The sequence below is a fragment of the Acinetobacter sp. V102_4 genome, from assembly GCF_031799005.1.
Classification (GTDB): domain Bacteria; phylum Pseudomonadota; class Gammaproteobacteria; order Pseudomonadales; family Moraxellaceae; genus Acinetobacter; species Acinetobacter calcoaceticus.
This window is the reverse complement of the sequence record NZ_JAVQNR010000029.1, coordinates 1-86,676: the sequence shown is the minus strand read 5'-3', so window position 1 is coordinate 86,676 and position 86,676 is coordinate 1. Positions and strand designations below refer to the sequence as shown.

At 39.8% G+C, this 86,676-nt stretch carries 81 protein-coding genes, 4 tRNA genes, 3 pseudogenes and 1 riboswitch; of the genes and pseudogenes, 34 read left to right on the top strand and 54 right to left on the bottom strand.

Going from position 1 to position 86,676, the window contains the following annotated elements; translation table 11 throughout:
- The 19 genes from RMB13_RS01900 to RMB13_RS01810 all read right to left on the bottom strand — a co-directional run.
- Positions 1 to 131: GTP-binding protein (locus RMB13_RS01900; RefSeq protein WP_227591698.1), on the bottom strand; the 131-nt coding region annotated here is incomplete at its 3' end.
- 146 nt (positions 132 to 277) lie between these two features.
- Positions 278 to 352, bottom strand: a tRNA-Thr gene (locus RMB13_RS01895).
- Between the two features lie 13 nt (positions 353 to 365).
- Positions 366 to 441 (bottom strand) — tRNA-Gly (locus RMB13_RS01890).
- A 37-nt stretch (positions 442 to 478) separates the two neighbouring features.
- Positions 479 to 562, bottom strand: a tRNA-Tyr gene (locus RMB13_RS01885).
- A gap of 53 nt (positions 563 to 615) precedes the next feature.
- Positions 616 to 691 (bottom strand) — tRNA-Thr (locus tag RMB13_RS01880).
- 98 nt (positions 692 to 789) lie between these two features.
- The gene (trpE, locus tag RMB13_RS01875) at positions 790 to 2,283 is read right to left on the bottom strand and encodes an anthranilate synthase component I (protein ID WP_005037269.1); all 1,494 of its coding nucleotides are present in this window, start codon (positions 2,281 to 2,283) and stop codon (positions 790 to 792) included.
- Between the two features lie 109 nt (positions 2,284 to 2,392).
- On the bottom strand, positions 2,393 to 3,061 hold the full coding sequence (locus tag RMB13_RS01870; protein ID WP_017391173.1) for a phosphoglycolate phosphatase: 669 nt from the start codon (positions 3,059 to 3,061) through the stop codon (positions 2,393 to 2,395).
- 65 nt (positions 3,062 to 3,126) lie between these two features.
- Positions 3,127 to 3,756 carry an FHA domain-containing protein gene (locus RMB13_RS01865; protein ID WP_311084253.1) on the bottom strand — a complete coding sequence of 210 codons (630 nt, stop codon included), beginning with the start codon at positions 3,754 to 3,756 and terminating at the stop codon, positions 3,127 to 3,129.
- Positions 3,757 to 3,797: 41 nt separating this feature from the next.
- Positions 3,798 to 6,059 carry a type II secretion system secretin GspD gene (gspD, locus tag RMB13_RS01860; protein ID WP_311084252.1) on the bottom strand — a complete coding sequence of 754 codons (2,262 nt, stop codon included), beginning with the start codon at positions 6,057 to 6,059 and terminating at the stop codon, positions 3,798 to 3,800.
- A 41-nt stretch (positions 6,060 to 6,100) separates the two neighbouring features.
- The gene (locus tag RMB13_RS01855) at positions 6,101 to 6,937 is read right to left on the bottom strand and encodes a type II secretion system protein N (RefSeq protein WP_311084251.1); all 837 of its coding nucleotides are present in this window, start codon (positions 6,935 to 6,937) and stop codon (positions 6,101 to 6,103) included.
- Positions 6,938 to 6,939: 2 nt separating this feature from the next.
- Positions 6,940 to 7,683 carry a type II secretion system protein N gene (gene gspN / locus RMB13_RS01850; RefSeq protein WP_005037277.1) on the bottom strand — a complete coding sequence of 248 codons (744 nt, stop codon included), beginning with the start codon at positions 7,681 to 7,683 and terminating at the stop codon, positions 6,940 to 6,942.
- A gap of 332 nt (positions 7,684 to 8,015) precedes the next feature.
- On the bottom strand, positions 8,016 to 8,342 hold the full coding sequence (locus RMB13_RS01845) for an H-NS family nucleoid-associated regulatory protein (RefSeq protein ID WP_003654486.1): 327 nt from the start codon (positions 8,340 to 8,342) through the stop codon (positions 8,016 to 8,018).
- A 194-nt stretch (positions 8,343 to 8,536) separates the two neighbouring features.
- A complete protein-coding gene (locus RMB13_RS01840) occupies positions 8,537 to 8,977 on the bottom strand; it encodes a thioesterase family protein (protein WP_004640721.1) in 441 nt (146 codons plus the stop codon).
- A gap of 7 nt (positions 8,978 to 8,984) precedes the next feature.
- Positions 8,985 to 10,178, bottom strand: coding sequence for a heme biosynthesis protein HemY (locus RMB13_RS01835; protein ID WP_311084250.1), 1,194 nt, complete (start codon positions 10,176 to 10,178; stop codon positions 8,985 to 8,987).
- 9 nt (positions 10,179 to 10,187) lie between these two features.
- On the bottom strand, positions 10,188 to 11,030 hold the full coding sequence (locus RMB13_RS01830) for a hypothetical protein (RefSeq protein WP_005037281.1): 843 nt from the start codon (positions 11,028 to 11,030) through the stop codon (positions 10,188 to 10,190).
- 8 nt (positions 11,031 to 11,038) lie between these two features.
- On the bottom strand, positions 11,039 to 11,806 hold the full coding sequence (locus RMB13_RS01825; RefSeq protein WP_311084249.1) for a uroporphyrinogen-III synthase: 768 nt from the start codon (positions 11,804 to 11,806) through the stop codon (positions 11,039 to 11,041).
- Between the two features lie 3 nt (positions 11,807 to 11,809).
- Positions 11,810 to 12,727 (bottom strand): hydroxymethylbilane synthase, encoded by a 918-nt coding sequence (gene hemC, locus RMB13_RS01820; RefSeq protein WP_231764208.1) that lies wholly within the window; start codon positions 12,725 to 12,727, stop codon positions 11,810 to 11,812.
- A 101-nt stretch (positions 12,728 to 12,828) separates the two neighbouring features.
- Entirely contained in the window at positions 12,829 to 13,569 is a 741-nt protein-coding gene (locus tag RMB13_RS01815) for a LytTR family DNA-binding domain-containing protein (protein WP_311084248.1), read from the bottom strand.
- 60 nt (positions 13,570 to 13,629) lie between these two features.
- Positions 13,630 to 14,769 carry a histidine kinase gene (locus RMB13_RS01810; RefSeq protein WP_311084247.1) on the bottom strand — a complete coding sequence of 380 codons (1,140 nt, stop codon included), beginning with the start codon at positions 14,767 to 14,769 and terminating at the stop codon, positions 13,630 to 13,632.
- Between RMB13_RS01810 and argH the strand changes: the two genes are divergently transcribed.
- Together argH and RMB13_RS01800 are read left to right on the top strand one after the other, a co-directional pair.
- Positions 14,760 to 16,193: an argininosuccinate lyase gene (argH, locus tag RMB13_RS01805; RefSeq protein ID WP_017387747.1), complete on the top strand. Its 1,434-nt coding sequence runs from the start codon at positions 14,760 to 14,762 to the stop codon at positions 16,191 to 16,193. The genes RMB13_RS01810 and argH overlap by 10 nt on opposite strands.
- A 9-nt stretch (positions 16,194 to 16,202) precedes the next feature.
- The gene (locus RMB13_RS01800) at positions 16,203 to 16,472 is read left to right on the top strand and encodes an oxidative damage protection protein (RefSeq protein ID WP_000089995.1); all 270 of its coding nucleotides are present in this window, start codon (positions 16,203 to 16,205) and stop codon (positions 16,470 to 16,472) included.
- A 306-nt stretch (positions 16,473 to 16,778) separates the two neighbouring features.
- Here RMB13_RS01800 and phoU read toward each other — a convergent pair whose 3' ends face one another.
- The 4 genes from phoU to RMB13_RS01775 form a co-directional block, all read right to left on the bottom strand.
- Entirely contained in the window at positions 16,779 to 17,501 is a 723-nt protein-coding gene (phoU, locus tag RMB13_RS01795) for a phosphate signaling complex protein PhoU (protein WP_003654470.1), read from the bottom strand.
- A 109-nt stretch (positions 17,502 to 17,610) separates the two neighbouring features.
- Positions 17,611 to 18,942, bottom strand: a complete 1,332-nt coding sequence (locus tag RMB13_RS01790) for a TolC family outer membrane protein (RefSeq protein ID WP_311084246.1) — start codon at positions 18,940 to 18,942, stop codon at positions 17,611 to 17,613.
- Between the two features lie 95 nt (positions 18,943 to 19,037).
- On the bottom strand, positions 19,038 to 19,943 hold the full coding sequence (locus RMB13_RS01780; RefSeq protein ID WP_198497100.1) for a DMT family transporter: 906 nt from the start codon (positions 19,941 to 19,943) through the stop codon (positions 19,038 to 19,040).
- A complete protein-coding gene (locus tag RMB13_RS01775; RefSeq protein ID WP_311084245.1) occupies positions 19,936 to 20,517 on the bottom strand; it encodes a TetR/AcrR family transcriptional regulator in 582 nt (193 codons plus the stop codon). The genes RMB13_RS01780 and RMB13_RS01775 overlap by 8 nt, the downstream gene beginning before the upstream one ends.
- 107 nt (positions 20,518 to 20,624) lie before the next feature.
- Between RMB13_RS01775 and RMB13_RS01770 the strand changes: the two genes are divergently transcribed.
- The 6 genes from RMB13_RS01770 (at position 20,625) to gluQRS (ending at position 27,010) form a co-directional block, all read left to right on the top strand.
- Positions 20,625 to 21,710, top strand: a complete 1,086-nt coding sequence (locus tag RMB13_RS01770; RefSeq protein ID WP_311084244.1) for a hypothetical protein — start codon at positions 20,625 to 20,627, stop codon at positions 21,708 to 21,710.
- Positions 21,711 to 21,744: 34 nt separating this feature from the next.
- Positions 21,745 to 21,879: riboswitch (TPP riboswitch) on the top strand.
- A gap of 88 nt (positions 21,880 to 21,967) precedes the next feature.
- A complete protein-coding gene (gene thiC, locus RMB13_RS01765; protein ID WP_003654459.1) occupies positions 21,968 to 23,845 on the top strand; it encodes a phosphomethylpyrimidine synthase ThiC in 1,878 nt (625 codons plus the stop codon).
- 75 nt (positions 23,846 to 23,920) lie between these two features.
- Positions 23,921 to 24,556: an NUDIX domain-containing protein gene (locus RMB13_RS01760; protein ID WP_311084243.1), complete on the top strand. Its 636-nt coding sequence runs from the start codon at positions 23,921 to 23,923 to the stop codon at positions 24,554 to 24,556.
- Positions 24,553 to 25,365 (top strand): 3',5'-cyclic-AMP phosphodiesterase, encoded by an 813-nt coding sequence (gene cpdA / locus RMB13_RS01755; RefSeq protein WP_132068570.1) that lies wholly within the window; start codon positions 24,553 to 24,555, stop codon positions 25,363 to 25,365. Before RMB13_RS01760 ends, cpdA begins: the two co-directional genes overlap by 4 nt.
- 210 nt (positions 25,366 to 25,575) lie before the next feature.
- On the top strand, positions 25,576 to 26,112 hold the full coding sequence (gene dksA / locus RMB13_RS01750) for an RNA polymerase-binding protein DksA (RefSeq protein WP_004640678.1): 537 nt from the start codon (positions 25,576 to 25,578) through the stop codon (positions 26,110 to 26,112).
- A gap of 1 nt (position 26,113) precedes the next feature.
- The gene (gene gluQRS / locus RMB13_RS01745; protein ID WP_311084242.1) at positions 26,114 to 27,010 is read left to right on the top strand and encodes a tRNA glutamyl-Q(34) synthetase GluQRS; all 897 of its coding nucleotides are present in this window, start codon (positions 26,114 to 26,116) and stop codon (positions 27,008 to 27,010) included.
- Between the two features lie 49 nt (positions 27,011 to 27,059).
- Here the strand turns inward: gluQRS and ftsW are convergent, their stop codons facing one another.
- From ftsW to RMB13_RS01720, 5 genes are all read right to left on the bottom strand, one after another.
- Positions 27,060 to 28,256 (bottom strand): putative lipid II flippase FtsW, encoded by a 1,197-nt coding sequence (ftsW, locus tag RMB13_RS01740; protein WP_311084241.1) that lies wholly within the window; start codon positions 28,254 to 28,256, stop codon positions 27,060 to 27,062.
- Positions 28,257 to 28,280: 24 nt separating this feature from the next.
- A complete protein-coding gene (gene murD, locus RMB13_RS01735; RefSeq protein WP_311084240.1) occupies positions 28,281 to 29,627 on the bottom strand; it encodes a UDP-N-acetylmuramoyl-L-alanine--D-glutamate ligase in 1,347 nt (448 codons plus the stop codon).
- A gap of 160 nt (positions 29,628 to 29,787) precedes the next feature.
- Positions 29,788 to 30,039 (bottom strand): DUF6587 family protein, encoded by a 252-nt coding sequence (locus RMB13_RS01730; protein WP_231762076.1) that lies wholly within the window; start codon positions 30,037 to 30,039, stop codon positions 29,788 to 29,790.
- A 20-nt stretch (positions 30,040 to 30,059) separates the two neighbouring features.
- Positions 30,060 to 31,913: a ferrous iron transporter B gene (locus tag RMB13_RS01725; RefSeq protein ID WP_311084239.1), complete on the bottom strand. Its 1,854-nt coding sequence runs from the start codon at positions 31,911 to 31,913 to the stop codon at positions 30,060 to 30,062.
- The gene (locus tag RMB13_RS01720) at positions 31,910 to 32,173 is read right to left on the bottom strand and encodes a FeoA family protein (RefSeq protein ID WP_311084238.1); all 264 of its coding nucleotides are present in this window, start codon (positions 32,171 to 32,173) and stop codon (positions 31,910 to 31,912) included. Before RMB13_RS01720 ends, RMB13_RS01725 begins: the two co-directional genes overlap by 4 nt.
- Positions 32,174 to 32,316: 143 nt before the next feature.
- Between RMB13_RS01720 and xerD the strand changes: the two genes are divergently transcribed.
- From xerD to thrC, 4 genes are all read left to right on the top strand, one after another.
- A complete protein-coding gene (gene xerD / locus RMB13_RS01715; protein WP_004640667.1) occupies positions 32,317 to 33,237 on the top strand; it encodes a site-specific tyrosine recombinase XerD in 921 nt (306 codons plus the stop codon).
- A 146-nt stretch (positions 33,238 to 33,383) separates the two neighbouring features.
- A complete protein-coding gene (locus RMB13_RS01710) occupies positions 33,384 to 34,196 on the top strand; it encodes a DsbC family protein (RefSeq protein WP_056484281.1) in 813 nt (270 codons plus the stop codon).
- Between the two features lie 243 nt (positions 34,197 to 34,439).
- Complete coding sequence (locus tag RMB13_RS01705) at positions 34,440 to 35,741, top strand: homoserine dehydrogenase (RefSeq protein WP_004640662.1); 1,302 nt, start codon at positions 34,440 to 34,442, stop codon at positions 35,739 to 35,741.
- 54 nt (positions 35,742 to 35,795) lie between these two features.
- Positions 35,796 to 36,935 (top strand): threonine synthase, encoded by a 1,140-nt coding sequence (gene thrC, locus RMB13_RS01700; RefSeq protein WP_003654438.1) that lies wholly within the window; start codon positions 35,796 to 35,798, stop codon positions 36,933 to 36,935.
- A 108-nt stretch (positions 36,936 to 37,043) separates the two neighbouring features.
- On the opposite strand, the gene pbpG is transcribed toward thrC, so the two are convergent.
- A complete protein-coding gene (pbpG, locus tag RMB13_RS01695) occupies positions 37,044 to 38,090 on the bottom strand; it encodes a D-alanyl-D-alanine endopeptidase PBP7/8 (RefSeq protein ID WP_311084237.1) in 1,047 nt (348 codons plus the stop codon).
- 212 nt (positions 38,091 to 38,302) lie between these two features.
- On the opposite strand from pbpG, the gene RMB13_RS01690 reads away from it, so the two are divergent.
- From RMB13_RS01690 to RMB13_RS01680, 3 genes are read left to right on the top strand one after another with little or no spacing between them, the layout of a single operon-like run.
- Positions 38,303 to 38,938, top strand: coding sequence for a response regulator (locus RMB13_RS01690; protein ID WP_003654436.1), 636 nt, complete (start codon positions 38,303 to 38,305; stop codon positions 38,936 to 38,938).
- 10 nt (positions 38,939 to 38,948) lie between these two features.
- Positions 38,949 to 40,517, top strand: a complete 1,569-nt coding sequence (locus tag RMB13_RS01685) for a PAS domain-containing sensor histidine kinase (protein ID WP_311084236.1) — start codon at positions 38,949 to 38,951, stop codon at positions 40,515 to 40,517.
- 24 nt (positions 40,518 to 40,541) lie between these two features.
- Positions 40,542 to 41,960, top strand: a complete 1,419-nt coding sequence (locus RMB13_RS01680) for a sigma-54 dependent transcriptional regulator (RefSeq protein WP_311084235.1) — start codon at positions 40,542 to 40,544, stop codon at positions 41,958 to 41,960.
- 4 nt (positions 41,961 to 41,964) lie between these two features.
- Here the strand turns inward: RMB13_RS01680 and RMB13_RS01675 are convergent, their stop codons facing one another.
- From RMB13_RS01675 to lptF, 4 genes are all read right to left on the bottom strand, one after another.
- Positions 41,965 to 43,149 carry a S41 family peptidase gene (locus tag RMB13_RS01675; protein ID WP_311084233.1) on the bottom strand — a complete coding sequence of 395 codons (1,185 nt, stop codon included), beginning with the start codon at positions 43,147 to 43,149 and terminating at the stop codon, positions 41,965 to 41,967.
- A gap of 15 nt (positions 43,150 to 43,164) precedes the next feature.
- Positions 43,165 to 44,712, bottom strand: coding sequence for a 2,3-bisphosphoglycerate-independent phosphoglycerate mutase (gpmI, locus tag RMB13_RS01670; protein WP_132068565.1), 1,548 nt, complete (start codon positions 44,710 to 44,712; stop codon positions 43,165 to 43,167).
- Positions 44,713 to 44,838: 126 nt separating this feature from the next.
- The gene (lptG, locus tag RMB13_RS01665; protein WP_003654431.1) at positions 44,839 to 45,909 is read right to left on the bottom strand and encodes an LPS export ABC transporter permease LptG; all 1,071 of its coding nucleotides are present in this window, start codon (positions 45,907 to 45,909) and stop codon (positions 44,839 to 44,841) included.
- The gene (lptF, locus tag RMB13_RS01660; protein ID WP_035363991.1) at positions 45,909 to 47,009 is read right to left on the bottom strand and encodes an LPS export ABC transporter permease LptF; all 1,101 of its coding nucleotides are present in this window, start codon (positions 47,007 to 47,009) and stop codon (positions 45,909 to 45,911) included. The genes lptG and lptF overlap by 1 nt, the downstream gene beginning before the upstream one ends.
- Before the next feature lie 143 nt (positions 47,010 to 47,152).
- Here lptF and RMB13_RS01655 point away from each other — a divergent pair, with 143 nt between their 5' ends.
- From RMB13_RS01655 to RMB13_RS01640, 4 genes are all read left to right on the top strand, one after another.
- Positions 47,153 to 48,601: a leucyl aminopeptidase gene (locus tag RMB13_RS01655; RefSeq protein WP_311084232.1), complete on the top strand. Its 1,449-nt coding sequence runs from the start codon at positions 47,153 to 47,155 to the stop codon at positions 48,599 to 48,601.
- Positions 48,594 to 49,001 (top strand): DNA polymerase III subunit chi, encoded by a 408-nt coding sequence (locus RMB13_RS01650; RefSeq protein ID WP_311084231.1) that lies wholly within the window; start codon positions 48,594 to 48,596, stop codon positions 48,999 to 49,001. The genes RMB13_RS01655 and RMB13_RS01650 overlap by 8 nt, the downstream gene beginning before the upstream one ends.
- A gap of 37 nt (positions 49,002 to 49,038) precedes the next feature.
- Complete coding sequence (locus RMB13_RS01645) at positions 49,039 to 49,677, top strand: hypothetical protein (RefSeq protein WP_017391145.1); 639 nt, start codon at positions 49,039 to 49,041, stop codon at positions 49,675 to 49,677.
- Between the two features lie 131 nt (positions 49,678 to 49,808).
- Complete coding sequence (locus RMB13_RS01640) at positions 49,809 to 50,027, top strand: hypothetical protein (protein WP_311084230.1); 219 nt, start codon at positions 49,809 to 49,811, stop codon at positions 50,025 to 50,027.
- A gap of 61 nt (positions 50,028 to 50,088) precedes the next feature.
- Here RMB13_RS01640 and RMB13_RS01635 read toward each other — a convergent pair whose 3' ends face one another.
- From RMB13_RS01635 to glnK, 6 genes are all read right to left on the bottom strand, one after another.
- Positions 50,089 to 50,748, bottom strand: a complete 660-nt coding sequence (locus tag RMB13_RS01635; RefSeq protein ID WP_005037345.1) for a riboflavin synthase — start codon at positions 50,746 to 50,748, stop codon at positions 50,089 to 50,091.
- Positions 50,749 to 50,791: 43 nt separating this feature from the next.
- Entirely contained in the window at positions 50,792 to 52,084 is a 1,293-nt protein-coding gene (locus RMB13_RS01630) for a DNA adenine methylase (RefSeq protein WP_003654420.1), read from the bottom strand.
- Positions 52,081 to 53,166, bottom strand: coding sequence for a bifunctional diaminohydroxyphosphoribosylaminopyrimidine deaminase/5-amino-6-(5-phosphoribosylamino)uracil reductase RibD (ribD, locus tag RMB13_RS01625; RefSeq protein WP_017387767.1), 1,086 nt, complete (start codon positions 53,164 to 53,166; stop codon positions 52,081 to 52,083). The genes RMB13_RS01630 and ribD overlap by 4 nt, the downstream gene beginning before the upstream one ends.
- 15 nt (positions 53,167 to 53,181) lie before the next feature.
- Entirely contained in the window at positions 53,182 to 53,640 is a 459-nt protein-coding gene (nrdR, locus tag RMB13_RS01620; RefSeq protein WP_003654416.1) for a transcriptional regulator NrdR, read from the bottom strand.
- Positions 53,641 to 53,801: 161 nt separating this feature from the next.
- Positions 53,802 to 55,196 carry an ammonium transporter gene (locus tag RMB13_RS01615; protein ID WP_205470008.1) on the bottom strand — a complete coding sequence of 465 codons (1,395 nt, stop codon included), beginning with the start codon at positions 55,194 to 55,196 and terminating at the stop codon, positions 53,802 to 53,804.
- 56 nt (positions 55,197 to 55,252) lie between these two features.
- A complete protein-coding gene (gene glnK, locus RMB13_RS01610) occupies positions 55,253 to 55,591 on the bottom strand; it encodes a P-II family nitrogen regulator (protein ID WP_000780326.1) in 339 nt (112 codons plus the stop codon).
- Between the two features lie 278 nt (positions 55,592 to 55,869).
- Between glnK and RMB13_RS01605 the strand changes: the two genes are divergently transcribed.
- The 4 genes and pseudogenes from RMB13_RS01605 to RMB13_RS21780 form a co-directional block, all read left to right on the top strand.
- On the top strand, positions 55,870 to 56,097 hold the full coding sequence (locus tag RMB13_RS01605; protein ID WP_311084229.1) for an accessory factor UbiK family protein: 228 nt from the start codon (positions 55,870 to 55,872) through the stop codon (positions 56,095 to 56,097).
- A gap of 65 nt (positions 56,098 to 56,162) precedes the next feature.
- A pseudogene (locus RMB13_RS01600) lies at positions 56,163 to 57,646 on the top strand (YifB family Mg chelatase-like AAA ATPase).
- A 105-nt stretch (positions 57,647 to 57,751) separates the two neighbouring features.
- Positions 57,752 to 58,293: pseudogene (locus RMB13_RS01595) on the top strand (NADPH-dependent FMN reductase).
- 20 nt (positions 58,294 to 58,313) lie between these two features.
- Positions 58,314 to 58,397, top strand: a pseudogene (locus RMB13_RS21780) (ATP-binding protein); the annotation flags it as partial.
- A gap of 92 nt (positions 58,398 to 58,489) precedes the next feature.
- Here the strand turns inward: RMB13_RS21780 and RMB13_RS01590 are convergent.
- Positions 58,490 to 59,302 carry a TorF family putative porin gene (locus RMB13_RS01590; RefSeq protein ID WP_003654402.1) on the bottom strand — a complete coding sequence of 271 codons (813 nt, stop codon included), beginning with the start codon at positions 59,300 to 59,302 and terminating at the stop codon, positions 58,490 to 58,492.
- Positions 59,303 to 60,264: 962 nt separating this feature from the next.
- Between RMB13_RS01590 and RMB13_RS01580 the strand changes: the two genes are divergently transcribed.
- A complete protein-coding gene (locus RMB13_RS01580; RefSeq protein ID WP_311084228.1) occupies positions 60,265 to 61,554 on the top strand; it encodes an OprD family outer membrane porin in 1,290 nt (429 codons plus the stop codon).
- 107 nt (positions 61,555 to 61,661) lie between these two features.
- Here the strand turns inward: RMB13_RS01580 and ppa are convergent, their stop codons facing one another.
- Both ppa and RMB13_RS01570 read right to left on the bottom strand, forming a co-directional pair.
- Positions 61,662 to 62,186 (bottom strand): inorganic diphosphatase, encoded by a 525-nt coding sequence (ppa, locus tag RMB13_RS01575; protein WP_003654399.1) that lies wholly within the window; start codon positions 62,184 to 62,186, stop codon positions 61,662 to 61,664.
- 127 nt (positions 62,187 to 62,313) lie between these two features.
- Positions 62,314 to 62,712, bottom strand: a complete 399-nt coding sequence (locus RMB13_RS01570; RefSeq protein ID WP_005037363.1) for an MAPEG family protein — start codon at positions 62,710 to 62,712, stop codon at positions 62,314 to 62,316.
- A gap of 106 nt (positions 62,713 to 62,818) precedes the next feature.
- On the opposite strand from RMB13_RS01570, the gene RMB13_RS01565 reads away from it, so the two are divergent.
- The gene (locus RMB13_RS01565) at positions 62,819 to 63,208 is read left to right on the top strand and encodes a hypothetical protein (RefSeq protein ID WP_005037366.1); all 390 of its coding nucleotides are present in this window, start codon (positions 62,819 to 62,821) and stop codon (positions 63,206 to 63,208) included.
- 41 nt (positions 63,209 to 63,249) lie between these two features.
- Here RMB13_RS01565 and RMB13_RS01560 read toward each other — a convergent pair whose 3' ends face one another.
- The 6 genes from RMB13_RS01560 to RMB13_RS01535 form a co-directional block, all read right to left on the bottom strand.
- A complete protein-coding gene (locus tag RMB13_RS01560; protein ID WP_311084227.1) occupies positions 63,250 to 64,929 on the bottom strand; it encodes a long-chain-fatty-acid--CoA ligase in 1,680 nt (559 codons plus the stop codon).
- Positions 64,930 to 65,225: 296 nt separating this feature from the next.
- Entirely contained in the window at positions 65,226 to 67,445 is a 2,220-nt protein-coding gene (gene parC / locus RMB13_RS01555) for a DNA topoisomerase IV subunit A (RefSeq protein WP_311084226.1), read from the bottom strand.
- 152 nt (positions 67,446 to 67,597) lie between these two features.
- Positions 67,598 to 68,917 (bottom strand): MFS transporter, encoded by a 1,320-nt coding sequence (locus RMB13_RS01550; RefSeq protein ID WP_005037373.1) that lies wholly within the window; start codon positions 68,915 to 68,917, stop codon positions 67,598 to 67,600.
- Between the two features lie 81 nt (positions 68,918 to 68,998).
- Positions 68,999 to 69,643, bottom strand: a complete 645-nt coding sequence (locus RMB13_RS01545) for a trimeric intracellular cation channel family protein (protein WP_002121256.1) — start codon at positions 69,641 to 69,643, stop codon at positions 68,999 to 69,001.
- Between the two features lie 45 nt (positions 69,644 to 69,688).
- Positions 69,689 to 70,156 (bottom strand): YchJ family protein, encoded by a 468-nt coding sequence (locus RMB13_RS01540; protein WP_311084225.1) that lies wholly within the window; start codon positions 70,154 to 70,156, stop codon positions 69,689 to 69,691.
- Positions 70,157 to 70,228: 72 nt separating this feature from the next.
- Complete coding sequence (locus tag RMB13_RS01535; protein WP_311084224.1) at positions 70,229 to 71,821, bottom strand: TerC family protein; 1,593 nt, start codon at positions 71,819 to 71,821, stop codon at positions 70,229 to 70,231.
- 326 nt (positions 71,822 to 72,147) lie between these two features.
- On the opposite strand from RMB13_RS01535, the gene RMB13_RS01530 reads away from it, so the two are divergent.
- The 5 genes from RMB13_RS01530 (at position 72,148) to RMB13_RS01510 (ending at position 76,902) form a co-directional block, all read left to right on the top strand.
- Positions 72,148 to 72,771: a TIGR00730 family Rossman fold protein gene (locus tag RMB13_RS01530; protein ID WP_311084223.1), complete on the top strand. Its 624-nt coding sequence runs from the start codon at positions 72,148 to 72,150 to the stop codon at positions 72,769 to 72,771.
- A gap of 171 nt (positions 72,772 to 72,942) precedes the next feature.
- Positions 72,943 to 74,334, top strand: coding sequence for a multidrug transporter subunit MdtD (mdtD, locus tag RMB13_RS01525; protein ID WP_005037383.1), 1,392 nt, complete (start codon positions 72,943 to 72,945; stop codon positions 74,332 to 74,334).
- A gap of 77 nt (positions 74,335 to 74,411) precedes the next feature.
- Positions 74,412 to 75,173 carry a GH25 family lysozyme gene (locus RMB13_RS01520; protein WP_311084222.1) on the top strand — a complete coding sequence of 254 codons (762 nt, stop codon included), beginning with the start codon at positions 74,412 to 74,414 and terminating at the stop codon, positions 75,171 to 75,173.
- Between the two features lies 1 nt (position 75,174).
- Positions 75,175 to 76,230 (top strand): DNA polymerase IV, encoded by a 1,056-nt coding sequence (dinB, locus tag RMB13_RS01515; protein ID WP_017391135.1) that lies wholly within the window; start codon positions 75,175 to 75,177, stop codon positions 76,228 to 76,230.
- A gap of 318 nt (positions 76,231 to 76,548) precedes the next feature.
- Positions 76,549 to 76,902 carry a RidA family protein gene (locus RMB13_RS01510; RefSeq protein ID WP_209831395.1) on the top strand — a complete coding sequence of 118 codons (354 nt, stop codon included), beginning with the start codon at positions 76,549 to 76,551 and terminating at the stop codon, positions 76,900 to 76,902.
- Positions 76,903 to 77,108: 206 nt separating this feature from the next.
- Here the strand turns inward: RMB13_RS01510 and RMB13_RS01505 are convergent, their stop codons facing one another.
- The 4 genes from RMB13_RS01505 to RMB13_RS01490 form a co-directional block, all read right to left on the bottom strand.
- Positions 77,109 to 77,609 carry a DUF2726 domain-containing protein gene (locus tag RMB13_RS01505; protein ID WP_003654375.1) on the bottom strand — a complete coding sequence of 167 codons (501 nt, stop codon included), beginning with the start codon at positions 77,607 to 77,609 and terminating at the stop codon, positions 77,109 to 77,111.
- Between the two features lie 314 nt (positions 77,610 to 77,923).
- The gene (locus tag RMB13_RS01500; protein ID WP_311084221.1) at positions 77,924 to 80,305 is read right to left on the bottom strand and encodes a YgiQ family radical SAM protein; all 2,382 of its coding nucleotides are present in this window, start codon (positions 80,303 to 80,305) and stop codon (positions 77,924 to 77,926) included.
- A gap of 214 nt (positions 80,306 to 80,519) precedes the next feature.
- The gene (locus RMB13_RS01495) at positions 80,520 to 81,779 is read right to left on the bottom strand and encodes an esterase-like activity of phytase family protein (protein WP_311084220.1); all 1,260 of its coding nucleotides are present in this window, start codon (positions 81,777 to 81,779) and stop codon (positions 80,520 to 80,522) included.
- 145 nt (positions 81,780 to 81,924) lie between these two features.
- Positions 81,925 to 82,329 (bottom strand): helix-turn-helix domain-containing protein, encoded by a 405-nt coding sequence (locus RMB13_RS01490; RefSeq protein ID WP_045437140.1) that lies wholly within the window; start codon positions 82,327 to 82,329, stop codon positions 81,925 to 81,927.
- Between the two features lie 80 nt (positions 82,330 to 82,409).
- Here RMB13_RS01490 and RMB13_RS01485 point away from each other — a divergent pair, with 80 nt between their 5' ends.
- From RMB13_RS01485 to RMB13_RS01470, 4 genes are all read left to right on the top strand, one after another.
- Positions 82,410 to 82,895 (top strand): DUF2938 domain-containing protein, encoded by a 486-nt coding sequence (locus RMB13_RS01485; protein WP_311084219.1) that lies wholly within the window; start codon positions 82,410 to 82,412, stop codon positions 82,893 to 82,895.
- Positions 82,896 to 82,911: 16 nt separating this feature from the next.
- The gene (locus RMB13_RS01480; RefSeq protein ID WP_311084218.1) at positions 82,912 to 83,478 is read left to right on the top strand and encodes a flavodoxin family protein; all 567 of its coding nucleotides are present in this window, start codon (positions 82,912 to 82,914) and stop codon (positions 83,476 to 83,478) included.
- Positions 83,479 to 83,482: 4 nt separating this feature from the next.
- Positions 83,483 to 83,716 carry a DUF2798 domain-containing protein gene (locus tag RMB13_RS01475; protein WP_311084217.1) on the top strand — a complete coding sequence of 78 codons (234 nt, stop codon included), beginning with the start codon at positions 83,483 to 83,485 and terminating at the stop codon, positions 83,714 to 83,716.
- Between the two features lie 279 nt (positions 83,717 to 83,995).
- Complete coding sequence (locus tag RMB13_RS01470; RefSeq protein ID WP_080592970.1) at positions 83,996 to 84,604, top strand: lytic transglycosylase domain-containing protein; 609 nt, start codon at positions 83,996 to 83,998, stop codon at positions 84,602 to 84,604.
- 55 nt (positions 84,605 to 84,659) lie between these two features.
- On the opposite strand, the gene cysK is transcribed toward RMB13_RS01470, so the two are convergent.
- Both cysK and RMB13_RS01460 read right to left on the bottom strand, forming a co-directional pair.
- On the bottom strand, positions 84,660 to 85,658 hold the full coding sequence (gene cysK, locus RMB13_RS01465) for a cysteine synthase A (RefSeq protein ID WP_311084216.1): 999 nt from the start codon (positions 85,656 to 85,658) through the stop codon (positions 84,660 to 84,662).
- Between the two features lie 314 nt (positions 85,659 to 85,972).
- Entirely contained in the window at positions 85,973 to 86,515 is a 543-nt protein-coding gene (locus tag RMB13_RS01460) for a GNAT family N-acetyltransferase (RefSeq protein WP_311084215.1), read from the bottom strand.
- Positions 86,516 to 86,676 lie beyond the last annotated feature (161 nt).

Genomic DNA, 86,676 nt, shown 5'->3' with positions numbered 1-86,676 from the left:
GCTTCACCGCCGTAAGTTTTTGCACAAATAGTTGCAATCGCAGCAGTTAAAGTTGTTTTACCATGGTCAACGTGACCAATTGTGCCCACGTTTACGTGTGGCTTATTACGTTCAAACTTAGCCTTAGCCATGTTTATAGTCCTCGTTTACGTCGAACACAATTCTGAGTAAGACCCAGCATCGACATATCGCCTAAAAAATCAAACACCCAATACTTGAAAAGCAGACTAATAAGCCTGCTTTTTAAATCTTTGTAGAAAATCTACTAAACTGTATCTGGAGCTCTTATCGAGATTTGAACTCGAGACCTCTCCCTTACCAAGGGAGTGCTCTACCACTGAGCTATAAGAGCGATTATCCTTCGATGGAGCGGGAGACGAGGGTCGAACTCGCGACATGCAGCTTGGAAGGCTGCCGCTCTACCAACTGAGCTACTCCCGCACGATGCTGGTATACTTAGCACTTCAATCGAAGTTAATGGTGGTGAGAGAAGGATTCGAACCTTCGAAACTTTCGTAGCGGAGTTACAGTCCGCCCCCTTTGACCGCTCGGGAATCTCACCACTTCACACTTATTTCAGTGTTATTCTTCACTTAACAACTTCACACTTTTAGATGGTGCCGGCACACGGATTCGAACTGTGGACCTACTGATTACAAGTCAGTTGCTCTACCAACTGAGCTATGCCGGCGCTTCTTAGTGTTTCGTACGTTTCGTATCGGAACGGTGTGCAGTTTAGCAAAACTTCCAAACGATGCAAGTGGTTTTTTTAAAAAAATCGCTAAAAACTCATAAAATCAATCCGTTTGACGATAATTCAACCGCTTTGATCACTGCGCGAGCTTTTATTTGTGTTTCATTCCATTCTGATTCAGGATTTGAGTCAGCAACTAGGCCCGCTCCAGCCTGCACATACACCTTTTTATCACGGATAACACACGTACGGATTGCAATCGACATATCCATTTCACCATGCCATCCTAAATATCCCACTGCCCCACCGAAAACGCCTCGCTTAACAGGCTCAACTTCATCAATAATTTCCATTGCACGAATTTTCGGTGCACCAGATAAAGTACCTGCTGGGAAAGTTGCTTTAAACACATCTAGCGCATCAATATCATCACGAACTTCACCCTGCACATTTGAAACAATGTGCATGACATGCGAATAGCGCTCAATCACCATTTGATCAGTAACTTTGACCTTACCAATTTTAGAAACTCGACCAACATCATTTCGACCAAGGTCAATCAACATTAAATGCTCTGCTATTTCTTTTTCATCAGAAAGTAAATCTTTTTCTAAAGCGATGTCTTCTTCTTTAGTTTTTCCACGCGGTCTTGTACCTGCAAGTGGGCGGACTGTCGCAATACCATTTTCTAGTCGAGAAAGAATTTCTGGTGATGATCCTACAATATGGAATGGTTTGTTATCTGTAATTGTTTGACCCTGCACCAAAAACAAATATGGCGAAGGATTTAAATGACGTAAAGCACGGTAAACCTGCAAAGCCTCACCATCAAAGTCCGAAACCATACGCTGGCCCGGAACAACCTGCATAACATCGCCCGCTCTAATGTATTCTTTTACCTTCTCGATTGTTTCAAGGAACTTAGCCTTACCCGTAATCGATTCAAAATGAGGCGGTGTATGCGGCTTAGCTTGCAAACTCACTGGTGTAGCTAATAACTGCTCTAATTGATCTAACTTTTGCTGAGCATCTTCATAAGCATCTGGCTGTGTTGTATCAGCATGGACAATTAAAAATAAAGTATCTTTAAGATTATCGAAAACAATAACTGTCTTTGAAAGCATCAACCACAAGTCTGGTAACGCAATTGGATCAGCCGCAGGTACATTCTTTAAGCGCGGCTCAATATAACGAACCGCATCATAGCCCAAATAACCAACTAGCCCGCCAGTAAAACTTGGTAATGCCGGCAAAAGCTCAGCTGGTGGCACTGTAAATTGCTTCTGAAATTCACGAATATATTGAAATGGATCTAGGCAATCTTCTTGTGTAATCGAACCATCAGCATGCTGTATAGACAAGACCCCTGCATTACATGAAAAAACTGTCGATTCGCCTAAACCGATCATGGAATAGCGCGCCCAGTTTTCACCACCTTCGACCGACTCAAATAAATAAGCTTGTTTTTGGTCCTTAAAACGAGCAAAAACAGATAAAGGTGTTTCCGTGTCTGCTAAACGCTGGCGATAAACAGGAATCGTGTTGTAACCTGATGCCTTAAGTTGTTCAAATTGCGCTAATGTAGTCATGAATTTTTCTCTAATATGGTTTCGATTTAAAACGGTGTTTTTCTAGTTTCGATTTAGACACGCCATCGAAAAACCATACGCTTATTCATGCTGATCTCCATTTCACTCATTAGATAATTAACTCAGCCAAACTATCAACCACTTGCTGAGGTTGGCAATCATAGATATTTTCTCCATGATTATAGCCATAGCTAACCACAATACAATCAATTCCCGCGCGCCGTGCAGCCTCAATATCATTACTTGAATCGCCAATCATTAGCGCGTGCGAAGCAGATATCTTTAAACTTTGCATACAATGCAACAAAGGCAATGGATGTGGTTTTCTCTCTGGCAAGCTATCACCACCCAGTACAACTTGAAAATAAGAAGAAAGTTCCAATGCATCCAGTAATCCTTGAGCAAGTTGCACAGGCTTATTGGTAACACATGCCATATGTATATTCAAAGTTTTACAATGCTTTAAAAACTCAGTTACTCCAGGATAAATTTGAGTATTTACACAAAGCTCTGCACCGTATACATCTACAAATTTTTGTAATAAAACTTTATGTTGTTCGGTGTCTAATTTTCCAAATATATGAAGCAAAACACTTTCACAAAGTTTTGAAGCTCCTTTACCCACCCATTCTCGTATTTGTGCTTCAGTTACCGATGGCCAACTTAGCGCTTCTAAACTTAAATTCATGGATCGATATAAATCAGCTGCAGAGTCAACTAACGTTCCATCTAGGTCAAATAAAATTAAATCGCGCTTATTTAGTTGTGCAACAGACATCTTCTTATACTCAAAATTAAAAAGGCATGCGTTTAGCATGCCTTGATTGTAAAAGCACCAACAAATTATTTAAAGAACAACCATGCCAATAAAGCTAAGATTACTAAAATAATAATAGTAATCAAACCAACTGAGGCATTCTTCTGTTGCTCTTTTTCTTCAGCAACACGAGAAACAGGCTCATCAAAGGCAACAGGTGTCTGTTGTGGCTGCACATTAACATCTATCCCTTCTGGGATCGGGGCAGGTTTTGGAATAGTGATATTCTGCGGCATCCCATCGCGACTAACTTCTATTTCAGCAGCACGCTCTGTAAGACTTGGCATCCCTTGATCGCTTAAATCTTGAGATGGAGCCGTATTTACAGGTTCTGCTTCAATTTCAGGCAAATGCTCTATTTCCTGCACAGGCGCTAATACAGAAAATTTAAAGCTCGCAAATTGAACAATATCACCATCATGCAGCTGTTTTTCTTGCTCAATACGAATATCGTTTATGAATGTGCCATTCGATGAATTAAGGTCTTGCACCCATAGCAATTGATCTTTTAAAAGCAATGCAGCGTGGCGACGTGAAATTTCAGCAGCTTGTAACAACACATCAGCATCTTGATGGCGTCCCACCAACATATCACGATCAATACTAATTTCTTGGCCAGTAATTTCGCCAGTAACTGCTTGTAATTTCCAAGTCATGCGTATGTCCTATTTCACTTTTTATCAATCATAACATGCTACTACGGCGCTGTGCTTGGACGCAGTGTCGTTGTTGTTACTGTATTTTTAGTACGATTAATTTCAGGCTCAGGCAACTGTAAGGTTTGCTTTCGAACCGCAAGTTCTACCGCTACGGGTGTTGTTACTGTCGAGCTTTTTCCACCCGAAGGAACCTGTTGATAATTTTTTGGCTGAGCTGCAACACTTGGTGGCGTCATCTTTTGATTATAGACATCATCAACTTGTTCAGGGAGTTTGGCAAAATTGCCATTTTTATCCATCGCCAATTGTAAGCTGTAAAGCTGGTTATAGCGCTGCTGAGACAAACGACGCACATCATTTGCATCACCCACAATTGTTGGATGAATAAAAACCAGAAGATTACGCTTCACATTACTTCGGGTATCCGAACGGAATAACCGGCCCAAATAAGGAATACTACTTAATCCAGGAATACCTTGGTTATTAAACTCAACATCATCAGATACCAAGCCCCCTAAAACCACTGTCTGCCCATGCTCAGCTAAAACAGCAGTTTTAATGGCACGCTTATTAGTAATTAGGTCAGCAGCCTGCCCTTTACTTGATTGAACATTAGAAACTTCTTGTTCAACTTCAAGCCTAACTGTCCCACCTTCACCAATGTGAGGGATAACTTTCAAAGTTACCCCTACATCTTTACGCTCGACTGTCGTATAAGGATTTACTGTTCCCGAAGATCCCGTAGAAACAGAACCAGTCACAAAAGGAACATTTTGCCCCACAACAATATAAGCCTCTTCATTATCCATAGTTACAATGGATGGTGTCGAAAGCAAATTTGATTTAGTATTAGTTTTAAGCGCTTGAATTAATGCACCATAAGCCTTACGAGAATTCTCAAAATTTCCTAAAGCGAAAGTTGCGCCATCACCCTTATTTTTACCAGCTGCTATAGCATTTGCAGCACCTGCCGTACCACTTGATAAATAACCAGCAGCGATAGACGACAAACTAGCACCTATATTACTAAAGCTAAGTAGACCAATTCCACTTGATAAATCACCTAATGCCCATTGAATTCCAAGCTGATCCGCATCATCACCTGAAACCTCAATAATGGCAGCTTCGATTAAAACTTGCTGGCGACGAATATCAAGTTGTTGGATAGCAGACTCTATTTCACGCATTAATTGTGGATCGGCTTTTACAACAAGTGAATTTTGAGCATTATCCGCAATAATGCTCACACCGCCCTGACTAAAACTTGTAATATTATTTTGGTTACTATTAGAACTACTATTAAGATTAATTGAAGGAGTACTAATTGAAGAGCTAGGCGCGCCAGAATTTTGACTATTTCCCATCGAACCATTAGTCGATCCAGAAGAAGCAGCCAAACCACCACTCCCATTTGATGAAGAAACAGCCTGTCCTGTTACAAGACCTTGTAAAATCTCTGATAAATTTTTTGCACTTGCATATTTCAGTCGGAAAACTTTTAAGCCCCCTAAACGATCTGCTGAAGGCACATCAAGCATCTCAATCATGTGGCGAATACGTTTACGCGTTTCAGGGTCACCCTTTACCATAATACGATTCGTTCGATTGTCTGCAATAATACGAATACGTGCGCCACTAAAATCTTTAGATGCTCCTGTTGCACTCATTGCCTCAAGTTGAGTAATGATTTCTTCTGCCTGACTCGATTGCAAGTTAATGGCTTCGATATCATTTTGCCCAGTACCATCGAGGTTACGAATGATATTTTCAAGTTGGTAGATATTCGCAGCTCGGTCCGAAACAATCAGCGCATTAGTGCCTGCTATCGCAGCCATATGTGCAAATTGAGGCATTAAAGGGCGAAGTGCCGGAATTAAGTCATTTGGATTGGTATTTTCAAGCCAAATCACTCGAGTGACGATTTGATCACCACGCAGTCTATTTCTAGAATCGTAAGGAATTCCCGAGTTTTTAACATTGCTATCCGGCACCAGTTTAATGGTGTTCCCAGAAGGAATTGCCACGACCCCATTTACATTTAAGACCCCAAGGAACAGATCATAAACTTCATCTTTATTGAGGGGTTTATTCGATATTACTGTGACATTGCCACGCACTCGCGGATCTACTGCAAAGTTTTTCCCCGTGATGTCCGCAACTTCATTAATAAATGCAGTTAAGTCAGCATCACGTAGATTGATCTTCCATGTCTGGGCATAGACGCTGCTGCTCACTGTCGCAATCAATGGGGCTGCTGCAAGTAATGCCCAAAGTGGACGTTGATGATTCAATAAAGCCATAACTTGCGATAATTCCTAACTCTTATGGTGACGTGTTATCACTAAAAATTTTGTTGTATGGTCATCACTTGATCACCACGTTTTATTTCTATTTTCACTTGCCCAGCTCGACGAGCTTGTTCAAGTAACTGCACATCCGTTTGTCCTTGCCCAACCGTTTGACCATTTAAAGAAACAATCCGGTCACCCGGCCTTAAACCTAACTTATTTCGAAGCGCAGTGGGTGTACGTTCTGTAACTTCAAAACCTTCACTTGAGTTACCGCTTACGCCCATATCACGTAGATATTGTTCACGGTTCCCTTGCATTTGCTGAATAGCCTGTCCAAGCGCTTCTTGAGTCGTATTAACAGGTGCCGATGGTTGAGACGCAGTAGCAGTTGGTTGTGAGGTATCTGGTGTCATGGGTTGATATAAACCGTTTGGCAAACCTTTGAACTGAAGTTCACGAGTACTACCATTACCTTGACGCAATATAACGTGATCCCAATAAACTTCTGCCAACTGATAAGATGTAGAGCCTATTGTTTCCCCCACCCGATACCGGTCAGCAGTATTATCAAGCTTAATCACCGCTGAGGAAAAACGGTTCGGATAGCCCACCATCACACCCTGCAATTCTAGGTTGACATTTTCCTGAGCTGCATTGGCTGAAGGTTCATTAAAAATCGAAAAAGTACTAATGTTAGGAATTTGCGGCTGCTGTGATCCCAACTCTACCCGATCGAATTGCATCATTTGGGGAGGGGCAATGACCCACCAAAATAATGAGGCTAATTTCCAACACAGCCATAAAATTAAAAAGGCAAATACGACAACACTTAACCGATCTAATTTTTGCCATTGTAGTTGCTGTAATTTTTCAATCCATACTTTCATTATTAGTTACCCCCTTGTATTAAGGGTTGACGAGAACTAATGACAAAAGTATCTAAACCGGCTTTCCCATCATAAGACGGAATATTCAGTAATAGTCTTTGTGTAAGCTGCACATCAAGCATCATATTGGCATCTAATAGAAGATTTGCCATTTTTTGACTGCGTTGATCACGTATATCAACCTGTAATTGGCCATTTTGATCCGTTAATTGCCCATTTAAAGAAGGCATATTCATCCGGTCTTGACGGTCACCAATATTATAAATTAAAGCACCACCACCCCAATGCAATTGACCATCAACTGCAGCGAAACCTTGCTCTTTTTTATAATTAAAATCAATATCTTTTAACTGGATACTGTTCACAGGCCATTGCCAGTTCACAATTTGTTTTAATGTTTCAGGCGCAATTTGACCATTCATTGCTCTAACAAGTACTTTTTTACCAACACCATAGGCCATTACCCCAGATAATTGGGTATTTCCACTATGGATATCCACATCAGCCGCGAACCTTAATAGAAACAGGTCAAGAGGTCTAGTTTTCCAATGAATCGAGCCTCTCAAAGTACCGCGCCGCCAATCTGCTTGGCCCTGCCAGATATTTCCACTTACATTGTGTAGAGTTTGATTATTCTTTGAAAATTTAGAAATAAGCCACGTCGCTGGGATCTGTAAAATAATAAAAATTAAAAATGCAATGAGGGCAAATAACCACCACTTCCACTGCTTAGACTTTTTCTTCATTCAGCCTTACCAACATGCAAATTATCGTCCTTATTTTGAGAGTAACTCCCTAGTCTGACATTATGCATACTTTTTCAACATCGCCAATTCACTTCATATAAAAAAACCAAGCAATCAGGCTTGGCTTCTGTATTAAGACTATAAATTGAACGTATGACAAAATCATGAAAACTGGCTAATCAACTTACTAAACGTACATTTGATCTCAACAATCTATTTAAAGATGAATTTAAACACTCAAATTCTTAAATAATATTTATAGCAAAATTTTAAATATTTCACGCATAAAAAAGCCAGGCAAATTTGCCTGGCTTTTTAGATCAGCAATACGATTAGATTAAGAAATCTTCAAGTTTTGCGCCTTTTTCAATTTCAGCAACTAACCAGCGTGGTTGTTTACCACGGCCAGTCCAAGTCTCTTCAGAATTGTTTTTGTTACGGTAACGCGGTTCAACAGATTTACGTGTTGTTTTCTTACGTTTTTGAGCACCAAACTCAAGAAGTTGTTCAACACTAAAACCTACATTTTCAGCGATCTCGATAATTTGATTATAAGCATCTTCGATTGCTTGATCTTTTTTACTTACAATTAAAGCTTCAGCTTCTTCTTGTAAACGCTTTAACTCTTCAACAGATAATTCACTGATATCCGGCTTCATTAATAAATACTCCAGTCTTACAGACAATTCAAAATAATACAGACAAAATTTAAAAACATAAAATCAAGACCAATATTATTTATAATCTATTCAATAAGCAATAGTTTGAAAGCCGTGTTCATCAGAATAATCAAAAAAATTACCTTTTAATTACATTACCAATTATAAATGACATATATTTTATTAATATTTATTTAAGATAAATGTATTAAGTCATGTCCAACAGATTTTTCTAGCTCAATAATTTTTTGTTTTATCTCTTGAGGTATTTCGCATTTTCGTTCTGTTAATTTATCTACGCATACCATAACAGCATCACCCGTAGCTACGATTTGTTGTTGTGTTTCACTCCACAATATATAAGCCATACGGAATGCGCTATTACGGAGCTCTTCCACGCGAACACCAACTTTCAATACATCGGGATAAAAAACGGGCTTTAAGTATTTGCATTGGCTTGAAGCGACAACGGTATATAATTGTGGGGTTAATATATTTATCGCTTCCATATATAAAATACGTGAGCTTTCAATATATCGATAATATTGTACATTATTGACATGACCAAAAGCGTCCATATCTCCCCACGCTACTTTCTGTTCATATATTATCGGGTAGACAGACAGTTCTTTCATTTTTACCTCATATTTTAAATTTTAAAAAATTCGCATCATTTTCAAAGATTAGGTTTAACTGATTGATTAACACTTCATCTTCTTTAAGGGTAGACTTAATACGCAAATAGCTCATTAAAATATTATCTGGATATAATGTTAATAATGTTTCAGCCTCTGCTTGACGTCCGGTTGCCATATAGACATGCCATTTTGCAAAAGTTAAAACTGGCAAATTCATATATTGATTTTCAAGCTCAATAATTTTTTCTTCGACATCAGCATAGTCTGGAACCTGTTTAAGCAATTGTTGCTGAAACCACAGGTAAAACACTTCTGGATCAAACTGCTCTTTTAATAAATGTAGTGTTAAGGCTGCATGCTGCATGCTCATATCAGGCATACGTGCTAATAGTTTGAGCCATAACAACTTACTGCTATAAGGTCGAGTTTGAATCTCAGACTCCAAATCCAGATAACGTTGTTGCAAGGCATGCAGGTCATCAATAGAAGCTTGATCAAATTGCTGAAGAAGCTGCTGCAACCATAAATCACGGTGTTCAGCATCTAATAATCCATACTTCATTGACCGTAAATATACCCATGGATGTTGCAGCGCTAATTGCCCCCATAACGCAGTTAATCTTTGCTGGTAGGCAGTTTCTATTTCCTCAAGCCAAGGCGATAACTGATGCTGGTATAAAAATTCAAGATGAGTTAATGCACGGTCAGCTTCATTTTGGGCTAAAAAGATTTCGATTCGCTCTAACTCGACCAATTCAAATGCCATGGGTGGTGATTGATCTAAAGCAGCCAATGCTTTTGGATAGTCTCCACTTAAAACCAGAAACTTGGCATCAATAATATTTTTTAAAAGTCCTGATTGAGTAAAAACACGTTCAATAAATACACGTTGGTCTTCGGCAGCCTCTAATAACCAGACGATACCTAATTGTTCATAGGGATGAAGGTTTTTAAACTGGAAGATGTTTTCACTTTTTCTTTGCTCACGAGAGGAATAACGTTTAATCCAAAGCCATATGAGTTGTGCAATAAAACTCACTACCACAAAAGCAAGGGTTAATCCCCAGACATTTGTTTGCAACTGCAATTGTCGCCAGTAGATATAGACATACCCCATTCCATAGCCATAACTAAATAAAGCTAAAGCTGCAAAGAGTATTAAGCTAATTACGAAATAAACCGACAGGAGGTGTTTCATATCTCCTCCTTATGAGCCAATTAGACCAAGTGTAGATAATTTAGGAACAGGCACGACAGATAAATGTGCCACTTTAGCAATACGTTTTTTTAACTGCTGACTCGTTGCATCAGGCATTTCATCTAGCTTTTGCATTACAGATTGCAACTCGTTTTGGTACTCTGTCATTTTCCCTTCATTGAGTGCCTGTTCAGCAATTAATAATCTTAATTGCACTTCTTTGAGCACTACACTTCGATTCATTAAATTAATAGACGGCGTTTCTACTTTTTCTATACGGAACCATTTTTTCCACCAAGACACAGACTCGGACTGATCCATCTCAAGTTTAGGCTGAGCTAAGGCTTGCTGAATATTTTTATCAATCGTCTGTAATAAATCGTCAATCAATTGATGGCGTTGATTTTGGGCCAATGTGAATTGCTGAACCGCCTGTTTATCCTGCTCAAGCGATTGGTTCAAGCTATGTTGTAATGCAGGGGCAATTTCATAGTGTAGAAGAGATTGCTGTAACTGGTTTAATTGATCAACTGCGTAAATCAATTGTTGCTGATCAATTGCAAATTGAATTAAATCCAACTTTTGTTTTATTAAAACTGTAGGGGCAATACCCATCGGCGGGACTTCTAAATGGCCGGCCGGACTCAGTTTATTCCCTGTATTTACAGGTTGATTCTGTAATTGTCGTTGTAAAGCAACCAATTGATCATTTAGATTGGCATAGTGCTGTTCTGATTGAAGCAAACTTTGCTTAAGCTCGGGAACAGTACGAGAAATTTGCCACATATCGTAACTGAGCTTAGCCAACCAAGCCATGCCCAGTAAAATGATGATAGAAACAAGTTTTCTCATACGAATCCTTATAATGCCTGAATGTGATGAATCATCCCCGAAGGCGATAAATTTTCAAGTTGAATAATGTGAAAATGAGCCTGTTGCTGATCGCGATATTCTTTAACAATTTGAAAAAGACGTGGCCCTAAAACCAAATATACACAATCAGGTTGTACATTATTTTTTGAACAAAGCTCTAACCAATACTTCCAGCTCGCCTCACTTGTAATTAAGACCAGCCATTTGTTTAAATTATAATTTGAATTGTGTGTCAGATATTTGAAGGTGGAATATGAGGCTTCTGGGCACTGCCGATGATATAACACGAAATTTAAAATCTGAATTCCTTGTTGTTGCAAGGTCTCCATCATAAATTGACGGCCACCTTCTCCTCGCCAAAAAGCGACGCTACCAGCTTGTTTCATATTATGGAGAATAGGGAGATTTAACATCCCCTCAGAGGTTTCAACATCTGGAATATGTGCTTCTATTCCATACTCATTTAGACAATTGGCCGTTGACTGCCCAACGGCAATCCACTGAATATGTTTTAAATCACTGAGCTTTAAACCGCTTTGCAGTAAATACTTCATCCCCACATCAACGGCGGTTGGACTCACTACGATTATAACTTGTGCTTTAACTAATTGTTGGTAAAGCTGAAGTAAATGTTCGGAAAAGGGTTTAGCAACGAGTTCTAAAAGAGGTAAAGACTCAACCTGATAACCTTCATTTTGCAAAACTTCTGTTAATTCTGCAGCCCGAGAATCAGGTCGAGTATTAATAAACAACATAGCTTAGTAGAGAGCCTTTAATAGCTCACCAGCACCTTGATCAAGTAAGTTTCGAGCAAGGTTTTCACCCAATTGCTGAGCATTGCTGGCTTCATCTGTCAGTTCAGCACGTAATAATATTTGACCATCGGCACTTCCGACACGACCTTCAATATGGATTTGTCCATTTTGTAGTGTGGCATAACCTGCAATTGGGACCTGACAACCGCCTTCAAGATAAGCATTAAAGGCACGCTCAGCACGCACACAAACATCTGTTTCTTGGTGTAATAACGGTTGAATTAAAGCTAATACTTCGCTGTCAGCTGCACGGCATTCTAAACCCAATGCACCTTGACCCACAGCAGGCAAACTAATGTCTGGGGCTAAACAATGACGAATACGTTCTGACAGCCCTAAACGTTTCAAACCAGCACTGGCCAAAATAATCGCGTCGTATTGACCATCATCTAGCTTCGCTAAACGTGTTCCAACATTTCCACGCAAATCAATAATTTGCAAATCAGGGCGTTGTTTTAAAATCTGAGATTTACGACGTAAACTTGATGTACCAACTTTTGCACCTTGAGGTAAGTCAGCAAATTTTTCAAATTGATTTGAAACGAAAGCATCTAATGGATCTTCACGTTCACAAATTACCGCCAAGGTTAAACCTTCTGGCAAAGCCATCGGGACATCTTTCATTGAATGTACCGCTAAATCTGCACGCCCATCTAAAAGAGCTGCTTCTAACTCTTTAACAAACAGCCCTTTCCCACCAATTTTTGCTAAAGGCGTATCTAAGATTTTATCGCCCTGCGTGACAAATTTAACCAACTCCACCGTTAAATCTGGGTGAAGCTCCTGTAATCGGGCACGAATATATTCTGCCTGCCAAAGAGCAAGTGGGCTTTGTCGTGTAGCAATTTTCAAGGTTTTCATAAATTCAAGCATGGGCTGGTCAAACAATACACCCTAAACTTAACTTGATCCCTTAAAATTGCAAGTAAAATCTCGCACGTCCAAGATAACTCTTTTTAAGTTTAGAGCTGATGAATTCGGTCTCTAAGCATGGATAAATGTCGGCGGCTCACCGAAAGTCGTTCATCTAAACCACGTAATCGAACCTGATATTGCCCCGAACTGACCAACTCCAATCCATCTAAATAGGTAACTGCAACCAACGCATTGCGATGAATGCGAATGAATTGATCTGCAAATTCGGTTTCAAGCTCTTTTAAAGTTTCATCAATTAATACACTGCCATTTTGATGACGCACCGTGACATATTTCTGATCTGCTAAAAAATAATAAATATTCTCCACAGGAATCAGCTCAACCCCACGATAGGTTTTAGCAGCAATTTGATGTCGCTGTGTTTTTAGATCATGTAAAAAATCATGTTGTGGCAAAGCATTGAGCTGTGCTCGAGTAAGCTGAGTCAGTTGACTAAAAACTTGTTCAAGTTCTTGAGGGTCGATCGGTTTAAGAAGATAAGCTTGAGCCTGAGATTTAAATGCTTCCAACGCATGTTGATCATAGGCTGTACAAAATACAATCGCAGGTCTAGGGCTCAGCTGACTTAACTGTTCTGCACAAACAAGACCATTCATACCTGGCATTTGAATATCAAGTAAAATTACATCCGGTTGATGAAGCCGCGCCTGTTCCAAGGCTTCCTGTCCATGATGAGCCGTTGATACAACTTCATGTCCCATCTTTGAAACTAAACGTGATAATCGCTCCACTGCAAGTGGTTCGTCATCACAAATCAGCACCTTCATTCATCCTCCTTGTCACCGTTAACTTGATCCATTTTTTTATGGTTAACTCTGACTAACTTATTATTTTGTTTGATATTGATAGCTCATAATGGTGGTATATAAGGTTTCACCTTTATAAACCTGAAATCTAACGGAGTTCCCATAATATGCTTTCAGGCGTTGTTTTACATTTTCAAGCGCGATTCCATGCCCTTTCCGTGAATTTATTGTATCGTCTGTATATGGGTTGGTAATGACTATACTGACCTGATTTTGCAATATTTCAACCAATACCCCTATGGTTGCTTTACCTATCATTGGTTCTACCCCATGAAAAATACTATTCTCTAACAAAGGTTGTAATGTCAATAAAGGAATGGTGATCTGTTTCAGTTGCACAGGTGAAAGCTCAATTTTCCACTCTACTTTTAAACGCTCTCCCAAACGTACCTGCTCAATCATTAAATATTGTTTACTCAGCTCAATTTCTTCATGCAGACTCACCAATTTCAATTCTTGGAAGCTTGCGCGAAATAAACGTGACAGGCTAATCAACATACCTTCTGCTTTATCTGGGTCTATCGCAATTAAGCTCACCACATTATTTAAACTATTAAATAAAAAATGGGGATGAATACGCGCCTGCATAGCCTGAATACGCGCATTTAACTCTGCATATTGTTGATGTAGCCATTGCTCTCTCACATACAGATAGCGCAAGCAGAAAGCCCCCAGTAATATCCCATAGCTTAGATATAAAGGCACATTGCTAAAATAAATGCGCCAGTCCTGTGTTAAAGAAGCATGTTTATTTAAAAGACCAAACTGAAAAAAATTACTTATTAAGGTCGTCAAAACAACAATAGCTTGCAGCATGACAAAACCGATAGCCAAGGCAAATTCTTGACGTAATCCACTAAAAAAATGCTGAAAGCGTTCAACCAAGGCAAAAAACGACAATATGACCCAGTTAATAAAAACGATGTATTGTAAAAGGCGTCCACCGCTTAATGCTTGCCATGACTGAGCTTCAGCCAGTGCCAAAACCAGTGCCAAAATATTACTTGCGATAATTAATTCGAATAAGTGTTGCCAACGACCGTTTTTCGTAAAAAAATAGGAGGAATTTTGATTTCGGTATGCTGTAGGAAACAACTTTGTTTGTTGAGCTTCGGCAAGTGATATACTCTTTTTTATTTTACTGAGCCACCATGACCACATCTTCAAATCCCCCTAATTCAGTAACCCCAGACCAAACCTCAGGTATGTGGGGTGGTCGTTTTTCTGAAGCGACGGATGCTTTTGTAGCCGAATTTACCGCCTCTGTTCAGTTTGACCAGCGTTTTTATAAACAAGACATCGCTGGTTCGATTGCGCATGCTACCATGCTTGCGAAAGTTGGCGTACTCACAGAAGCAGAACGCGATGACATTATTGAAGGTTTAAGCACCATTCGCTCAGAAATTGAGGCTGGAACCTTTGAATGGCGCATCGATCTTGAAGATGTTCACATGAACATTGAATCACGTTTGACTCAACGTATTGGTATTACAGGTAAAAAATTACACACTGGTCGTAGCCGTAACGATCAGGTTGCAACCGATATTCGTCTTTACCTACGTGACGAAATTGATGATATTTTAAAATTATTAGAGCGCTTACAAAAAGGCTTGTTAGGCTTGGCTGCCAAAAATGTAAACACCATTATGCCTGGCTTCACCCACCTACAAACTGCACAGCCAGTGACTTTTGGTCATCACCTGTTAGCATGGTTTGAAATGTTAGTGCGTGACTCTGAGCGTCTTCAAGATTGCCGTAAGCGTGTCAACCGTCTGCCACTTGGTTCTGCCGCTCTTGCTGGCACAACTTATCCGATTGACCGCGCTTACACAGCAGAGTTATTAGGCTTTGAAGCTGTATGTGAAAATTCTCTTGATGCTGTATCTGACCGTGACTTTGCCATTGAGTTTAATGCAGCTGCATCTTTAATTATGATGCACTTATCACGTATGTCAGAGGAACTGATTCTTTGGACTTCTGCACAGTTTAAATTTGTGAATATTCCTGATCGTTTCTGTACTGGTTCTTCAATCATGCCACAGAAGAAAAACCCGGATGTTCCTGAACTGATCCGTGGTAAATCAGGTCGTGTATTTGGTGACTTAATTAGCTTACTTACGCTCATGAAAGGCCAACCATTGGCGTACAACAAAGACAACCAAGAAGATAAAGAACCTTTATTTGATGCAATCGATACGGTTCGTGGTTCACTCATGGCTTTCGCAGACATGATTCCTGCATTGGTTCCAAATATTGAAATTATGCGTGAAGCTGCACTTCGTGGATTCTCTACCGCAACCGATCTTGCTGACTATTTAGTGAAAAAAGGCGTTGCTTTCCGTGATGCACATGAAATTGTAGGTAAAGCAGTTGCATTAGGCGTAGCTGAAGAAAAAGATTTATCTGAATTAACACTTGAGCAATTACAACAATTCTCTGACTTAATCACAGCAGATGTGTTTGATAAAGCTCTAACACTAGAAGCTTCAGTAAATGCACGTGATCATATTGGTGGAACTTCACCAAAACAGGTAGAAGCTGCAATTGCTCGTGCCCATACACGTTTAGAACAGTTATACGCTTAAGGATAAAACATGAGTCGACAAGTATTTTGCCGCAAATATCAAAAGGAAATGGAAGGTCTAGACTTCGCTCCATTTCCTGGTGCTAAAGGCCAAGATTTTTTTGAAAATGTTTCTAAACAAGCATGGCAAGAATGGTTACAACACCAAACAACGCTGATTAATGAAAAACGCTTAAATGTGTTTGAACCAGAAGCGAAGAAGTTTCTTGAAGAACAACGTGAGAAGTTTTTCAATAATGATGAAAGCGTAGAAAAAGCTGAAGGCTGGAAACCAGAATAAGCGGTTTGTTTTAACCTAATCCTCATTTAAAAGGCGGGTCTATATACATAGACCCGCCTTTTTTTACGTGAAACTTACACAAGCATAAAAAGCCTTACATAGAGCGAACAGGACTCTACATGACATAAAAAAGCGAAGAACTTAATATCAATTCATAGCAAGAAGAACACGATCCCTGTCGTGTTTATGCACTTGATTTTCTGTCCTGAACTTCCCCCCAAAGTTCGGGACATTTTTTTATCTATTATTTAAAAAAATAAAAAAGGCCTTATTTCAAACAAGGCCTTTAAGTATTTCAGCTCAAGATTACTTTTCGTGGACTTTAGCTTCAATTTCTTCAATTTTGGTATGGCGGGCATCAAAGCCTTTTGCCATGTAAATCACTTGCTCAGCAATGTTACGGGCATGATCACCAATACGCTCTAAAGAACGTAACACCCACATCACATTAATTACACGAGCAATATGACGTGGATCTTCAATCATATAAGTCATTAAAGTACGTGTTGCTGACTGGTATTCACGGTCAATATCTGCATCGGCTAAAAGCACACGCAAAGCTTGATCTGCATCTAAACGAGCAAAAGCATCAAGTGCGTCATGAATCATGACACGAACTTGGTTACCAATATGACGGGTTTCCATGTAGCCACGCGGAGAACCACCTTCTTCACAGAGGTTTTGTGCAATGCGGGCAATTTTTGCCGCTTCATCACCAATACGCTCAAGATCGGTATTGGCTTTACTCATTGCAATAACCATACGCAAGTCGATCGCTGCCGGATGACGACGTGCCAAAATTAGCGTAAGACCTTCATCAATATCACGTTCATATTGATTGACGGCGTTATCTTTAAATTGAACATCAATCGCTAAATTTGCATCTGTATCAAGCAAGGCATGAATTGCGTTCGCCACCTGTTGTTCGACCAAGCCACCCATGGTCATGAACTTTGTGTTTACATCTTGCAAATCTTCATTAAATTGAGAAGAAATATGATGGCTTAACACCGGATTACTTGGACTCAAGGGAAGCCTCCAACATGATGGCGCAGGAATAAAATGATTGAGCATTAGAACACAGCAATCATTAAGTTTTTATGACAAAATTAAAATTCAGATAAAAGCTTTTTTTTGCTCACTGATAGGTTAGCCAGCTGTTTAATTCGACCAGATCTTTTTCGCCTAACTGGCCTACCGCAGCTTTTAACCGAAGTACATTCAATAAGTAGTCATACTGACTATTAAGATAATCCTGTTTTGCCGAAAAAGCATTACGCTGCGCTAATAAAACATCAACCATACTTTTTAAGCCTTCGTTATAACTCGCTTTTGAAGCTTGAGAAACAAGCGAAGACGAATCCATTGCAGCTTTTCGTGCTTCGAGTTTTGCTTGGTCTGTATCTACCTGCATAAAGGCACTTTTCACATCAACATTGGCACGACGAATAGCTGCATCAAGTTGTGCCTGAGCTTTACTGGCCTCTACAGTTGCTTTTTTAATTGATGTTTTAGTACGCCCACCATTAAATAAATTCCAGTTCATTTCCACGCCAACCTGATCAAATTTTCCATCAGTCGAGATGAGTGTCTCTGGTGTCTGCTTTGTATATCCATAACTTGCAACAGCATCAATTTGAGGATAAAGCGCAGCTTTTTCTACACGACGCTGATCTTCGCTATATTGTTGCTGTAAACGGGCTTGCTGGATCTTTAGATTTTTTTGCTGGGCCAAAGAAATCCAATCATTAAGCTGGGCTGGATAAGGCTTTTGAAAACTAAAGTCACTTCGTAATACAGCAAGTTTATCTTGATAAGAACCAATATATTCGGAAAGCTGTTCTTGGGCCAAAAGTAATTGAACATTGGTTGAAATGCGATTGGCTCTAGCATTTTGATATTGAGCATTTGCTTCACTCACATCACTACGCGCCACCAAACCTTCTTTGAGCTTGGCATTCATCATATTGAGTTGCTCAAGCAAAGCTTTTTCTTCTTGTAAGTATGCAACACTTAATGCCTGCTGACGCAGCACATTAAAATAGGCTTCTGCTACATTTAAAACATGGTCTTGCTTTTGCAGTCTTAAAGTGATTTCACTTAAGGCAACCGAAGTTTTAACTTGCTTATAACCTTCCCAAGCATCCATTCGAAACAGTGGCTGACGTGCAGTTAAAGTCGCTTGACGAGTAGTAGAGGTATTACTTACCAAGGCATCTGAAAGCCCTTCCTGATCAACCCCCGGAAAATTAGAACGCTTCACCGTTTGCCGATTACGAGTAATATTTCCTGACAATGTGACCGTTGGTAATAAGGCACCTGTTGCCAAGCCTAAATTAAGTTGATCTGCTTCAAATTGTTGTTGATTGGCTTGCCATGTTGGGTCATTTTGTTTTGCGCGCTCATAGGCTTCAACTAAATCTAGAGCAAAACTGGAAGATGCAAAACTCCAAAGGCCAACAGCGACCATTAATTTTATTTTCATTGTTCAAATCAACGATAAAACTTGCCTTTAAGACTAAGAAAAATTCCAAGCAAACTCAAGCCATTAAAAGTTTTAGTTTTTTAAGCGTTCTCATTTTTTGACAATATTAAAATACAAATAAAAATCAAAAACATGCCTATCCAACCCAACCATGAAATATGCTCACCAACCAACACGATGGCAAAAAGTGCGGCAACTAAAGGTTCAAACAAAGTTAAGGTCGTCGCTTTACTGGCATTTACTGTTTTTAGACCAAAACCGAAAAGTAAATAACCTAAAAACATAGGAATCAGCATCATATAACCAGCAACAAGTAAATTGGTTGAACTTTGCAACAACCCTCCACCCGTAACCAGTAAAGTAGGAAGCAAAATAACGGCCCCACCACCCATAATCATGCCCATTGCAGCTTTAGCAGCAACACCCCGATCTATTAATCTTTTAGCAGCCCATGAATAAAGTGAATAAGTTGTAGCCGCGACAAGCCCAAGAAAAATACCGAAGATTTTATTCCATTCATTTGTACCCTCTTGGACCGCATGGTTTTCACCCATGGATAACAAACTTACGCCCATAACACCAAAAATAAAACTTAAGAACCAGATCGCTGACAAAGACTTGCGATCAAAAAATCGTTCTAAAATTGCTGCGATCAGTGGCGCTGCACCAATAGAAACCACGGTGCCAATCGTAATTCCTGCATAATGCATTGAGGAATAAAAGGCCAAAGGATAAATACCAACTGCCGCAACCCCTAAAAGCAGTATTAGAAGGTTTTGCTTTATAAATTGACGGTTTTCCCGAATAGCCCGCGATGCAACCAAAGCTTGCAAAAGACCTCCTCCACCCATAGCCACAGCACCAATGGCGAGTGGTCCAAGTGTGGGTGCAAATGCGGCAGCAGTACCTGTTGTTCCCCATAAAACAGAGGCAACTAAAATCGCAATTGTGCCGCCATAACTACTATTTTTAATGAGGCTAATCATATTGGCCTTCTCTCTTTAGAAGATCTTCTGCCATTTGTTTTGCTAAGAGGAGTTGACGACTACTTCCTTCCAACCCTGCTCTTGCCATAGAACCTTCTAAAAGAAAGGAAAGCTGTGTAGCCACGTAGCTAACGCGCTGCGAGTCTGGTATTAATTTTTTTAAATGTTCAGCAACAATAGCCTCGACTTCTTCTTTATGCTGTCTTACCGCATTTCGTCCCACACTATTCGCTGGAAATTCCGCTGCGGCATTAAGCAAACCACAACCTCGAAAGCCTTTTTCATAGGCAAATTCTGCATGATCTTGATAGGCATCAAACACTGCCAAAATAGCTTCTGTAGCTGATTTTGTTGTCTCTAAACGTTTTTGATAAAGATCAAGCCATTCTTGATGCCGCGCAGCAATATAGGCATCGACAAGCTCGCCTTTTGAAGAAAAATTATTATAAAGCGACATCTTGGCGACATCTGCTTTTGCCGTAACCGAGTTAATTCCAGTTACAGTAATGCCATCGTTATAAAACAAAGTTGCTGCTGCATCGAGAATTTTCTGTCTTGCTGTTTTATCATTCATAGCTTTAATATAAGTAGACCGATCTACCTAATAATAAAGATTTCTAACAATGATGCAATCTTTTTCCGAGTTATAATTTGAGCAATGTTCACTTCGATAAAAATACAATGATGAAAAAATTTCTAATGATGAGTGTATGCAGCGCACTACTTTTATCTGGATGTAATAAAACATCGCAGCAAGATCAAGCTGTTTCTAAAGAGCAAAAATCAACTGAACAAAAGCCAGAAAGCAAACCAGATAACAGCTGCATACAGATCAATGCCGCAATACAGAAGATTAATCAGAACAGTAAAATAGAAGACTTAAATCAAATTAACGAGAAGCTCAAAGCATGTGTGCCATCTTTAAAGAATGATGAACAGCTTAAGCTGATTGATGCATCAACAGCCATGTATCAACGTTTTCTAAAGCAAGACTACACTGACAAAACAGCCAGAGCTTTTGAAGCTTTTGGCTATGCCGTTTTAGAACAAAAACAACGAGACCCTAAAAAAGTCATTCAAAGCCAGAAAAAATTATTCGACCAACTTAGTCCACGTGACCAATACTTACTTCAACATAATGGTGAAGCCTATATTAACCTCCTTTATCAAGGCGAAGGCATGTTTACCTATCGACGTCAGCCAAACTATCTAGTCGATGTTTTTTCTAAAGCCTTAACCACGGACCAAAAAGAGTTCTTAACTCGTATGGCGAAAGACAATCAGGATATTTTCTATAACGATGGTGCTTTGGCTGTTTCGTGGAAAGAGCTCACTGAACGAGCACTTTTTTGGGAAAAATTTATTCAAAAATATCCAAAAAGCCACTTTATTGGTGATGCAAAACTACTCTTTAACGAATATCGCTATTTTATTTTCTTTGGTCTAGATAATACGCCGGTGTCAGATGAATATGCACCAAACACATGGTTTGATAAAGATGCTCTTGAACAAATCCGTTTTCTATCTACACAAAACCAATCGAGTTTAGCAAAACCTGCCCAGCAATTTCTTAAGTTTATTGCCACGCCTGTAGAAGAGCGCAATAAGCAATTTAAAATAGATTTAACTGAAAAGAATGGCGATAAAAAATCAAATTATCAGATTACCCATGAACAACTTGAGCAGCTATTAAAATTTGATTCGCCATGGAACACTGAAGTCTATCGTGACTGCCATATAGATGCCGTTTGTATAGATACAAATTGACAATGCCAGCCAACCTAAATCATGTTAGTCTGTAATTCGCTTGACGGAGCGCGAGTAATAGCTCGCTGAGATTGTGTAAATTTCGTGTTATCGCAACACAAGTTTGATCACAAGTACCGTTGAACCTGATCAGGTTAAGACCTGCGTAGGAATCAAGCCATCTAAAAACTAAAGCCTCAAATTTATCTAGCAAAGATAAATCCGCCATCGTTTTTGGTCGTGCTTGATTCGTTGATGTTATTCATAAGGATCATGTAATGAACCAGTTAACGAATCTCTCTTCTGTTGAAATTTCAGCACAACATGAACAAGATGCAAAAGATTTAACTCGCATCTTACCCGCTTCAAAAAAAGTTTATATTGAAGGCTCTCGCCCTGACATTCAGGTTCCAATGCGGGAAATTTCTCTCACCGATACCCCAACCGGACTTGGTGGCGAACATAATCCCCCTGTAATGGTCTATGATACTTCAGGTGTTTATACCGACCCAAATGTTCAAATTGATTTAGACAAAGGTTTACCTTCAGTTCGCCAAAACTGGATTGAAGAACGTAACGATACTGACGTACTTTCTGGTTTAACTTCAACGTTTGGTCAGGAACGTTTAAAAGATATCCGTACCGCAGATATTCGCTTTGCCCACATTCAAAATCCACGTCGTGCCAAAGCTGGCAAAAATGTCTCTCAAATGCACTATGCCAAGCAAGGTATTATCACACCTGAAATGGAATATATTGCAATTCGTGAAAATCAGCGCCAGCGTGAAGGTGTTGATACGCGCCAGCATCCGGGCCAAAACTTTGGTGCAAAAAACTTAAAAGAAATTACACCTGAATTTGTTCGCCAAGAAGTTGCTGAAGGTCGCGCAATTATTCCTGCAAACATTAACCACCCAGAACTTGAGCCAATGATTATTGGTCGTAACTTCTTGGTTAAAATTAATGCCAACATTGGTAACTCAGCGCTTGGTTCTTCAATTGATGAAGAAGTTGCCAAAATGACATGGGCAACCCGTTGGGGTGCTGACACAATTATGGACTTGTCGACAGGTAAGAATATTCATGAAACACGTGAATGGATTATTCGTAACTCACCTGTTCCAATCGGCACCGTACCAATTTATCAAGCACTTGAAAAAGTGGATGGTGTTGCAGAGGACCTGACTTGGGAAATCTTTAAAGACACGCTCATCGAACAAGCTGAACAAGGCGTTGACTACTTCACGATTCACGCAGGCGTATTACTTCGCTACGTACCACTCACTGCAAACCGTTTGACCGGTATTGTGTCTCGTGGTGGTTCAATCATGGCGCAGTGGTGTTTAGCGCATCATGAAGAAAACTTCTTATACACTCATTTCGATGAAATCTGTGAAATCATGAAAGCCTATGACGTTTCATTTAGCTTAGGTGATGGCTTACGTCCGGGTTGTATTCAAGATGCAAATGACGAAGCACAGTTCAGCGAACTAAAAACCCTAGGTGAGCTTACTCATCGTGCATGGGAACATGATGTTCAAGTCATGATTGAAGGCCCTGGTCACGTACCAATGCACATGATTAAAGAAAACATGGACTTGCAGCTAGAAGTTTGTAAAGAAGCACCATTCTATACGCTTGGGCCTTTAACGACTGATATCGCTCCGGGTTACGACCACATTACCTCTGCAATTGGTGCAGCCATGATTGGTTGGTACGGCACGGCGATGCTTTGCTATGTCACACCAAAAGAGCATTTGGGTCTACCAAATAAGAAAGATGTTAAAGACGGGATTATTACCTACAAGCTTGCGGCTCACGCGGCCGATCTTGCTAAAGGACATCCGGGTGCACAGGTTCGCGATAATGCCTTGTCAAAAGCACGTTTTGAATTCCGTTGGGATGATCAGTTCAACTTAAGTCTGGACCCTGACACAGCTCGTAGTATGCATGATGAAACCTTACCAAAAGAGGCTCACAAATCTGCACACTTTTGCTCAATGTGTGGACCAAAGTTCTGCTCGATGAAAATCACCCAGAATGTTCGTGACTATGCCAACAACCTCACCAATATTAATACAGAGGTTGAAGAAGGACTCAAAACCATGAAAGAGGTTTATCAAGAACAAGGACAAAAACTGTATCACAAAGTGTAAATATTCAAAAAAAACACTTGCCTAGCCATGATTCTCAGTTAGGATGAAATAAATAGATTTTATCCTGACTGGCTCATGAGCATTGTTGAACATCCAAGCTATATATCTGAAGATGTCGAAATAACATCCCGTGAATATGTATTCCGCGGTTTTATTCAGGTTGAAAAAGTCAGCCTTCGACATCGTCTATTTAACCAGTCTGAATATACCTCTGTAATACAGCGTGAGCTTATTCATCGCCCTGAGGCTGCAGGCGTTCTACTCTACAACGATCAAAAACAACAGTTCGCATTGATTGAACAGTTTCGTGTTGGCGCTTTAGATGACCCTCACTCCCCATGGCAACTGGAAATAATCGCAGGCGTGTTAGACGGTGATGAAACACCCGAGAGTTGTATTCGTCGAGAGAGCCTCGAAGAGTCAGGGTGTGCAGTTCAGGATTTACAACATCTATTTAGCTTTTATCCGTCAGCTGGTGCGTGCTCGGAGTTATTTCATCTCTATGTTAGCGAAACCGATTTACCTGCTGAAGGCGGCGTTTTTGGTGTAGATAATGAAGGTGAAAATATTCAACTGCACTTATTCAATTATAGTGAAATTCAGACTCTACTCGACAGCGGACGTTTAAGGAATGCTCCTGTCATTATGGCATTACAATGGTTGTCTCAACACATCACAACGATAATAAAATCCGACGAGGTAGGACGGTGACTTTTCAAGTCTCAACACTTTCACAAAAAGACCATGTCATTATACAAATTACCGATACTCACTTATTGGAGTATCCGCACTTAGAATTTGTGGGGATGAATCCTGAAGAAAGTTTTCATGCAATTATTCAACAGATCCTGAAAAAACATCCTGAAACTGATGCCATTATCCATACTGGAGATCTGGCTCAAGCACCAACGCCTATTACGTACAAACGTTATATTCAATATATGCAAACGTTAGGTCTGCCATTTTTTCAGACACTAGGTAATCATGATAACGTTGACCATTTTCCATTGCATAAAGAAAACCATCAGGAACCTGTGGTGATTGGCTTAGGAAACTGGCGTGTTATTTTATTAAATAGTGCGGTACAAGGGCAGATTGATGGACACCTGTCACCAGAACAACTACAAAATTTAGCGACATTACTCGAAGAATTTTCAGATAACCCTGTTTTATTGGCTTGTCATCATCATCCTTTTGCAATGAAATCCAAATGGATTGATCATCACAAGTTACAAAATTCTAATGCGTTGCTTACAACATTAGCTCCATTTAAAAATGTAAAAGCTTTAGTCTGCGGGCATGTTCACCAAGACTCACTCAACACTTGGCAAGGGGTCGAATTTTTCTCGACGCCATCGACCAGTGTTCAGTTTAAACCGTTTAGTAATGACTTTGCCCTAGACCAAAATGCTCCCGGCTACCGTTACATTCGTCTAAAAAACGATGGTAGTTTTGAAACCGAAGTCTTCCGTCTTGAAAATTTTCAGGGCCTTATAAATACTGATATTTCAGGCTATTAGCTCTATTTTTTATATGCTTATATGCAATTATGACTAGGGTAAACACGTTTTGAAAATATTTACGGGTCGGAATGACTATCATCTTGCAGGAAAAATCTATATGATGACGACCCGATGGTAAAATCCATCGATGGTTTTCTATAAAAACACTTGCATATCACCATATTTTTTGCGTATAGATAATACGTGTATGATGAGGAATGCCCTATTATGGCGAATGACAACCACAACCAAGTTTTGGATGAACATACAGAAGTTGTAGTGGAAGGTGAAAAAGCTTCTGCAAAACGTGCACGTAAAGTGAAACCTAAAACTTCTGATATAGGCACAACTGCAAGTTTATTTGGTATTGCACCTTATCAACCTAAGAAAAATGAAGAGTACATGTCTGAAGGACAGCTCGAGCATTTCCGACAAATTCTGCAAGCATGGAAAGCTGAATTGATGTCTGAAGTTGATCGTACGTTGAATACGATGCAAGACGAATCAACTGCATTGCCAGATGTAAATGACCGTGCTACCCAAGAAGAAGAGTTTGCAATTGAATTGCGTACACGTGACCGTGAACGTAAGTTAATTCGTAAAATCGAACAATCTATGGAAGCCATTAAAAATGAAGACTATGGTTTCTGTGAAACGTGTGGTATCGAAATCGGCTTACGTCGTTTAGAAGCACGTCCAACGGCAACTTTATGTATTGATTGCAAAACTTTGGCAGAAATCAAAGAGAAGCAAAATAACGGTTAATATGACCGAGGTAACTCCTAAAGAGAAACCTAGCTTTGCATATTCAGGCCGGTTTGCGCCATCGCCAACCGGCCCTTTGCATTTTGGATCACTCATTACTGCCGTTGCCAGTTATTGTGATGCAAAGGCCCATCATGGCACATGGCTCGTTCGTGTCGAAGACACAGATATCCCTCGTATTTATCCGGGTAGTGAAGATCATATTCTCACGTCACTGGAAGCCTTCCAGTTCGAACCCGATGCAGAAATCATCTTTCAAAAAAATCGTTTAGACATTTATGAAAGCGTATTAGACCAACTTAAAAAAGAGGGTCTTGTCTATGCTTGTCAATGTACGCGCAAAATGCTGGGCTCAAATGCAATCTACGCCGGAACTTGCCGCAATCTAAATCTTGATTTTCAAGGACAAGCGATCCGGGTAAAAGTTCAAGATCAGCAAATCTGTTTTGATGACCGACTACAAGGAACTCATTGTTCTAATCTGCAACATGACCTTGGAGACTTTGTTCTTAAACGCCGTGACGGCATTATTAACTATCAACTTGCCGTAGTCGTTGATGATTATCTGCAAGGCATTACCCATGTCGTTCGAGGCGCAGACCTATTAGATAATACTGAACGGCAGATCTGGCTTGGCGAGCTATTAGGTTACCCTAAACTGAGCTATATGCACCTCCCCCTCGCTATGAACGATCAAGGGCAAAAGCTTTCTAAGCAAAACCTTGCTCAAGCACTCGATTTGTCAAAAGCTCCTCAATTGCTGCAACAAGCAATACAAGCACTAGGACAACCTAACGTTGATTTAGACCAGCCTAAAGTTATGCTTAAACAAGCAGTAGCGCAGTGGAATGTAGATTTAATTCCACATGTAGAGCAGCTGAGTGGAACATATCTATAAATAAAAAAACCCGATATCAAATCGGGTTTTTTAATACCTAAATACTCAACTAGAAGTTTGATTCCTCCCTTTCTGGGTTAACTTCTTGTGTTGAAGCATCAATCTTTAAGATCAAGCTAATCATTGCAGCACACATCATTAAAGATGTACCACCATAACTAATAAATGGCAGAGTCAAACCTTTAGTCGGCATCAACCCCATATTCATGCCTGCATTTACCAAAATCTGGAGCAAGAAAATAATACTAATGCCGTACGCCAAATAACCTGCGCGAAGGTAATGGTGTTTCAATGCACGATGACCAATTTTGATACAACATGCTAGCATCGAGAAAGATAATACAATGACAATCGAAATACCAAAGAAACCGAACTCTTCGCCTAACACAGCCAACATAAAGTCAGTATGTGCTTCTGGCAAATAAGATAGCTTTTGTACACTGTGCCCTAAGCCTGTACCAAACCATTCACCACGGCCAAAGGCCATTAATGCATTTGATAACTGGTAACCAACCCCTAATGGATCTGCCCACGGGTCAGTAAACGAAATCAAACGCTGGAAACGATACGGCTCAAATAAGATCAAAAACACGATACCGGTTACAATCGCACCTAACATAATTAAGAACTGTGTTGGCGGCGCACCAGCTAAAAAGAACACACCGACCATCATCAACACAATTACGATCGTAGCACCCAAGTCAGGCTCAGCAATAATCAAACCGACCGTGATTGCCATAACCCCACTTAAACGCAATAAACCTTTCCAATGAGTACGAACCTCTTTGGCACGGCGTACAACGTAGTCTGCGGTAAAGATTGCCATCATGACTTTGGCAACCTCGGTTGGCTGTAAAGTAAAGCCACCGATCTTAATCCAACGTGTAGAACCGTTGACTTCTGAACCCACCACCAAAGCAGCAAGCAAAAGAACCATGGTCAACAACCACAACGGGAAAGTATTTTTAAACCACGTATTGAGTGATATCCGATAGGTCAAATAAGCCACCACAGCCGCAGCGATAATCGAAATACCATGACGAATCACATAGTGGAACGGGTTTTCATGCATATATTCAGCATAGGGCATCGAAGCAGATGCGACCATCACTGAACCGATACACAATAATGCAACGACACAGAAAATCAGGACATTACGTGGCGTCACTTCCGCTGGCCATTTAGGCAATATCCGTTCATACCAATGATTGATTTTCTGGATTGTGGTCTGAGCTAAGCCTGCCATACAACATTCCTAATCATGTTTTCTTTAAACCAACAAATTGACGCAGGCAACAAACTGCTGACCACGGTCATTATAACTTTTAAACATATCAAAACTTGCACAGGCTGGTGATAACAGCACAACATCTTCAGCTTGTGTTTCACGTTGACACAGCTCTACAGCTTCTTTGAGCGTTGCTGCATGCAAAATTTTGGTTGCGCCCTGAATAGCTTGTTCAATAACTGGAGCATCCTCACCAATCAATACCACAACTTTGGCATATTTTTCGATAGAAGAACGTAATGGAGCAAAATCTTGACCTTTGCCCTGCCCACCCAAAATCAAGGCAACCTTACCCTTTTTAACCTCAATTGCAGCGCCTAAACCATCAATTGCTGCAAGTGTAGCACCAACGTTAGTCCCTTTAGAGTCATTGTAATAACGTACATCATGTACAGTTCTCACATACTCACAACGGTGCTCTAATCCTTTAAACTGTTTTAACGTCTCAAGCATAGATTCCATAGGCAAACCAATTGCTTCACCTAATGCTAAACAAGCTAAAGCATTGGCTACGTTGTGCATGCCTTGAATATATAAATCTGAGCTTTTAATTAAACGCTGCAAACCACGTGCAAGCCAAAGCGTGCCATCGCCATCTCTTAAAACACCATATTGATTTAAGTCTGGAGCATTTAGACCAAAGCTTTGCATTGGTGTTGTATCTGGAACAAGAGGACGACTTAAAGCATCATCACGGTTAAATATGACTTTTTTAACACCTTGGAAAATACGGTGTTTTGCTTGGTGGTAACCCCACATATCGCCATGACGATCTAAGTGGTCTTCACTCATGTTAAGAACCACAGCAACCTCAGCATTCAAATGAGACGTGGTTTCTAATTGAAAACTTGATAACTCAAGTACAAGCAACTCTGGTTGATCTTTTAATAAATCTAGAGCTGGGCGTCCAAGGTTTCCACCAACAGCAACTTTCTTACCGGCATCTTTAGCCATTAAGCCAATTAAAGTCGTTACGGTACTTTTCGCATTAGAACCCGTAATCGCCACAATAGGTACTTCGGTCGCACGGCGTAATAATTGAATGTCGCCTACAACTGAAATCCCTTGAGCAATAGCTGCCTGAATTTCTGGTAATTGCGGTGCAAGGCCTGGGCTTAAAATAATTTCTTCTGCTTGTAATAATAATTCTTGGTCAAGTTGACCAAAACTGGTTTTAACGCCAGCTGGAATCTGGTCATGACCAGGAGGGGTTGGACGAGAGTCCGTTACTGCAACTTGGTAGCCTTGTTCATGCAGGAAATTAACAGCAGAAACGCCTGATATTCCCAAGCCTGCGACAACTTTTAATCCACCACGTTGTATTAACATTTTTGCCCCACAATTTATCAATCGACAGAATGGCAAAAATGTTAGCACTTTGCTGTTTTGAATGCTTTTTCAGTTTGAACTTTATTCATCTTTTTTTGTGTCAGTGCGTAAAAAAGCCATCAATATGATGGCTTTTTAGACGAAACAAGAAATACTAAATTTATTGCCATTTAATCGGCTTAATTTCTTGAACTGTATTCGTAGGTTTATCTTCACTTGAGCAACCACAGCCGCCAGCACAGCCAAAGGTCATTTTTGGCTTAAGCCATTTTGCCAAGGTTGCCCAACCCTGCTTTTCACAAAATGAAGAGAGTGTAGAAAAGACTGAATTTGCTGTTTTTGGAAATACTTTCTTAAAAACAACAACAGCACTCCAGCTCACTAAAACCGCAATAATCAGATATTGAATCATGTACAACCTCCTTTCTTGCCTTAACCCCAATAGTGGGAAGCAATTTGATAGGTAACAAACGATGCCAAATAAGCCAAGCCGAACAGATATGCAGTCATGACAGCAACATGTTTCCATGAACCTGTTTCACGTCGTACCGTTGCCAATGTGGCCAAACAATGTGGAGCATAAATAAACCACACTAAAAGCGATAATCCTGTTGCCAAAGACCAACCCGAGCCATCTGCACTAATCAGATGTGACAAACCTTGAGCTACAGCATCGTCACTCGTTGCAGACAAGGCATAAACTGTACCTAATGCTGCCACTACAACTTCACGAGCTGCCATTGCTGGAATTAAAGCAATACAGATTTGCCAGTTAAAACCAATTGGAGCAAATCCAGGTTGAATAAGATGTCCGAGCATACCGGCAAAACTATAATCTATCGCAGGTAATGTCGCCCCTTCTGGTGGCTGTGGGAAAGTACACAAAAACCAGAGCAAAATAGAAAGCGCAAAAATGATTCCACCGACACGTTTCAAGAAGATCTTCGCGCGATCCAACAAACCAATTCCCACACTTTTTAAATCGGGGAAACGATAACTCGGTAGCTCTAGCAGTAAAGCATGCTGTGACTTATCTTTTTGCAAAAATTTCATTAAAAATGAAACGCAAAGAGCACTCACAATACCAGCCATGTACAGACCGAATAGCACCAGACCTTGTAAGTTGAAAATACCCCAGATCATTTTTTCTGGAATAAAGGCCGCAATCAGCAAAGCATATACGGGCAAACGTGCCGAACAGGTCATTAAAGGCGCAACCATAATGGTCGTAAAACGATCACGAGGGTCACTAATACTACGCGTTGCCATAATTCCCGGTACTGCACAGGCAAAGCTTGAAAGTAAAGGAATGAAAGCACGCCCACTTAAACCGGCTTGAAACATTAATTTATCAAGCAAGAATGCTGCACGCGGTAAATAACCCGATTCTTCTAATACCAAAATGAAGAAGAACAAGATTAGAATTTGTGGCAAGAACACCACTACGCCACCTGCACCAGCAATAATTCCGTCAACAACCAAACTATGCAGTAGTGGCTGTGTAATCACAGTTCCCACCACTTCACCTAACCAGCCAAAGAAGCCTTCAATGCCATCCATGAATGGAGCTGCCCAAGCAAAAACTGCCTGAAATACAATAAACATCATGAGGGCAAGGCTAAATAGGCCTAAAACTGGGTGTAAGAAAATTCGATCTAGAAAATCAGTACGTTTATCTCCCTGATCGACATATTGAACAACATCTTTAAAAATCATATCGATTTTTTGATGATGAGTTCCAGTCAAACCACTCAGTTCGGTCTGTGGCACACTGTATTTTTCTTGATCAAGGGCATGTAATAAATTTTCAATACCCGCATTACGAACAGCAACTGTTTCAACGACTGCCACACCCAAACGTTGAGACAACTTTTGAGTATTAATTTGGATGCCACGACGACGCGCTTCATCCATCATATTCAGTACAAGTAAAATCGGACGGCCAAGCTCGATCATTTCGAGCACGAGTCCTAAATGCAATTTTAAGTTAGTCGCATCGACCACACATAAAAAGGCATCTTGCTGACCTTCTTCGGCAATCTTACCCAAACAAACATCACGGGTAATAACCTCATCAGGACTGGTTGCATTTAGACTATATGTACCCGGTAAATCGAGTACACGCACTGCACGCCCTGAAGGTAACTGAAAATGACCTACTTTACGCTCGACCGTTACGCCCGCATAGTTTGCGACTTTTTGTCGAGTTCCAGTTAAATGGTTAAAAAGAGAGGTTTTACCACAGTTTGGATTTCCCACAAGGGCAATACGTAACGCATCACTCATGCGGGTACTCCTTCTTCTACTTGAATTTCGATTTTTTCCGCTTCTGCTTTACGCAAAGCGAAACGAGTAAAGCCGATTTGGATCAAGATTGGATCACCACCAAAAATACCCTTGGTAATCACTTCCACTCGTGTGCCTGGCACAAAGCCCAGACTTTCCAAACGAATTGCGACCAAATCTTGCTGCTCGGACTCTACTGATATCCGATTCACTTTGCTGATGGTCGCCGCTTGCTTCACTTTTAAAGCTGATAAACGCACCGCATCCGATCCTAAACCTTTTTTTCTAGTATACATATAAATGAGAATAATTACCAAATAAGGTTAAATTTCACTTCCTATTTAGTTTAATCGACAAACCTTAAAGTTTCTTTTACAGTACAGAGGTTTAGAGGATGTAGTGTATGTTAAATAAAAAACCGCGTATTCCAAGCCCTGTTCAAATTCCAGAACATTTAAGCTTTTTACAAGGTTTTCGCGACTATCTCGTTGCACAGACTGTTAGTCCACATACACGTAATGCGTACTTATCTGACCTCATTCAATGCAGCGAACTCCATAAAAAAAATGCTCTTCCACAATGGTCAAGTGATGATATTGCCGATGTTCTTATCGAACTGACAAAAGCAGGAAAAAGTCCCCGCTCAATCGCACGGTGTTTATCTGCCCTACGTCAGTTTTACAAATTTTTACGTGAACAGAAATTACGGAGTGACAATCCAGTTGCGACCCATCACTCTCCTAAAATTGGACGAGCATTACCCAAAGATCTATCTGAAGAAGATGTCGAATCACTGATTCAAGCACCAGATATCAATACAGCACTTGGCTTACGTGACCGAGCAATGTTTGAAGTACTTTATGCATGTGGTTTACGTGTTTCAGAATTACTTAACTTGCGTCTGGAACTCATTAATTTAAAACAAGGCTATTTACGTGTTACAGGTAAAGGCAATAAAGAGCGTTTGGTGCCGTTAGGACAATTTGCCTGTGAGTGGGTAGAACGCTATTTGAATAATGCTCGGCCTCAACTCTATAAAAGCTCGACTGACTATCTCTTTTTAACCCAACATGGCGGGATTATGAGTCGACAAAACTTTTGGTATGCCATTAAACGCTATGCGCTACAAGCCAATATTCAAGCTGAACTATCACCTCATACCTTACGCCATGCATTCGCAACGCATCTGCTCAATCACGGCGCAGACTTACGCGTCGTGCAAATGTTACTGGGTCATAGCGATTTATCTACAACACAAATCTATACACATGTAGCACAAGTAAGAATGCAACAATTACATGAAAAACATCACCCTAGAGGATGATAAAGCTTTCAAGCTCCACTCAATTATTTCATATCAATCGTTTGATTTCGTTCACAAAGGTTAAGAAAGTTTTAACAATACACGTTAGATTTTTTGGTATGCTTAGCAGCTTCTGACTATAAATACTGATGAAATAAGGGTTATCTATGTCTTTTACCCGCTCTCAAATTTTTCTTGCCTGTACTTTGGCATCTAGCCTTTTGTTCAGTGCTTGTTCTAAAGAAAACAAACCACAAAAAGAAGATGCGCTCACAGCGACTGCACCTGCTACAGGGGAAGCTTCAACCATTATCGAGCGTAATGCCAAGCAGCGTTTGATCGAAACTTTGCAAAAACAATTTAAGAATGCAAATATCAGCGCCAAAATTTTAGATATCAAGCCGACTGAAGTTCCTAATTTATATTGGGTAAATCTAGAAGGGATGACATCAGTTTATACAACAAGTGATGGTAAATATTTAATTCAGGGTGATGTAATCCGATTAGGAGGCAAAGAGCTTCATAATATTGGTGATTCACTTCAAGCATCAGAAAATAAAAAGCATCTTGCCGCTTTAAAAAATGAAGATCTTATTGTCTACCCTGCAAAAGGCAAGGCTAAGCACGTGATCTATGTGTTTACCGATGCAAGCTGTCCTTATTGCCATAAGCTACATGAGCACATACCCGAAATTAATGAAAAGGGTATTGAAGTACGCTATATCGCTTGGCCACGCGGCGAACAATTTATGCCGACCATGGAAGCTGTATGGTGTAGTGCAGATCGTAAAGCTGCCTTTAATCAAGCAGTACAAGGTATCAACATTCCACCAGCTCAATGTAAAAACCCTGTTCGAGAGCAATATCAACTTGGCTTGAATATGGGTGTAAATGGTACACCTGCTATTTACAATGCTGATGGCGAGTACTTGGGTGGATATCTAACACCAGATGAATTAATTAAACGTCTGGATAAATAATCCACTTAAAGTTGATGAATGATTAATCATCTATCTCTTAAGAAAAGCGCTGCTCGAATTGCAGCGCTTTGTTTTTTCACTAATTAATACTTTATCCACCTGTGTTTAAAGACTGATCTACTCTTCTTTTCCAAACATCGCACTCTAATTCATTGAACAGGCACTAAAAGCGCTAGAGTCTGGCGTTTTTTTTAGCTATGATCTAGCTTCAACTAAATGATTAAATGATGAATGGAGTGTGACGTGAAACCAGTTCGCCTGGCAATACTCGGTCTAGGAACCGTAGGTGGAGGAGCCCTTAAACTACTACAAGAAAATGCCGCTGAAATTAAACGTCGCACCGGTCGAGAAATTCAAATTACCCACGTTGGAACACGCCGCCCTCGTCCAGATCTCGAATTAGAAGGGATTAAACAAAGCGCAGATTTACTTGATATCGTTCGTCAACCAGATGTTGATATGGTTGTTGAAGTGATGGGTGGTATACACCCTGCTTACGAAGTCATCATGGAAGCGATCAAACACGGCAAACAAGTCGTTACTGCAAATAAAGCTTTACTCGCTGAACATGGCAACGAACTATTTAAAGCAGCTGAAGATAATGCTGTACAAATCGCTTATGAAGCAGCAGTTGCTGGCGGTATTCCAATTATTAAAGTCATCCGTGAAGGTCTTGCTGCAAATCATATTCAATGGTTGGCAGGTATCATTAACGGCACAGGCAACTTTATTCTGACCGAAATGCGTGAGAAAGGTCGTGCATTTGATGATGTATTAAAAGAAGCTCAAGAACTTGGCTATGCAGAAGCAGATCCAACTTTTGACGTTGAAGGTATCGATGCTGCGCACAAACTTACAATTTTAGCGTCTTGTGCGTTTGGTATTCCGCTTCAGTTCGATAAGGTCTATACCGAAGGTATTAGCAAAATTACTGCACAAGATGTGAAATATGCCGAAGATCTCGGTTTCCGCATTAAACACCTAGGTATTGCCCGCCGTGCTGAAAAAGGTATTGAGTTACGTGTTCACCCAACACTCATTCCAGATGAGCAGCTTATTGCCAATGTAAATGGTGTTAAAAATGCTGTTTTAGTTCAAGCGCATGCTGTAGGCCCTACACTCTATTACGGCGCTGGTGCTGGTGCTGGTCCAACTGCTTCTGCTGTTGTTGCCGATGTAATTGATATTGTCCGTGATATTTCTTATACCGAAGATGGTGCTGGAACTATTCCTCAACTTGCTTTTGAAGCATTAACAAATGTGCCAATTTTAAGCCGTGAAGAAATGACCACAGGTTATTACATCCGCTTAAATGCCGAAGATCAAACTGGCGTACTTGCAGATGTCACTACAATCTTAAGCCGTGCTGGAATTAGTATTGATGCCATCATGCAACAATCCCGTTTAAAAGACCTTATTCCAATCGTGATTCTCACCGATCCAATCGTCGAATCTAAAATGGATGAGGCACTTGCACAAATTCAAGCCTTACCTGCAATTCGTGGCGAAATCGTAAGAATTCGTTTAGAATCGCTCGATAGTTAATCAGGTTGAGGGAAAGATTCCCTCTCCCGCTTCATCTCTAATTGGAACACCATCATGTCTAATGCCAATCGTTATACTGGTCTTGTAGATCGTTATCGTGACCGTTTGCCAGTTTCGGCAACTACTCGTGCTATCTCTTTGGGGGAAGGCAACACCCCACTCATTAAACTAGAGAATATTCCACGTATTATTGGCAAAGATGTTGAAATTTATGTGAAATATGAGGGTTTAAACCCAACTGGTTCATTTAAAGACCGTGGTATGACCATGGCTGTAACCAAAGCGGTTGAAGAAGGCTCTAAAGCGATTATCTGTGCATCTACTGGTAACACTTCTGCTGCTGCTGCTGCTTATGCTGCACGTGCAGGTATCAAAGCGTTTGTTTTGATTCCAGAAGGCAAAATTGCGATGGGTAAAATGGCGCAAGCGATGATGTATGGTGCGATCACTATGCAAATCCGTGGTAACTTCGATGATGGTATGCGTCTTGTAAAAGAAGTTGCTGATCAAGCGCCTGTAACGATTGTAAACTCAATCAACCCTTACCGTTTGCAAGGCCAAAAAACCATTGCTTATGAAATCGTTGAAGCTTTAGGCCGTGCACCTGATTATCACTGCTTACCTGTAGGTAACGCAGGTAACATCACAGCTCACTGGATGGGCTATACTGAAGCAGTAGCAAATCAGCCTGCTGATCAGTTTGAACAAGTTATTTATGACGCAGCAACAGATCAGTTTACTGGTCCAAAACCTGAAGGTTTACCAACAATGGTAGGTTATCAGGCTTCTGGCGCAGCTCCATTCTTACGTGGCGCTCCAGTTGAAAACCCAGAAACAGTTGCAACTGCAATTCGTATTGGTAACCCACAAAGCTGGAACCATGCTAAAGCTGTAGTACGTGACTCTAAAGGCTGGTTTGATGAACTTCAAGACAGCGAAATTTTAGAAGCTCAGCGCTTACTTTCTATGTACGAAGGCGTATTTGTTGAGCCAGCATCTGCTGCTTCTATCGGTGGTGCGATTCGTGACATTAAAGCAGGTAAAATTGCTGAAGGTTCTGTAATTGTATGTACAGTGACTGGTAATGGCTTGAAAGACCCAGATACTGCAATCAAACAATGTGCTGATGCAGTCATGTTGTCAATTGATGCAACAATGAGCCAAGTAAAAGATTCGATTTTATCTAACATGTAAAATCTGAATTTTCATAAAAACGGCTGTTCAACACAGCCGTTTTTTATGTCTTTTTTTATAGTCATAAAAAAAACGCTTCTATCTAGAAGCGTTTTTAGAATAATTAAATTAAATACGTTTTGGTAAATTACTTAACCAACTCAATAGGTTAGTTGCATCATTATTACGTGCTTGTGAACTTGGCTCACCAAGCAATACAATCACTGCTGGACGTGAGTTTACAGTCGTATGCATGACAACACAGCGCCCTGCTTCATTGATATAACCTGTTTTAGACAAGTTAATATTCCAACCACCATTACGCACTAGAGCATTGGTATTGTTAGATTTCAACACGCGATAACCCAAGTTAAAATCATAAGTCGGTGTGGTTGAAAATTGACGAATCAAACCATACTGAGATGCAGTACTTGCCAAAATCCCTAAGTCACGCGCAGAAGATACATTACGCGGATCTAATCCTGTAGATTCATAATAATGAGTTGCGTTCATACCTAAAACACGTGCTTTAGAGTTCATTGCAGCAACGAATGCAGGGCGACCACCCGGATAAGTACGCGCTAAAGCAGCGGCTGCCGGATTTTCAGACTTCATTAAAGCAAACAATAACACTTCTGCACGGTTCATCTTGTCGCCAACACGGAGTGTTGAACTTGAATTTTTACCGTTTGCCCCCGCAAAATCAATTTGCTCAAGCATAATTTCTTCTGACATGTTTAAACGAGCATCTGCCGTTACCACTGCTGTCATTAACTTGGTAATAGATGCAATTGGCACAGAAGCATTCGTATTTTTACTAAACAACACTTCACCAGTTTGCGCATCCATCACTAACGCAGCGCGAGCACTTACACTCGGCTGGGCATTGTAACCAGAGGTATCGCGGATTTGAGCAAATTTTGGTGCAGATGCCACAACTTTGGGTGCATTACCACCACGTAAAGTTGTAGTTACAGATGTTGACCCTTGTATAGTTGGCTCATCATCTTCATCATTCAAAAGTTGACTAGCGTCAGCTGAAGACCAATTTAAACTTGCACTCCCACCACTCCCTGAGGACGGGTTATTGACGAGTTCTGCAAAGCTTGTTGAACTCAAACTAAGCAAAATAGACATGCTTAGCACATGTATTAAAGACTTTTTAGAATTTTTCACGGCACAATACTCGACTCAGGGTGATACACATTTGCGCTTACTATAATTATGCCTTACATTTGAGGTATAAGGTATAACGCTTTTACCGACACAATTGTGCACAACTATTCGCTCACTATATAAGAATAGGATTGCTAATTTTGTCATTCCATTGCAAGCTAATTTTGCTTTATGTAACAAAAAACTTGTTTTTTGAAAGAAAGGAGGTCTTCTTGATTACAGTTTTAGTTGTGGATGACCATGAACTTGTACGTACAGGCATTTGCCGTATGTTAGAAGATCATGCCGATGTAGAGGTCATTGGACAAGCCGAATCGGGTGAAGAAGCAATTGCTATTGTTCGTCAGAAACATCCTCAAGTTGTGCTACTTGATGTCAACATGCCAGGCATCGGGGGCGTAGAAACAACGCGTCGTTTACTACAAACCGCGCCAGATACAAAAGTTATTGCTGTAAGTGGTTTATCAGAGGAACCTTACCCTTCTCTTTTGCTTAAAGCAGGAGCTAAAGGCTACATCACGAAAGGTGCTCCAATTACAGAAATGGTTCGAGCAATCAACAAAGTCATGCAAGGCGGCAAATACTTCAGTGCAGATATTGCTGAGCAGTTAGCGAGTTCCTATCTATCGGACACACAACAATCACCTTTTGACGCCCTATCTGAACGAGAAATGCAAGTTGCAATGATGGTTGTAAATTGTATTAGCGCTCAAGAAATTGCGGACAAACTTTTTGTAAGTGTCAAAACGGTGAATACTTACCGCTACCGTATTTTTGAAAAGCTCGCCATCGATAGTGATGTCAAACTAACTCATCTTGCGATCCGTTATGGTCTGATCAAGCCGTAATCAAACTTATATGCAATTTCCCTTAAACTCATCGTTGTCCAATACGATTTTTCGTTTGGGCACGTGGTATGGTTTATATCGTCTTATTATTGCGGTTAGCCTCAATATTATTTTGGTTTTAACCGATGCTCAAATCGACAATAGTCTACAACAACCCGCTTTATATTCTTACACACTGCTTGGCTATTCCATATTAAGCCTTCTTCAGCTTTTGTGTTTTAAGTTTAGTGCAACTCAGGCAACAAAGCAGCTTATTTTATTTTTTGTAGTTGATGTTATCTGTCTGAGTTTACTTACATTTTCTGTAGGTGAACCAAATCTACAACTCAGCTTGCTGTATGTTATTGCTATATTCACCTCGGCAATTTTACTCAGCGCAAGAATGTCTTTACTCATTACATTACTTGCAGTCATTGCTGTTATTTACCAACGCTTTGTTGGTAGTTTATTTGACTACAATAATCTAAATACAATTGGTAATAGTGCCTTATTAGCCTTCTTATTTTTTGTGGTGCATGGGATCGGACAAATTGCTGTTCAGCGCTTTAAATTACTTGAGGCGCTAACTTCCCACCAATCAATAGAACTCTATCAACTACAAAATATTAACCGCTATATTCTGGAACAAATTGAAGAAGGCTATCTTGTTCTAGATGAAAACTATGACATTGTTCTAAGTAATCCAGCTGCCTGCTCTCTGTTGGGCATTCCGCCACAATTTGCCAGTGAAAAATATCCTTTAGCTAAATGGCACCCCGATTTATTTGAAATTCTTAAGTTTGATAACCTACAAGAAGGTGATCGATTTATTTTTGAGTCGCGGCTGTCGGCTTACTCTATTAACATTAAAGTGCAACATCTTGTGGTGCCACAACAAGCATTGACGCTGCTCATTTTACAAGATGCACAACACATTAATCAGCAAGCTCAACAACTCAAACTTGCCGCTTTAGGGCAACTTTCAGCCAGTATTGCACATGAAATCCGTAATCCTCTGGCAGCAATTGTTCAGGCAAATGAATTACTTAAAGATAGTGATTTAGAGCAGCAAAATACTTTACGCCGTATGATTGGCAAGCAAACAAAACGCATCGATAGTATTGTTCAAGACACCTTAGGTCTTGCCAGTAGTGAAAGAACTCACCCAATCCAGATTGAATTAAACGGCTTCATAAAGACATTATTAGACGAAGATCTATTGGATGTTAAACATTCTATACAACTTAAAAGCTCTGATTTATCTTTAAAGATATTGTTTGATGAAAAGCAGCTCAGACAAGTGCTGATTAACCTTGTCAGGAATGCTTTACGACATAATGCCCCCGATTCACCCCATGTTCTGATCAACATTCACTCACAAACAAATAAAATTTATATTGATGTGATCGATTACGGCGAAGGTGTTTCAAAACGTGATATATCCCAATTATTTAAACCATTTTTTAGTACCGAAATTAATGGAACTGGTTTAGGATTATATTTGTCTCATAGTTTTTGTGAGGCAAACCATGCAAAGCTCACGTATGTAGAGCAAAAACAAGGGGCATGCTTCCAAATGGAATGCCCAATAATATATTGATTTTTTTATTAGGTTTTTGGGGAAATGGCAGAGCAGCAACCACTAGTTTTGCTTGTAGACGATGAAGAAGATTTGTGCCTTTTAATGCAAATGACTCTTGCGCGAATGGGAATTAAAACACATATTGCTTATCGGGTTGAACAGGCCAAACAACTCTTTACTCAGTTTCATTACGATGCATGCTTAACCGATTTAAACCTACCCGACGGTAGCGGTTTAGAGTTAGTTAAACATGTTTCTCAAACTTATTCTCACACACCAATTGCAGTTCTAACTGCGTACGGCAATATGGATATTGCAATTGCAGCATTAAAAGCGGGAGCTTTTGATTTTGTAAGTAAACCTATTAACCAAATTCATTTAGATCAGTTATTAAAAAAAGCGCTAAATCAGCCAAAACCAGAGCATGTGTTTGGTGAAACAACGTTGGAGAATGACCTATTAATCGGACGTTCTCCACCGATACAAAACTTGCGTATTGCTATAAAAAAAATAGCTCGTTCCCAAGCTCCTGTGTTTGTTACGGGGGAATCCGGTACAGGTAAAGAAGTTGTTGCTAATCTTATGCACCGCTTGAGTAACCGCAGCGAAGGTCCATTTATTGCGATTAACTGTGGAGCAATTCCAACTGAGCTCATGGAAAGTGAACTTTTTGGACATAAAAAAGGTAGCTTTACTGGTGCTATCCAAGACAAACAAGGCCTTATTTTATCCGCTCATGGCGGCAGCTTATTTTTAGATGAAATTGCCGAATTGCCTTTAAGTATGCAAGTCAAATTACTTCGGGCAGTACAAGAGAAAAAAATTCGCCCAGTAGGTTCCGATCAGGAAATCGATGTTGATTTTCGGGTGATTAGCGCCAGCCACCAAGATTTAGATTTATTAGTTCGACAAGGTAAATTCCGTCAGGATTTATTTTTCCGTATTCATGTTATGGATATCATGTTGCCGCCACTGCGTGAGCGCGGTGGAGATATTTTGTTATTAGCCAATCATTTTATTCAAAAGGTTTGTATGGAATGGGAAATTCCAAGCAAACAATTAACCACTACTGCTGAAACTTATTTATTGCAGCAAGATTTTCCAGGTAATGTTCGTGAATTAAGAAATATGATTGAACGAGCTATTACCTTAAGTGATGATGAATGTATTGATTTAACACATTTAGCACCTCCTCTCAGAGGCAGTAGCGTTAACTCGCAAATCGCAACTAAACCAGTGAATGACACATCAACTGCGATTACTCAGACTCGGCCAAAATTACCAATGGAAGGCTTAGAACGCTACTTAGAAAATATTGAAAAAGATATTCTACTGAACGCGTTGGACATGACCCATTGGAATCGGACCTTAGCAGCTAAAAAGCTAGGAATGACCTTCCGCTCTTTACGCTATCGATTGAAAAAGTTTGGCTTAGATACCGAATTAGGAGAGGAAGTATAAAAGACTATTTTTTCTTTAGAAATAAGTCTGCAACACGATCTAAATATACGTCTTCTTTCATTTCTGGGGGCAAAGGATAGGTCTGATTAGGCTGAATACCTTGCCCTTCAATCATATTGCCATTTGGCGTGTAATAATGTGAGACAGTCATTTGTAGTGCCGCACCACTTGGCAAAGGAAACAGTTTCTGCACTACGCCTTTCCCATAACTTTTTTCACCTATCACCCAAGCACGCTGATGTTCTTTCATGGCCGCGGTAAAAACTTCTGCTGCCGATGCAGAACGATGATTAATTAATATACCTAATTTTATATTCTGAAATTCATTGCCGGGCAGAGCCTGAAATTGCTGATTACCTTCCGAACGGCTTTTAGTTGAGACGATAATCCCACTATTTAGAAATAAATCTGCCGACTCGACTGCTGCCGATAACAACCCACCTGGATTGTTTCGTAAATCGATTAAAACGGCTTTTAAACGTGGTGAACTATTTTCTTCAATTAACCGTTTAATTTCATTTGCCGTGTCTTGCTGGAATACTCTAATTTTTAGCACCAAAACCTGATTATGCAGCATTACAGGTTCTATATCGGTTTCTATTTTTTTATTACGAACTAAGTTGAGGTTTCCATTTAAATCTTCTGTTTGTACTTGAAGCGTACTTCCGATAGAACCATAAAGCAGCCCAAGCACCTGATCTTGATTTAAATTTTTTAAGTCTTGATTATCAATCTTGAGAATCGCTTGACCATTTCTCAAACCTAATTTGTATGAGTCTGAACCAGTTTTAAGATCACGAATCATCCATTTATGGACATGCACTTCAGGGCTTAAAGCAAAATCAACCGAGGCAAGGTCACCTTCGGTATATTGAATCAATTGACGATATTCTTCTGCCGACAAATAACGTGAATAACGATCTAGCCCACTCACCAACCCTTTAATGGCTTGTTGAAATAAGGCATCGTCGGACTTCACGTCAACGTAATTATCTCGAACGATTCCATAGATTTGAACAAACTGTTGAATAGACTCAATCGGCACCTCTGCATAACTATGTTCAGGTTCTTCCGAATCCGAATGCAGAGGTGACAATTTCTCTTTAACAACTGGCGCTGCAAAAGCAAATTGGCTGCAACACAGCAACATACTTACAATAAGTTTTTTATATTTAATGTGTTGCAGCATCCAATCACCTTTGGCTTATGCAGATAATGTAATCAGATTACGCCCTTGCATTTCAGCAGGAACAGGAATCTGCATTAAATTGAGAATAGTCGGTGCTACATCGGCAAGCACACCACCTTCTGCAATTGTTGCTTGTGTTGGGCCAACATAGATAAACGGTACAAGTTCCGTTGTATGTTGAGTGTGAACTTGACCGCTTTCGTAGTCTTGCATTTGTTCCACGTTACCATGGTCAGCAGTAATCAGCATATGGCCTTTCTTTGCCATTACCGCTTCATAGACACGCCCAAGACAAAGATCGACTGCTTCAACTGCTTTAACTGCAGCATCAAAAATACCTGTATGGCCTACCATATCACCATTGGCATAGTTCACAACCAATAAATCGTATTCGCCAGAATTAATGGCTTTAACCAATTCATCAGTTACTTCATAAGCACTCATTTCAGGCTTAAGGTCATATGTTGCAACGTTTGGAGATGGAATCAAAATACGCTTTTCGCCCGGATATTCATCTTCACGCCCGCCACTAAAGAAGAACGTTACATGAGCATATTTTTCAGTTTCGGCAATACGTAACTGAGTCTTTCCAAGAGAAGATAAATATTCACCCAATGAATTTTTTAATGCTTCTGGCATATATGCAACTGGCGCATCAATGCTAGCTTGATAACGGGTTAGCATGACAAATTTAGAAAGGTTTGGTACAACTTTACGCTCAAAACCTGCAAAGTCTTTTTCTACAAATGCACGAGTAATTTCACGAGCTCGGTCAGCACGGAAATTCATAAATACAACGCTATCGCCGTCTTGTACTTTAGCAACATCACCAATACGAGTCGCTTTTACAAACTCATCGTTTTCATTGGCTGCATAAGCTAACTCTAACCCTTCCACTGCTGTTTGTGCAGTACGAAGTGCCTCGCCTTCGGTCAACAAGCGATAAGCTTGCTCAACACGATCCCAACGGTTATCGCGGTCCATTGCAAAGTAGCGGCCAATCATGGTCGCGATACGGCCTTGACCTTGGTATTGAGCGAATAATGCATCTAATTTTTCTAAAGACGGCTGAGCACTACGTGGCGGTGTATCACGGCCATCAAGGAAAGCATGTAAATAAACTTTTGCACCACGTTTTAATGCAAGCTCACACATCGCCACAATATGGTCTTCATGTGAATGGACGCCACCTTCTGAGAGCAGGCCCATAATATGAACAGCACCATTAGCAGCTTTGGCCTTTTCAACAGCGTCAATCAACACTTCATGTTTAAAAAAGTCGCCAGTACGAATATCTTTAGTAATACGGGTAAAGTCTTGATACAAAACACGACCAGCACCAAGATTCATATGGCCGACTTCAGAGTTACCCATTTGTCCATCAGGTAAACCAACATCTTCACCAGAACCAGAAATTAGACTATTTGGATGCTTTGCTGTCATTGCCGCCAAATTCGGTGTTTTTGCTGCAAGAAAAGCATTATCTTCAATCGCTTCACGGTGACCAACACCATCCATAATGACCAGAACGTGAGGGATCTTGCCAGCAGTTGCATCCGTCATAATCTATTTCTCTTTTGTCTACAATTTCGTCACAATATCTTACCGAATTTTCGGTCAAGACTCTATTTTTTCCTATGGCTTTCACCAATATCTACGATTGATGAAAACCATAAATATCAATTATTACTAGCGAGCGCGGTAAAGCAAATAACTTCCGGCACCAAACATTAATAATATAGGTACAAGTACAAACCAAGCTGGAGATGGGGAGTAAACCAAGCTGGCATAGCCCAAGAAATCCTGCAAATAATAGAAACTCAAGCCAATAAACAATGCGATCACCAAACGGAAACCCATTGATTGTTGACGTAATGGTCCAAAAATAAATGAACACGCCACTAGAACCAAAGCGATCAACGAAAATGGCGAGGCAACTTTTTGCCAGAAAGCCAATTGGTAAGTCTTTGGTACCTGACTGTATTCATCCATATAACGCATGAAGCTAATAAGTTGGCTTGGCGATAAATCCTCAGGATCTAAAGTCACCATGTGCACATATTTAGGCTGTAATGCTAAAGCAAGCGATTGTTCATCATGGTCAGTTTTAATGGCATTTCCTGCCGCCAAAATATCCATTTGTTCTGCTTTCTTCAAAGCCCATTGACCATTTTTTACGAACTGTCCTTGTTGAGCATTAATCAATGATTGCAAGTAATAGTTCTGGTCAAAGTCGACCACTTGAATATCTTTTAAATTGCCCTGAGAGTTAGCATAGTCGATATAGATAAATCGCTGTCCTTCACGTGACCAATAACCTTTGACTTCGCCTAAAGCAGCTACAGAACGGTGGCTTTTAACACTTTGTGCTTTTTCATTCGTATAAGGGATAACCCACTCACTTAAGGCAAACGACAAAATAATAAGTAGTAAAGCTGAGCGCATCACCCAACCAACAATACGCCACAAGCTAATACCGGCAGAGCGCATGACAATAAGTTCACTACTCGTCGCCAACGAGCCTAAACCAATCACAGCACCAATCAAGGCAGAAATAGGCAAAATTTCATATAGATAACGAGGCGCTCCCCATAACACATAGATGAGAGCTTGCCATGCGTTATAGTCTGGTTTGAGCTCACCTAACTCGCCAAGATATGTAAATAAGACCTGAAGAATGGACAAAACAACTGTGGTGCCAAACATTGCAAGCGCAGTGGTTTTCGTCACATATTTGGCGACTATTCGACGTGCTAACATTATAATTTCACTCGCTTGATCTGTTTCTTGATTTTTGGTCCTAACTTCTGCTTACGTGAAAATAAGGCAGCTGCAACGCCATAAACAACCAACACGGCAGGATAAGCCCAAATATCGAGTTCTTCTTTACTAATACGAGTCTTGATTGCAATCATTAATACGATCAGACTGGAAAAAATAAAAATCGCCGGAATAAGACGGTAATAACGACCTTGTCTTGGACTCACCTCAGACAATGCCACAGAAAGCATTAAAGCAATAATAATGGTGAATGGTCCAAACAAACGCCATCCCAACTCACTTCTTACCACTGGATCATTTGTTTTTGAAAAAAGTTTGGTTGTTGATAAAGCTTCTACATCACCACTTTCAAACTTAACATCTTTGTCATTTTCTAAACGTAGACGATAAGACTGAAACTCTGCTTGTGTATATTTTGGGTGTCCCGGGAATATTTCATAACGGCGGCCTTGCACCAGATCAACGACATTGGCTGTGTCATTTGCAACTTCTACACGAGTCGCTTCTTTTGCCAAGATCATGACATCTGGCTTATCTTCTTTGGTCGCACGTTGATAAAAGAAAATGTCTTTTAGATTTTTTCGATCTTCTGACAGTGAACCCGCATAAATCGTATATGGTCCCGATGAAATAAACTCTCTTGGACGAACTAAATCGAAGCCCGTGCGAACCGCTTGGGTAGTGGTTAATTTTTCAAACTCACGAAGTCCCCACGGTGTCATCCAAAGCATAAGCACAGACTGACAAACCATATAAACCAGTGTTATAGGAATGAGTAAGCGCGCTAATTGATGGCGACTCACACCACTACCGTTCAGTACTGCCATTTCATGGTCAACATATAAACGACCAAACACCAACATTAAACCAATAAAAAAACCCAGTGGTAAAATGAGTGTTAGAAATTCAGGTAAACGATATCCAATGATGCTAAACAAGATGCTGGCATCTAAACGCCCCTGCGCCGCCACACCAAAGTATTTGATCAGACGACCACCCATCATGATTAAGGTCAATAAGGAAATGACCACCAATGAGGTAGAGACAACTTGCTTGACGAGATAACGCCGAATAATCAAAGTAATACTTCCAAAAGGCTAATCGGGACGAATGCTAGTTTACCCGAATGTTAAAAATATAAAACCGCACATTGCAACGCTATGCTTGAAAGTGTTTCAATGTTTTAATTCATCATAACTTTCTATAGGCAATCACGGCAGCCATGAAATTTACAACTTATACAACTTTTCCCGAACAAACATCTAATGAATCTTTGTGGATTTTAGTTGATTCAGAACAGCTACAAAGCAACATCAACACATATCAAATCAATAACCTAGAAAGCATTCTTAGCGCTACTCAATTCAAAGGCAACTTCAATGAAACTCTGCCACTGTTTAGTCAGATTTCAAATCAGCCTCACAGCCAATTACTTGGCTTAGGAAAAACAGCTGAACTTCAGACAGTTAAGTTAGCTAAACTTGCCCAAACGATTATCAAATCGACACAAAATAAATTTAAGCATATCGCAATTGATATTGCTGCGTTACCTGTCGAGCACCATTATTTATTTGCTTTAAGCTTAACTCAAGCAGCTTATGGTTATGATGAGTTTAAATCGAAAAAAAATGAATTTGTGTTACAACAGGTTGATTTAATTAGTTCAACGACTAGCCTAGATGAAAAACAACTGGCTTTAGTACATGCGGTACAGTCTGGTCAGTCTTATGCACGCGACCTTGGCAACCGTCCGGGTAATATTTGTTTCCCAGAATATTTGGCAGAACAGGCTCTAGCTTTAGCCGCAGAATTCCCTGACTTACTTAAAGTAACTGTTTTAAATGAGCAACAAATGGCTGATTTAGGCATGTACGCTTTTCTTGCAGTAAGCAAAGGATCTGAACGTCCAGGTCGTATCGTAACTCTCGAATATCAAGCACAGATTGATCAAGCTCCAGTTGTTCTCGTTGGTAAAGGCGTAACTTTTGATACAGGTGGTATTTCTTTAAAACCAGGCCTTGGCATGGATGAAATGAAATTCGATATGTGTGGTGCAGCCTCTGTACTGGGTACCATTCGGGCACTATGCGAAGCGAAACTTCCTATTCATGTGGTAGGTGCAATTGCAGCAGCAGAAAATATGCCTTCTGGCAAAGCAACCCGTCCGGGCGACATTGTGACAACCATGAGCGGTCAAACTGTTGAAATTCTAAATACAGATGCTGAAGGCCGTTTGGTGCTGTGTGACACATTGACCTATATCAAACGCTTCAATCCAGCAGTAGTGGTGGATATTGCGACCTTAACAGGTGCATGTGTAGTCGCTTTAGGTAAAGTACTCAGCGGTTTGTTCTCACCAGATGATGCTTTAGCAGCCGAGCTCCAACAAGCTGGCGAACAATCATTTGACCGTGTATGGCGTATGCCAGTCATTGATGATTATCAAGAGTTACTTGATTCACCATTTGCAGATATTGCGAACATCGGCGGTCCATACGGCGGCGCGATCACAGCTGCATGTTTCCTTGAGCGATTTACACGTGAATATCGTTGGGCTCATTTAGATGTAGCAGGAACAGCGTGGCTTTCTGGTCCAGCTAAAGGTGCAACTGGTCGTCCAGTACCACTCCTCATGCAATTTTTAGCAAATCGTGTAAATACGAATGGCTAAAGTTAGCTTTTATCTGTTTGAAACCAGCGAAGAACGGCAAGTCGATAGTGCTTGCCGTTTATGTCGAAAAATATTACAGAAGCATCCTAAAATCTGGTGGTATTGCCCAGATGTGCAGCTACAACAGATTCTTGATGAAAGATTATGGGATTTCGACCCTGTCAGTTTTATTGCACATGGCATTGACCAGACTGATGCTGCTGTATGTATTTCGGCTAAACAACCACTTGAACAAGGCCTGTTAGTATTTAATTTTAACAATCATGCACTTGAACAAGTTGATCATTTTAGCCACATTATAGAAATTGTTGAAAATAATGAAACAGCCAAGCAAATTGGTCGAGAAAAATTTAAAATGTATCGCCGTTTGGGTATAGAACCGCGGACCTTTAAATTATAACGCGCTAAAATGTAAATACTGTTGATCAAGGAGAACCATGGTGGCATTAAATGTCGGGCAAGATTTTAAAAAAAGATGGTTAAATGCGCCTGAAGCTGTCCGTCATACCTATCAACAGGATTTGGCACGTATTTGCGATCTACTCGAACCCCAAACCCCTATTCAGCTTTGGGTTTTAAATGACGAAAAAGCGCAGTTAGAATCACAGCAAAAAATTGAACAAGCCTACGCAGACCTCAAAGCAGAGCTCATTGAGCAGGCACGTATTCGTCGTCAACTTGCTTTAGAAAAAGCACTTGCTGACAAACGTGCATCAGAAGCTGCTTATGCTGCGGAGTTGCAAGCAGACGAAATTCGTAAGTTTAATGAACAGACTGAAACATTACACATATTACGTAGTCATTTAGAACAAGAGGTTGCAGAGCAAACTGCACGTTATCAGAAAAACCCTGAAACACCGGCAGTCAATTACTCTGCTGGCGTAAAACTTAGCATTACCGATGATCAAATCTTATCTGAGCTTGAAAGTTTACGCATTCGTTTAGAACTTGAAGCTGAGAGCTTAATTGAGCAGTCTGTAACGGCTTTCCGAGCCAAGCTAAATTCGGCAGCTCAAGAAGAAATTGAATACATTTTAAAGAATTCTAAGTTTTCTGATGAAAAAATAGAAAAGTAAACCTTTAAATATTTCTTTTGTCATAAAAGTGACACGTATATGTCACAGAATAGACATATAGATTATTCTTATAGATCAATTAATTATAAGAATGAAAAGTAACTATTCAAGATAATTAATGAGGATAAGAGATGGACATTCTGCATCAGATTTCAAAGCAAGTTGAACAGCTTAATCAGGGTGAGCAATGGACGTTTTCAGCACAAGAATTTTATATGAGTCATAACGACTTTAACTCTTTATCTATCTTACTTACACGTGAGTCTGAAACCCGTGATTTTACAATTACTCGCACTCGGCATAACAAGCCATGGGTCGGCACACACTCGGTTACGCTAACCAAGCATTAAGTTTTCAAAATAAAAAACCGGAACAAGTGTCCGGTTTTTTTTATTTTAACGATTTAGCTTTTTATTTTAAAAAACCATTCTCAGCTAAAAAAGCCATACTAATATTTGACTCTGTTTTTTGTTCAGCAGCTTTGTCACCTAGCAATAAACGCTCGATATAACGCGCTAAAACATCGACTTCAAGGTTTACTTTACTACCTACTTGCCACGTTCCAATGTTAGTACGTTCTGCTGTGTGCGGAATTAAGTTCAAACTTAAAATATTTCCACGTAAGTGGTTAATCGTTAAACTAATACCATCTACGGTCACAGAACCTTTTTCTGCTAAATATTTAGCAAGTTCTGCGGGTGCCGTCACTTCATAATAGATTGAACGAGCATCTTCACGCACTACTGTAATTTCACCTACGCCATCAACGTGACCACTTACAATGTGTCCACCAAAGCGTGTTGTCGGTAACATTGCTTTTTCAACATTGACACGTTGCCCAACTTTCCAGTGACCCAAAGTCGTTCGGTTCAAGCTTTCACGAGAAACATCAGCTGCATACCAATTATCGCCCCATTCAATCACGGTGAGGCAAATTCCATTGGTCGCAATTGAGTCACCCAAATGCACATCTGACATATCCAGATCAGTCTGAATACGTAAACGCACATCACCACCTACGCTTTGCAGGCTTTCAACTTTTCCTAAACTTTCAATAATGCCTGTAAACATGGCTCAATCTCCAAATCTTTTTACACTGCTTAAATTGCAGCGCTTACCAAAGTGCGAGCTGTGTACTATTACCTGAGGTATCTACACCACCTAGCTCGGCGAAGTGGTAAAGCTGGCCTAATAACTGACGTAATGGTGGTCCTGACTTGGCATGAGTATCAGTAATCACAATAAACTCAAGCACGCGTGCACGTTCAGACTGTCGTTGTTTACTCACTCGATAGCGTGGAACATCTTGTGTTAGCAAGGTCACTTTGCCGCGCTCCAGATTGGCCATAAGCAAATCTTTCGGCTCGATATTACCATCAGTTGAATAACTGGTCAGAATATAGCGGGCATTGATGGTTGAAAGTAGTTTTTCATACGCATCTTTCGCATATTTAGAAGAGTTATATGGGCTTGGACGTTCTTTACGCCAAGCTCTATCAATTCCACTCTTATAACCTTTGGTATCTGGTGAAGGTAAATCGACCTGATCCCATAAAGTTAATGCATTCAACACATGGTAATTACTACTATATGCATGCTGGTTATACGGTGGATCGAGATAGGCAACATCGACTTCAAAACCACTCATTTGATTTGCTAGATGCTGTGAATCTACACACCACATTTCAGCAGCAGGACGTTTACGATCACCAATCTCGCAAAAACGGCTTGGTGTTAACCAAAGTAATGATTCAATTCGTTCTAACGCAGTTTGTGTACGTCCGCCCCACCCTTGGTGGAAGCTTTTAAATACGCCACTGGTGTTACTGACAAAACTTGCTGAATAGAGCAATGGTGCGAGCAAAGCACTCATCTCTACATCATTAATTGCGCCTTGAGATTGCCATGTTGCAATCTGCTGGCGAATCGCATCAATACGCATACCATTACGGCGTTTAAAGAACAAACGGTCACGAGCTGGATCATAAATATCATCATTACGTGGGCAAAGATTATGTGTTACCCAACCTTTAACTTCAGGTAAGCGATTTAAATAATCGATTGCCTTCTGATAACCACCCAACTCTTTAAAAGCAGGTGCATCGATGCAAGCTAAAATCGCATGATTTAACGCATGGCTATAAGGTTCCCAGTCATTCGCAATTACGCGGTAACCATTTTGACGCGCCAAACGAGATACTACGCCACTGCCGGCAAAGAAATCGGCAAAAATCGGAGGATTCTTTTTCTTACTATTCAGCGTCCCTGTAATTTCAAGGGCTTCTAAAATTAGATGGAGCAATCGGCGCTTATTACCCAAGTAAGGAACAAGCTGATGGAAAAGATATTCGTCTGTCGTACGGGCTGCATGACGACGTTTGTGATAAACCGAAGGCTCTGGATTCATACTTTCTCTTGCGTAGGGATTAACCTTAAGCGTATATCTTGATCAAGTTGTGTCACATCAAGAAGTGTAAAACGAAGTTGTTGTGCCATATATTCAAACTCTGCATTGAACATGGCTCTTGCACTTTTCCCCAATAATGTCGGGGCAATATAACTGATCAACTCATCTACTAAACCTTCTTGTAAAAAGGCAGTAGATAATGTTGCACCGGCTTCTACCAATACATCATAAATTTGATATTGCTTAGATAGGGTCTGTAACAGCACTTTTAAAGGCTGAATTTCTAATTGTATCACGCCTAAATCGGCAAGTTCTTGACGATATGGCCCCATCACCATCACAGTTTCAGGATTTTCTAAAATTTTAGCAGCAAGCGGCAGACGACCTTGGCGGTCTAAAATAATCCGTTTTGGCTGTGCAATTGTCTCAATATCAACACTGCCCAGAGTTCGTACATTAAGCTGGCAGTCATCTGCAATCACAGTATCGATCCCTGTAATCACTGCTCCTGAAATGGCACGCCAATGCTGTACATCCTGACGCGCAACTGCACCGGTAATCCATTTCGATTCGCCCGATGCCATTGCAGTACGTCCATCTAAGCTTGAAGCTACTTTTAAGCGTACATAGGGCATGCCCGTAGACATCGCCTTTAAAAAACCTTGGTTTAATTTCTCTGCCAAATCTTCACAAATACCAACTTCTACTTCAATTCCGGCATTTTTCAAAATCTGAACACCCTTACCCGCAACGAGTGGGTTTGGATCAGGACATGCCACAACCACCTTTTTAACCTGTGCCTTAACCAATGCTTCGGCACAAGGAGGAGTTCTCCCATAATGTGCACATGGCTCAAGCGTCACATACGCTGTTGCACCTTGAGCCTGCTCAGCTGCCTGACGTAAGGCAAAAACCTCTGCGTGTGGTTGACCTGCTTTAGGATGAAAGCCCTCACCGATTAACTGATCATCTTTGACAATGACACAACCAACATTTGGATTAGGCTTAGTCGAATATAGACCTCGTTTGGCAAGTTCAATAGCTTGTTGCATCCAATATTGATCTTTTTTCAACTCAGACATAAAAATCTCAAATAATTATTGTTCACGTTGCTGCATTTGCTCAATTTGTCGGCGAAAAGCTTCAACATCCTGAAAATCTTGATAAACAGAAGCAAATCGAACATAAGCGACATGGTCGAGTGCAAATAGAGATTGCATGACGACTTCACCAATTGTTCTAGACTTCACGTCACGCTCACCTAAACGGCGAATCTGCAATTGGATATCACTTAAAACAGTTTCTATCTGTTCTTGGGTGACCGGACGTTTTTGCAATGCATGCATTAACGAACGGCGTAGCTTGGCCTCATCGAAAGGTTCATTCTTTCCATTCGATTTGATCACACGGGGCATCACCACTTCATAGCTTTCAAAAGTGGTAAAACGTTCACCGCAACTTACACACTCACGACGTCGACGAATCTGACAGCCTTCGGCGGCTAAACGTGAATCGATGACTTTACTATCTGCGGCGTTGCAAAATGGACAATGCATAGCGGATTTATAGGGTCGATTACTTTGACCTAGTGTAGCAAAGTTTCTACACTTACAGAACCAGCATTCTATGAGACAAAAAAACAGTCCTGAGCAAGATCAAAGCATCGCTTTGATCACAGCGCAAGACTGTTCTTCTAAGACAGCAGATATATTACGAATTATTCAATACGTTCGCCATGTTGGCTTAAATCCAGACCCATGCGCTCATCATCAGCGTTAACACGGATACCAATCACAAGATCAATCACTTTAAGAATTACAAAAGTCGCTACACCACTGTAAATCATGGTTGCTAATACGCCTTCAACTTGTACCCATAATTGACCAGCGAAGGTTGGAGCTAAGGTAACGTTGGCTGCTTTGATGATTTCATCACTGTAAAATACGCCAGTTAAAATCGCACCGACAATACCACCTACAGCATGTAAACCAAAGGCATCCAAAGCATCATCAGCTTTAAGTAAGCGTTTAAGTGCGGTAATACCCCAGAAGCACACTACGCCACCGATAAGGCCCATGACTAAAGCACCGCCTACACCGACGAAACCTGCTGCTGGCGTAATCACAACCAAACCAGCAACAGCACCAGAAGCACCACCTAATACAGATGCTTTACCGCGAATCATACGTTCAACAACTAGCCAAGAGAACGCAGCAGCAGCGGCAGCAACTTGAGTCACTAAAATTGCCATGCTTGCACGAGCGCCAGCACCTAAAGCACTACCACCGTTAAAGCCAAACCAACCCACCCAAAGTAAGCTTGCACCGACTACAGTTAGAGTCAAGTTATGCGGAGCCATAGATTCACGGCCCAAACCAATACGTTTTCCAAGCATGTAAGCAGCAACTAAACCTGCAACACCTGAGTTGATATGTACAACTGTGCCACCAGCAAAATCTAATGCGCCTGCTTTAAATAACCAACCATCTGCAGCCCACACCCAGTGGGTAATTGGTGCGTAAACAACGAGCACCCAAACTGCAATAAACACCATGAATGCTGAATACTTCATACGGTCTGCAATAGAACCACTGAGAATTGCAACTGTAATAATGGCAAAGGTCATTTGGAAAATAACAAAGAGACTTTCAGGAATTGTCCCACTCAATGCATCAAACGCGACTCCGTTTAGCATTGCTTTAGACAAATCACCAAAAAATGCACCTGTGCCAGAGAACGCGATTGAATATCCTGCAATCACCCACAGCAAACTTACTAAGATTGCAGCTGAAAGGCTGAACATCATAGTACTGAGTACATTTTTCTTACGTACCATACCGCCGTAGAATAATGCCAACCCCGGAATGGTCATCAATAGAACCAATGCGGTTGAAACTAAAATCCAAGAGGTATCACCCGTATCAAGAGTAGGTGTCGGTGCTGGAGCTGCCGGAGTCTCAGCAACTGATGCTTCTGCAGTGGTTGCAGTAGCTTGAGATGTTGATGTAGCCGCAACTTCCGATGTAGGCGTTGTTACAGCTTCTTCTGCCCAAACGGCAGTACCACCCAAAAGAGCGCCTGATAGACTCAGCGCCATAAGCATTTTTTTCATTCGTGTCCCCCAACCTCATTTGCGAGTTATTTTCTACTCAGCAAGCTTTGTGCCAATTAGACAGCATCTGGTCCAGTTTCACCCGTACGGATACGGATTACTTGTTCCAGGTTAGTCACAAAAATCTTACCATCGCCAATTTTTCCTGTGCTTGCTACACGTGTAATTGATTCAATCACCGCGTCGACCATTTCATCACTAATCGCAATTTCGATTTTTACTTTAGGTAAGAAATCAACCACATACTCCGCGCCACGGTAGAGTTCTGTATGTCCTTTTTGACGACCAAAACCTTTAACTTCAGTTACGGTAATCCCTTGTACACCAATGTCAGAGAGCGCTTCACGCACATCATCCAATTTAAACGGTTTTACAATTGCAGTTACAAGCTTCATGTTTGTTTCCTTCGGCTTCTTTTCACCAGTAAGGTTTTATGTTCAATTTTCATGCCAATATTTCAAAGGTTGAGGGAAATGAATCTATTGCATGAACTTTCTTTATAACCTATTTAGTGATCAAGATGTAGATGAGCTATTAAAAATAAAATGAATTTTCAGTACGTTTACATGCTGATTTAATGTTCTATTTGTACTAAAAGAATTGAAACCTATATCCCACCTTCAAGCAGTGGTAAACTGTAAACCATAAGGTAATACAACACTTTGGATATTTCATGCTAGAAACTTTATTACAGGCCATTCTGGAACAAATTGATGAGCCTAAAAAAGATTTGGAAAAAAATTTACGTGCATTATTAAATGAAGCAGTCGAAAAGTTAGATCTTGTTTCCAGACAAGAAATTGACCGCCAAAAGACCGCACTGCAATCAGCCAACCAACGTTTAGCAGAGCTACAAAAACAAGTGGAACTATTAGAAGCAACTTTAAAGAATAAAAAATAAGCACCAATGTAGCGCACTTATACTTTACAACGATTAAAAATGAAGCACCATAATGGAACAACAAGATGTCTTTTTCTAAAATTTATACACGGGGACTTTTGGGTTTACATGCACCTCTCATTGAAGTAGAGGTACATGTGAGTCAAGGCTTACCTTCTCTTACCATTGTAGGCCTAGCCGAAGCGGCAGTAAGAGAAAGTAAAGACCGAGTTCGCTCGGCGATTATTAACAGTGGATTTCAATTTCCGACTAAACGACTGACCATTAATCTTGCACCAGCAGATTTGCCCAAAGATGGTTCACGTCTAGACTTACCAATTGCTTTAGGTATTTTAATTGCCTCTGGTCAGCTCCCAGAAAACTGTGCCGAAGATTTTGAATTTATTGGAGAGTTAGCACTTGATGGTCATGTAAGGCCAGTGTCAGGTACTTTAACTTTGGCAATGGCGTGTCAACAAGCCAAGCATAAAATGCTTTTCCCGCTTGATAATAGTCAGGATATTAGTCACTTACCTGACTTTAAATGTTATCCAGTGAGCCACTTAAAAGAAGTCTGTGAACATTTTCTGGGCACAAAGTCTCTATCTACGGTTGAGCCTACGGCCACTTCAAACCAAATGCCTTATAAATTTGACCTTGCAGATGTAAAAGGTCAGTTACGCCCACGCCGTGCACTCGAAATTGCTGCTGCTGGAGGGCACTCTTTACTTTTTAAAGGACCACCTGGCACAGGTAAAACTTTACTCGCCTCAAGGCTTCCTTCAATTTTACCGCCTCTGTCTAATCAAGAAACGCTTGAAGTTGCTAGCATTTATTCTATTTCAAATACATCACATACTTTTGGTCAGCGACCATTTCGGGCGCCCCATCATACAGCATCAGCGATTGCACTCGTTGGGGGCGGTTCTCACCCTAAACCGGGCGAAATTACATTATCGCATTTAGGAGTACTTTTTTTAGATGAGCTCCCCGAGTTTGATAGAAAAGTATTAGAAGTCTTACGCCAGCCGCTTGAGTCAAAGGAAATCATTATTTCACGAGCAGCTCGGCAAATTACTTATCCGGCTAACTTCCAACTGATTGCGGCAATGAACCCATGTCCATGTGGTTATGCATTTAATCAAGATAGTCGTTGTCAGTGTTCACCTGAGAGTATTAAGCGCTATCAAAACCGTATATCTGGACCTTTACTTGACCGTATCGATTTACATATTGATGTGCCACCGTTAAAGGCCCAAGAGCTACAAGATCCAACGCCTGTTGAAGATTCGAGTAGTGTTCGACAACGGGTGATTTATGCCTATGAACAACAGATTCAAAGACAAAATTGTTTAAATCAGGCGCTTTCGCCGAAGCAGCTAGAACAACATGCTGTACTTGATAGTACTTCTCAACGAATGATTGAATGGCTCAACAACGTTTAAATTTATCGGCCCGCGCTTATCATCGTGTTTTACGCGTTGCTCGTACCATTGCCGATTTAGCTCAAAGTGAAGTGATTCAAAGCTCTCACCTTACAGAAGCATTATCCTATCGAGGAAATAGTTAACAAATCAGTTAAACAGCGGATCGCGAGTCCGCTGTTTTTAATATTTATATGAGTTGTTAATTAAAGAATTTATTACTGCCTATATAAAAAGGCAAAGAGGACGCTATGAAAATTTTGGCTATCTCCGGCAGTGCAAGAGAGGCATCTACAAATACAGCGCTATTACGAGCAATGAAAGATATAGCACCGTCCAGTATTGAATTTTCAGTTTTCGATCAAATTAACACTTTGCCTATCTTTTCTCCAGATGATGAGGGAGAAAAAACGCCTGCTGTAGTAGAAGAATTCATCAAATCTGTTTCTGCCTCAGATGGCATTATCATCTCAAGTCCTGAATATATCCGTTGTATTCCAGGCGGTCTCAAAAATGCAATTGACTGGATGGTTTCACGCACTGAAATCATAGATCTATTGTTCTAGTTCATGCATCTAGCCGCGGTGACGATATGCTGGTTTCTTTAAGAAGAGTACTTTCGACAGTGAGTAGCAATTTTTTTGAAGATTTATTTTTACGCTTCTCTCTTCTTAGCAAATCGCCGGAACAAATTGTTGAGATGCTACAAACTGAAGAATATAAGTCACAAATTACACCTTTTCTGCTGAGCTTTATCTCCGAGATTCAGAAGTATCAAGATCAATTAGAGTAAGCTGATCACCGTGTTTATGAGTAGCACGGACCATTTTCGATTTGGCTCAAAGTGAAGTGATTCAAAGCTCTCATCTTACAACAGTGCTGTCTTATCAGAGATAATCAGCCCTAAGATTAGAACAAAGGATTATGAGTCCGCTGTTCTTCAAGGAGAAAAAGCGGGTAAATAAACCCGCTTTTTTTACAACATAAACTTAGAATGTTTTAGTTAAACTAAACACTAAGCCTGTGTCATAAGGTTTTTTACCAGCATCAGTCATACCAGAAGTGCTAATGTCTGTACCCACAACATCTAGCTCAGCGACAATACCCAAAATATTATAATTCACACCCACTTTATAATCGATATAGCTATCGTCTTCACCTGGTCCACCCGCAACTACAAGTAAAGAGTCTTTATTTTTGAGTTTGTTATAGCCAACTGAAGCAAGTCCTGTGAAGCCTGTGTCTGCAATTGGTGCTGAATAACCTACGTTAAAATACCAGAACTCATCAGAGTGACCCCAATAATCATCTGAATAGCTTACGCCCACACTAAGTGCATCACCTTTAAATAAAGAATCAGCAAAAGTTAATTTTCCATAAAACTCAGTAAAGTCAAAACCAGTATCCCCATTGTATGGGTTAGTAAATTTTGAGTCAGAACCAATATAGCCATAATGAATTACACCTACATCATAAGTTGGTGCAAGCGTATCAGACAGTTTTAATGTATTTGTATAACCTAAAGAGATATCGGTTTCAGTTGAAACACCCGGCGTATTAAAGTCAACGCTGGAACCCCATAGCGCGACATAGGCACCTGACTTATGAGAAAAAGTAAAACCACCTTGAATGGCTGGGTTATTTGACGATTGTGTAACACCGCGGAAGCGGTAGTCTGTAGTTGCCGCTACACTACCTGTTGCAGTGATACCATAAAAAGATGGTGCTTCTTCAGCCATAGCCATGGTTGAACCAGCTGCGAAAATACCAAGACCTAAGGTCTTAAGTGCAAATTTCATCATTTTGATCTCCCCCATAATGAATGCACGATTTATGTATATAAAACACATTGTGTTACTTAAGCTTTAGCAATTGCTGTGCCAAGTCCATATTCCCCTTCGCTGCATATCATTAATATTGAAATCAAAATATCTCTACAATAAAAATTCCATTTAATTTTTATAAAAATATATTCATAAAAAACAATATTATAAAATAAGACATCTATCCGATTAGAAAAGAGCAACATGAGAAAACACCTTGTCGGAAATAAATTAGCGACGTCAGAAGTATCCATTTACTCAATGTAAAATTTCTATTTAAACTTAAATAAGAGATATAAAAATTACGTAAATTTCTTAAGGCCGAGCTTGTAATGGTCTGTGAATGGGCATTTCTTTTAATTAGATTTCTTCATTTTTTTCTGTTTTAAAACTTATGAACTATTTTGGGTCTTTTTTAAGCAATAGTATGAGCAAAAAGAGTAATGCACAAAATTTACGCAAAATATCGCACTAAATTTGATCAAATTAACTAAAGTCTATTGGCTTATTATAGTGATCTCTTTTTGCACATCATGCATTAAAAATAATGTTATATAGTAACAATTTAGAGAGCATCGGAAATAAACAGTAAAAAAAATCAACTTAAGAGAAGATTAAAAAGTAAACATATCCACCAAAAAAGATCAAAAAATGAACACAAGAATCAACTATTTTTTGAGCTTAGAATATAAAATAAATGGTAAAAATCCACTAAAAAATAAATTACTTTTTTTATTTTAAACAATACATTAAGTATAAAAGCTTAATAGTAAATTTAGTAAACAACCAGTAACACATTAATCAATTTCTGCATAGCATATATAAAATAAAATCAACAAAAATATATCTTTTTTATAGATTACTTATACAATTGATTCAAATCCTAGGCCCTGAACAATAACAAGGCACAGGATTTATCGTTTTTATGAGGTTCTTTAAATATGCTAAATGCACAAAAACTTACATTAGCAGTTCTCATTTCTGCGGCAATAATTTCCTCAGCTCAGGCAAGTGAGCAAAGTGAGGCAAAAGGATTTGTTGAAGATGCGAACGGTTCTATTCTCTTCCGTACAGGTTATATCAGCCGTGACAAAAAACAGGGCGCGAAAGATACTAGCTCATTTGCTCAGTCAGCAATTGTAAGTATCGATTCCGGCTTTACCCCTGGTATTGTTGGCTTCGGTGTTGGCGTTGTTGGTGATGGTTCATTTAAAATCGGTGAAAATAAAAATGCCGGAAACCAAATGATTCCATTACATAACGATGGCTCAGCTTATGATCACTGGGCTCGTGGTGGTGGTAGCGTTAAAGCACGTTTCTCGAATACAACAGTACGTTATGGTACTCAAGTACTTGATTTGCCTGTTCTTTCAAGTAATACTGGACGTATGGTTCCTGAATATTTTACAGGTACTTTATTAACCAGCCATGAAATCAAGGACCTTGAATTGGTTGCTGGTAAATTTACTAAAGACCAAATGTCTGATCAAATCAATACCGATGCGGATGTAAATGGTAATGGGCTTGATCGCGCCATTGTTTGGGGTGCTAAATATAAGTTTGATGACAATTTAAATGCATCTTACTACGGTTTAGACAGCAAAAATGCTCTTGAACGTCATTATGTGAATGTGAACTTTAAACAGCCTCTGGCTAATGACAGTTCATTAACTTATGATTTCAGTGGTTATCATACTAAGTTTGATGAAAATGCTATCACATATTCAGAAACTACTGATGACAAGTCTAACCGTAAGAACAATATTTGGGCAATTTCTACAGCGTACAACACTGGCCCACATAATGTAATGGTTGCCTACCAACAGAACAGTGGTAACGTAGGTTATGATTACGGCCAAAATGCTGATGGTTTCCAAAGTATTTATTTACCAAACTCTTATATGTCTGACTTCATCGGCAACGATGAAAAATCTGCACAAATCCAATACAGTCTTGATTTTGGTAAGTTAGGCGTATTACCTGGTCTAAACTGGACAACTGCATTTGTATACGGTTGGGACATCAAAGTTAAAGGTTTAACTGATGATGCTGAAGAACACGAATTCTTTAACCAAGTGAAATACACAGTTCAAAGTGGTTTCGCTAAAGATGCGAGCCTTCGTATTCGTAACTCTTACTACCGTGCAAGTGATGCTTACCAATCTAATGCGTACATCGGTGATACAAACGAATGGCGTATCTTCCTTGATATCCCTGTGAAATTATTCTAATTCATAGATCTATCAAGCATAAAAAAACCTACGTCTGGCAACAGATGTAGGTTTTTTATTAGGCTCAGAATCTCAATTGAGAAACTCTGAGCCTTATCAATTAAAGCTTATTTAGCAGCTTCAATTGCTTTTAGTACTTCAGCTTTAGCAACATCAGCACCTTCCCAACCACTGATTTTTACCCACTTACCTGGCTCTAAATCTTTATAGTGACTGAAGAAATGCTCAACTTGGCTAATCAACAATGGAGGAAGATCTGTATATTCCTTCACATCTTTGTAAAGTGGAGACAATTTTTCGTGTGGAACAGCGATTAATTTCGCATCGATACCACCGTCATCTTCCATTTTTAATTTGCCCACTGGACGGCAACGAATTACAGAACCAGCAGCAACTGGATGTGGAGTTACAACAAGTACGTCTAACGGGTCGCCATCTTCAGACAAAGTATTTGGAACATAACCATAGTTCGCTGGATAGAACATTGCTGTGCCCATGAAACGGTCTACAAACAATGCATCAGAATCTTTGTCGATTTCATATTTAATTGGTGCTGCATTTGCAGGAATTTCAATGATGACATAGATGTCATTTGGGGCATCTTTACCTGCGGGGATATCGCTGTAACTCATATCAATACTCTTTCGTTATGAAGTCAGATGTAAAATCCACTCGATTATAGCGTGGATATCATCAAAATGATGCCGATTATACAATGCGCACACGCGAAAGTTGATATGAATGATGACAGAATGACACTCAAGTCAGTTTAATCGTGACCACTAATAAGAAGATTGGACACAATATAGATAAGAACCAGACAATCGAGCGTAAAGTTGCCCAATTACTTAAATAGCAGATTCCATAAATAACTCTTAAAATAATATATGCCCAACCTAATCTCAGAATAAAATATTCTGGAACAACCATATATTCGGCCATTAAAATAGCCGTTAAGAATAAAGGTAGGCTTTCAAAACTATTTTGTTGTACGGCATTAGCGCGAGCAGCCAGACCAGTTGTTTTGGCAAAAAAAGCTCTCGGATTTTGATTATCGACAGGCTGAAAACCACCTGTAATTTTTGCAATTGCGGTAAATGCGTATGGCAGCAAACATGCCACTAAAATAATATAGATAATGCCGCTGATGCCCTGCATAGTGCCATCCATCACTGAAAATACTGTTGATCATGCTATCATAACATTGCGTTTTTACCTGAAATTTTATGCAATCACTTGTCAACACTGATGAATAGGGCCATGTATGCAACAACCTGATCAAAAAGAACTGTTTGAAGTCTTGGATAAGCAAAAACAGAATCAACTTCAGATAGATCGCATATTAAAGATCGTACTCCCTATTGTCGCTTTTTTACTGAGTGTGATTTGTGCAAATTTGAATTGGCAATCTACACTTGGCACCTTTGTTATTTTAACAATTACCTTTATTGCAGTTGGTATTAAACGACTTCCTTTGTGGCACTGGCTCATTGTGATTACGATATATTGCTTAGCAGATAATTATTTAAGTTATGGTCAGCTTGATTTAACTCACCTACGCCTGCAACTCGGCACAATGCTTGTTTTTGTGGGGATGGTTGGAATTGGACGCCCTTATATAGACCGCTGGTTTATAAAAAGTCATAAAATATAAAATAAAAAAAGCGCCCTAAGGCGCTTTTTTTTATTAACTGATTAGGCTGGTTTACGTAAGTCTTTACGTAAAATTTTGCCTACGCTTGATTTTGGTAATTCATCCATAAACTCAACATAACGAGGGCGCTTATAGCCTGTTAAGTTCTCTTTAGCAAAGCTCAAAACTTCTTCTGTAGTCAAGCTTTGATCTTTTTTCACAATAAAGAGTTTTGGCACTTCACCTGATTTTTCATCTGGAACACCAATCGCTGCAACTTCCAATACTTTTGGATGTTTAGCAATAATTTCTTCGATTTCACTTGGGTAAACGTTAAAGCCAGAAACCAAAATCATATCTTTTTTACGATCTACAATTTTGACATATCCACGGCTGTCCATAACGCCGATATCGCCCGTACGGAAGAAACCATCTGCTGTCATGACTTTAGCTGTCTCATCTGCACGGTTCCAGTAGCCTTTCATGACTTGAGGCCCACGAATCGAGATTTCGCCTTGCTCACCTAAAGCAACTTCTTTACCGTCATCATCTAAAATGGCAACTTCAGTTAAAGGCAACGGAATACCAATTGTGCCACTAAATTCAGTAGAAGCAGGTGGATTTGCAGTTGCTACTGGTGAGGTTTCTGACAAACCATAACCTTCAATAATGGTAGTGCCAGTAATTTTCTTCCAAGCTTCTGCTGTAGAAGGTAAAACGGCCATACCACCGCCCATCGCCATTTTTAACTTGCTATGGTCAAGTTGTCTAAACTCTTCATTATTCACTAAAGCATTAAATAATGTATTTACTGCTGGGAAGAATGATGGTTGATATTTACGCAGTTCGTTAATAACAGCTGGTAAATCACGAGGATTCGGAATCAAGATATTTGCCTGACCTTTATACATACCGTACATGGCACAAACCATGAACGCAAAAATATGATAAAGCGGCAATGCACAAACAATACGATCGCCTTTAGCGCCATCGTTTGCTCCAAATTTACTTTGGAAAATACCATCACACTGAAGTAAGTTTGCTACAAGATTACGATGAGTAAGCTCTGCACCTTTTGAAACACCAGTAGTACCACCAGTATATTGAAGTACAGCCGTATCACTTAAAGTTAAAGTCGGACGCTTATAATTACTTGCATTTTCTTTATTCAATGCTGAATTAAATTTAACGTGCCCCGGAATATTCCAAGCCGGAATTTGCTTACGTACTTTACGTAAGACAAAGTTAACTAGAGTACCTTTAAGTGTACCGAGCATATCTCCTACTGATGCAACTACAACATGCTTCACTGGAGTTTTACCTAAAATGCTTTGGTAAACACTGGCAAAGTTCTCGATGATCACAAGTACTTCTGCACCTGAGTCATTTAATTGATGCTCAAGTTCACGCGCGGTATAAAGTGGATTAACATTCACTAATACCAAGCCCGCACGTAACACAGCTAATGCAACTACAGGATACTGCAACACATTCGGCATCATCACTGCCACACGAGTTCCTTTTGCTAACCCCAATTTTTGCAAATAGGTCGCGAACTTACGGCTCGCAAGCTCTAACTCATTAAATGACATCGCTTTATCCATAAAGATAAAGGCATCACGAGAACCAAATTTTTGGAAATTACTCTCAAAAATATCAACAAGTGAGGTATTTTCTGCAGGCAATGCTACTGTTTCTGGAATCCCTGTCTTTTGGTATTCTGCAAACCAAATTTTTTCCATAATGCCATTATCTCCGATTCGTAATCCTTAGTAATAACTGTTATTCAATGCCCCAGCTATTCTTTAGCTTCTTGGTGCCAGAACATATTTAAAACTTATTGGCACATTCATGACACTTCGAACAAGATTATGAGACAGAACTTTTGACAATTTAACCCTGCCAAATTTTTTGCATGGAGTACAAATTACGTACTCCAAATTGCTGTCCTTTTAATCGTTATTCAATACCAACAAGTTCAGTTCATTGCTTGAACATGTTGCCATATATAGCGTATTTATGTTGCCAGACGCTAGCTTTATCTCTGAATCAACAGTTTATTTGCTTTTTGATATCCACGTGGTAAGAGCTGACCTTTTGAAGCTCGTTTACCCAGGTATTTTTGTAGATCATCACCTTTTAATTTTAAATGTTGTTGCCCTGCAACCACCTGAATTATTTCATCTAAGTTCAGGGTTGTCATGGATAAAATTTGCTCTTTCGCTTCAAGTTGTATCAACTTATTACCTTTACCCTTATTTAAATTTGGGAGCTCTGCCAAATCAATGATTAAGAGTCGACCTGCTGAACTGAGCACAGCCAAATGTGTCATATTTTGAGCAGATATTAATGGTAAAGCTTTTGATTTATCAGGTACCGACAAGAATGTTTTACCTGCCTTGGCATTGGTATCTAGCTGTTTGGCTTGAGTTTTAAATCCATAACCTGATGTACTAGCAGCGATAAGTTCAGACGCTTCATCTTCTAGATAAACCTGAATAAACGACACGCCGCTTGCAGGAGCAAGTTTGGAACTTAATGGTTCACCTAAACCTCTTGCTGATGGCAAGCTGCTGATAGGTAAAGCATAACTACGCCCTGTCTCATCAAGGAAATAAATCCGCTGGTTGGTCTTACCCACAGCGTGACTTAAATATTGGTCGCCAGCACGGTAGTTTAAATTTTCTGCATCAACATCTGCACCTTTTGCGGCACGAATCCAACCGGCTTCAGATAAAACCACTGTTACTGTTTCTGCTGGTACAAGGTCTTGTTCTTTAATCTGAACAGCTTCAGCACGTACCACAATTGGAGAACGGCGCTCATCACCAAACTTTTTCGCGTCTTCTTTTAATTCACCGATAATCAGGTTCTTTAAAGATTCTGGATTTTCTAATTGCTCACGAATAATTGCTGCTTTTGCTGCAAGTTCATCCTGCTCTTGACGGATTTCCATCTCTTCAAGTTTTGCTAAATGACGTAACTTGAGTTCTAAAATTGCTTCTGCCTGTATCTCATCAATCTTGAAGTGTTCCATCAATACAGGTTTAGGCTGATCTTCTTCACGGATAATACGGATGACTGTATCAATATCGAGATAAGCAATTAAAAGACCTGCCAAAATATGCAGACGCTTTTCAATTCGGTTTAAATGATATTCTAAACGGCGGGTTACCGTTTTTTTACGGATCTCAATCCATTCCAGCAAAATACGACGAATCGATTTAACCTGAGGACGCCCATCTTCACCAATCATGTTTAAATTAACACGATAGCTTGACTCTAAGTCTGTCGTTGCAAATAAGTGGCTCATCACCGCTTCAGCATCAATACGATTTGAACGAAGTACAATCACTAATCGTGTTGGGTTTGCATGATCCGACTCATCACGTATATCCACCACCAATGGTAGCTTCTTAGCCTGCATTTGATCGGCAATTTGAGTAATGACCTTAGAGCCCGATACCTGATAAGGCAATTCAGTAATCACGATTTCATTTTTTTCGATGGTGTAGACCGCTCGCATGCGGTAACTACCACGACCAGTAATCTGGATTTTGAGTAATTCTTCTGGTGGAGTAATAATTTCAGCTTTTGTTGGTAAATCTGGCGCTGGAATATATTCAGCCAATTTTTCATCTGAAGTTTGCGGATTACGAATTAAGGCAATCGTTCCTTTAATCACTTCACGTAAATTATGCGGCGGAATATCTGTCGCCATACCAACGGCAATCCCCGTTGTGCCGTTGAGTAGAATATTAGGAATACGTGCTGGCAACGTAATGGGTTCTTTTAATGAACCATCAAAGTTATCTTGCCAGTCAGTTGTGCCCTGTCCTAACTCATTTAACAATAGCTCACTGTAAGCAGAAAGTTTTGCTTCGGTATAACGCATCGCAGCAAATGACTTAGGATCATCTGGCGCCCCCCAGTTACCTTGTCCTTCAATTAAAGGATAACGATAACTAAACGGCTGTGCCATCAATACCATGGCTTCGTAACATGCAGAATCGCCATGAGGATGGTATTTACCAAGTACATCACCGACTGTACGTGCTGATTTTTTTGGCTTACCACTATTTTTCAGCCCTAACTCGCTCATGGCAAATACAATACGGCGCTGTACAGGCTTTAAACCATCACTGATATGTGGCAATGCACGGTCCATGATGACGTACATGGCATAATTCAGGTAAGCCTGTTCAGTAAATTCGGCTACAGAGCGGTTTTCTGTCGCTTGATGCGCAAGGCTGGTCATAGTCAGCTTATCTTCCAAATCAGTCGTTATTTTAAATGAGTCTTATGCTAAGTGGGCTATGTTACAGACACAAGAGGGAGTCTGTCACCTGAGCGTCAAATTATGTCTCATCTCTCTATATTTTTAGTTACTTGCTATAAAGTTAGGCAAAACTAGAGGCCTATCGACTCTAATCTTTTTCCTTGGGTTTCTTCACCCAATATCAAAATTACAGCAGCAACCAAAAGCAAAACAACTGTAAACATCATAAAAACATGGCTAAATCCGTTCTTAGCCACCATCATATGTGTAACAACGATCGGCGCCAAAATCCCGCCTAAACGCCCCATTGCCGAAGCCCAACCAGAACCAAAAGCCCGAATATTGGCTGGATATTGCTCTGGCGTATAGGTATATAACACTCCCCATGCTCCTAAATTAAAGAATGACATGAGGCAGCCCCAAAACATAATGCTGTTCACACTGTCGGCTTGTCCAAAGAAATATGCAGACAAAGCACAAAAGCCAATAAAAGAAGCCAGTGTAATTTTTCTTCCTAAACGCTCTACAAACCATGCAGCTGCCAAGTAACCTGGTAGCTGTGCCAAAATCATAAGAAGAACATATTCAAAAGATTTAACAATGTCATAGCCTTGTTTCACCAATAAACTCGGTAACCAAGTAAAAATACCGTAGTAGGAATACACAATCCCAAACCAAATGAGCCAGAGCATTAAACTACGGCGTGCAAATGGACCACTCCAAAGTTGTTTAAAAGAAACCTTTTGTCGTATAGCTACAGGCATGACTTCAATATGATGAACAATTTGAACACCAGCTTGAGCTTCTAATTTTTGAACTAATGCATGCGCTTCTTCAATACGGCCACGATTAATGAGATACGGTATCGACTCAGGAAGTTTTTTCCAAATCACTAAAATATAAATCAGTGGGAGGCCACCCATGAGAAATGCAATATGCCAACCAAACTTAGGAATAATAAAATAAGAAATTAATGCAGCAACTAACCAGCCTAAACCCCAAAAACTTTCAAGGAGTACAATAAAACGGCCACGTACATGTGCAGGTATATATTCACTAACCAGTGTTACAGCAACAGGCAACTGTCCACCAAGACCAACGCCAACAATAAAACGAAAAATTAATAACCACTTTAAATCTGGCGCAAAAGCACATAAGGCTGTGGCAATACTATAAATTGCCATGGTTGTGGCAAATATTGTCTTTCGGCCAAATCGATCTGCTAAAGCTCCCGAACAAACTGCTCCAATCGCCATTCCCACAAAGCCAATACTCACAATCCAGCCACTTTCGGCTGGAGTTAGCGCCCAGTCTTTGACTAAGGTTGTCATGATAAAAGCAATGATTCCTGTGTCCATCGCATCAAACATCCAACCTAGCCCAACCACCCACAATAATGTGTAGTGGAATTTGCCGATTGGAAGATTTTGTATACGTGAAATCAAGTCCATAGGAAAACTCTACTGGAAAAAATAAGTGAGCAAGACAATATATTTAATTGTTATAGCATGCTCACATAGGAATCTGCATGATTAATGTTCGTCGGTTGAAGAAGCTGACTCTGCATCATCATCTTTATAAATAAATTTAGGCATTTCTAAACCAAAATAGATGGCAATTAGACGCAGGGTAAAACCGAAAATTAAGGTTGAAATGACGGTTAACTCTAAACTTAACCCTAAATCCTGACATACCCAGTAACAGATGACCGCCACAAAAGAAATACTCGCATAAAGTTCGCGACGGAAAACGAACGGGACATCGTTACATAAAATATCACGTAAAATACCGCCAGAAACTCCGGTCAATACACCAGCTACAGCTGATACGACAAAACCGTGTCCCATTTGTAGTGCAATTTGGCAACCAATGATGGTAAACCCGATTAAACCTAAAGCATCGAGCACCAAAAAGATGTTATGTAAGTGACGCATCCATTTGGCAATAATGATTGTGACAAATGCAGCGCAACAAGTCAGAACCAAATATTCAGGATGTTTTACCCAAGTTAAAGGATAGTGGCCAAGTAGTACATCACGTACAGAACCACCACCCAAGGCCGTCACACAGGCAATCAGTACGACACCGAACCAGTCCATACTCCGTCGCCCAGCAGACAATGCACCTGTCATGGCTTCAGCAGTAATCGCAATAATATAAATAACGGTGAGTAACATCGCCCTTTCCCTCAGGCCAAACGGTGGCCGTATTTTAAGGTAAAGTTATATGAATTGTGCACAGCATTGCTTAAATTTTTTTCCAGAGCCACATACACAGGGTTGTTTCATCGTGACATTCATTTCTACAGTCGGATCAAGGAAAAACCATTGTTGTTGCTGATATACAAAATGTGAAACCTCATGATGAACTTGAGCTTTTTGTCCATCATGATAATGCGCCTTGAATTCAACCTGCGCATGCGTTTTGTCTAATTTTTCTTTGGCCTGAATAACATCTAAACCCAGCCATTGATTTTGTTTGCTCCAGTCTGCAATAGCCTCTTTATCAAGCGCAGCTTGCTGACCTAAAGCAGTTGTTTTCACAATATAGTCAATTTGTTGTAATGCAAAAGCACTATAACGCGAACGCATAAGCTGCTCTGCTGTTAGGGCTTTTGCTGTGCCTAAATGTAAAGGCTCACAACATTCTGCATAGCTGGCTTTTCCACATGGACAAGTGTGTTGAGTCATTCTGTGTTTCTCAAATAAAAAAATAGCTCAGATTTGAGCTATTTTATGATGTTTCTAGACCTGAAATGTCATTTAATCTTTCGATTCATCTTGTTCGATAGAAACAATATGAACTTTCTCGATTTTATGGCCTTCCATCGTCACCACTTCAAAGCGATAACCATCTGCTTCAACAGTTTCACCATTTTCAGGCAAGCGACCTAAATGGAATAACAAATAGCCCGATAAAGTAGAATACTGTTCACTTTCATCAACCAAATCACGACCTAATAACAAAGATACATGGCGAATGTCGGTTGAACCTTCAAGTATTAATGAACCATCTTCCAAGCTCTCAGCGGCTGCATCTAGTTCATCTTCATCTGGGAATTCACCCGCAATTGCTTCTAAGATATCGATTGGTGTTGCAATACCTTCAATTGAACCGTATTCATTTAAAACGATTGCCATTTGTAAAGGCGCTTGACGTAATTGCTCCATCACCATAAGTACTTGAGCATTTTCATGCACAATGACGGGCTCACGTAAATGCTTTTGGAAATCGACTACACCAGTTTCAATAAAGCCATTCAAAACTTTATGAGTGAGTGCAATACCCTCAATATTATCAAGTTCACCACGTGCAACAATCAAACGAGAGTGTGTCATTGACATTAAACGTTCTTTTAAAACTTCCGGTTCGTCGTCTAAATCAATCCATTCAAGTTCAGGTCGTGGCGTCATTACGGACTTTACTGGACGTTCTGATAAACCAAGAACACCTTGCACAAGTACACTATGATAAACACCATTGTCTTCATCAAAAACTTCATCTGCAAAAGCTTGAGTAGCTAATACGTCCTCTTTATCAGAAGATTGTGTATCTGAGCTAGAGCCACTGTTTTTACTTCCTAGCATACGTAAAACCGCAGAGGCAGTGCGATAACGCAAGTCTGTGGTTGTCACCAGCTTTTCCTGATTGCGGCGCATACTCTGATTGATTATTTCGACCAAAATCGAGAAACCAATTGCAGCATATAAGTAGCCCTTCGGAATATGGAAACCAAAACCTTCCACGACCAAAGAGAAACCAATCATCATTAAAAAGCCAAGGCAGAGAATAACCACGGTTGGATGCTTATTGACAAAGTCCATAAGTGGTCTTGATGCCCACAACATGATTCCGACAGCAACAATCATTGCCAGCATCATGACACTCTTGTCTTTGACCATCCCCACTGCGGTAATCACACTGTCTAATGAGAACACAGCATCAAGCACGACAATCTGGACAATGACCATCCAGAATGCTGCATGCACTGGATTGTCTTCTTTTTGCAGTTGTTTGCCTTCCATGCGCTCATGTAATTCCATGGTGCCTTTAAAGAGTAAGAACACACCACCGAACAACAAGATCAAATCACGACCAGAAAATGGATGATCAAAAATATGGAAGAGTGGTTGGGTAAGTGTCACAACCCAAGCAATAGCAGCTAAAAGTACTAAACGCATGCCTAAGGCTAATACTAATCCAAGTTTTCGAGCCTTACCACGCTGCTCTGGTGGCAGTTTTTCGGCCAAAATAGCGATGAAAACGAGGTTATCAATCCCCAGAACAATTTCGAGAACGATTAAAGTAGCTAAGCCCACCCAAGCGGAGGGATCAGACATCCATTCAAAGATCATCGATCCTGCTCCTGCGCTGACTGGATTTTATCTTTATTTGGCAACACTGCAGGCATGCCCATACAAAGGAGGGAAAATGTTTTTTTAGGACAAGAAATTAAAACGGAGCGACTACAACCACTACCCATATTTGTTCATATGTTGTTAAACGAATTTTTAGTATAGGCAAGATTTAATAGAAATTCATCATTTTTATTTGTTCATGAAGGGCATTCACCAAACCCATACAAAACATGAATCTTTCTTATAAATCTGCTTATAAAGTTGTCATATCTTTGGCTTAGTGTAGACAAGAAATATGAACGTGATAAGGTGAAAATAAAGCAATGAATAGCGTATTAACAATGGCAGTAAATGATTCACCAATAACAGCTGTAAAAACAAAACAACCTCTTATTGCATTATATTGTGGTTCACGTGTAGGAAATAATCCAATCTATCGAGAAAAAGCAATTGAGCTCGCTCGCGGCATTGCTGAGCAAGGCTTTGGTTTGGTCTACGGCGGTGCAAGCATTGGCTTAATGGGACAAGTAGCCGACAGCGTACTCGAAAATGGCGGTGAAGCTGTGGGAGTGATCCCTGATTTTATGCTTAACTATGAAGAAGCACACTCAAGATTAACCGAATTACACGTGGTAGAAACTATGCATGAGCGCAAAGCCATGATGGCTGAACGTGCAAGTGCATTTGTTGCATTACCAGGTGGTTTAGGAACATTCGAAGAGATATTGGAAATAGCCACTTGGGGTCAACTCAACCAGCATCAAAAACCCATGATTTTATACAACGTAAATGGTTTTTATAATGCATTGATTGCTCAGTTAGATCATGCGGTTCAAGAGGGTTTTCTCCCACTTCAACACCGCGCTAAATTAATTGTATGTGATGATGTTGATCAGATTTATAACGTCATTCAAAATTTAAAAATGCCGAAAAGATTTGTTGTCTAGTTGCCCACCTACTCTCTATAAAAAAGCGGTTCTGCCGCTTTTTTTGTTTTAACTATTTTCACCGTTGCCTTCAAAAGCAATTAGATTTAGTAAAGGGGTACTCAACATTGTCTTACTTTTTTTACTTTCAATTTGTTTTACACTAGACCAAAACGTTAACTTTCAAATGTTATGAATGCCACGCCGACTCACCAAGCCTTGCAACCTGAATATCGCTTACTCGTACTTTTGGTTTCCATTGGCTTTTTTATGCAGGCTTTGGACACAACGATTGTAAATACTGCTATTCCTGCAATGGCTCATCATTTAAATGAAGACCCTCTACGCATGCACAGCGTAGTAGTGGCCTATGTTTTATCAGTAGCTGCCTGTATTCCTTTAAGTGGCTGGTTAGCAGACCGCTTTGGTGTTAGAAATATTTTCTTATCGGCAATCGTTATTTTTACTCTGGCTTCTTTAGGTTGTGGTCTTTCTCAAAGTCTCAATGAGCTGTTAGTTTTCCGAGTTATCCAAGGCGTGGGTGGAGCATTATTACTCCCTGTTGGTCGATTATCTCTTTTAAAAATTATTCCTCGAACTCAGTTCTTAGCTGCAATGAGCTTAATGAGTCTTGCAGGTTTACTCGGACCTTTGGCTGGTCCAACTTTAGGCGGCTGGTTAGTTGAAGTTGCAACTTGGCACTGGATTTTTCTCATCAATATTCCTATGGGTATCTTAGGCATATTAATGACATTAAAAGTCATGCCTAATTTAAAAGAACCTTCAGTCAAAACATTTGATTTAGGCGGCTTCATCTTGTTAGTGGTAGCAATGATCGGATGGTCTTTGGGTATCGAACATCTGGCCTCACCTGAATATTCAAAATGGTTCAGCATTTCGCTATTAGTCGTCGGCATAATCGCAACACTTTGGTATGCCTATCATTCTCACACCCATCAAAACGCATTATTCCGCAGTCGACTCTTTAGAAATAAAATTTATGCGATTGGTATTTTAGGTAATTTCTTTGCACGCTTTGGTGGTAATGCCTTACCTTTTGTTTTACCGCTCATGTTACAGGTCGCTTTTGGTTTTGAACCTTTTATTGCGGGTTTAATGATGATTCCTCTAGTGTTAGGTTCATTATTTTCAAAGCCAATCGTCAGACCTATTATTCAGAAAATTGGCTACCGACGTTTTTTACTCATCAATACAACACTGGTCGGGTTATGTATTGCGTCTTTTGCAATCATGACAGTCGACACTCCAACTTGGTTTAGAGCCTTACACTTTTTCTTATTTGGTACATTAAATTCATTACAATTTGTTGGAATGAACACTTTGACCTTAAAAGATTTGCCTCAACAAGATGCGAGTAGCGGTAATAGTTTTTTATCGATGATCATGATGCTATCAATGAGTATTGGCGTGGCGCTGGCAGGTACACTCATTAATGTATTTACCAGTTATTATGGTGCCGATCATGTGACAACAGCATTCCATGTCACTTTAATTTGCCTCGGTTGTATCAATGTCATTGCTGCACTTATCTTCTGGCAAATTCCCAAAAATACCCCCGTATAAGCCGTTGCATTTTTAGCGTGGTTTATCACTCTTGAATCACGTTATGATGGCGGCCTAACATCTTTAATGAGTTTTGCATGACCAAACTGGCTAAAACCTTTTTCACAGCACGGCACCACAATACCCTAATGGGAATTGGCTTGGCATGTGTTATGGGAATATTGGCTTATTTTGGTCTGTTCTATCAACAAAAAGCCGTGGCACAAGATTATCCAGTTCAAGGATTCGATGTCTCTCACCATCAAGGTGACATTGAATGGAAAAAAATATCACCAGAAAAGTTCCAATTCGTTTATTTAAAAGCGACTGAAGGTGGTGATTACAAAGATTCAAAATTTCAAGAAAACTGGCTCAAAGCTCGTGAACATGGGCTTCATGTAGGGGCTTATCACTTTTATCGTCTATGCCGTGATGGTAAAACGCAAGCAGATAACTTTATTGCGACGGTGCCTAAAAAATCAGATGCGCTTCCGCCAGTTATTGATCTGGAATACGACAGTAACTGTATTAATACATACACCAAAGAGCAGTTAATTAAAGAAATTGGCATCATGCATGATCGCTTAAAACAGCATTATGGAAAACAGCCTATCTTCTATATTTCCAGAACTTTTTACCACATTGTCCTAGTTGGAAATTTTTCTGCTACTCCCCTTTGGGTTCGTGATTATGAAGCTAAACCTGAACTCAAAGATAAAAGAAAATGGCTCTTTTGGCAGCATAGTAATCAAGGTAAAATTGAAGGGGTGATAAAGCCTGTAGACTTAAATGTCTATGAGGGGTCAGTCAAAGAATGGCACCAATTTTTACAGCAGCAAGGCATCGTGAAAGCACAATAATATGCGCAAAATCATTCATATCGATATGGATGCCTTTTATGCATCAGTCGAGCTACGGGAACAACCTGAATTAAGGCATTTACCCGTTGTTATTTCGTCTCATCATCCGCGAGCTGTGATTGCTGCTGCATCTTACCCTGCCCGCGAATTTGGTTTGCGTTCAGCCATGTCGATGAGTCAGGCAAGAAAACTATGCCCTCAAGTCGTTATTATTGAACCAAATTTTGAAAAATATCGCACAGTTTCAGCTCAAATTCACTCGATCTTTCAGCAATATACGCTACTTATTGAGCCATTATCTTTAGATGAAGCTTATTTGGATGTCACTGAGAATTTAAAACAGATTGCGAGTGCAACTGAAGTTGCCATGCATATTCGAGAAGATATTTTCAGATTAACTGGACTGACTGCATCGGCAGGTGTAGCACCCAATAAGTTTTTAGCAAAAATTGCTTCGGACTGGAATAAACCGAATGGCTTATGCGTAATAAAACCTTCGCAGGTTGCTAATTTCATTCAAGATCTTCCACTTAAAAAAATTCCTGGTGTGGGTAAAGTCACTCAGGAAAAATTACAGCAGCTCCAGTTACATACGCTGGGTGACTTACAGAAAATTGAAGAGGCTATTTTAGTTCACCATTTCGGTAAATATGGGCAACAGCTTTATCTATATGCACAAGGAATTGACCATAGACCAGTTCAAGCTGAAAGAGCTCGCCAACAAATTTCAAAAGAGACTACCTTTGATAGTGATTTTACTTTAGCTCAATGTCAGCCCTATTGGCAGGGCTTAGCCGAAAAAGTCTGGCAAAGCTTAGAGAAAAAACAACTCAATGCACGTGGTGTTAATGTCAAACTTAAACTCAAGAATTTTCAGACTTTACAGCATAGTAAAAGCTTTAAAAGACCCATCCAGTCACTACACGACCTCATCCAAGTTTTATTTTTATTATTAAATGAAATGCAGATTCCCGAACATTTCCAGTTCCGCTTAATTGGTATAGGGGTTTATCAGTTACAAACCCAATCAGATGACTTTCAACTTAACCTTTGGTGACTGACTACTTTTCACTCAAAAAGAGTGGGTTTTGAACAAAATCTATTCCCTTTTGCTCCAAGTTTAGAGTAACCTAATCAGCGCATATTCATTACCCATGTATTTGCAACATGCTTAAAGCAACCTTTACTTTTGGCATACCGTCCTGTGATTGGCGTGACGACCAAATCCGAATATTACAGGGCCCTTCTGATACATGGCTTAGCATATTCTCTTCATCACAATAATCTACTGAAATTCTTTTCTACTTGCTTGCACCTACCTAGCAACTCTTCATAAAATCAAAACTATTAAATAAAGCCACTCTAGAGCATTTTTATGACGGTAAAGCGTTTACACGTTACTTCACGCTACTGCGAAGTTGCGATTTCAGGTAATTTAGTACACTTAGCTGGGCAACTCGCAGATGATACAAGCGTAGATGTTACATCACAGACTCAGCAAACTTTAGATAATATTGATCGCTTATTGGCAGAAGCTGGAACCGATAAAACCCACATTCTTTCTGTCATGATTTTTCTAAAAGATATCGAAAAAGATTATGCAGCGATGAATGCTGTTTGGGATGCATGGATTAGTGAAGGACATCCACCAGCGCGTACTTGTGTAGAGTCCAAACTTTATACGCCGGACGTGCTTGTAGAAATGACGGTTGTTGCAGTACTTCCATAATTTTTATAAATATAAATCGAGATTAAATTGAGCAATATCTCTAGTTATATTGCTCAATTTTTTAATGCTTAAATAATTAATGTCAGTATCTTATTAGGGCTTATCAAATTGCTAAGCTTGCCCATACTTGTTATTCAAGATGAGGCACAATTATTTTTAATCTTTATTGCACCGAACTCTTATCTCAATCCGACGTTACCTACTTTTTAAGACTTCACAAAAGCATTTGACATTCTTTCTAGCTGTGGCGTTGCATGTAAAGTTGCCATCTCTGTTTCTGGACTCAATAAGTCTCTTCTTAGATCATGATAGTCAGGTACCTCACTATAATGCAGCACGCGATAACCAGCGAGTTGCAACAGACGACGTTCATATTGTTGATGCGCTCGGCGTAAACCATTTTCACCAAGAACAACAACTACAACAACCTGATAATTTTGATCAAGTACAACAAAATCAGCTGCCATATTTTGATATTTTCGACGTGTATGCGCATATTTTGTAGTTAATAGTGCATCAAAGGATACATGTGCCAATACTGTAAATTTAGGCAAAACTGTTTGTAGTCTGGTTAATGTTATTTGCTCATGACTCGTTAATACTGCACGGCGCTTCAAGGCACTATCATGTTGATGCCTTCGTGAAAGACTTTTCACTGCCATCACAACAGCCAAAAATAATAATAAGATCGTAATTAGATAATACATGGGCTTAATCCTTTAAGTTTTTTATAATGATTTTGCTAGATCACACTTTGTTTTAATTGATAACGACACAGCCGTTCTTTAAAAGGTTCACTTAGTAATTTCACTTGTAGTTATCAAGCTTGGCTTAAATTTAGCCACCCTCACATTATTTATAATCATAGAGTCAACAACAATCAAGTGCAGCTCGTCAGATTTATGGTATTTATCATTTTTCGTTACGTTTTTTGTACTTTAAATCTGCAAAAATCTCACTATGCGATTTAAATAGACACATTAAAAACAAAAAAGGCTCTGTTTAAGAGCCTTTTTTATCATTATCCACGAGCTTTTGATTTTGGTTTACTTTTACCACCAAACGGTCTCTTCTCACCTGTTTCACGAGGAGGTAAACCAGTATGTTGGGTTAGAACCTGTCCTTTTTGTGGACGTTTTTGCCCTGCTGCTGAGCGAGATTGCCCCTGACCGCGTTTTGCTGAATCTCCCGCCACAGACGAGTTCTTCTTACGCGCAGATTTATATTCACCTTCAGCAGTACCTTGTGGCTGATAGGTCGGAATCAAATGCTGCTTCGAATTACCAATTAAATCGGCACGACCCATTTCTTTTAAGGCCTCACGAAGTAATGGCCAGTTGTTTGGATCATGGTAACGTAAGAATGCTTTATGCAAACGACGACGTTTCTCACCCTTTACAATATCAACCTTTTCGGTATAGCGAGCTACCTTAGCAAGCGGGTTTTTACCCGAATAGTACATGGTGGTTGCAGTTGCCATTGGCGATGGATAGAACGTCTGTACCTGATCGGCACGGAAACCATTTTTCTTAAGCCAGATTGCAAGGTGCATCATGTCATAATCTGAAGTACCCGGATGCGCAGCAATAAAGTAAGGAATTAAGTATTGCTCTTTTCCTGCTTCTTTACTGAAACGGTCAAACATTTGCTTGAAACGATCATACGTACCAATACCCGGTTTCATCATCTTCGATAAAGGGCCATTTTCGGTATGCTCTGGAGCAATTTTTAAATAACCGCCAACATGATGTTGTACCAGTTCTTTTACATATTCCGGATTCAGTACGGCAAGGTCATAACGCAAACCCGAACCAATTAGAATCTTCTTCACACCTTTAATCGCACGCGCTTTACGATAAAGCTGTACTAAAGGTGCATGATCGGTATGCAAGTTTTGACAAACACCCGGATATACACAAGAAGGTTTACGGCAGTTCTTTTCAATTTCAGGGTCTTTACAGTGCAAACGGTACATGTTTGCGGTTGGACCGCCTAAGTCAGAAATAATGCCTGTGAAGTTTGGTGCCGTGTCACGAATTTTCTCAATCTCACGTAAAATTGAGTCTTCAGAACGGTTTTGAATAATACGACCTTCATGTTCTGTAATCGAACAGAAAGTACAGCCACCAAAACAGCCACGCATAATGTTGACCGAGAATTTGATCATATCAAATGCAGGGAAACGAGCATCGCCATAAGTTGGATGAGGCAAACGTGCATATGGAAGATCAAACACATAGTCCATTTCCTCAGTGGTTAGAGGAATTGGTGGAGGATTGATCCAGACATCACGTTCACCATGGCGTTGAACGAGTGCACGTGCATTACCCGGATTAGTTTCAAGATGCAAAATACGGTTTGCATGCGCGTAAAGTACGTGATCATTTGACACTTCTTCAAAAGAAGGTAAACGAATTACTGCTAACCCGCGTGGAGGTAACTTATGTTTAATTGCTTTTGACGGTGCCGGCTTTAATTGAACGATTTGAGTGTCGTCATCTAGTTTGTCGCCTTCACGCACAATCGGATTTGCAACAATCTCTTTCTGGAAATCTTGATACTGAGCTAATGAGTTACCTTTTTCTTTTTCAACCTCACAGCCATCAATATCTTCAGTCATGACATATGGGTTAATAATTGGATCAACACGTCCAATCGTATCTACATCATTACTCGCAACTTCAACAAACTTTGCTTTTGATGCTTTGTTATGTTTATTAATAATAAATGCTGTACCACGAACATCTGTAATCTCGTGGATTTTTTCACCTTTAGCCAAACGGTGCATCACATCAATAATGGCACGCTCACCATTACCATACATAAGCAAATCGGCTTTTGAATCCATCAAAATTGAACGACGAACTTTATCTGACCAATAATCGTAGTGTGCAATACGACGTAAACTGCCTTCAATTCCACCTAACAACACAGGTACATCAGGGAATGCTTCACGACAACGCTGGCAATATACCGTTGCTGCACGGTCAGGACGTTTGTTCGGCTCATTGTTTGGAGAGTAAGCATCATCTGAACGAATTTTACGATCTGCCGTATAACGGTTGATCATCGAATCCATATTACCTGCCGTCACACCCCAAGCAATGGTAGGCTTACCTAAAACGCGGAAGCTTTCAACATTGGTCCAGTCTGGCTGTGCAATAATTCCGACACGAAAACCTTGTGCCTCAAGCACACGTCCAATCACACCTGAAACAAACGATGGATGGTCAATATAGGCATCACCGCAAACTAAAATGAAGTCACAAGCATCCCAACCGAGTTGATCCATTTCTTCTCGTGACATCGGCAAAAATGGCGCTGGTTCAAAACACGACGCCCAATATTTGTCGTAATCAAACAACGCTTTTGGCGCAGTTTGCATGGTGTAGGCAGTAGACATGGCTTGCGAATCTCGGCTAGCAGATGGAGGAGAGACATCTAAAGATGAAAGCCGATCATTTTAACATGAATTCCATTCATTTTCCCTGTTTATAAAACAAACGAAAACAAGGATATAAAAATTAATTTGATTAAAGTTTATTCAATATTTTATTCTTCTAATAAATGCGGCGGAATAAAAGCCGCCGCAGTTTTAAATCATTTATTTATAGGGTTTAGAACAAAGCTTTTGGCAAACGAATTTGAATAATCTCATTATCGTCAGCCAATTTTGCGTTACGCCCTGTAGAGCCTGGGAAGTTATTATCATTTAGAACAGTCAACGTTGTACTATTTTCAATGATGACATCTTCAATGGTTTCAAATGGGAAAGCGAAAACCTGCTCTGTCCCAATATCTCCGGCTCTTGCTGTGCCATAAAGTAAATTAGGATTGGCAATTTTAATTAAATCGACTAAATCTTCGCGACTTACAGGTTGGCCTGACTCATTTAATTTAATACGAATTAATTTTTTATATCCGCCTAAATTATTCTGAGTCGCATCACGCTCAATAATAATGCCTTCTTTATCATTAAAGAGTTGGAAGTCACCAATATTGGTTGCCTTACTGTCTAACTGGAACCAATAATATTTTCCTGTATAAGCTTTTTTCTTCAGGTCAAATTGAGAAATCAATAGCTGTCTTTCCGTTTCTCGAATCGATTTAACTGGTTTCTCTACAAGAGGATAAAGATATTGGCCATCTGGCGAAATTGCCATTCCTTCAAAACCACCACTTTGCTGAACCAGAGGCTCTACAAAATTAATTTGTGCTTTATTAAACTGATTTTGAGGAGAGCGAAGTTCTTGCGTCGGATTTAATGGATTTGGCAAAGCAATCGGGGCATCCAACAACACACCATCTGCAGAGAAATGAAGTAAATAAGGACCAAACTCATCCCCAATCCAATAAGTCCCATCACCAGTACGTTGCATTGACTCTGGGTCAAAATCAGCACCTGTTAATAAACGCTCAGCTGTATCACCATTGACGATACTAAATGGAATTAACTTGTTTGGATCACGCAGTTGGATAAAGCTTTGCACAGTAACTTGACCCGCGCCTTTAGCTTTAGTTTTGAAATCAGGCTTTATTTTATAAATACGAAGTAAAAAGTCTGATGAATTAGCTTGAGTTCCAAAGCCGTTATCGGCCATTGCCATATAACTGCCATCTTCATTTTTTAATGCAGCAGAAAAGCCCTGTACAGGCTGGCCTTTAAATGGAGGATAAATTCCATTTGCACCTTTCACATATGCGCCAGAGTCTGGACCAGCAGCGTAGGTTTCTACAGATAACTTGGCAAAAGAAATTAAGGTCGGTTCGGTAACGTTTTCAGTGGGTGAAGTTTGTTCTTGATCCTTATCATCGTTACATGCCGTCAATCCTAAACTGGCACAGCATAATAATGCGACTAAAGTTCTTTTGCTCATGGTTTTATACAGTCGGTAAAAAATTAAGCAAATTTAATCAAGCTTATATGAAGTTTTTACTTCAAAAAGATGAAATCTTTATGGCGAAAATATGACAAATATATCTGTTAGATCAATGTTAAAAAACTATTGGCTCAAGATTTCACTAAAGTTTCGTTGGCTGATATTCTCCGGCAATTGCTGCTTTCAAAAAATTCTGAAAGGTGGGACATAGCATATGATTTTCAGCAGGACACACTGCCGCATGTTGTAATCCTTGACTAATAAAATGTAATCGCTTTGCCATTTGCTCTAATTGTTCAGCTTTATCTTTTAATTTTTGACGATCAAGATCAGGTTTACCATCTTGTCCAAACATTGTGGCGATTTCATTTAAAGAAAAACCCGCAGCACGACCTAAAGCAATTAATGCCAATTGATCAAGCACCTGTTTACCATACTGCCGGCGTAAACCTTGGCGCCCTATTGATTTAATTAATCCCTTCTCTTCATAAAAACGTAGCGTTGCTGTTGTGACTTGTGCCTTTTTCGCGACTTCACCAATATCCATATACCCTCTTGACTTCAAGTGAACTTCAACTTGCACAATAAATTTATCACGTTTCATACGTATAAAAGCAAGGTGTAAAAATGAATATCTCCACATTGTTCTTTCAAGCTTTATGCCTCGGTATCGGGGCAACAGTAATTATGGATATCTGGCTGTTAATACTAAAATTATTCAAAATTCCAACCTTAAACTTTACCTTTCTCGGACGCTGGATTGGTTGGATATTTCAAGACAAATTCATACATCAATCCATTGCCCAAAGCCCTCAAATTAAGGGTGAATATTTACTGGGTTGGATCACACACTATAGCGTTGGGCTGATTTTTGCCTTGAGCTTTCTTTGCATTGTGGGCTCCGATTGGCTCATTCATCCTCAGTTTTACTCAGCGCTACTTTTTGGTTTAGTCACTGTTCTCATTCCTTTTTTTATTATGCAACCTGCTATGGGTAGTGGTTTCGCTTCTTCAAAAACCCCTCATCCATTTTTGAATTGTCTAAAAAGTTTGCTTAATCATAGTGTTTTTGGCTGTGGTTTATATCTCACTGCAAAAATCTTTCAAATTTAAAATAAAGGAAAATCTCATGAAAACCGTTGCTATTATTTACCATAGTCACCAAGGTCATACTCAGTTTATTGCTCAGCAAATTCAAACTGGCGTATTAAGCCAAAAAAATATTAAAGTAGATCTACTAAGTGCTGAACATCTCATTGAAAACGCTGAAATACTTATCCAATACGATGGATTGATTTGGGGATCTCCGACTTACTTAGGCGGAGTATCCTCGAAATTAAAACAACTCATGGATGCAACTGGCCCACTATGGAAAAAACAGAGCTTTAAAGGAAAACTAGCGGCTGGGTTTACCGTATCATCCCTTCCCGCGGGTGATAAACAATCGACATTAATTTCACTTTTTACCTTCTGTATGCAACATGGCATGCTATGGATCGGTAATCCAATTCTGCCCGAGCAACATCAAGGTGTGCCTTATTCTGAAGCTGCTAATCGTCTTGGTTCATGGACAGGATTAATGGCTCAGGCTGAACACGGCAGTAGTCCCGATAGGTTTGATGAAGGAGACATTAAAACTGCTCGATTATTTGGAAATAATTTTGCAATGACCTTGAATGCTTATCTTGGAGTGTAAGATTATGACAGCACAAAGGATTTTATTACTCTTAATTTTATCCGCAACGATGTCATTTATAATTTCAGGAATTACGACTTTCAAAGCAGTAGGACCAGTTCAAAATTTCTTTTCATTATGGATATCCACATGGGGTATTGCATGGATATTTGCTTTCCCAAGTGTGTTGATCTGTACTTCTGTAGCACAGAAACTAGTCGACATCGTATTTAAGAAAGTTGAAAAAGTATATCTGTAAGTTAAAACGTACAAAACTTGCGGTGAATTGCGGATATCCAGCTTTAGTATTTTTTTATAATATATGAAACATAGAGAGACAGGATGTCTCATTGAAGAAGAATAAGAACGCAGGAAGCGGTAGTTGACAGGAGTTAGCTACATAAGCTGAATACGAAGGAACCTCGACAGGATGTCGGGGTTTTTTCATTTTAATCATACAAAATTATCACTATTTTCTTGTGCTGAGCAACAGAACTTATATTGATCCATTAGTTACAGCTGAATACCATGATTTCATTTGAAACTTGATTATCGGTTTTATATTTTGCTTACCTCATCTTTATCTAACAATTATTTTAAACCAACTCAAATACACATTTTGAGCCTCAAATTTTTTACAATTGTTTTAATGACAATAATGACGGGATGTACGAGCTTAGGCCCGAATAGTGGTTCATTTTCATGGCGTTCAAATAAACTCTCGTCTGGTTTACAAAAAGCTTATTCTGTTCCACAAAGCACAGCGAATCGGTTATCTCCAATTATTATTCAAAGTGCTGATCAATATAATGTGCCGCCTCTTTTACTTGCCGCGGTCATAAGACAAGAATCTAGTTACAATACTAATGCGCTATCACCTACGGGAGCAGTAGGTTTAACTCAAATTATTCCTAGCTATTGGCAACAAACTTGTGCTGGTAATTTGTATGATGAATCTACAAATATTCAATGCGGTGCATATATTTTAAATCATTATTATCAGTCAGCTGATAGTTGGTTTAAAGCCACTGCTTATTACAATGTTGGACCTACAGGATATGAGCGAAGTTTCTGGACACGTCACAAAGCTAAGAAATATGCCCGATCTGTTAAACGTCATCAAAAAGCTCTAAAAAGCGCCTTATAAATTAAAGTCAAATAAAAAAGCCCATCTGTTGATGGGCTTTTTTATACAAGTAATTTTATTCGTCAAATAAACCTTCAAATAGAACAGAAGATAAATAACGCTCACCACTGTCTGGAAGAATAACAACAATCGTTTTGCCAGCATTTTCAGGACGTTCTGCAATTTTAGCAGCCGCAGCCAAAGCTGCTCCACTTGAAATACCCACTAAAATGCCTTCCTGCGTTGCACAATTTCTTGCCCACTGAATTGCTTCTTCACTAGTTATTGGTAGGACTTCATCAACAAGATCTAAATCAAGATTCTTTGGAATAAAGTTCGCACCAATTCCCTGAATTTTATGCGGTGCAGGTGTAATATTCTCACCATTTCTAGTTTGAGTAATAATTGGAGACTCGGCAGGTTCAACTGCTACAGAATACAAAGGTTTATTTTGAACTTGTTCGAAATAACGAGAAATACCAGTAATTGTGCCACCAGTACCTACACCAGCAACCAAAATATCGACTTGCCCGCCTGTTGCTTGCCAAATTTCAGGACCAGTTGTATCCACATGGATTTGTGGATTCGCTGGGTTTTCAAATTGTTGAGGTAGGAAATAAACATCTGGTTGTTCAGCTGCTAATCGCACAGCTTCATCAACTGCACCTTTCATCCCTTTCGCTGGTTCAGTTAAAACTAAATTGGCACCGAGTGCTTTTAACACTTTTCTACGCTCAAGACTCATGCTTGCAGGCATAGTTAAAGTAATTGGGTAACCCTTAGCCGCTGCAACAAAAGCCAACGCAATCCCCGTGTTACCACTGGTTGGTTCAATAATATGCATGCCTTCTTTTAACACACCACGCTTTTCTGCATCTGCAATAAGTGCCGCCCCAATACGACATTTCACAGAAAATGCAGGATTCCGGCTTTCTACTTTTGCTAATACAGTTGCATCAGTTTTAATCAAACGATTGATACGAACTAAAGGTGTATTACCAATTGCTTCTGCATTATTTGAATAAACTGCGATCCCTAAATTATTGGGAGTTGGAAATTGCTGGTCGGTAGTCATGTTATATCCTTATTAAATTTGGAATGATTCTGAATCATTATAAGCTTCTCTAATAAACAGGAAAGTAGAAAAGCTAAGTAATGCCTAAATTATCAAATTAACAACGTGTCTTGTCATAGATTTATTTTCAACAAATAACAATTTAAAAATACTTTAAGAATCAAATTATTAGATTAGATAAATTTATTTTCCTATTTACATACCACATTAAAAATAATAGGAACGCTGGCTAATATTTCACATTATTAAGACTACACTAATCTTCTGATCAAACATTAAAGCTAATATTTGTTCAATATTTTATGTAATTAAAACTACCAAACTTCACCCTCTCGCCATTCTGCGCAAATAGTATTCTCTTCTGAACGATGTGATAGTCGGTCTGTCAGCTGAGTACTCAAAGGATATAGCATAATTTCATAGTCATCAGTCAGATAAGTAGAAGTATCTTGTTTGATGTATAAATCTCCCCACCATGAAATCCAACCTAATTTTGTATAAAATGCTTCATCTTCTGGTTGTAATGCCACAAGCCCATATTCCAAAGAAGTTAATGTATCAACTAAATGTCTTAATAATTGCGATGCGAACCCCTTACCCCTCATCTTGTAGTCAGTAGTCACATACTCTATATAAGCAATTTTTACATTGAAACTGCCATTTATGGTGAAAACTCTATCTGTCCATAAAGCATGTGACACAATATTCTCATCTAATATGCCTAATAGATGAACAGCAGTTTGCATAAAAGTATATTGACTCCAAGGATCTTCATCAAAAGCAGCAAAACATAGCTCAGCAATCTGTTGTCGCTCTTGCTTATTTAGATCTTGGGCCGCGATAATTTTAAACTGCATAAGCAGAAGCTCAATTTTAATTGCTCATATCATAAGCAAAGATCGCAATAATATGCAGTATTTTTAATGAAAACCATTCTAATGGTTATTTCCAGGCATAAAAAAACACCCTCAACTGTTAAGTTGAGGGTGTTTAGAATAATGAGCTGGCGATGACTTAC

What these genes read in the sequence shown, in the direction of transcription:
- trpE (WP_005037269.1), bottom strand. Translation starts at nt 2,283, where the DNA reads ATGACTACATTAGCGCAATTTGAACAACTTAAGGCATCAGGTTACAAC.
- RMB13_RS01870 (WP_017391173.1), bottom strand. Translation starts at nt 3,061, where the DNA reads ATGTCTGTTGCACAACTAAATAAGCGCGATTTAATTTTATTTGACCTA.
- RMB13_RS01865 (WP_311084253.1), bottom strand. Translation starts at nt 3,756, where the DNA reads ATGACTTGGAAATTACAAGCAGTTACTGGCGAAATTACTGGCCAAGAA.
- gspD (WP_311084252.1), bottom strand. Translation starts at nt 6,059, where the DNA reads ATGGCTTTATTGAATCATCAACGTCCACTTTGGGCATTACTTGCAGCA.
- RMB13_RS01855 (WP_311084251.1), bottom strand. Translation starts at nt 6,937, where the DNA reads ATGAAAGTATGGATTGAAAAATTACAGCAACTACAATGGCAAAAATTA.
- gspN (WP_005037277.1), bottom strand. Translation starts at nt 7,683, where the DNA reads ATGAAGAAAAAGTCTAAGCAGTGGAAGTGGTGGTTATTTGCCCTCATT.
- RMB13_RS01845 (WP_003654486.1), bottom strand. Translation starts at nt 8,342, where the DNA reads ATGAAGCCGGATATCAGTGAATTATCTGTTGAAGAGTTAAAGCGTTTA.
- RMB13_RS01840 (WP_004640721.1), bottom strand. Translation starts at nt 8,977, where the DNA reads ATGAAAGAACTGTCTGTCTACCCGATAATATATGAACAGAAAGTAGCG.
- RMB13_RS01835 (WP_311084250.1), bottom strand. Translation starts at nt 10,178, where the DNA reads ATGAAACACCTCCTGTCGGTTTATTTCGTAATTAGCTTAATACTCTTT.
- RMB13_RS01830 (WP_005037281.1), bottom strand. Translation starts at nt 11,030, where the DNA reads ATGAGAAAACTTGTTTCTATCATCATTTTACTGGGCATGGCTTGGTTG.
- RMB13_RS01825 (WP_311084249.1), bottom strand. Translation starts at nt 11,806, where the DNA reads ATGTTGTTTATTAATACTCGACCTGATTCTCGGGCTGCAGAATTAACA.
- hemC (WP_231764208.1), bottom strand. Translation starts at nt 12,727, where the DNA reads ATGAAAACCTTGAAAATTGCTACACGACAAAGCCCACTTGCTCTTTGG.
- RMB13_RS01815 (WP_311084248.1), bottom strand. Translation starts at nt 13,569, where the DNA reads ATGAAGGTGCTGATTTGTGATGACGAACCACTTGCAGTGGAGCGATTA.
- argH (WP_017387747.1), top strand. Translation starts at nt 14,760, where the DNA reads ATGACCACATCTTCAAATCCCCCTAATTCAGTAACCCCAGACCAAACC.
- RMB13_RS01810 (WP_311084247.1), bottom strand. Translation starts at nt 14,769, where the DNA reads ATGTGGTCATGGTGGCTCAGTAAAATAAAAAAGAGTATATCACTTGCC.
- RMB13_RS01800 (WP_000089995.1), top strand. Translation starts at nt 16,203, where the DNA reads ATGAGTCGACAAGTATTTTGCCGCAAATATCAAAAGGAAATGGAAGGT.
- RMB13_RS01790 (WP_311084246.1), bottom strand. Translation starts at nt 18,942, where the DNA reads ATGGTCGCTGTTGGCCTTTGGAGTTTTGCATCTTCCAGTTTTGCTCTA.
- RMB13_RS01780 (WP_198497100.1), bottom strand. Translation starts at nt 19,943, where the DNA reads ATGATTAGCCTCATTAAAAATAGTAGTTATGGCGGCACAATTGCGATT.
- RMB13_RS01775 (WP_311084245.1), bottom strand. Translation starts at nt 20,517, where the DNA reads ATGAATGATAAAACAGCAAGACAGAAAATTCTCGATGCAGCAGCAACT.
- RMB13_RS01770 (WP_311084244.1), top strand. Translation starts at nt 20,625, where the DNA reads ATGATGAAAAAATTTCTAATGATGAGTGTATGCAGCGCACTACTTTTA.
- thiC (WP_003654459.1), top strand. Translation starts at nt 21,968, where the DNA reads ATGAACCAGTTAACGAATCTCTCTTCTGTTGAAATTTCAGCACAACAT.
- RMB13_RS01760 (WP_311084243.1), top strand. Translation starts at nt 23,921, where the DNA reads ATGAGCATTGTTGAACATCCAAGCTATATATCTGAAGATGTCGAAATA.
- dksA (WP_004640678.1), top strand. Translation starts at nt 25,576, where the DNA reads ATGGCGAATGACAACCACAACCAAGTTTTGGATGAACATACAGAAGTT.
- gluQRS (WP_311084242.1), top strand. Translation starts at nt 26,114, where the DNA reads ATGACCGAGGTAACTCCTAAAGAGAAACCTAGCTTTGCATATTCAGGC.
- ftsW (WP_311084241.1), bottom strand. Translation starts at nt 28,256, where the DNA reads ATGGCAGGCTTAGCTCAGACCACAATCCAGAAAATCAATCATTGGTAT.
- murD (WP_311084240.1), bottom strand. Translation starts at nt 29,627, where the DNA reads ATGTTAATACAACGTGGTGGATTAAAAGTTGTCGCAGGCTTGGGAATA.
- RMB13_RS01730 (WP_231762076.1), bottom strand. Translation starts at nt 30,039, where the DNA reads ATGATTCAATATCTGATTATTGCGGTTTTAGTGAGCTGGAGTGCTGTT.
- RMB13_RS01725 (WP_311084239.1), bottom strand. Translation starts at nt 31,913, where the DNA reads ATGAGTGATGCGTTACGTATTGCCCTTGTGGGAAATCCAAACTGTGGT.
- xerD (WP_004640667.1), top strand. Translation starts at nt 32,317, where the DNA reads ATGTTAAATAAAAAACCGCGTATTCCAAGCCCTGTTCAAATTCCAGAA.
- RMB13_RS01710 (WP_056484281.1), top strand. Translation starts at nt 33,384, where the DNA reads ATGTCTTTTACCCGCTCTCAAATTTTTCTTGCCTGTACTTTGGCATCT.
- thrC (WP_003654438.1), top strand. Translation starts at nt 35,796, where the DNA reads ATGTCTAATGCCAATCGTTATACTGGTCTTGTAGATCGTTATCGTGAC.
- RMB13_RS01685 (WP_311084236.1), top strand. Translation starts at nt 38,949, where the DNA reads ATGCAATTTCCCTTAAACTCATCGTTGTCCAATACGATTTTTCGTTTG.
- RMB13_RS01680 (WP_311084235.1), top strand. Translation starts at nt 40,542, where the DNA reads ATGGCAGAGCAGCAACCACTAGTTTTGCTTGTAGACGATGAAGAAGAT.
- RMB13_RS01675 (WP_311084233.1), bottom strand. Translation starts at nt 43,149, where the DNA reads ATGCTGCAACACATTAAATATAAAAAACTTATTGTAAGTATGTTGCTG.
- gpmI (WP_132068565.1), bottom strand. Translation starts at nt 44,712, where the DNA reads ATGACGGATGCAACTGCTGGCAAGATCCCTCACGTTCTGGTCATTATG.
- lptG (WP_003654431.1), bottom strand. Translation starts at nt 45,909, where the DNA reads ATGTTAGCACGTCGAATAGTCGCCAAATATGTGACGAAAACCACTGCG.
- RMB13_RS01655 (WP_311084232.1), top strand. Translation starts at nt 47,153, where the DNA reads ATGAAATTTACAACTTATACAACTTTTCCCGAACAAACATCTAATGAA.
- RMB13_RS01650 (WP_311084231.1), top strand. Translation starts at nt 48,594, where the DNA reads ATGGCTAAAGTTAGCTTTTATCTGTTTGAAACCAGCGAAGAACGGCAA.
- RMB13_RS01645 (WP_017391145.1), top strand. Translation starts at nt 49,039, where the DNA reads ATGGTGGCATTAAATGTCGGGCAAGATTTTAAAAAAAGATGGTTAAAT.
- RMB13_RS01640 (WP_311084230.1), top strand. Translation starts at nt 49,809, where the DNA reads ATGGACATTCTGCATCAGATTTCAAAGCAAGTTGAACAGCTTAATCAG.
- RMB13_RS01635 (WP_005037345.1), bottom strand. Translation starts at nt 50,748, where the DNA reads ATGTTTACAGGCATTATTGAAAGTTTAGGAAAAGTTGAAAGCCTGCAA.
- RMB13_RS01630 (WP_003654420.1), bottom strand. Translation starts at nt 52,084, where the DNA reads ATGAATCCAGAGCCTTCGGTTTATCACAAACGTCGTCATGCAGCCCGT.
- ribD (WP_017387767.1), bottom strand. Translation starts at nt 53,166, where the DNA reads ATGTCTGAGTTGAAAAAAGATCAATATTGGATGCAACAAGCTATTGAA.
- nrdR (WP_003654416.1), bottom strand. Translation starts at nt 53,640, where the DNA reads ATGCATTGTCCATTTTGCAACGCCGCAGATAGTAAAGTCATCGATTCA.
- RMB13_RS01615 (WP_205470008.1), bottom strand. Translation starts at nt 55,196, where the DNA reads ATGAAAAAAATGCTTATGGCGCTGAGTCTATCAGGCGCTCTTTTGGGT.
- glnK (WP_000780326.1), bottom strand. Translation starts at nt 55,591, where the DNA reads ATGAAGCTTGTAACTGCAATTGTAAAACCGTTTAAATTGGATGATGTG.
- RMB13_RS01605 (WP_311084229.1), top strand. Translation starts at nt 55,870, where the DNA reads ATGCTAGAAACTTTATTACAGGCCATTCTGGAACAAATTGATGAGCCT.
- RMB13_RS01590 (WP_003654402.1), bottom strand. Translation starts at nt 59,302, where the DNA reads ATGATGAAATTTGCACTTAAGACCTTAGGTCTTGGTATTTTCGCAGCT.
- RMB13_RS01580 (WP_311084228.1), top strand. Translation starts at nt 60,265, where the DNA reads ATGCTAAATGCACAAAAACTTACATTAGCAGTTCTCATTTCTGCGGCA.
- ppa (WP_003654399.1), bottom strand. Translation starts at nt 62,186, where the DNA reads ATGAGTTACAGCGATATCCCCGCAGGTAAAGATGCCCCAAATGACATC.
- RMB13_RS01570 (WP_005037363.1), bottom strand. Translation starts at nt 62,712, where the DNA reads ATGCAGGGCATCAGCGGCATTATCTATATTATTTTAGTGGCATGTTTG.
- RMB13_RS01565 (WP_005037366.1), top strand. Translation starts at nt 62,819, where the DNA reads ATGCAACAACCTGATCAAAAAGAACTGTTTGAAGTCTTGGATAAGCAA.
- RMB13_RS01560 (WP_311084227.1), bottom strand. Translation starts at nt 64,929, where the DNA reads ATGGAAAAAATTTGGTTTGCAGAATACCAAAAGACAGGGATTCCAGAA.
- parC (WP_311084226.1), bottom strand. Translation starts at nt 67,445, where the DNA reads ATGACCAGCCTTGCGCATCAAGCGACAGAAAACCGCTCTGTAGCCGAA.
- RMB13_RS01550 (WP_005037373.1), bottom strand. Translation starts at nt 68,917, where the DNA reads ATGGACTTGATTTCACGTATACAAAATCTTCCAATCGGCAAATTCCAC.
- RMB13_RS01545 (WP_002121256.1), bottom strand. Translation starts at nt 69,643, where the DNA reads ATGTTACTCACCGTTATTTATATTATTGCGATTACTGCTGAAGCCATG.
- RMB13_RS01540 (WP_311084225.1), bottom strand. Translation starts at nt 70,156, where the DNA reads ATGACTCAACACACTTGTCCATGTGGAAAAGCCAGCTATGCAGAATGT.
- RMB13_RS01535 (WP_311084224.1), bottom strand. Translation starts at nt 71,821, where the DNA reads ATGATCTTTGAATGGATGTCTGATCCCTCCGCTTGGGTGGGCTTAGCT.
- RMB13_RS01530 (WP_311084223.1), top strand. Translation starts at nt 72,148, where the DNA reads ATGAATAGCGTATTAACAATGGCAGTAAATGATTCACCAATAACAGCT.
- mdtD (WP_005037383.1), top strand. Translation starts at nt 72,943, where the DNA reads ATGAATGCCACGCCGACTCACCAAGCCTTGCAACCTGAATATCGCTTA.
- RMB13_RS01520 (WP_311084222.1), top strand. Translation starts at nt 74,412, where the DNA reads ATGACCAAACTGGCTAAAACCTTTTTCACAGCACGGCACCACAATACC.
- dinB (WP_017391135.1), top strand. Translation starts at nt 75,175, where the DNA reads ATGCGCAAAATCATTCATATCGATATGGATGCCTTTTATGCATCAGTC.
- RMB13_RS01510 (WP_209831395.1), top strand. Translation starts at nt 76,549, where the DNA reads ATGACGGTAAAGCGTTTACACGTTACTTCACGCTACTGCGAAGTTGCG.
- RMB13_RS01505 (WP_003654375.1), bottom strand. Translation starts at nt 77,609, where the DNA reads ATGTATTATCTAATTACGATCTTATTATTATTTTTGGCTGTTGTGATG.
- RMB13_RS01500 (WP_311084221.1), bottom strand. Translation starts at nt 80,305, where the DNA reads ATGTCTACTGCCTACACCATGCAAACTGCGCCAAAAGCGTTGTTTGAT.
- RMB13_RS01495 (WP_311084220.1), bottom strand. Translation starts at nt 81,779, where the DNA reads ATGAGCAAAAGAACTTTAGTCGCATTATTATGCTGTGCCAGTTTAGGA.
- RMB13_RS01490 (WP_045437140.1), bottom strand. Translation starts at nt 82,329, where the DNA reads ATGGATATTGGTGAAGTCGCGAAAAAGGCACAAGTCACAACAGCAACG.
- RMB13_RS01485 (WP_311084219.1), top strand. Translation starts at nt 82,410, where the DNA reads ATGAATATCTCCACATTGTTCTTTCAAGCTTTATGCCTCGGTATCGGG.
- RMB13_RS01480 (WP_311084218.1), top strand. Translation starts at nt 82,912, where the DNA reads ATGAAAACCGTTGCTATTATTTACCATAGTCACCAAGGTCATACTCAG.
- RMB13_RS01475 (WP_311084217.1), top strand. Translation starts at nt 83,483, where the DNA reads ATGACAGCACAAAGGATTTTATTACTCTTAATTTTATCCGCAACGATG.
- cysK (WP_311084216.1), bottom strand. Translation starts at nt 85,658, where the DNA reads ATGACTACCGACCAGCAATTTCCAACTCCCAATAATTTAGGGATCGCA.
- RMB13_RS01460 (WP_311084215.1), bottom strand. Translation starts at nt 86,515, where the DNA reads ATGCAGTTTAAAATTATCGCGGCCCAAGATCTAAATAAGCAAGAGCGA.